We start from the raw sequence: 115343 nt of genomic DNA on the forward strand, positions 1-115343 counted from the left end.
TTTCCTTCAATGCCTACCAAGGCAAGAATAGGCAGATACACAATTAAGATAATGATTTGTCCAAATGCAGCAGAGTTCATCATTTTACCTGCTGACTTATATACTTCATCATCCAATTGGTCTTGTGTCATTCTTCCGGGCTTTCGATGGCCTAACTGATGCATGGTTGCTTCCACAATAATTACAGCGCCATCCACAATCAATCCAAAATCAATAGCGCCTAAACTCATCAGGTTTCCGGATACGCCAAAAAGATTCATCAGCGAAATAGCAAAAAGCATGGCAAGCGGAATCACTGAAGCCACTATCAACCCGGAACGGATATTACCAAGGAAAACCACCAATACAAAAATCACAATCAAGGCACCTTCAATAAGGTTAGTTTTTACAGTTCCGATTGCCCTGCTAACTAAAGCACTTCTGTCAAGGAAGGGCTCAATGACCACACCTTCCGGCAAGCTTTTCTGAATCTGGGTTATTTTTTCTTTTACACTATTAATTACAATGCTGGAATTTGCTCCTTTGAGCATTAAAACAATGCCACCAACTACTTCGCCTTCCGCATTACGGGTTAATGCCCCGTATTGCGTGGCATGGCCCAACTGTACCGTTGCAATATCTCTGACCAATACAGGGGAACCGCCGGAAGTTCTTGTAACTACAATTTTTTCAATGTCAGTGATTGTTTTAATAAATCCTTCGCTGCGGATAAAGTAGGCATTGGGCTTTTTGTCAATATAGGCTCCACCTGTATTCTGATTATTCTTTTCAAGGGCATTGAATACATCTGCTATGGATAGATTATAGCTGCGAAGCTTATCTGTATTCAATGCAATTTCATATTGCTTTAAAAGACCGCCGAAGCTGCTTACATCAGCAATGCCGGGTGTGCCCAACAACTGTCGCCGGACAATCCAGTCCTGAATTGTCCGAAGAGACATGGCATCGTATTTATTTTCATACCCTTTTTTGGCATGTAAGACATACTGATAAATTTCACCTAAGCCTGTAGAGATAGGAGCCATTTCAGGGTTACCAATATTGTTTGGTATTTGGTTACGGGCTTCTATCAGCCGTTCACCTACTTGCTGACGGGCCCAATATATGTTGGCATCATCATGAAATACGACAGTAACTACAGATAATCCAAATCTTGATATAGAACGGATTTCCTGCACTTCCGGAATGGTGGCCATTGTTTGTTCCACCGGAAAAGAAATTAGCTGTTCTACTTCCTGTGCCGCTAATGATGGGCTCAGCGTAATTACCTGTACCTGGTTATTTGTAATATCGGGTACAGCATCAATTGGCAATTTTTTGGCTGAATAAACACCCCATATTATTAATGCAAGTGTAAACAGGCCGATGACCAATTTATTTTTTATGGAGAATTGAATGATTTTATTGAGCATGTCTTAAGTCTGTTTGGTTATATATGATACCTGAAAAAATGAATTGTTCTTTCCACTATTGCGGCAATAAGTATAGCACAGGCAATTCCAATAAGAATGATTCTGATTATTCTTATCACTAAAGGCTTTTTTCTTTTCTTGCTTTTTGTAACTTTTTTGGCTGTGGCCATTGCCAGCAATGGGAAATGAATGATACAATAGCTGAATAAGCCAATAAATGACTTACAGCAAATTCAATAAAGGAGTTGTGAGATTAAGACAATTTGGGAGGCTGCCAGATGCTATTTTGAGCTTCGGTACTAAACGCTACATTGTAAAGGGGATATTTCTCCGATTGAAATTCTACTTTATTTATCTGAGCCTTAGCGAAAGGAGAGTAAAAGGCTGAGGCAGCACAACAGGAACATGAGCAGAACGGAGAACAGGCTTCTGTATTATGTTTATGCTGCTGGTGGTTGTCATTAGCTGCTGAAATTCTTGCTTCTGCTCTGATGTTACATTCCTCTCTGTCGCCGCAGGGCAGGCAGGAAATGTAAAGCATTACCAGAGATACTATTGAGAAGAATAATTTCATTGGTTGCAAAAATAGGATGTTTTGTTGCAAATAATACACTTAGGCATGTATAATTTAGCAATACAGTTGCAAATCAGCCAGTTAAACCATCCTTAAACACCCAGTTGCCGACTATTTCTCAAAAAACTGAAAATCCCTTCGGTTCGGATAAGGTCAACCTTTATTTTTTTCAATATGTATATTCTGTAGAAGCATGACAAGAGCAAAGATTGCAAGTATAAGAAGAGCAAGAATAATCCAAAGCGCATATTTCAGAACCTTTGGAATTGACCTTTTATTCTTAGCACTTTGTTTCTTAATATCCTTCTTCATTTTTTAAATTGCAATAAAAGTTTACAACAAAAGCCCGGATATTGATACTAATTCAGAGTTGGGAAATGTGTAGTTTTTTTCTTCTTGCGTTTGGTACTCACAAAGAATAATGCAAATCCACTTAACACTGTCACCAATCCAAAAATTGAAAAGAATCGAAGCAGATTATTCCCAAAATTGTCCCTGCCTTCATAATCCATCGTGTGCATCATCCACAAGAAATCAAATATTCGCCATTTATTATTCCTGAATTTTTGAACGGTTCCTAATTCGCTGGCAACATAAACGGTGGCTTTTGACGGATGCTCAAATGTAATAGCGTAAGCAGGCAAAGGATTTTCACGGTACTCATGGTGATTATTTGTAGCTGTTAGGTATTCAACAGATTTAACTTCCGGCTCGCCATTAAATCGCCTTTTTGCAACTTCAGTGGCTTCCTCTTTTGTCAATGGCCCCCGAAGGTCACCTGTTTCTGCATCGGCAAGATGGTTCATTGCCTGCATATCATGTTCATGATTTGTTTCGTTGTGGATAGCACTGATACAACGAACCTGATAAAATGGCTTACCCAAAATTTCAATTAACTGAATGGAAACAATTGAATCAATCCGATGAACTCTCCTGATAGTATCCAGTACCATTGTTGGGCTTACTAATGAAATATCGGATGATAAGAGCGGTGCATTTTTCTTTTGAAAATCTCCATGCACTTCATCCATATTGCTCCAACTGAAATACAATCCACCAATTGTCCATAATAAAAACTGGATGCCTAAAATAACACCGAGCCAGCGGTGAGTTTTTCGGATGTAGTAGTGTTTGCTTTTTGCCATAAACAGTAATATTATTTACAATTATGAGTAATAAAAATACAATCAATATAGTCTGTAGCCATGTGCATTAATAATCCGACAGATACGATACGGAATTTTGAAAACAAAAATAACAACGCATATATAACTATTGCGAAATAACTGTGCAGGGGATGAAAACCAATACTGCAACGGCAGGGATGATAAAAAGGGATTGCTAATAAATGGTCAGAATCTATCAACATTGTTAACAATAATATCAGGTAAGCTTGTTTCCATCTTTCTCTGAAAAAGACAAAAGCTATTCCTAAGGGAAAAACAAAGTGAAGAAAATAATGAATAACCTTCTGAATAATTTCCATCCTTTTTTATTCGCTAACGCTATTTTACTTTCAGCATACTTGCATTAATCGCTACCACAACTGTACTTACACTCATTAAAACGGCACCGGCAGCAGGGCTTAACAATATTCCCATTTTGTATAACACACCAGCCGCCAATGGTAAAGCCACTACATTATAACCTGTAGCCCAAATCAAATTCTGAATCATCTTTCTGTAAGTGGCTTTACCAAACTGAATCAATGAAACAACATCCTTGGGATTGCTGTTAACCAGTACAATTCCTGCTGTTTCGGCGGCAATATCAGAACCTGAACCAACAGCTATACCTACATTGGCTTGCGCCAATGCAGGTGCATCATTTACTCCATCGCCTGTCATAGCAACAAATTCTCCTTTATCCTGCAACTCTTTTATTTTCTCTAATTTCTGATGTGGCAATACTTCAGCAAAAAAACTGTCCATACCTAAGCGTTCACTTACACCTTTAGCTACTGTTGCATTATCACCAGTCAATAAAATTGATTTAATATTATTCTGATGCAGCGTTTTAATTGCCTCAAAAGATTCAGGCCTTATTTCATCAGCCAGTGCAATAGAACCGGCAATATCATCATCTATTAAAACAAAGACAAGGGTTTCTTCAGCTTTTACCATGTCATCCTTTGTAAGAAAGGCATACTTTTCTTTTAAATACCCAGGGCTAACTACCATCACATCTTTTTTATCAATGATGCCAGCTATACCCTTTCCGGTTATAGCTTCAAACCCAACAACTTCAGGCAGTTTTAAATTTAATTCCTTTGCTTTAGCTGTGATGCCTGTTGCAATTGGATGTTCTGAATTTTGCTCTAAGGCAGCAGCGTATTGTAGTACTTGTTCCTGGGTATATTTATCATTATGTGTTACATACCGTACTACCTGAAATTTGCCAACTGTCAGTGTTCCTGTCTTATCAAATACTAATGTAGTTATCTTTCTTGCATTTTCAAAGGCAGTCCTGTTCTTTATCAGTAAACCATGTTTTGCTGATAAAGCTGTTGATTTTGCCACAACCAATGGAACTGCCAATCCTAAAGCATGAGGACAGCAAATAACAATTACCGTTACCATTCTCTCAATGGAAAACGCCAAATCTTTTCCGGATAAATACCATACAAGGAATGTAGTGATACCTGCTACAATTGCAATCAGCGTCAACCATCTTGCTGCCCTGTCTGCAATCAACTGTGTTTTTGATTTTGATTTTTGTGCATCCTGTACCAGTTTTATAACCTGTGATAAATAAGAATCCTTTGTACCATGCAGTACAGAAATTCTGATTGCACCATTACCATTGATTGAACCGGCAATTACTTTATCTCCTTTTGTTTTCTCAACAGGTTTTGATTCGCCGGTAAGCATTGATTCATTTAAATAACTTCCGCCATCTACTATTATTCCGTCGGCAGCAACTTTTTCACCCGGTCTTATTAGAATAATGTCTTTCTCTTTTAATGTTTCTGTTTTTACATCTGTTATTTTTTCTCCGTTTACTAAATGTGCATCATCGGGCATTAGCTGCACCAGCAATTCTAATTCTCTTGACGCACCGGCCACCGATTTCATTTCTATCCAGTGACCCAGGAGCATTATTAAAATCAAAGTGGCCAGTTCCCAAAAAAAATCCATTCCCTTTAGTCCCAATACTGTTGCCACACTGTATATGTAAGCAACAGAAATCGCAAATGCCACCAGTGTCATCATTCCCGGGTTTTTTGCTTTCATTTCACCAACCAAACCCTTCAGAAATGGCCAGCCGCCATAAAAGAAAACAATTGATGACAGAATAAGCAACACATATCCGGAGCCGGGAAAGCTGAAATGAATATTGAGCCAGTGCTGAATCATTTCTGACAACAGCATGATGGGTATAGTCAGTATTAAAACAACATAAAAACGTTTTTTAAAATCTGCTATACCAGATGAATGATTTTCATGTCCGTTATGTGCACCCGGTTTAGTGAGTGGTACGAATGTCATCCCACACAAAGGACATTTTCCAGGCCCATCCTGTATGATTTGCAGGTGCATTGGGCATGTGAATTTCTGAAACCCCTGTGTACTTCGCATCTCTATAACGGGTGCAACATGCTGAGCATGGGAAGAAAAATCTCCTTTCTTATACTCTGTGTGTTGATGGTGCGAATCAGAATGTGCTTCTTCTTTTGCACCAATCAGGATAAGCCTCATTCCACATTTGGGGCAGACGCCTGGCCAATCCTCTACAACTTCAAGGTGCATGGGGCAGGTGTAATGCTGTTGGTTGTGGTTCATGCTTTATTTTTTTAGTGTGAATGGAAACTCTACCTTTATTTTTTCCCATGCCACAGCTATCTTACCGGTACTATTATTTACTGGCTCAATAAAATACTGCAGTCTTTCTGTATGATTGTTTTTCTTTGGTTTTACTCTGATTCTTAACACATCGTCTTTTTCATCATACTCTGTGGCAAGATGCTGTTTCCAGTTTTTATTAATAATCAATGTCCATTCTTTTTTACCAGGGATGGTGAAGAAAGCATATTTACCAGCTGGTATTTCTTTGCCATTAACAACAAAAGCTTTTGGCATTTCTAATGTAGTAGCATCATGTGCGCCGGTTACCCATACTTCATCATAAGGAACAAGCCCACCCCATATAATTCTTTTACGAACGCCGGGAGAATGATAGTTGATTTTTAGACTATCTCTGTTTATTATGACATAAGCCATTGACTTGATGCTTTTCTTGCTGGTATCTTTTACGAGGTTAGGGTTATAGCAAACTTCTTCTTTCTTTTGTTCCTGTGCTGTCGCTGTAAATGCTGTTGCTACTATTAAAAGCAGTAAATAAAATTTCTTTTTCATGAGATTGTTTATTTGTATTTATATTTTTTCCGCACTGATTATTTGTACTTCTCCAAACATGGTTTTAAAACGGGTTTTAATGGCCACATTTTCAAACCCGGCATCTGAAATTAATTCAGGCAATAGTCCTTTAGCATTTGCATCTGTTGATTTAAATCCATCCAGTCCTCTTATTATATTGAAAAGTGTTCTTTGAATCCATGACTTAGAACGGCCAAAATCTGCAATAAACAACTGCCCATCTTTATTTAAAACCCGGAATATTTCTGCCAGCATATTTTGCTTTGTATCTGTATCAAGATGATGAAACACCAAGCAGGATAAAGTTCTGTCAAATGCATTACGCTGAAAGGGAAACTCCTTCCCATCATAATCCAGTAAAAAAATATCTAACTTCTTTTCTTTTAATTTTTGAGTTGCCCTGTCTAATATTTCTCTATCCACATCAATTCCTGTCACCTTCGCCTCAGGATACATCTCTTTCACCATAATAGTTAGTGTAGCTGTACCACACCCAAAATCCAATACTTTTATGCCTGCCGGAATACTTGCTGCTTCAATTAATGCCAGTTTAATTTTTTTCTCAGGCATAGTAATGCTGAGAAAAAAATCATACAATGGTGTAAGCCATTTGAATCTGAGTGCCGGTATGTATTTTGTTTGCTCCACTACAATGATTTTAAGATGATACTCAAATTAAATCCCGTTTTAAACGGATTTATCAATTGGTGGGTGCGGAAACCCTGCTCCAGAAACTGTTTCATTATAAATAAGGAAACCAAAGCAGGGCTCCGACCCATGTTATTTAATCTTCCCCCATATTCTTCATTTTAATATCAGCATGTTTATTCGTTACAATCGCTTTAATTCAACTCCTTTTTTTCCTGCTCAGCCAAATATTTCTTCAAGGCTTTTTCTCCGAACAGTTTAAATACAACAGGAGTTACAATCATATCCAATAAAGTTGAACTAACCAATCCACCCAAAATAACCGTAGCAACCGGGTATAGAATTTCTTTTCCTGGCGCCGTTGCATCCATCGTCAGTGGTATCAAAGCAAAAGCTGCAACTAATGCAGTCATTAATACCGGCACTAATCTTTCCAGCGAACCACGGATTATCATTTTGTCGCCAAATACTTCTCCTTCATGTTGTACTAAATGGATGTAATGGCTTATCATCATAATGCCATTACGGGATGCTATACCTGTGAGGGTAATAAAACCTACCATTGTGGCAATTGAGAACACACCGCCGGTAAGCATTACTGCTATTACACTGCCTATTAATGCCAATGGAATATTGAGCATTATCTGCAAAGCAATACGACTGCTTTTGAAATGGCTGTACAGGACTAAGAAAATACCTGCTATTGAAAAGATACTGAGTATGGTAATTAATTTAGAGGCTGATTGCTGGCTTTCAAACTGTCCGCCCCATTGTAAATAATATCCTTCCTGTAAAGGCAAATCTTTCTTTACGGTTTCCTGCATTTCTTTTACAGTGCTGCCAAGGTCACGGCCCTGCACATTGGCAGAGACAACAATCCTGCGCTGAGTGTTTTCATGGTTAACTGCATTAATACTGTTCTCAAGCTCAATCTTTGCAATTTGTTGCAGCGGTATCAACGAACCATCCGATGCTGCAATCTGTGTATTGCGGATTGCTTCAATATTTTTTCTTGTACTGTCATCAGTTCTTAAGACAATATCAAAACTTTTTTGGCCATCAATTATCTGGCTCACTACTTTCCCATTGTAAAATATTTCCAGTTCATCCGCTACATTTCCTACCTGTAAGCCATAGCGCTGTACTGCCATACGGTCAAGCTTAATCATCAATTGCGGCACCATTACCTGGTTCTCAATCTGCACATCAACCACACCCGGCACATTGGAAATAATTGATTTTAATTGTTCGGCATTGGAGCGAAGCGTTAATAAATCATTACCAAATATTTTAACCGCTACCTGTGCCCTTACTCCTGAAAGTAAATGGTCGAGCCGGTGAGAAATGGGTTGACCAATATTGATAGCGGTTCCTTTAAGCACCGATAAGTTGGTACGGATATCTTCAAGCACTTTTGCCCTGCTTCGTCCTCCGGGTTTTAAGGCAACTTCAATTTCAGAATAACTTGGCGGTTCAGCATGTTCATCCAATTCGGCCCTGCCCGTTCGTCTGGCTGTAAGGGATACTTCCGGTACTTTTAAAATTTGTTGTTCAGCTATTATACCAATCTTATTGCTTTCTTCCAATGAAGTGCCGGCAGGAGCCAATACATTCACCGTAAAACTTCCTTCATTGAAAGGCGGTAAAAACTCTGTTCCAAAAAATGGGATAATGCTGATGGAAGCGATGATTAATGCAATAGCCACACCGGTTATTGTCTTTGGACGCTTTAATCCAAAATGCAGCAGCCTGGTGTCTTGTTTTTTTAGCCATCGAACAAGGGCACTATCCGGTTCATGCACAGCATCAACAGTGGGTTCCTTTTTTTTGCGTTTCCAAAAGGCCAGATTGATATGATGTAAATGATTCTTTTTTTCCAATAAATAGCTGCACAGTGCCGGTGTAACAGTAAGCGATACTGCCAATGATGCAATAATAGAAGTGATATAAGCAATTCCAAGTGGAGCAAATATCCTTCCTTCAATTCCCTGTAAATAGAACAATGGAATAAATACCAACACTACAATGATGGTGGCATACACTATTGAATTTCTTACCTCACTGCTGGCATCATAAATTACTTTGAGTAATGGCTTCGGTTTTTCGCTGAGCCAATTTTCTTTTAATCTTCTATAAACATTTTCAACATCCACAATGGCATCATCCACTAACTCGCCGATAGCAATTGCCAATCCGCCGAGAGTAAGGGTATTGATGGAAATATCAAAGAATTTAAAAACAATCGCTGTTATAATGAGCGACAACGGTATTGCTGTAAGTGTTATGATGGTAGTACGAAAATTGAGAAGAAAGAGGAAGAGAATAATTATTACAAGAATGAACCCATCCCTTAATGCTTCTTCCACATTGGTAAGGGAGTTTACGATAAAATGTTTTTGCTGAAAAACATCTGTATTGATTTGAATATTTTTAGGAAGCGATGCTTTTATTTCCTCGATTGCTTTTAATGATTCGGCAGTAACATCAATAGTGCTGCTGCCGGGTTGCTTCTCAATACTAAGTATAACGGCAGGTTTTCCATTAAACGAACCATCACCTCTTTTAATTGGCCCGCCAAATTTTACTTCTGCCACCTGTTTTAATAATACAGGTGCAGCATTCCTGTTACTTACAACGGTATTCGCTAAATCTTCCAATGTGTTGGCACGGCCAATATTTCTTATCAGTGTTTCGGAACCTTTATTGTCAACAAAACCACCCGTTGTGTTTTGGTTAGTTAGTTGTAATGCTTTGTCAACATTATCAATTGATAAATTATACTGTCGCAATTTTTCACTTGAAATCAAAACCTGGTACTGCATTCTTTCTCCGCCAATGGGTATTACCTGGCTTACACCTTTTACACTCATCAGCCTTCTGCGAATAGTAAAATCAGCCAGTGTTCTTAAATCAGCAGGCGAAGCGGTATCACTTGTAACAGCCACCATCATAATCTGCCCCATGATGGAACTGATGGGCCCCATCACAGGTGTAATCCCTTTTGGCAGTTGAATGTTCTGAAGTTTCTCCGCCGTCAATTGTCTTGCACGGTACACATCAGTATTCCAGTCAAACTCAACAAACACCATTCCTAATCCGGGACTTGCTACTGAACGGACTACTTCCACACCCGGCGCACCATTCAATTGTGTTTCCACCGGCAGGTTTACCTGGCTTTCTACTTCTTCAGGCGCCATACCATTGGCTTCTAAAAATATAGTTACTCTTGGTCTGTTCAAATCGGGTAACACATCTACAGGAAGATTAACCAGAGTAAACACACCATACACCATAAGCAAAGCAGCCATCGAAACTACCAGCATCCGGTTCTTCAGGGAAAAATGAATGAGTCTGTTCAGCATAAAATAAAATCTTTAATCGCCATTGTACTAATTAAGGCAGTAGCATTATAAATCATAGCAGGCTTGCTGCCTGCTATGATTTGGTATCCATTTTAATGTTGATGGTTATGTCCATCTGCAGCAGGCTTGGCCTTTGGCGTAAGGTCAAAAGATGCCGATGCAGTTTTACCCCCGGTTGTAAAAGTTACAATTGCCTTGTTGTACTTTTTCGACTTGTCAAGGGTGTACATAAAGCCTTCATTACCGTTTGGAATTAATGTAATAGTTGAAGTTTGACCGTCAGCCATTTGTATAACAGCAGTTCCTGTCACTCCCGTATTCTTCATTGCTTTTTCCTTAGTGTCCAGCAAATAGGCCATCACCATACCATCCTTTACACTTACTTCAATATGAAAGTCACCGGCAGACTTAACTGTTCCACCATGTGGCGAACCATGTTTATGGTTGCCACCACTATGCTGAGCAAATGTTGTAAAAGTTGCTATCAGCATTACTGTCATCAGAATTGTTATCTTTTTCATTGTTTTAAATTTTATTGTTAGAAAATAAATTGAATATTAATGTTCCGCATGTTCGTCTTTCTTCATATCCATACCTTTCATATTGTCGGCATTGCCTTCTGCTACATTCATTACAAAGTCGCTGGTGTAAACTTTTCCTTTGCTTTGGAATTGAATCCAGCCACGATAGACACCGGGTTTTTCAAACGTAGTATGTAAATCAAATTTTCCACCTTCTACGCTTGGGTGTACATGCAAATATTTTTTATCGGCAAGGCTTACTACTACCATGTGGGCTTTTGCTCCGAGGTAATCTTCTAAGGTTGTTACATCCACTTCTTTGCCATTCAGCATCACTACTCCATTAATGTGCATGGCCATATTGGTTAAAAATTTACCACCTTCAGGAGTAAGTGAAACAGAGAACCCATCACCGGCGGTGCCGGTTAATTTATCTGCCCCATAAACTTTTGCGGCAGGTACCGTACCGGCTACTGTTACATTCAGGTAATCAACAGTATGATTGGCGCCGCTTGGTTTATAATCAGCAAACAACGTGTACTTGCCGGGGGCAGGAAATTTTTCTTTTACCGAATAAGAACCGTCAGCATTCAACTCAGGATGTATGTGGTCAAACCAGCTAAGGTCATCACTAACCACAATGAGGTGTATCTTTTTAGTGTGTTCAACATCCAAAGGAACCTGCTCAGTAGGTTTATCTTTTATTTTCGGAGTCATGGATAAAGTAACTTCTTCTCCCGGTTTTGGAGTTGCCGGATTACTTGTAAACTGCATACTAACATTGCTTGGGGCACCGGCATTGTCATTATGCTCCAGTTTCATTCCGCATTTAGGACAGGTATCTCCTTCTTTACCGGTAACTTCGGGATGCATGGGGCAGGCATAAATATGGTCGCCACCTTCATGTGTCATTTCCATTTTTGAGGAATCCTTGTCTGATGTTTTCGCTTCGCCACCGCTATTGTTGCAGGCACTAAAAATAGTTACGGTTGCAAGAGCCATAACAGCCATTGAAATTTTAAATTCTTTTTTCATTGATTTTATTTTTTTGGTTGATGAATTAATTATGATTTTGTCCCTTGTGATTTTGTACTTCTTTCTTTGTTTTTACTTTTGTAAGATTCATATTGCACTTTGGGCATTTGACGGCCTTATCATAAGTTTTATCTCCCTCGCACTTCATGGGGCATTGATAAATGGCGGCAACAGGTTTTGGTACAGCTTTCAAATCCATATTGCATTTAGGACATTTACCTGCTTTATCATAAGTTTTATCTCCCTCACATTTCATCGGGCATTGATAAACCACTGTATCCGCAACTGCAGTTTTATTTTTTGTTTTTGTTGATTGCGCATTTATAGCAGTGAAACTAAAAACCGCTATTGCCATCGAAAGGATGATTCTGATTTGTTTCATTTTTCTTCTTTTATAGTAAAAAATTATTTTGCTTTTCTGAATGATGAATGTGTCTGCACAATTTTCCAGCCTTCTTTTGATTTTCTTAATACTGAGGTAGCCACTCCCTGACTTTTTATTTCTTTGCCGTCTTTAGCAAGAATGATGGTATAGATATAAGTCTCCGTTGAAAAGGCATATTCTCCTGCCACTGTTACATCCACTTTATAATCACTGAAAGTGAATGATTTGAATTCTTTTAGTTCGGGCCCTAAATGATGTTCCAAATAATGACCGATTGTACCTTCATCTTTTGCCTGCTCAAATACTTTTGAGTCTTTAACAAAAAGATTGACAACGCCTGTGGTGTCTAATTTTTCAATGGCTTTTTTGTAATTGTTCAATACTGTCTTTACAGCTTCTTTATCGCTGTTTTGTGCAAAGGTTGTGGTAACAGTTGCCAGCAACAGGCACATCATAAATAACTTTTTCATGTTTGTTTATTTTAATTATTGGTTTAAATACATCATTTTCATTTGATACACATTTGTAGTAACAACCCGTTCACCATCTTCAGTACCCTTGGTAATAACAGTAAACTTGTCATTGCTTTGCCCTTTTACTACGAAGCTGATACTATACTGTTCCGCTTTATCTTTTATAAAAATGGCGGGCTTGCCGTTCACATCTGTAATTGCTTCATTTGGTATTACAACTTGTCGTATAACATTATTTCCTGTCATCCGCACATTTACATTTTCTCCAATCTTAAACTGGCCCTTAGGATTGATAAGTTCAAATACTACTTTTTGAGATTGATTGCCGCTGTTAACAGATTGGGCAGTGCTAATCATTTTTAATTTATAAACCAGTGTATCCGTATTTGAAATGATGGTAAACCCTGTTGCTGATTTCAATTTTTCAGCGTCTGTTGCAAATACCTGGGCTTCTACAAACACCTGGTCGAGGTTGGTTATTTCAAACAAAGTTTCGCCGCTGTTTACAACAGCACCAATAGCATAATTAAATGTGCCTACAACACCACTAACAGGGGAAGTGAGGGTTATCGCTTTTGTATTGCCTGTATTTTTTCCGGTATTTGCATCAAAGAGTGCTTTATTTTTTTTAGCACTTTCATACCTGGCTTTTGCTTCAGTAATATCTTTTTTGGCAGCAATGTCTGCTATCCCCAGCAACCTTTCATATTGTGCTTTGGCAGCTTCATACTCGGCATTTACACTATTGCTTTGAGAGATGATACTAATTTGAGTTCCGGCATCTACCTGTTGTTCTATAACAGCTACTACCTGTCCTTTACCAACCCGTTGGCCGGGTGCTACTCTTAGGGAAACAATTTTGCCAGCCTGTGGTGTTTGAATTACAGCCCGGCCTTGCGGAGCAGCAATTACAGTTCCCAATAAAACGGATGACTCATTAAAATCACCTGTACCTATTTTTTGCGTTTGAATATTAAAAAGGAACTGTGTTTCTTTTTCAACTATAAATGTTGTGGAAGAGGCACCGCCACTTTTACCAGCGCCATCACCATGATCCTCGCCACCATGTGCAGATGCCGGATTGTAAGTGGCCGTTGGCAAAAGGCAAAAAAGAATGATGGCACCTGCAATCATTTTCCTGCTGCGGCTTTTGTTTACAAAGAACATAACGAGTAAACCAATCAGCAACCCCATCAATCCAAAAAACCAATTGCTGCTGTACCAATGAGAATCAGAGTTGCTTTCTGTTGTCATTTTTGAAGCCAGTACTTTTCCTGCTTCAATGTTGTTTAGCTGGATCAAATCAATACCTGCATAGCTATTGATATTGAGTACAAGATTGTATGCTTTCTTTTCAGGAAATGTGGCTTTCAGTTCAAACACTCCCTTATCAATCCTCACCACAGTAATTTTTATGTTGGGATTACCAGCCACTGTTACTTCCAGCTTGGCACTGTCAATTGGTTTGTTTGTATTGAATTCACTTAAGTACAAGCGAAGTGATGTTTCTTTCCCCGGCATTATCGGGCTGTACTTTAACAGCACTTCATATATTTCTGAAGCAGCCTCAGCCGAGAAATAACTTGCAGGCGATACACTTGTTTTTTTTGCGTCACCATGGTCTTCGCCGCCGTGTGCAAATGCAAGTACCGGTAATAGCCCAAATAAAAATTGAATGATTAATCGTTTCATAACTGACCCATTAAATATTTGTGATTGATAACACTGAGATTATAATTTCTTACTGCTTCGAGGTATTTCTGGTAAACATTGTAGGCATCGTTGCTGTTTCTTAATAAACTGATATAATCAATTTCACCACTTATAAAAAAGCGTTGTGAAGTAGTAATAACTTCCTGTGCTTTTTTTAAACCAGTTTGCTGGTAGTAGTTAACAGACTGCCAGTTGGTTTGCATTTCGCTATTGGCATTTATAACCTGTGCAGATAATTCCTGCTGCAAACCCTGTTGTTTGCTTTGAATAACCTGCTGCTCCGTTTTGGCAGCATTGATATTGCTTTTATACTGGCCAAACCATAATGGAATTGTTACGCCAACTCTAAAGCGGTTAAACCATTTCGTATCTCTTTCGCCCTGGTTGAAATAACCAAAAGCCAAACCGGGCAAAGCCTTGCTTTTTTGTAATGAAATATTTTGTTTCGCAACATTCTCCTGTTGCTGTAAGAGTTGTACGGCGGGGTTTGAAAGTAACGCCGTGGAATCAGGTGCAAGTGAGAACAGTGTTTGAGATATTGTAACAGCCAACGGTTCCACCGAAATAGAATCTTTGATACCAGTGAACCATTGCAACTGTGCCTTTAAGGATGCAGCTCTAATAAGCGATTGCTTGTATTGATTATGAATTTCACCATATTGCGTTTCCGCAAATGTTTGTTGCAGGTAATCAATTTGCCCGGCTTTAAATTGGCGAATAGCTGACAGCTTTATCTTTTCATACAATGTATCCTGGATATACAGTTGATTGGTAAGCGAATCAGCATACTGTATTTCTAAGTATAAAACCTTAACCCTGTATTTTAATTCTGCTTCAGTTAACTGCTTCTCTTTTTGAGCCACAGCAATTTGCTGTTTCTGCAAACGGTATTGATTGCTATAAACCGTTGGGAATTCAAATGACTGGGTGATACTACCTGTATAAAACTTACCCGTAGGACTTTCCAAAAAGAAATCAGGATTAGGCAGGTTAATAGCTGATTTTAGTAACTGCTGCTGCTGCTTTACTTGTAGCGAAGTGGCTTGGATATTCTTATTATTAGCCAATGCTTTGGCCACAGCCTCATTTTCTGAAAGCACCTGCTGTGCCGCTGCCGGTAAACTGATAAATCCTGCAAGAAAAACTATAATACTATATCTGAACATAAAAATTGATTACGGTAAAACAAATAGCCTCAAATTGCGATACGCAAAATGAAGTTGGATAAAGCATAAAGCTTTACCAGTTTTACAGTAATCAAATCTGGAAACGCTGAATCGCTATGCGTATGTCAGGCGGTGGGGGGTAATAAAAACGGGCCTTGTAGTTAACTGGAAAATCTTTGAGAGCCGTTGAGAAATCAATATCAAAATAAGTACTCAGGATTGCAATAAACACAGGTACATTGATACCGGTATTTACAGTAACATTTTTATCTAAATTTTGAAACTCCTGCACTTCATTGGTACAGCAGCCACCATCGTCTTTTGAAAATAAGTTGCTGCCATCAGCAGGAGTTTGTTTTACCGGCTCACTTTCATGTTGATGTTTCATACCATCCTCATGAACATGTGTAGTTACTTCAGATGGTTCATTTTCATGTACATGCTTTTTACCATCGTCATGTACATGCACTTTTGCAGCCTCTGCAGTTTGGCTATTATGAGGGGAATTAAAACCCATATCCACACCTATAGCACAGGCAAAACCAACTGCTGTATTTGTTGCAAATACAACCAGCAGGAACAGTGCTTTCAGTTTTATGGATAAATTCCGGTTCATTAAATAAGTTGTAAAAATAAGGCTATTTTATTGAAAAGTAACCCCTTAACGGGGCAAAGATATGGTAGAACGGTTTAGCGAATTTGTAAAATTATAGACAATTTTTACAAAATTTTGCGGTCAATTCCTGCTACTATGCCTGGCTTTTCCGTTGAAAATGTACAATTTGTGTCAGTTAAATGTGTATTTGCCTCTTGTTTTCTAACATCTTCAAACCAAACCACTCAACTGAGTTACTTTCTGACCGAATTGTTATCATTTAATAACAGCCACACAATTTCAATGTTACAGGCAAAACTAAAAACAGGTTGCCTGTCGGCAATATATTTTATAGAAAATCAAACATTTCCGCATTGCATAACTCGATTTCCCTTTTGCATAAGTGCCAATTTAAAAAGCATCTGCACTTTTGCCACTCAAAATAACACTTATGAGTAAAAAAGGAATTGTTTTTAGTTTGATGATAGTAGTATTAAATGTGGCACATGCACAAACCAAAAAAGTAAGCAACGATACACTGCATATAAGAAGTCTGCCCGATGTAACGGTAGTAGGCAGAAACAGCAAAAGTGATTATCAGCAAATGCCGGAAATTGTAGGAACAAATATTTATGCTGGTAAAAAGAATGCTTTAATTGTACTTGACAATGTACAGGGTAATGTAGTTACAAATAATATGCGGCAAGTATTGGCCAAAGTACCCGGCATTCATATTTGGGAAAGTGACCCCAGCGGCATTCAGATTGGTATTGCGGCCCGGGGATTAAGCCCTAACAGGAGTTGGGAGTTTAATGTTCGGCAAAATGGTTATGATATTTCTGCCGACCCTTTTGGTTATCCTGAAGCATATTATAATCCGCAACTACAAGCTGTGCAAAGAATAGAAATAGTAAGAGGCCAGGGCTCTTTACAATATGGGCCACAATTTGGGGGACTTGTAAATTATATTCTTCGCAATGGTAGTGAAATAAATAAACCTTTTGAATTTGAAACGCAGCAAACTGTTGGCAGCAACGGGTTATTTAATAGCTATAATGCCGTAGGTGGCAAAAAGGGTAAAGTTCATTATTATACATTTTTCGACCATCGTAATGGCGATGGCTGGAGAGAAAACAGCCGCTACTATACCAATGCAGGCTATGGTACGGTAACCTATAATTTCACAACAAAATTTTCATTAACGGCAGAAGTAATGCGTTCGCACATCCGCAGCCAGCAGCCCGGTGGATTAACGGATGCACAAATAAAACAGGATGCACAACAAAGTTTCCGCAGCCGTAATTGGTTTGATATAACCTGGACTACCCCAGCATTAATCGCCAATTATAAGATAAATGAAAACACCCGTTGGAATACAAAATTGTTTGGCACCATTGGCGACCGAAACAGTGTTGGATTTTTACAATCCATCACTACCAAAGACAGTATTAACCCTGCAACACTTAGCTACAACAACAGGGTGGTAAATCTTGACCAATACAGGAACTATGGTTTAGAGAGCCGCATTATTACCGATTATCATTTGGGTAAAATGAAAAATACTTTATCCGGCGGTATGCGTTTATACACCGGCACTACCACCAGGCAGGCAGATGGTAAAGGAACAACAGGAACAGGATATGATATTAGTGTTACCGGTAATTATCCCCGGGATATTACTTTTAAGTCCAGTAATGTAGCTGCGTTTGCTGAAAATATTTTTCGTATAAATGACAAGTTCCTGATTATACCCGGAATAAGATATGAATGGTTGGAAGGTTCATCTTCAGGCCGCAATGGTTACACTTCAGGTGGTGCGGAAATTTTATTACAGAATGTTAGCCGGAGCAGAAGTTTTGTGTTAGCAGGAATTGGTACAGAGTATCATGTAACAAAAGCAACAGAAATTTATGCAAATATTTCGCAGGCATATCGCCCTATCCAATTTGCAAACCTGCAGGCACCGCCTACAACAGATGTGGTCGACCCTGATTTAAAAGATGCAAAAGGTTACAATATTGATTTAGGTTACCGTGGTAAAGTGAAAAATTTTCTTCAGTTTGATGTAAGTGGATTTTACCTGCAATATGATAACCGAGTAGGTACAGTTACTGTTAGCGGAACACCTTCATACCGTCTTATCACTAATGTTGGCAGCAGCACCAGCAAAGGGTTTGAAGGATATGTTGAATTTAATCCCATCAGGGCATTTGGCAAAAGCAAACATGGTGACTTAATTATTTTTGGTTCTTACGGATACACAGATGCCAAATATAGCGGCGACCATAAAGATGCCAGCACTAAAGGAAAGAAAGTGGAGAATGCACCAACAAATATTTTCCGGGGTGGTATAACCGGCGGTTATAAAGGATTTTTATTAACAGCACAGGTAAGCAGTGTTGGAGAAACGTTCAGCGATGCAAATAATACTGTTGCTGCTTCTGCTAATGGCAATACAGGATTAATTCCATCTTATACTGTAACTGACTTAACAGCAACCTACAAATTTTCAAAAGGGTTAAATTTTAAAGCGGGAATAAATAATTTGTTTAATGAAAGATATTTCACCCGCAGGGCAGGTGGTTATCCGGGGCCAGGTGCTTTACCGGCTGATGGCAGAACATTCTTTATATCAGTCGGGGCAAAACTTTAAAAGAAAAGCGGCAGCAATATAACTGCCGCTTTTTTATTTATACTGCCTTCGCTATCTTTTCCATAATATGATGGCTTTCTCCAAACTTACAAAGTGCATCACAATGGCTGCGGAGTTCAGAAAACAGGATGTATTTAATTACTACATTGTTTTGTTTAATTGCCGGGCGGGAAAGTTGAAGGCAAACATCTTTTTCCCTTTTGTCTGGCACAATCAGGTAAAACACTTCATCGCCATCGGCTATGGTATAGCTTAAATCGGTCAGCCGCAGAATACCTGAATAGATACTGGTGCTTTTTTCCACTTCAAAAGCTGCGATAACATTATTGGTGCCTTTCTGAAACCATAGCACATCAATCAGCTTTACTGTAGTTAATGTTTCTTTATCTAAAGTAATTTCAGGAAATTGCTGTAAACTCATAAACGAAAAGCTGTTACCGCAATGTGATTTGGAACGGTCGTTTGATGCAGCAATAACGTCATAACCCAAAGCATTCCCGATTTTTAATAAATGATACTGCATTTCCGTATGCAGATTTTCTTCTTCTTTTTCCTGCTGCACACTTTCCTGACGTTTTTCAATTAGTTTTTCCAGTTTTTTCCGTTCGGGTTCAGATAAATATACATCAGTGCCTAAAATCAATTTTTGAGTTCCGATTTCAAATAATAAACCGGCAATAGCGCCTAAATCGGATGATAGTTCTGAGCGATGCTGATTATTGGTATCAATCATTACTTCTCTCAGCTTAAGATATTCACTCCAGCTACCGAGTTTCTTTTTGTCCTTGTATAAAAAATTAAACCCGTTAATAATTGCTGTGTTAAAAGGCGGAATGATGGTTGGGTGCAGAAAATAAAGGATACTTGCAACGGCCGGGCCGAGGCCTTTTATTTTTAATCCATCCAATTTGATTATTTCTTTAATAATCTGCTCTTCAGATTTTGCATTTAAGCAGTTCTCTAAAAACTGACCGAAAGATTGCTTATTATTTTCATTTTCATATATGTCAGGTATCCTCAGTTTCGGTTTCCAGTAAAATGGATGTGAAGCACCTTCAAATACCTGCTTTTGCTCTGTAATGCAGGTAAGTACAAACTCAAGAGACGACCCCTTAAAATCATTAGGGAACTTTTTATTTTTAATATCATCAACCACCTGCATCACACCACGTCGGATTGACCGAAATGCCTTTAGCCGCTCCTCATTATTGATGAACCAGGTGTTGTAAACAGATTGCTTATCCGTTTTATATTGTTGGATTATTTGGAAAAGGTTGCTGTTCATAAATAGTTTAAAAAAGCAAAATACATTATTTGACTCATTTGGTTGATTCTGACTAAACAAACAAAAAAGTGCTATTGAATTATCCTGCCTGCATTAAAGCATCAAATCCAATAGCACAATCAAGACATCAACTCATTATAATTTGAATACAATCCCGTTTGGCTTTTTTCCAACCGGAATGTCCTTAACTTTTGTATGTGTGGCAATATTGATAACAGAAACTGTATTGGCACCCTGGTTAGTTACATATCCATAAGCTCCGTTAAAGGCGATGGCATGTGCATCAGCACCTGTTACAAATTCTCCATGTTTCATCCATGTGTTGCCGCCCATATCAACGTAATAAGCAACTTTGCCATTTGTGGCATCACTAACCCATAGTTCATTTGCTGTAGTATTGAATGCTGCATATCCTGGCTTAAAGTTTAGTATAATCGTTCCAAGATTTGTATTCGTGGCTACATCAATTACAGAAATGCTTTGAGAATCTTCATTGTCAACAAACATTTTTCCACCTGATGCAGGCCATGCGCCAACCGGGTTTGACTCAACATTTATAGTGCCAATTACAGCTTTAGTAGATGGGTTTATCACACTTACGGTATTACTCATGCCATTACATACATAGGCTTTTGTTCCATCGGCGCTGAAGGTAACTTCTGCAGGTTCATCACCTACAGTGATTGTATTTTTTAACGCATAGGTGGTAGCATTATACACTAACACTTTTCCTGCCATGTCCATTTGAGATGTCCAAATTTCAGTTCCATCCGGAGAAAACACTGCATTGTGATTCATTACCGGTACTTCAAAGTTTTTCTTTACTGCTCCTGTAACAGCATCCATTACAACTACCATACCTTTCATACCCGGCATACCACCGGTGTGCCCGGCACTTAAATCCATACCCGGAACCCCAATTGCCAGATGATGTTCGCCGCCTGACTGGTGATGATAAATATGGTGTGGCCACATAATCATGCTGCCACCACTGCTCATTAAATTAATACTGTCTGTTACAGTATTCGTACTAAGTTTAATTACTGAAATTGTACTGCTTTCTCCGTTAACTACATAAGCGGCAGGATAGTCAATATTCTTTTCTTCCATTGACATGCCATCATTTTTTTTGCAGGAAGGAATCGCAAAAATTACTGCCATTATCAATAGTATGGCAGCATTGGATTTTAATTGTTTCATTTTCGTGGATTTGTTTTATAAAAGGTGATACAATGAAAGGTTAAAAATGGTTGCCTTACAACATTAATTTCTTTGCCTGGCAGGCAGGCTGTATATAAATGATACCATTGTTCCAAATGTGGTAAATTTCAGGTTGCTATCGTTCATTCTGCTTAATGGCAGCTTTACGTATGGTTCAATAGCGAAACTCCATCGCTCAGTTATCATCTGTTTAACACCCAAAGAGAAATTTGCTGTGATTGAAGTGGAAAAATCACCACTGTTATGATATGCATTGGTATGGCTTCGCTCTACAATTGTATTTCCGTCAGCCAGGAACCTGTACTGAATATTATCCATTCGCATTTTAATGATTGAAAACCCGCCAGCGTTGTAAAAGTTAGTTTTCTTTTTTGCTGAGAACTGATAATATAACATTACCGGAACTTCTATAAACCTGCAGTAACCGGTTGCATTTTGCAAACTGATAGTGTTGTACGATGGCAGGTTAAGTTTTGCCGAATCAAAGGAAATATTGTTACCAGAAGTAGTAAAATACTTTTTTGCCAGTATTACACCTGACCTGATTTCAAATTTTGGAGAAATTTTATAACCCACTAAAATGCCATAATCATACCCCGGTTTTGACGGTTTATTTAGCTGCACACTGTTTACGTTAACGCCGCTAACTGCTATAAATGAAAAGCGGGAAGTAACAGATTTTTTCTGGACAGGCTTTAAGTTGTTTGCGATATTGGTTGCAGTATCATTTAAAATGTTTGCAACATTAGCCAATTTTACTAAATCAGAGTTTATTACAGTACCTTTTTCAGGAATATTGAACGTCTCTTTTATGAAATTTGATTTGTTCTCAATAGGAATATCCAACCCGGATTTTTTTTCATCACTAATTTCTTTGCTGGCAGTCTTATCGTTTTCATAAACTTCACTTACCTGCTCCTTCAAAGGGGGAGTAAGAGATGTGCTATTCTTTGCCTTCTTTCGTATGTCAACAGGGTTTGTATTGATTGTCGGTGAGGCAGACAATAGTGCTGCGATTTTTCCGACTGGTTCTGTATCTTTTAATACTTTATCAGTATTGTATTTTACAACATTTACATCCTGTGGCTTTATACTTCCGTTTTTTTCATTTTCAGCAGGCACAGTAACCATATGTTTTGTATCTACGGGAGTTTTATCGGAATAATTTTTCTTCGAATCAGAATTGACATCGAATCCCCAATAAGCTGTACCTGCAAGCAGACCAGCAAAAAGAAACCAGAACATAATAAACCTTCTGCGTTTTTTCTTTACAGGCATTTCAATATCTAATTTTTCTTCCAGTTTATTCCAGTCCGGAATGAGGCTCAGGTCGGTGTGCCTTTCAACAGCAAAACGAACCCTGTTATCAAAAAATAAATCATTTTGGTTAAACATATCTTTTATGTTTCATTTTTTTTTCTAATGCTTTTTGTAACCAATGCTTGGCTTTAAAAAGGTTTGACTTGGATGTGCCCTCAGTTATACCAAGGATACCGGCAACTTCCTCATGTGTGTAGCCATCAATCACAAATAAGTTAAAAACCATCTTATATGCAGGTGGTAACTCCATAACGGTCTCTAATATTTCATTGTAACTCATCGCATCCAGTACAGATTCAGAATCGTCGCTTATTTCTGCCATCAGCAACACATTTGCATCACTAAATTCAATTTTAGGATGAAATTTATTCAGGTAATTGATGCAATTGTTGATTAGCACTTTTTTAAACCAGCCTTTAAAAGCGGCTTCGCTGTATCCATAAATATCTTCATTGTACAGGTGAAGGTTTTTAAATGCTTTTACAAATCCATCGCATACGAGGTCCTGCACTTCAATTTTACTTGAAGCGTACCTGTAGCAAACATTGGCTGCAAACTCTTTCAGCCAGTCAAAGAACAGTCTTTCATGTGAACGACTGTTTTTGCGGCATCCGTCGAGCAAATGTTTCAGTTCCTCGTTACAATATGACAACTATTAATATTTTCGTTTTAAAGCGGCTTTGTAAATGGTACAAGTAATTAAAATAAAAGGTTGCCTGTAAATAACAGATTGTTTTACATCTTCATTCCATCCATCGGGTTGGCCCCCTTTTTAAATATAAATTCGCTTTGCAGTAAGTAGGCTCCCCTTATTACAATCACATCACCAACTGCTAAACCTGATTTTATTTCAATCCGGTTGTCGCTTTCCAATCCTGTCTGTACCATTATATTTTTAAATGTGTTCTGGCTGGTTTGAATCCAGACAGTTGCCCCTTTGCCATCTCTTAATACAGCATCAACTGGCAAAGTGAGTGATTGCCGCTGAGGACTTTTTAATAACACATAAGCAGGCATACCGGGCTTTAGCTGATTGAGTGGATTTGGAATAGACACACGGATAAGATTGATTCTTGTATCAGGATTGATTTCAGGGTTTACAAATTCAATTCTTCCTTTTATTTCTTTGTTGTCAAAATCAGGAAGCCGCACGGTAGCGATACTGTTGCTGTTTAGTTCAGCCAGTTGCGAAGTATAAACCTGTGCTTCTGCCCACAATGAGGAAAGGTCAGCCAGCTTTACGATTGTGCCGCCTTCCATTACATAATCTCCTTCACGAATATCAAGCTGCGTAATATAGCCATTAGCTGTGCTGTAAAATGTTGTTGTGGGTGTAGCCTTCTTTGTATTAGTCAGTTCATTTACCTGTGCCTCACTTAATCCCCAAAGCAACAACTTGTTTTTTGCACTCTGAATCAACTGGTCAAAGTCAATAACAGATTCAGATGTAAAAGCCTTTTTTTTATCTAAAGCCAGAATAAATTCCTGTTTGGCATTATTCAGTTCCTCACTGTACAAATCATAAAGCGGCGAGCCTTTCTTTATATAATCACCAAGGTTTTTGTAATACAGTTTTTCAACCCTGCCCATCACTCTTGAACTCACGGACGATGCTTTCATCTGGTCAAAATTCAAAGTTGCGGTTAATACCAACTGGTCACCGATTGTCCCATTGCGGATTGTATCGGTTTGAATATTGCCCAACTGAATTTGCTGCTCACTCAACTGCAATTCATCTTTACTCTCACCATTCTTTTTCTTTACAGGTGTTAAGTTCATTTTACAAATGGGGCATTTACCCGGTTTATATTCTACTACTTGTGGGTCCATTGAGCAGGTGTAATAAGTATCCGGGTCTTTAGGAATTTCCTTTTTGTTTTTGCAGGATACGAAAACAAATAAAAACATTGATACAATTATGATATATCGCATAATTAGTTTTTTACTTTGATGAAACTTTCACTGTCCATTAAATATTGAGCATTTGCCGCTATTGAATCTGTTGTTGACAATCCACTTAATATCTGTATATGCTTTTCATGAATAATACCCGTGTTAACTTTCACCGCTTTAAATCCACCATCGGCTTTTTGAAACACAATTTTTTCCATTCCCAACGAAAGAACTGATTCTTTAGGCAGCCAAAATGCTTCTTTTGAATTTCCGACGATGGTTGCTTTTACCTGGCTACCGATTGGTATCTTCAAAACACTGTTATTGAAATACACTCTTGCGGTGAGTGTTTTACTTTCTTTGCGATAGAATGGCTCAATAAAATCAATGGCTGCCGTAAAATATTTGTTTGGAGCAGTTTCCGGTACAACTCTTACTGTATTGCCAGCTTTTATTAAAGATTGATTATCTCCATAAATATTAAGGATGGCCCATGCCTTGTTGGGATTGAAAACTGTAAAAACAGATTGGCCTTTCTGTACATACATTCCTTCCTTTAATGAAAGTTCTTCGGTGATTAAAGAAATATCGGTCATATTACGGGGTTCGGTATTCATGCCGCCGCCGTTGGATGCTTCATGAATATGGCCGCTGTAATTGCTATACACGGAAATAGTTAATGAAGGCTTGCCTGATTTCATAACTTGCTTCAACTGCTCAATACTCATACCTAAAAGCAACAGCTTTTCTTTTGCAGCTTCTATAAAAGAAGTGTTTCCTGAATCATTTTTTAAAAGGAATAAAAGATTTTGCTGTGCAGTAAGCAATTCAGGACTGTAAATGTCCAGTATCTTTTGCCCTTTAGTTATCTTCTGATACCGATAACGTACATACAATTTCTCAATTCTGCCGGCTACTCTTGCGGAAATACTTCCCACCTGTCTTGTATCATAAGCGATATTTCCTAACGCTTCAATCTCTATTTGTTCACCTCTCTGCACAATGGTAGTAACGGGAATAGATGATACAACAAATTCATTGGTTGGTTTCAGCAATGACTCCAATTCTATATCAGCCACTTTCTTACTATCTGTTTCTTTTTTCACTAAGTCCATTCCGCAGATGGGACAAGTGCCGGGTTTATCTTTAATAATTTCAGGATGCATCGGACAAGTGTATTCCACTTTGTCTTGCTGATGGTTGCTCATTTCCATTTTTACCAAATCCATTCCACATTTCGGGCATTTACCCGGCTTTTCACTGAATACAGAGTCTTCAGGCATCGGGCAGGTGTACATATCCTTTGCAACTTCCGGCTGATGCCCTGAATGTGAGTCTTTGTTGTTGTTACAGGAGTATGCAGCAAAAAACAGAACAACTAAAAGCAAAAAGTTTATTTTTTTCATTTTTTTTCAATTATTCTTTCAATAGTTGCCTGGAGCCTCAATGCCTGGTTAATCAACTCAACATACTCCAGTTGTTTCATGTTTAACCTTTCCCAGGCATCATAAAGCATAAATAGTTCCTCTGTGTTTTGCTCATACCCCAATTGCATGGTTCTATAATTATTCCGCAAAGCAGGAATAATATTTTCTTCATAGAGTTTCAATTGCTTTTTCTTTAGCTCTAATTCATTCCGCATACCGTAAGCCATGCCGCTGAATTCATTTACCATCATTTCTTTTTGTGATTGTATGGCATAGGTTTTCCATTTCAGGCTTTCAATATTTGCTTTGTTCATTTTTGATGACCATTTTGCCATCGGAATTCTTACCATTCCCATAACAGTGTATTGCAGAGGCTGCCCGCCAAAACCAAACATATTATCATAGCGGATACCAAATTGCGGTTTTAGTGCTGCCTTTTCTGTCTCTTGTTTGAGCAGATTGAGATTGATTTCTTTGTCTAATGATTTCAGGTCGCTGCGATTAGTGTAAAATAATGTGCTGTCAAAAACAAGCCCTGAATAATCACTTAAAGCATAAGTTGTATCAATGTCAAAATACATCATAGCATTTCTGCCCATGAGAGCATTGATGCGTATTCTTTTTTCTTTTATATCGTTCTCAAACATCAGTTGCATATTTTTTACATCCCCCAATGCAGCTTTGGCTTTGTAATAGGCACTGATTTTCTCTAAGCCGTTTTTATAACGTATCTCCGCATTTTTAATCATGAAGTCCAGAATCTTTTCATTCTCATTGAGTATCACCAGTTTCTTTTTTAGAATAATCCATTCGTAATAAAACTGTTTGGCATCATTGATTAATTCGTTTAGTGTTGCATTCTTTTTTTCCTTTTCCACTGATGACATGGCTTTCATATAATTTTCATCAGCATCCAGCTTTTTCCTGTTCGGAAACATTTGCTCACCCGATACCATTACCGAACCCATGCCGGGAGTACTGCCATCTTTGCTCCAAAGCCGTACATTATATGGTGTCATGAACTGACCAATGCCAACCTGCGGCGGCATCCAGCTTCTTGCACCTTTGGCTGCTTCATCCATTGAGCGGATTTCGTTATTATACATCTTCACCATCGGGTGTGATGATTTGATACTGTCAATAACAGCATCCAGCTTTAAGGTTTGCGAATGGCTGCTGCCAGCAAACACCGATGCAAACAATACGAGGAGTAGTTTATTCTTTAACATCTATTAATTCAATTTTGCCTTTACGTTTTAATTCTCTTTCCTTTATCATTTCAAATATTACGGGTGTAATCAGTAATACATAAATGGTTGAAGTAATGGTTCCGCCAATCAATGGAATTGTAATTGGCCGCATAATGTCGCTGCCTACACCGGTTGCCCAAAGAATGGGTATCAAACCAAAAAGCCCGACAGAAACTGTCATCAGTTTTGGCCGCAATCTTTTAGCGGAACCTTCAATTACAAATTCCCTTATGATTGCCGGTGTAAGTGTTGCTTTAGAATTACCATACTTTGCAACCATGTTCTGCATGGCTTCATTCAGATAAATAGTCATCAGCATCGCTGTTTCTATTGCCATTCCAAACAATGCAATAAACCCAACCGCAACTGCAACAGATAAATTGATTCCATAGAAATAAACCATGAATACCCCACCTATCAAGGCAAAGGGAACCGTTAACATGGTTACAAATGCTTCTTTGAAAGAATGGTAGGTAAAGTATAATACCATAAAGATGATGACAAGTACTATCGGAAGTATCATCTTTAATGTCTGGTTTGCTCTTATCTGATTTTCCCATTGGCCGCTCCATTCCAGGAAATAACCTTTAGGAAGTTTAGTTATCATCTGGTTCAGTTTCTGCTGTGCTTCTTTTACTGTACTTCCCAAATCTCTTTCTCTTACATTAAACAAAACCGTACCTCTCAGCATTGCATTTTCTGAATTTATCATTGGTGGGCCATCACTTAGTTTTATATCTGCCACTGCTTCTAAAGGAACAGGGCCGAAATTCATCGTCTGCACCTGTAGCCGTTTTAATGATGCAAGATTATTACGGAAATCCTGACCGTATCTTGCATTTACGGAAAATCGCTGACGGCCTTCAATCGTTGTGGTCAATTTCATTCCACCCAATGCACTTTCAATAACTGTATTCACATCATCCACACTCAAACCATATCTTCCGATTTCTTCCCGTTTAATTGCAATGTCCACATACTTGCCACCAGTAATTGGTTCCACATACAAATCTTTTACTCCGTCAATACCATCTAATTGCTTTTTGATGGTTTGGGCAAATGCATAAATGCTGTCTAAGTTTTGACCATATACTTTTAACCCTACATCGGTACGGATACCTGTTGAGAGCATGTTGATGCGATTGATGATTGGTTGTGTCCAGCCATTGGTGACGCCGGGTATCTGCAATTTTGAATTGAGCTCATTAATGATACCGTCTTTAGTCATGCCATCCCGCCATTCACTTTTTGGTTTTAGCAAAATGATGGTTTCAATCATACTGATGGGTGAGTTATCTGTTGCAGTATTGGCTCTGCCAGCCTTTCCTAATACATGCGATACTTCAGGTACATTGCGGATGATTTTATCCTGCACCTGTAATAACCGTTTTGCTTCGGAGTTGGAAACATCAGGTAATGTAACCGGCATGAATAACAATGAGCCTTCATCTAATGGCGGCATAAACTCAGAACCTAAACGGGTCATCATAATTATGCCAACAGTCAGTGCAACAATGTTGATACCGATTGTAGTCTTACGCCACTTCAAACACCATTTCAATATCGGTGTGTAAATTCTTTCCAGTGTTCTTGTAATGGGGTTAGCACTCTCAGGCTTCAACCTTCCTTTCAACAAAAAAGAAATTAATACAGGTGTTAAAGTAATCGCCAGGAAAGCATCTATCAGCAGGATAAATGTTTTTGTCCAGGCTAAGGGGCTGAACAGTTTTCCTTCCATGCCAGTTAATAAAAACACCGGCAAAAATGAAGTAACAACAATGATGGTTGAATAGAATACACCAGGGCCTACCTGTTTGGAAGACTTTTCAATGATGTCCATCCTTTCTTCAGGTGTTAACGGGTCTTTATTTCGTTTGGACCATTTTGCCATGTTTATTTTTTATTAGATGACTTTAATTTTTCTGTTTGTGCTTCGCTAATATGCCGGTATGCATTTTCCACCATTACAATGCCATCGTCCACCACCACACCAATAGCCAGTGCAATGCCTGTTAATGACATGATGTTGGAAGAGATACCAAATAGTTCAAGAAAAATAAAACCAGCAGCAACAGAAATGGGTAATTGAATAAGAATGATTACAGCACTGCGCCAGTGGAATAAAAAGATGAGAACGATAAGTGATACAGCAATCATTTCTTCTATCAATGTGCCTTTAACTGATTGAACCGCTTCTTGTATCAATGTACTCCTGTCGTAAGATGTTTTAAAGGTTACTCCTTCAGGCAACCCTTTTTCCACTTCCTTCATCTTCGCTTTAACGGCTTCAATTACCTTGTTGGCATTTTCTCCATACCGCATTACTACAATGCCGCCAACCACTTCACCCTTTCCATCCATATCAAAAATGCCGAGACGCAAATCGCCGCCCATTTGTACGCTACCTATATCTTTTACCCTGACAGGGATACCGTTGTAATTGTTTAAAGCAATGTTCTCCACATCTTCCTTGTTTTTAATATAGCCTAACCCCCGGATGATATAAGCCATATCTGCCATTTCAAATTTCCTGCCTCCAACATCATTGTTATTAGCCTTTACTTTATTCATTACATCCATCAAAGAGATGTTGTAATACTGCAATTTTACAGGGTCAACCACTAACTGGTATTGTTTTTCAAACCCACCAAATGATGCTACTTCAGCCACACCCGGCACAGTTTGCAATGCAAACTTGATATACCAATCCTGCAGGGCTCTTTGTTCACCTAAGTTCATTTTTGGTGCATCAAGATGATACCAATAGATATGCCCAACTCCTGTTCCATCCGGTCCCAATGACGGTGTTACTCCCTGTGGTAATAAACGCTGAGCAAAATTCAACCGCTCCAACACTCTTGTTCTTGCCCAATAGATGTCAACATTATCTTCAAAAATCACATAAACAAAACTCATCCCGAACATGGAAGTGCCACGGATATTTTTGATTTTTGGAATGCCCTGCAGGTTGCTCACCAACGGATATGTTACCTGGTCTTCCATTACCTGCGGACTGCGACCCATCCACTCTGTAAAAACGATAACCTGGTTCTCACTCAAATCAGGAATGGCATCAATGGGATTTTGTTTGACCGAGTAAATGCCATATGCAAACAGGCCGCCTGCCAGCAGCAGAACGATAAGCCTGTTGCGTAAAGCCAGTTCAATTAATTTTTGAACCATAACTTGATTTTAATAGTTTGGAAGCATTGAAACATTAGTTTGCCTTCTCTTTTAAATCCATCCCGCATTTTGGACATTTTCCCAGTTTGTCGCTCTTAACATCTGAATGCATAGGGCAGGTATATATTTTCATCACTTCCATTTTCATTTTCTCTTTAGGAGAAAGTGTCAATGAAGTTCCACATTTTGAACACTTACCGGGCTTATCACTTGTCATATCAGGGTGATTAGGACATGAATATGTTTGAACAGATTTCTCTTCTGCTTTCAAATCCATTCCGCATTTTGGGCACTTGCCTGATTTATCACTTGTCACATCGGGGTGCATGGGGCAGGTATAGGTTTTCATTACCCCCATTTTCATTTTTTCTTTTGGGGAGCTATTCATTTTTTCTCCGCATTTTGGGCATGTGCCGGGTTTATCACTTGTAACATCAGGATGTGCAGGGCATTCATACAAACCCATCACTTCTCTTTTCATCTTTTCTTTTGGCGATAACGTAGTGCCGCATTTGGGGCATTTGCCTGATTTATCCATAATTACATCGGGGTGCATGGGACATACATATGTTACTTCAGCGGTTTCCTTGTTTTTGTTTTTTTGAAGTGTTGAATCCTGTGCAAAAACTGAAACAGTAAGGATGGTTAAGGCTGCCATCATCAGCATTTTAATTTTTCTCATTTTATTTATGATTTTGTGTTACTAATTTTTTCATTTCCTATCTAAGGGTTTGATAAGCTTAATTATTTAATCAGGCTATCTGGCTACTACAACTGCATGGTTCTATAATGGCAGCAATCGGGCAGCTTGTTGTAAACTGAATCATCTGCTTTATACTTTTCAGTATCATTTCCGGCAGTTGCTATGCTTCTTTGGGCTTTATCTCCGGCTTCTTTTTTAAATACACTGTATTTCAAAACAAGTATTTGAGTGTATTCATTCCACACAGCGGACTTTATGCCATCTACTGAGTATGCCGCAGTTTCAATTCGTCTTTTATCCATGCCGCATGTACCGGATACTTTTACTTTTTCTGTTTTAATGCCAATGGTTCTTTCTGTTTTGTCGCTTTGTGCATTGGCAAATGACACTGTAACCAATAAAATAGCTACAGTAAAAAGCATTTTAAACGTTTTCATTTTATTTATTTTAAATGTTAGGAAACCTGTTTTTTCGGCATACATAAATACCGATAGCCCGACAATTAGTTTGCCTGGCACATAATAGAAGGAAAACTTAAATCAGGAAAGTTCTGTTAAGTATGTAAACTGCAACACCATTACTTCGGGGAGGGGCATTGCTTACAGGATAATCTTCTGATATAGAAGTAAAATTGAAAGAGGGACTTTCAATAAAACCAGTGGGCAGGTCTGTTGCAAGTAATTGCAATAGTTGCAGACCCATATCTGCCGCTTTCTGGTCAGTATCGCTTTTTATAAATTTGTGCTCATCCTTGCAACAACCTTTTTCTTTTGCATCACTGGTTTTCATGCCACAGTCGCCACAGGTTTTGGATTCTTTTTGTCTAAAATCCCAATCAGCCAGTTTGCCCATGCAGTAGTGCATATGCACCGTAGCACCAGCGGAAGTGCTGATGTATAAAACTGCTAATATGGCTGCGGCAAACCTTTTCATTTAGTTCAAAGTTATAATAAATTTATTGAGCTTTTTGCATGATTTGTTTTATTTAAGATACAAAAGAATGGAATTAATCCCTATCTATATATGATAAATATCAGCCCGGCACATGAGTTCTGTAAGTTAATCCCTTATTCAATAATCATTTACAGCAATCTTTCTTCCTTACAAAGAGAACTTTGAAGATTTTCCAGAAAAATTGTCCTATTGATTTTTTTACAGTCATTGTAACATAGTTAGCAGCATTGTCCCACTCATGCCAATCATCAATAAATCTTCAATAATGGTGATGGTACTCATGGGTAAATTAAATACAGCACCAAGGCAGGCACATTTTATTTTTCGTTTATTAAAAACGCTTTGTAAAACCCCGACAATGCTTACCGTCATTACTACAAAGGTAATGGTATTGGTAAGGATAGGATTGAAACCGGTTAAGAAGGCTAAGCCTAAAGCCAGTTCAGCAAACGCATAAACATAGCCCCACCCGTTCCACCTTTTTGCTACAATATCATACATACGGTAGCTCACTGCAAATCCTTTCAGGTTAAGTAATTTAAAAAAAGAAAAAACCAAAAAGAACCCAGCCATAAAATGATTCATCCAACGCATCCACACAAAATCTCCCTGCACCCATTCTGCCAAGAATGTAATGCCTATGATATATCCAAAAATCAGCAGTATGGGTTTATAGGTTTGTAGCCAGGTTTTTTTGTCTTCGTCTGTAGTAGGCGATATTTCTGTATGATGGTTGAGATTTGTTTCAGCGAGTTGGTATTTTGGATAATCTTTTAGTGCTTCTTTTAGCTGGGTAGCAGAAATATGTTTATCCATGTCAATACTGGCCTCTCCTTTTGGCAAATCAATAGTTACATTTTTTACTCCTGGTACTTTTGATAAAAGGCTTTGCACTTTAGCCTGGCAACCGGTACAGGTCATGCCAGTTACGGAATATGTATGTGTCATAATTTAATAATTAACAACACAAAGGTCTATTCAATTTATCCGCAAATGTTATAGAATTATGGGAAAGAGTTATACCTATTTGCTTTTCACTTTATCTAAAGGCTTGCGATGAGAAGAACCTAATTTTTTGAAATGGCTCGGTGTAAGTCCGGTAATTTTCTTGAATTGAGAAGATAAATGCGCCACACTGCTATATCCTAACTTGTAAGAAATTTCACTTAGGTTCATTTCGCCATATACGAACAACTCTTTTACCTTCTCGGTTTTTTGCAGGAGAAAGAACTGTTCAATTGTAATGCCTTCCACTTCAGAAAATAAACGAGAAATATAACTATAGTCTTTATTCAACGCTTTTGTTAAATATGTGGTGATGCTGAAATGCTCTTCCAATTCAGCTGACTGAACTTTTTTAATTAATAAGCCTTTAATTTTTTCAATCTGCTTTTGCTTATGGTCATCCAGAATTTGAAAGCCCAATAAATTCAAGCTATCAGTCAATTGCAGTAATTGTTTTACCGTCGGCTCTTTTTGCAACTCAACCTCTCCCAAATTAATCCGTGTAATTTTCAGGTTAAGTTTTTCAAGCTCCTGACTAACGGCCATTACACAGCGATTGCAAACCATGTTCTTTATAAATAAGACCATAAGTGTTTATACGTATAAGAGTGAATTTAATTATTGGTATTTCTACCGGTTGCAATATCGCTATTTTAAGCAAAGCTATGGCCGTATTTTGAAAGGATGTTGAATTTAAGCCCTGATTTTCAGCAATATTACATAACAAAGACCCGGCTTTGCCATAATCGGTATAAAAATTGAGCGTCAAGTATTTATATATACATCCAATTGAGCCATGATGAGAGCAACATTAAATGACAGGGAGTTGGTAGCTGGCATTTTAATCCGGTCTTTTGTTGACAATAAAAGTGTCAATTACATAATTAAACAAGATGAAAAAAGGGAGCAACGTTTAAAACACCTTATGGAATATTCATTTGATATCTGTAATTTATTTGGTGATGTTTTTATTTCAGATGATAGAAAAGCATGTGCTTTGATTGTTATACCAGATAGAAAAAAAGTTACAGTAAAATCAATACTGCTCGACATTAAAATGGCCCTTTCAGTTACAGGGCTTTCAAATATTAAGAAAGCAATCAGCCGTGAATCGGCAATCAAAAAAATACACCCTGCTGGTCCTCTTTATTATTTATGGTTTATAGGTGTTGAGCCATCCCATCAAGGCCATGGCATTGGCAGCAAGTTACTCAATGAAATTATTCAAAAAGGTCTTTCGGAAAACAGAACAATTTGCCTCGAAACTTCTACCCTTAAAAATATTCCCTGGTACGAAAAGCATGGTTTCAAAATATACAGGGAATTGGATTTTGGGTATAAGCTGTACTGTATGAAAAGGCCTTAACTAAAATAAAAGGTTATGCTTTTGCCTGGTACCCAAATGCATATTATAACGTTTCTGTTCATTTGCATAGAAACAGTTATCCTTTTATACCTTGTCATTTATCGGCTTGCCCGGCCAGATGATAAATCAACTATCCTTAATATTGTCCTTATTTTACTACTAATTCTTTACAACGTTACTGGTGGTTTTTTACCCGATTCAAACCTGCCCGGTTCCTATTTTGTACAAACTTCAATCGCATACGCAACAGGCTTTATTACCCCGTGTTATTTTCCATATTACGTACATAAAGCTTTTGCACTTGAAAAAATGCGGTTTCATGCATATAGAGGCGTTGTGTTATTTCTTGTAATTCCATATTTAATATTTGTAACAATATTTTTTGTAACTGGCAAGTTGGAGATTGCAAAAAATCTACTCGTTATTCCCGTGCTATATGCTATCTGGGTAATCAATACAATGATTGGAGCAGTAAAGTTTAAATATCAAAACAATTTTAAAACGAAAGGAGCGAAGGAAGAAGTTGCCGTTCTTTTCCTGAGTCTTACGCCATGGGTGGGACTTCCAGTGATTGACTATTTTAATTTTGGACAGGCAGTTGAAGCAACTACTACCAATACCGGATTTCTTTTATTACTGGCATTACAGTTAAAACAACATATTTCGTTGGTAAAAGCAGAACATCAGCGGCTGATTGATTCTGAGGAACAATTACTGAAATGGAATGAGCAATTACAGGAAGAAGTGAGAAAAAGAACGCAGGAACTGGAAAATTTAACCCGGGAAGAACGACTTGCACAAAATTGTAAATTATACAGCTTTACAACCCGTGAAATTGAAATTGTTATACTTGTTTATAAAGGATATTCGCACAAGCAAATTGCCGAAATGTTGTTTATAGCAGAACGAACGGTTGCAAAGCATGTACAGAATATTTTTGAAAAGGCACAGGTGTCTAATCGCTTAGAACTCAGCAGAAAACTGGATATGGTATGAAATGCGTAGCTGGATAAAATTGTATAAAATAGTCAATTTTACGCAGGGAAATAGTATGTTTTACGTACAGCAAAGGGCTTACTATTTGATAATTATTTGGTATTCGTAATACCAAATTAAACATCATGTCAAAAAGAGAGAATGGCATTGCTTCTGGTGTGGAAGCAACAGAGAAAATGGAGTTGACATCTGCCACAGAAATACTTCACCAATGGAACTTATCACTTGCTGACGGCTTTGCTGATGCCGATAGTAATTCTGATATGCAGGATAATGGCGTTTTTATTGAGCTATTGAATAAGTGGAGTAATATCAATATCGCAGATAATCTACAGCGATTGATTTTAGATGAAATGATTGGCAGGCACCTTGCAAAAGATAAAGAGGAATTTATCCGGATGGTTCAATTAATGCTGACAAAATTATTAGATAAAGTTTCTTTAGTTTATTCTTGTTCTTCAGTTTCTATAAATGATAATCAGCCCGGTTTGTTAACACAGGAGTTGTTAAAGGCACTTCATTTTATACAAGAATATTTTGGAGCTTATTTTGATAAAAATGAAAGAGTACCGGATGTATTAATATCTTTTTACAAAAAAGAAATTAATAGCTTATCTGAAACCCTCCGGCTAAAATTAACTCAATCAGACCTGGTGGAGCCATTACTTGCAGAAACATTGATTAATCATTTCTCTGGGTCGTTTGAAAGTAGTAACATACCGGTTAGTTATCGCCTGCATTTTTATGAAAAGGAATTGCTACGGGAACTTTCAAAAGAAGTAAACCCTGCAAACGATAATATCAGAAAGCTATTGTACTACTATAACTTTAATTCTTCGGCGTTCGTTATATATGAGTTTGACAGGTTGGTTAATTTGCTATCAGCTATTACATCGAAATCCGAAAAAATATTAATGCTTCGTTCCGAATTAAAGAGTATAAATCAATTACCAGTAAGAGTAAATTATTACTTCGATGATAATATGCCTTCGCTGAAAGAACAGTTAAGTACATGGATAACAGAAGAAATAAAATACTGTGAGGCAGGCCATTTTATACATGCAGCTACCTTAGCCGGAGCTGAACCTGAAAATAAAATCAATACAACCTTGTCTGTTGCAAAGTTAGGCTTGCTCATCCGGCTATTGGTGGTTGATAAAATTATTGTTAATAGAACGGTGGCTCCTATGTTAAGAACCGTTGCCAAAACCTTTACCACTTTGCAAAGGGAGGAAATTTCATTTGGCAGTTTAGAAACAAAATATCATGCACCCGACAAAGCAACAATAGGTATGATGAAGGAAATGCTTGCGAAATGGATTCATATTTTGGGAAAGTTGTAACTAACTCTTTCTATGTGGCAAATCCTGAAGCCACATTAATATTTCAAAAGCTCAAGGTGGATACTTTTATCAAGATACTTCCACAGTTCCTGATAATGATGGTATGTAAAACCATCTAATTTCAACAATTGACTTACCGGCCAATTAAGTAGTTGCTCCATACTACTAAAACAAAGACGGTCACACATATCTTGAAATTCCGGTGTTAATTGATGATTTGATAGCGGACTCTTTATAAATAATTCAGTTTTCATTGATAAAACCTTTAAGTAATTGCATACTGCGGTCTTATTAGGCCGCAATTATTATGCCTGATTAAGTCATATTGCCAACTCATTATTTAATATGATTCGGCAAAGCGACAAAGGCAATCTGAAAAAGTTTGGTGCAAATATTAAAAGGCTCCGGGAGATAAAGAATCTAAGTCTCCGGGAATTGTCGTATGCCTGTGATATTGATAACAGCAAGATTTCGAAAATTGAAAAAGGTCAAATTAATATAACATTTACTACAATTTTACAATTAGCAAAAGCATTGGAAATTTCTCCATCTGAATTACTCAGGACCGATTACGATTAATTCCCCATTCATACTTTTTCATCATTAAGGTAGTCCTACCGTACCTATCTCAAATACGCAGTTTTTGGAAATGTTTTTGTACTCCTGTTATTGATACAAATTCATAACTAAAGATTGTCGGTATTATGTTACAATCAATATCATGGAGCCAATACTTCTCCACTCTGTTGTTATCAATAATTGTTTATTACACCTATGTGGCATATAAATATTTTCGCTGGGAAATTCTTTCCCTGATAGGTATAAAAAAAATAGATGAAAAAGGAACACCCATTCCGGTAGCTGAAATAAAAAAACAGTTTACAGCAAGTAATCATGCAGATTTTTTACCAAAAGAACCGCTTGTTGATGTAAATGGCAAACTACAACCATTTTGGGATGAAATGAATGCTTACCTGGCTGAAGTAAAGCCACAAGCTCCTAAAGAGGAAGTTTGTTTTGCAATTAAGAAAATATTAGAAAAGTATCCAGAGTTAAACAGCACAGAATATAAAACTGAAGTAGAAGCCACAATATGCGGATTACTTAATCAATATTTTTCAGAAAAATTTACAGTAGCAGACATGCAAAATATCTGGCACTGAAAAGTAATGCTTCATTATCGGCGTGCAGGAAAATCAAGTGCGGTGGGTTAGTATAATGAAGCATTCTTTTTTATTATTAAATTCTCAAAATTAATGTGTGTATGAAAAAAATGATTGAAAGAAAAAATGTTGTTTACGGTACAGTCTGTTTTTTATTACTGCTACTTACTGTTTCAGCTATTGCACAGGATGGTAACGCAGGTATAAATGAAGCCAACACCAAAGTACGAAGCTATTTTGCCGCTGGGGTAAACCTTATGTATGCCGTTGGAGCCATTGTGGGATTGATAGGTGCCGTAAAAGTGTACCAGAAATGGAATAGCGGCGACCATGACACAGGTAAAGTAGCAGCCGCATGGTTTGGGAGTTGTGTATTCCTGGTGATAGTGGCCACAGTTATCCGCTCATTCTTTGGTGTATAAAAAACCTGGCGTATGAAAGAAATCTTAATTGGCAAATTACTGGAGTATATCAGGGATAATAATCCTGATATACTTTTTGATTTAGAAGCTAAAGATAAACTCCGTGTTTGGCTGTATGACAAGGTAAGTACCGCCGGGCCATTAATAAAGCAGTTAAAGAATAGCAGCCGGCCTGAATATATTATTGTGGAAACTTGCCTACAGGAAATTACAAAAGAATTACGTCCATCGAGATACAACTACATACTGAATATCCTGGAAACGGAATTTGAAAATGACTATAAGCTACTTCTTCAATCGGGATTGCTTCAGCATGAGGTTGTCAATATGATTAGCTTTTGTAATTCCACTTTTGATGACTTGGTGTTTGCCGAAGAAAATGTGGACAATCAGTTTATCCGCTATGCCATAACCGGCGCAGTAAGTGAATACCTGGAAAGTAATCGTGTGAATGAATCTGTGAGCAATGAGTTACAACAGTCAGCAAAAACTTAAAGACAATATTGAAGCTATTCGTATTGCGTTGAACTGGTCGGAAGAAAATAAATTGTCTTTTGACCAGCTTTCTGCTTTGAAGAAATATTCCGGCTTCGGTGGATTAAAAGCAATTCTGTTTCAAAAGGCATCCAAAGAAGAATGGAAGAAGCAAAATGCTTCTAAAGAAGATTTAAAACTATATCCGCAAATAATTGAACTGCATGAACTATTGCAGCAAAAACTTGGTGAGAAAGAATATAAAGATGCAATTGATTCTATCCGTAACAGTATTCTCACTGCTTTTTACACTCCTGAAATAATTCCGCAAACAGTTTTCAGTGTTTTAAAAGCGAAAGGTATTGAACCTACTGCGATGTATGAACCAAGCAGTGGTGCCGGTGTATTTGTAACAGAAGCTGAGGCTGCATTTCCATCATTGCAAAAAGTCAATGCTGTTGAGAAAGATTTTCTTACTGGTAAAGTATTAACCGCATTAAGTAGTTCGTTATCTATTCCTGCTTCCGTTCAAATAAAAGGTTTTGAAATTACTCCGGCTTCTGAAAATGGAAAATATGATTTAATCGTCAGCAATATTCCCTTTGGTAATTTTAAAGTGTATGATGAAAGCATACAGGAAAAAGGCTTAACGGATAAAATCCACAATTACTTTTTTGCAAAAGGACTTGATAAGCTGAAAGACGGTGGTGTAATGGCTTACATCACTACCGATGCCTTCCTCAACAGCCCCTCTAACCAAATCGCCAGGGAATATCTTTTTACCCGTTCGGATTTTATTAGCCTGAATGTAATGCCGGATAACCTGATGAAAGATACAGGCAATACCGAGGCTCCAAGTCATTTGCTGATTGTTCAAAAGAATCTAGCTAAACAATCTCTTTCAGAAGAAGAAAAACAGTTAATTAAAACTGTTGAACAGCAAAACGAATTTGGTAACTATTACCACAATCATTACATCGTTCTTCATCCTGAACTTATTTTAGGCAATCAGATAAAACCCGGCAGAGACCAATATGGTAAAGCACATGAAACTATCTGGCAAACCGGCGACATTAATTTGATTGCTCCAACTTTAAGCAGAACTATCAACGAAGGGTTTGATAAAAGATTTAATTATGAAAATTTAAATCAGGCAATTAAACAATTTGAAAAGCCAAAAGGCAAACATCTTACTTACACTGAGATGCCAGAAAATAAGCCCGACAATTCTTCAGTACAGTTGGGTTTGTTTGATACCGGTTCAGCAACTATTGTAAACCGTGCTGCGGCTTATATCAATCCGTTGGATGCAACAGTAATTGATAAAAAGACAGCGAGAATTTTAAATATCATCCGAACGAAAGACAAACCGGAACATGAATTGATTGTTTTAATGACGGCTAAATCAACGGCCTTCAAACAATATGTCTATAAACTTTATTCCAATGCCGAAGAACTACAGTTCTCTGCTAACTGGATGAATGCGGCTTTACTGCAACATGAGTTAGCTGGCATAACAAATATGCTGAAAAAATACGACCAGCAATTTTACAATGACGGCGAGGCCGTGTTTCATGTTTCGCTGGGTGATGATGATAAACTGGAAACACTAAAGAACTTTAATCCACTCCACAAAGAAGGAACATTGATTGTACATAATAACCGTGTTGGCTTTGTTTCCTACATGGCATCAGATGATGATAAGCCTGTCTTTATTTCAAGCCTGCATGATAAAAAAGACCTGGGCTTTTACCAACAGTACACTGCGGTAAGGGATATGTATTTTGAGTTGTTTGAAAAAGAAACAACACAACAAACGGAGCATAATGATTTACGAAAAGAACTGAATGAAGCTTATGAGTCATTAACGAAAGGTTATGGCTTGCTGAACTCATCTATTAACAGGCAAAGGATTTTAAAAGATGAAGCCTTTGGATTAACCATGCTTTCATCATTAGAAAGAAAGGAAGGTGAACAATTTGTAAAGGCGGATATACTTACACAGTCCTTAGTACCAAAGCAGGAAGTATTTACAACGGACAATCCTTTAGAAGCATTAGCAAAAAGCCTGAATGATAAAGGCAAAGTGGATATTGAATTTATTGCAGCCGCCACCGATAGCACAGAGGCGGAAACAATTGAAGCGTTGGGCAATCATATCTATCTTAATCCATCAACATTGCAGTGGGGCACTGCAGACCAGTTGCTAAGCGGCAATGTGGTATTCAAATTAAAAGCAGCTACGGAAGTAGTTGAGAAAAATCCTGATAATATTCAACTACTTAAATGCCTTCATGCTTTACAAAAAATACAGCCAGAGAAAATACCTTTTGAATTACTCGATTTTAATTTGGGAGAAAGATGGATACCTCTTGACTACTACAACCGGTTTGCTTCACATCTTTTTGAACTCAATACCGAAGTAAATTATTTTCCGTCTTTAGATACCTTCAAAGTAAAGGCAAGGCTTACCAATGCAAAAATAAACCAGGAATATGCTGTAACACCCAAGAGTGGAAAAACAACTTATGGAGATTCGCTATTGGAGTATGCTTTGGAAAATACAACTCCCTTTTACACTTATGAAATTGGAACTGGTGATAAAGCTATAAGAGTGCCTGATAGCGAAGCCATACAATTGGCTCATCAGAAAATTGAATCCATCCGCAACGGTTTTATTGACTGGCTGAAAGAATTACCGGATGTTGATAAGAAAGAATTAGAGACACTTTACAACGATACTTTCAATTGTTATGTGCTAAGAGAATATGATGGCAGCCATTTGCAGTTTCCGGGTTTGGATAGAAAAAGGTTAGCTATTGATGATTTGTATAGCTCTCAAAAAAACTCAGTCTGGCGCATTGTACAAAACCGTGGTGCATTGATAGACCATGAAGTAGGTCTGGGCAAAACATTAACGATGGTGGTAGCTGCTAATGAAATGAAGCGGCTGCATATTGTCAAAAAACCAATGATACTGGCATTAAAAGCCAATGTGCGGCAAATTGCAGAAACTTACCGAAAAGCTTACCCCAATGCAAGGATACTGTCACCGGATGAAAATGATTTTACACCGGCTAAACGGATGCGGTTGTTTAATGAAATTAAGAATAACAACTGGGATTGCATTATTCTTACGCATGACCAGTTTGGCAAAATTCCCCAAAGCCCTGAAATACAAAAGCAAATATTTGAAGCAGAGCTTGACAATGTAGAAAGGGATTTGCATACCATAAAAGAAATGGGGGGTGAAATTAGCAGGCGAATGTTAAAAGGTCTGGAAATACGCAAAACAAATCTTGGGGTTAAACTTCAGGAACTGAAAAAAAGTATTGAAGAAAAGAAAGACGCAGGTATTAACTTCCGGGAATTGGGTATTGACCATTTGTTTGTAGATGAAGCCCACAAGTATAAAAATCTTACCTACACTACACGACATGATAGAGTTGCTGGCCTGGGAAATAAAGAAGGAAGCCAGAAAGCATTGAATATGCTGTTTGCCGTTAGGGAACTGCAAACAAGATTTAACAGTGACTTGTGTGTTACTTTTTTATCAGGCACACCAATCAGTAACAGCCTTACAGAAATGTACCTGTTGTTTAAATACCTGCGGCCAAAAGAAATGGAACGGCAGCGCATTGAAAACTTTGATGCCTGGGCTGCTGTGTTTGCAAAGAAAACGACTGATTTTGAATTTTCAGTTACCAATGAAATTATTGCGAAGGAACGATTCAGGCATTTTATAAAAGTGCCCGAACTGGCATTGTTCTATAATGAGATTACTGATTATAAAACGGCCAAGCATATTAATTTGGATAAACCTGAAATTGATGAACAGTTAATCAATATTCCGCCAACACCGGAGCAGCAGGAATTTACAAAGCTATTGATGCAGTTTGCCAAAACAGGAGATGGAGAATTAATCGGCAGGCCAAGATTAACGGATGAAGAAGATAAAGGTCGAATGTTGATTGCAACGAACTATGCCAAAAAGATGGCGGCCGATATGCGGCTGATTGACTCAGGTAAGTACAGCGACCATCCAAATAATAAAGTAAATGTATGTGCCAGAAAAGTAGCTGAGATATATGAGCAAAGTAAAGAACACAAAGGCACTCAAATCATCTTCTGCGATATTGGTACACCAAAACTTAATGAGTTTAATATCTATGATGCCCTGAAAGAAAAACTTATTACTGATTTTAAAGTCTATGCTAATCATATCACTTTCATTCATGATTGGACGGATAAGCAAAAGCCGGAACTGTTCCGCAAAATGAATAATGGTGAAATCCGCATTTTGCTGGGCAGTACTGAAAAAGCAGGAACCGGATTAAATGTACAGGCAAAAGTAGTTGCCATGCATCATTTGGATATTCCCTGGAAACCTTCTGAACTTGAACAACGGGATGGCCGTGGCGCAAGGCAGGGAAATATTGTTGCAAAGGAATTTTATAACAACAAGGTGAAGAATTTTATCTATGCTGTTGAGCAATCATTAGATAACTACAAATTCAATCTGCTTAAGAATAAGCAAACTTTTATCAGCCAGATGAAAAATTGCGAACTGAACGTAAGAACCATTGATGAAGGAAGCATTGACGAAAAAAGCGGAATGAATTTCTCTGAGTATATCGCTATTCTTTCCGGTGATACAACGTTGCTGGAGAAATCGAAAATGGAAAAGAAGATAGCGGTTTTAGAAAGTTTACGCAATGCCCACCATAAAGAAATATTCCGGTCAAGGTTTAAATTAGAAAACCTGCAGGAAGAAAAAGGTAAAACACTGCAAACTTTAGACAAGTTGAGTATAGATGAAAAGCAATACAAAAGTCAGTTACAGTATGACAAAGAAGGAATAAAGATTAATCCTGTTCACCTTGAAGGTCTAAATAGTGCAGATGCAGAAACTATCGGCAACCATTTAATCCGTCTCTACACGACCTGGAAACCTGATATTAGTGACGATGATAATAAAAGGATTGGAGAACTGTATGGCTTTGATTTATTTATCCGCAGGCAAAAAGAAACTTATGAGGACAAAGGGTTGTTTGAATACAAATACAGCAATGTGTTTTATGCCGAGAGTAAACAAACCGGTATAAAATATTCATGGAACCAGGGGCATATTAATATTGATAATCCAAAGCTGGCTGCCCGGTATTTTTTAAATGCTATTGACCGGGTGGAAAGCTTGAAAGAAAAATATCAAAAAGAACTCAACGAACTCAATCAAAATATTCCCATGCTCGAAAAAATAGTAGCAAAGCCTTTTAATAAAGAAGATGAATTGGGGCAATTGAAGAAAGATGTATCGAAATTGGAAAGGGAGATTACGCTGAAGATACAGGCAAACCAGATTAAGCAGCATGAGGCCGTTGAAGCAGCAGTTGAAACTCCGGTAGTAAAGTTGGAAATTAAAACACAAAAAGATGAAAAATCCTTATTAGCAAAGAGAAAGGTTAGCGAAGGAAAAACAAAGGGCATTAGAATTTAGTTGCTGCATTATCTCTATGCTGAAGAAGTTTGCCTTTATATACTTTATAATCTGTCATATTGTGTGAAATTATGCTTTTCAAAAACAGCTTCAATTTCTTGCCGTGCCAACGTTTTAGCTTTAGAATTTAACAACTTGTCGGATAAGCTGATTACAACTGTCCAAAACTGCTCACTTCTTAAAATCTCTGTTATTGAAATAATTGTTTCTTGTATATATGCTTTACTATGGTTCTTGTCAATTATTGAAAGTACATAATCAGCCGCTTCAATCCCTTCAGCATCCGGGTCTTTAATACCAACTTCCATATTGCCGATGTAGTCAATGCCAAATTTATATATAGCTTCTGTAACAGGCCCTGCAATTAGTGTATTACATATTTTTAAACAAGCCTGAGGAGTTCTTGCTCTGACAGGTTGTGAAAGTGAATTAAAAAATGCAGGGTCCTTCTTTGCATTTAAAATCCCGGCAATTAATAAATTGTCTGCACCATAATCAAACCTTGTGATACCGCTGCCAGGGTCGGAAGTTATTAATGAAATGCTTTTAACCTCAAATCCTGAGTAAAATCCTAATACCGCATGTCCGGCTTCATGGTAAGCACCAATTTTATAAAGCTTCTCTACCATACTATCTTTCTTAAATATTGAAAGCAATTTGCCAATAATCTTCATTGTGTAACAGCAGTTTTATTTGAAATGAACAGGTAAGATATAGGATTTGTTAAAGAAACAAACAACAGCCATGATTCAAAAGTAAAACTCATAAAGAAAAGCTATGAGGTTGTACTACCTCTCTTACTCCATGAATTGTGCATTTGGAAAACTATTTGCTGCATTTGTTCTTTAAATAGTTATGTCCTCCTCCGTCTATCAAATCAACAAAGGCATTAACCGCAGCATTGAGTTCAAAGGGCTCAAAGCTCAATATATCTGGTACCTGGGCGGCGGTTTAGTGGTGTTGCTGATACTATTTGCAATACTCTATATCAGCGGCCTGGGTATCTTCTTTTGTCTGCCATTCATTGCTATACTTACTACTGCCTTATTTATGCGTATCTATAAACTAAGCCGCACTTATGGGGAACATGGCATGATGAAAAAGATTGCCCGGCGTTCTGTGCCGGATGTGATAAAGAGCTATTCAAAAGTGAAACTGAAAAAGATGTTGCTGAATGAAAAATCTAAATGAGATACTGCCTGTATATGCCATTGAGCATAATGCCATCCTTTCTAAAATGGGTGATGTAACAGTTGTATTTGAAGTGCAGTTGCCAGAACTGTTCACCATGAGTAATGATGATTATGAAGCATTCCATCATGCCTGGATTAAAGCGATAAAAGTATTGCCTGTTAATAGTGTGTTGCACAAACAGGATTGGTTTACCGAAGCAAAGTATAAACCTGCTTTTATACAGGAAGACAATAGTTTTCTTACAAGAAGCAGTGACCGGTTCTTTAATGAACGGCCTTACTTAGACCATCGCTGTTATATCATGTTAACGAAGAAACCAAATAATCGCAAAACATCATCATCAATTTTTAGCAGCCTGTTAAGAAGAACGATTGTACCGGAAGAAACATTACAGCCAAAACATTTCCATGATTTTATGAACCATGTTGGACAGTTTCAAAAGATACTAACCGACAGTGGTTTTATAAGCATGAAGCAAATTGAAAATAACTCACTGGCTGATTCTATACTACATTATCTCAACTTAGGCAATGATTCAGTTCTGCTAAGAGATATTGAATTTAAACCCGAATGGAAAATTGGTGAGAACCATTGCCAGCTTTATACAATGGCTGATGCTGAGTTTGTACCTGCTCTTTGTGGTTCACGGATTAACTACGACAAATACTCTACTGATAAAACAAAATTCAGTGTAGGCTTTGCATCACCCATCGGGCAGTTGCTTACCTGCAATCATATCTACAACCAGTATGTGTTTATTGAGGATGTACAAAAAACGATGCAAAAGCTGGAAAGTAAAAGACTGCGGCTGCAATCACTTTCTGCATATAGCCGGGAAAATGCAATCAGTAAGCAGGCAACAGATGATTTTTTGAACGAGGCCATCAGTGAGCAGCGGTTACCGGTTAAGGCTCATTTTAATTTATTAGCATGGACAGATAACAAAGAGGAATTGAAGAACATCAGAAACCTATGTTCTTCTGCACTTACTCAAATGGATGCCACACCAAAATTAGAAACTGAAGGTTCAGCGCAAATATTTTGGGCTGGTATTCCGGGCAATGCTGCCGACTTTCCGATGAATGATACATTCGACACTTTCAGTCCGCAGGCCTGTTGTTTTTTCAATTTGGAAACCAACTATCGTTCCTCTGTAAGTCCTATTGGCATACGGCTTGGCGACCGGCTAAGCGGCAAACCTATTCATGTGGATATTTCGGATGAGCCAATGGATAAAGGCATCTGCACCAACAGAAATAAATTCATTTTGGGCCCTTCGGGAAGTGGAAAATCTTTCTTTACCAATCACATGGTAAGGAGCTACTACGAAAAAGGCACACATATTGTGCTGGTAGATGTGGGCCATTCCTATAAAGGTTTGTGCGATTTGGTTGGCGGCTACTACTTCACCTATTCGGAAACCAAGCCCATTAAGTTTAATCCGTTTTATATTGGCGAAGGCGATATACTTGATACGGAGAAAAAGGAAAGTATTAAAACACTGTTATTAGCTCTTTGGAAAAAAGATAATGAAACCTTTAACCGCAGCGAATATGTTGCTCTTTCTAATGCCCTGCAATTATATTTTGGGAAGGTAGAGAACGATAAAGAATTATTTCCCTGCTTTGATAGTTTCTATGAATTTTTAAAAGATGATTTTGTAGCGGTGCTGAAAGGCGATAATGTGAAGGATAAAGACTTTGATGTGTCCAACTTTCTGTATGTGCTGCGGCCATATTATAAAGGCGGGGAGTTTGATTACTTGTTGAACGCAAGGGAAAACCTGGACTTGTTGCAGCAACGTTTTATCGTATTTGAATTGGATAATATCAAAGACCATCCGATTTTGTTCCCGGTCGTAACTATCATCATTATGGAAGTGTTTATTTCTAAGATGAGAAAACTAAAAGGAATAAGAAAAATGATACTGATTGAAGAAGCCTGGAAGGCAATTGCTAAAGAAGGAATGGCAGAATATATTAAGTACCTGTTTAAAACGGTGAGAAAGTTTTTTGGTGAAGCCATTGTGGTAACGCAGGAAGTGGAAGACATTATTTCGTCACCGGTGGTAAAACAGGCAATCATCAACAACAGTGATTGCAAAATATTATTAGACCAAAGTAAGTATCAAAACAAATTCGACCAGATACAGGAATTGCTGGGGTTGACAGAAAAAGAAAAGGCGTTGGTATTGTCTATCAACAAAGCCAACGACCCAACTAAAAAATATAAAGAGGTCTTTATTTCTCTGGGTGGTGTGTTGAGCAAAGTCTATCGTACAGAAGTATCGCCGGAAGAATACCTGGCTTATACAACTGAGGAGAAAGAAAAAGTGAAAGTACAGGCTTATGCTGCAAAGTTTGGTGGGGATATTGAAAAAGGGATTAAGGCTTTAGCCGACGAGATTATTCACTCCAAAAACTGATAGTATGAAAACAGTATTTCTTATCCTTTCAGCAACATTAATTATCGCCGGCTGCAATACCAGCGGCAAAGATGAAATCATGGAATTTATACCCGGCACCTATGTAAGAGCCGGGCAAAATGAATTTGGAAAAGAGTTTGACACCCTTGTCATTTCTCTTCAAAATCCAGCAGCAAAAGAATTCAAAATTCAAAACCGATGGCACTATATCCGGCAGGTAGAAGGTGAAGCAAATGTGCCGGAATATAAAGTGAAAGAAACATCAGGAATTTACAATGGCGAAACCAAATTGCTGGAAGAGGCAGAAACCTTAGACCATTATTCTTTTGATGTGAAAGAAAAAGTTTTGTTTGATGGAACTAATAAGTTTAAAAAAATAAAATAGCATGTTATGAAAAAGATATTGGCAGTAGTGGGATTGAGTATGTGCTGTATGTTTTTGCCAATACAGGAAACCAAGGCACAAATTCCCATTGTGGACATCATTAAAGCGGCAGTAAAAAAAGTTATTAAGGCGATTGACCTGCAAATGCAGCGGCTTCAGAACAAAACCATCTGGCTACAGAATGCCCAAAAAACACTGGAAAATAAAATGAGCCAGTTGAAGTTGAATGAGATTAAAGACTGGGTGGAAAAACAACGAAAGCTTTATGATGACTATTTCCAGGAATTATGGAAAGTAAAAGCTGCCCTGGCTTATTATAACCGGGTGAAAGATATTATTGAACGCCAGGTGCAAATGGTAAATGAATATAAGGGCGCCTGGGCTTTATTCAAACAGGATAAAGATTTTACTACCGAAGAACTGGATTATATATACAATATCTACTCCGGCATGATGGATGAAAGCCTGAAAAGCATTGACCAGTTGTTTTTGGTGGTGAATGCTTTTGCTACACAAATGAGCGATGCTAAACGGTTGGAAATTATTAATACCGTTTCAGATAACCTGGAGCAACAGTATGTTGATTTAAAAGATTTCAATAATCAGAATAAGATGTTGAGTATCCAACGGGCCAGTGAACGGGGTGAGATTGAGTATGTGAAAAGGCTATATGGTATCAGCCGTTAACTGGAACAATATTGTGAAGAACGAAAATGTGAAGTATGAAAAGAATATTGCTATTGGCAACAGTAGGTCTGTTTGCCTTTCACTCATCAAGTGCCCAAACCACAGATGAATGGCTCAATCAAAAAGCTACACAAAAGAAATACCTGTTGCAACAAATTGCAGCCTTACAGGTTTATATCGGCTATGCAAAAAAAGGGTACAATATTGTAAGCGGTGGAGTTAATACCATCCGAAACATTAAAAATGGAGACTTTAACCTGCACCGGGACTTCTTTAACAGGCTCAAAAATGTAAACCCTGCCATACGCCGGTATGCAAAGGTGGCGGATATCATTGCTTACCAGGTAAAAATCATCAAACAGACAAAAATCACTATTCAGCAAATCAGGGAAACAAAACAATTTACTGAAGCGGAGTTGGACTATTGCAAAATGGTATTTGATAATCTTTTGGACGAATGCATGAAAACGGCAGAAGAATTAATTCTGGTAACAACATCGGGTAAATTAGAAATGAAAGATGATGAAAGACTGAAACGAATTGACAGGTTATATGCTGATGCACAGGATAAATATTCCTTTGCCTGCTCCTTTAGTGAAGATATGGGTTTGCTGGCTGTACAACGTTTGGGAGAGCAGATGGAAATCAATCGTTCTAAACTTATAAATGGAATAAAATGAAAAAGCTAATTGTGATTTTGATTATGTGCAGTATGAGTTTTCAACTAAAAGCACAAAGCGAAGAAGTACAACAACTGTTGCTTAACATAGAAAAGCTGGCACAGTTTAAAAAGATTTTACAAAATATGTATGATGGGTATAAACTACTGAATAAAGGATATACTGCTGTTAAAAACATATCCGAAGGAAATTTCAACATCCATAAAACTTTCTTAGATGGTTTAATGCAGGTAAGCCCCGCAGTTAAAAAGTATAAACGTATTGCTGACATCATCAGTTATCAACTTCGGATAGCTAAAGAATATAAATTGGCGTATAACCGGTTTAAAGAAGAAAAGCAGTTTACTATTGACGAAATTGATTATCTCGGCAAGGTGTATGGCAACCTGTTTAATGAGAGTTTAAAAGCCCTGGATGAATTGTCTATGGTCATTACTTCAGGAAAGCTGCGTATGAGTGATGATGAACGGTTGCAGGCTATTGATAAAATTTATCTGACGGTGGAAGAACAGTATTCCTTCCTTAAAGAATTTACCAATAACAGCAATTTGCTTTCACTGCAACGTAAAGCAGAAAAAGCAGAAATTGAAATGAGCCGCAGATTATATGGGCTGACAAAATAGAGATTCCATTCCAAAAAGAAGTGAGTATGAAAATGTGTGTAAGAGTTGTTTGTATAGCAATTGTAGTATTGCTGATTCCTCATTTAGCAGAAGCTCAGGGCATGGCTAACAGAATCCGCAGCCTGCATGAAGTGCTGGAGAAGTTGTATGATGATATGATGCCACTCTGTAGCAGGCTCATTGGCGTAGGTCGAGGTATTGCCGGCTTTGCTGCCACATGGTATATTGCTTCAAGAGTGTGGGGACATATTGCAAGAGCAGAGCCAGTGGATTTTTATCCGCTGTTTCGTCCATTTGTGTTAGGTTTTGCTGTGTTGATATTTCCATCTGTAATTGCTATGATTAATGGTGTTATGAAGCCAACGGTTACTGCTACAGCAGCAATGGTAACTGACTCAGATAAAGCTGTGGCAAAACTGCTGGAGATGAAAGAAGAAGCTATAAAGAAAACAGCTTACTGGCAAATGTATGTAGGGCCCAATGGTTCCGGCGACCGGGATAAATGGTACAAATATCATTATGCTGACAAAAAAGAAGGCTGGCTGAAGAGTATTGGCAATGACATTAAATTCGCCTTCGCAAAGTTTTCTTACAACTTCCGAAATTCAATTAAGCAGTGGATGGCCGAAGTGCTAAAAGTTCTCTTTGAGGCCGCAGCTCTTTGCATCAATACCATCCGAACGTTTTATTTAATTGTGTTAGCTATCTTGGGGCCATTGGTCTTTGGCATTGCTGTGTTCGATGGCTTTCAGCATACACTTACTGTTTGGATAGCCCGTTACTTAAATATTTTTCTATGGCTGCCTGTTGCTAACATCTTCGGTGGCATCATGGGAAAAATTCAGGAAAATATGCTAAAGGAAGATTTGCAACAGATAGCAACCAATGGCGATACTTTTTTTAGTACCACAGATACTGCATACTTAATTTTTATGATTATCGGTATCATTGGTTACTTCACTGTGCCGTCGGTTGCCAATTATATTATACATGCCGGTGGCGGCAATACATTACTTTATAAAGTAACAAATATGATGAGTACATCCAGCCGTACTGTTGTAGCGGGTGGCACTTCTATGGTAAGAGATGCAATGGGTGGAGCTTACAACAAAATGAGTAACAGTATGGCTGATGCAGGTGCATCACAAGGATATTTTAAAGAAGGCAATAGTGGTGGCGGAAGTAATTATATGAAGGATAAATTGAGTGGGAAAACATAACTACAACTTCCCAATATTTGTTTGAATGATATTCATTATTTCATCAAAAGGTATCTGGCCTTTGTAGTAAAGCTTGTTTGTTTTTTCATATCTTTTCTTAAATGCGTCCCGTAGTGCAGCATCTGATAAAAGAAAAGCCTGGTTTTCTGTAACCGGTATAGCAAAATCCTTTGCAGGAAACCTTTTCTTTTTATGGGCTTTGTATTCATCAGTGTCTATAAATTGCTGCACCAGTTCATTCTTTAACAGGCAGGCTATATCATAGTACTGCCGCATGTAATTGGGCCTTTCCGTTTTGTCTTCCTGCTCCTGACGAAATTTTGTTGCAATAGTTTGCAACTTCTCTACAAAAGTATAACCGGGGTGGTAGCAGGTAATGTCCACCGCCCGGTTATCATTAATTTTTATACTGCCATTAGCAGCAGCTTCGTCATAGGCCCAGGAGCTTATTGTAAGGTTGTTATTAGGAGTTACGGTATCAAAACCTGCTTCCAGCAAAATTCCTTCTTTCACACCCTCTATACTTTCAGTTTTACTTTCATACAAAAGCCGGATCCCGCCGCTCCGATAGTATGCTTCATCATCAAACGCAGTGTCTCTTTTTACAGAGACAATACCTTCAATCTTTATATTTTCCGCAAGCCAGTCATAGTATTTCTTTCTTGATTCAATATGATTGGGTTTTGTTTTGGCAGGGTTTTCTTCCACCCCTAACTCTGCAGGTGGTTTTATATGGATATCAATATCCTCAGAAAACCGGTCTATAATTTTATAGCCTTTTGATAAAGATGTTCCGCCTTTCAGTTCAAAATCCAATCCTTGTTTCTTTAGTCCATACAGTACATGCATAATCCAGTAATCCTTTTCAATAAGCCCTGGCAGGATGTTATTTTTATCAGCCAGTATATTCAGCAGGTCTGAAAAGTCTTTATGATTATGCAGGTAGCCGTCAGCCATATTAAAGCGTATGAGGTTGTAGTAAGGGAGCAAATAATTTCTTTGCCTTTACACTGCCATATTCCACTACTGAATGTTTCAGCTTTTTCTTATCCATCACTTCAACTTTGTCAGCCACTTTCTTCAATACTTCGCTGCTATCCTCTGCCAGTGATTCAAGATTATTTACTAAATCAACCAATAAAAATTCGGGTGTTAATTTTTTAGGAAAGTGCGGTTTTATCTTAAACTGAAATGTTTTATTACCCAGCTTAAACTCTCCGTGCCGTTTATGATTATACACCGTTCTTACATTATACAATTGGGTGGTGCCCACACCCAGGCTATTATATACATTAGGAGTGGTAAGCAAAAAGCGATGGTCTTTCAAAAAACTTTCTACCAGCATATTTTCATCCGGTGGTGTTTTGCCAAAAGCACTTTCTTTTGGGTAATAGTATAACCCCTGAGACAATTTTTGTAATGTCCCTTCCTGCACCAATTCATCCAGGTGCCGGTCAACCGATTTAGACCAATTGGCCAGCTCTGTACGGCGATAAACCTCACCCGGCTTTAATTGCCTTTTTAATTGCTGTAACCTGCTCATATACTTTTTATTTACTGAACAAAAGTACAATAATTTTTGGTAAATAACAGTTTTTTCATTTAAATTTCATGCAAATGTTAGATTAATATGTTGATATTCAATTAATTTTTATAATTCAGTGCCCCTAAATAGTTTTTTACTTTACTATCGTATTAATATTAATTGATGAGAAAGGATGGAAATCAGGAGTCCAACTTATCAGTTGCTCTCCCTTAAGTTTATGATGAGCAATGTTTGGAAATAAATCCATATCAATGGGATATTTAGCATTGGGATTATGAAATAAATTTAACCCTTCACTCCATGTTTCAGTGCAGTTTTCATCAACCATATATGAAAATGATATTGGGGTAAATGAATTAGAATTGTGGTCATACCGGTCGCCAACTCTCAATACTTTTTGTTTGCTGGATGAAAATCCTGCCTGGATGCCCATCCTCGTAAACTTTGCAATCGTTCCTGTCGTGCTAAATAGTACACCGCTTATGTTTTCACAATCAGGCTCAAAAAAGAATCCTGAATTTATTCTTGCGCCTGTAAGTTTAGTATAGTGTGTTATCTTTTCAGTCTTGGTAAAAGCGGAGCCATCCTCCAAAACAATTAATTCCTCCCTCTGTCCATATAGATATTCGACCAAAGAAATGTATGACCAGGTCATTGAAAAATCATCATGAAAGTCAGCCACAGCCAATAAGAAAGGCTTGTCTTTTAAATGTGATAATTCCCAATATTTTTTACTCAATTTTGAAAAAAGCGTACTGCCATATCTAAGTGGTATTTCATTTTGAATTTTTATCAGAATATCTGCTGGCCTCGTTAATTTTTCTTCATTAGGCAAATATGTTGGTGGATTGTTTTTATCTCTTCCCAATGTAACAGCTTCAACTCCAACTTCAATATCATACTTTTGAATAATAAAATCAGGCCTGTCATGCTTTCTATTGATTAAAAACTCTTGCTCAGTTAGCGAGGCAAACAAATAAATTTCCCAAAGTCTGGCATCAAACCCATTTATTGACTGAAACTGTTCAATAAAATTGCCGTCAATATCCGAAAGGTGGTTGGCAATTTCTATGATAGCTCTCTTTGAAGGGATAAATTGAGTATCCTCATTAAGTCTTGTAAAATAGGGATGAATTTTTTCTTGATTCACTACAATGTTAAATAAATCAAGTCCTCTTTCGGGCAGGTTATGCACAACAGATTTAAGATTCTGTGCTGTATGCCACTTTATGGAATTGCTCAGCATATCTACAGCTTCAGCTTTACTGGAAAAACTTACTTTGGTGTCAAACTCTCTGAATTGCCTGTTTTCATCTCTCACCAAAAGCACATAACTAAAATCCCTGTCATATAAATCTAACAGAACCACTCCTAAAATAGAGTTGTCGTCATTTGAATAGTATTCTAACTCCCTTGCAAAATTTTGTACAGCAGGATGCCGTGTAAACAGCATAAAAATATTAAACTGATTCTTCGAAATCTGTCGTATAGTGATTGGTTCAGTTTTCATTAAAATTTCGATAATGTTTGATTTATGAAGTTAAGAATATTCATTTAGCAAGTGTTTACGCACCAGTTAGCCCTACCTCACTTACCATATAATTCCCCTTCTTGGTAAAGTAATTGCAGAATATACAATTGTGAGTTTGGAAAAATGTGAGCAATGTTTCAGAAAACAAAAAATATAGACACCACTTTCAGGTATATCCGGCTATTCAGTGTGGCGTTCTTAGCTGCCTGTGTTATCATATCCCTTTTTATTGCTTACAAAAGCTATCAGTTATCGTCTCAATCTCAGAACAAGGTTTTTATACTGGCAAATGGAAAGGCATTAGAAGCCTATGCAGCCGACAGGAAAGATAATATTCCAGTGGAAGCAAAAGACCATGTAAAAATGTTTCATCATTTCTTCTTTTCTCTTGACCCTGATGATAAAGTTATTCAGGCCAACATTACAAAAGCATTATACCTGGCAGACAATTCGGCAAAACAACAATACGATAACCTGAAAGAGAATGGGTATTATTCAAACCTCATATCGGGCAACATCAGTCAGGAAATCACAATGGATAGCATCATTATTAATACAGATGTGTATCCGTTTTATTTCAGGTATAAAGGGGAACAGAAAATTATTCGGCCCACCACCATTGTAACCAGGAATCTGATTACCGAAGGATACCTGAGAAATGTTTCCCGTAGTGATAATAATTCACATGGCTTTTTAATTGAAAAATGGCGGACGTTGGAGAATACTGACATCAACATTCAAAACAGGTAGTATGTGGTTGTTCAAGAAGAAAAAGAAAGAGGTTCAGTCAGATGATAAAACTACCGTATCTGATAAAGTGGCCGGCAAAATTGCCGGTGTCGGCATTAAAGCACAACAACTATTTGCAGATAATATGAACAGGATATTTATGAACACAGATTTTAAACGATTAAAACTACTACTGATATTTTTCTGCGTTTCTGCAGGTGGCTACAGTATTTATCTTATTGTAAACAGTGTTTTCAGTCCTGAAAGAAAGCAGAAAGCTTTAGAGATACAGCAAATGGATATTCCAAAGCACTTTAATAAATCGGGAGATGAAACCATAATGCCGGAGGCAACTATAGATGAACAAACTTATTTACAAATACAGGATTTTAGAAAATACATGGATAGTTTAAAATTGAACAGAACGAATGAATACGACAGCATTCTGCAAGCCCGGCCGGGTTTGATGGATAGTGTGCAGGTGCTGGAACAAATCTATTTATCACAAAAACAAAAATGAAGTGTATGAGCAGTGTGCAAAGGTCGCAGGCCTTCCTGCGGAAAAGAAAAATGATGCTGGTGTTACCGCTGCTGGTAATACCATTTCTCACAATGGCGTTTTGGGCATTAGGTGGAGGAAAAGGTAATGAACCTGTTCTTGCAAACGAACAAAAAGGATTAAACCTTAACCTTCCCGATGCTAAAATGAAAGATGAAAACCTTACTGATAAACTTAGTTTTTATGATAAGGCTGATAAAGATTCGGCAAAGTTGGAAGAATGGATGCGGACTGACCCGTATTACCAGCAAAAACAAGATACGGGTTACATACCAGTGAATGAATTGGAATTGCTTACTCAAAACTCGGCTTCAAAATATAATCAGCGTCTCAATTCATCACCTTATGAAATAGCTGAAAATAACCCTGAACAAAAGTTGCTGCAAAAATTAGCATTATTACAAAAGGAAATCAATAAACAACCTGAAACTGAAAACACAAATGTTGAAGAAAGTTCATTGCCCAATCAGGGTGATGAATTTTCTAACGAAGTGGACAGACTTGAAAACATGATGTTAACTATGGATAAAACCAATACCGGCGACCCTGAAATGCAGCAGCTCAACGGAACTTTGGAGAGAATATTAGACATACAGCATCCGCAACGGGTAAAGGATAAACTCAGAGAAAAATCTTTGCAACATAAGCAGGTGGTATTTGCTGTAACCACTTCACCCAAACTGGCGAATGTAACGCTGATTGATACGATAAAGAAAAAACTAAACACCAGCAATCAATTCTACGGAGTAACAAAAGAGAGTGAAGAAACTAATGAGGGATTTGCAATTGAAGCTGTGGTGCACAGTAATCAGTCATTAGTAAACGGTGCTGTTATTCAGTTACGGCTTTCTACAGATGTTTTTATAAATGGTGTACTCATCCCGAAAGGAACTCCTGTTAACGGAATTGCATCATTAAACAATGAGCGGCTGGAAGCAGAAATAAACTCCATCCGTTATAAAAATCAACTATTCCCTGTAAAAATAGAACTCTACGATTTGGATGGTTTAACTGGCATTTACATTCCTGGTTCTATCAGCCGGGATGTAGCAAAAAATTCCGCAGATAACAGTTTACAGTTAATGGAGCTTACCACACTTGACCCATCGTTAAAAGCTCAGGCCGCAGCAGCAGGCATTAATACTGCAAAGCAATTACTAACCCGTAAAGTGAAACAGGTTAAAGTGATGATTAAAGAAGGATATAAAGTTCTGCTGAAAGATAAAAATACTGAAACCGATTAATGAACATAAAATAGTAAAGCAATGAAAACAATAGTGAGTATGATTTGTGGGTGCCTTATAGTAATGTTTAGTCATGCACAAACAAAGTTGAATATTACAACTGACAAAACAACAAGCCTTGTATTTCCTTTCGCCATTAAGCATGTTGACAGGGGTACAAGCTCTGTACTGGCGCAGCAGGTAAAAGAAGCACCTGAAATATTATTAGTGAAAGCAGCCGCAAAAGATTTTACAGAAACAAATCTCAGTGTGGTAACGGATGATGGCAGCGTATATGCTTTTACAGTTAATTATGACAGTAAACCTGCCGTATGGGTACTTTATCTACCAGTAAACAGGACAGCTACTATCAGTTCTTATGCCAATATGATATTGGACAATGAAAGGACTATAAAAAAAATAAAAGATAAGAAATACAACATGCAGGCAGGCATTAAGGGAATTTACATTAAAGATAATATCATTTACTATCATCTATACATCAATAATGATGGCACAGTTGATTACGATGTGGACCTGCTTCGATTTTTTATTAAAGACAAAAAAAGAAGTAAAAGAACGGCAGTGCAGGAAGTGGAACAAAAGCCTGTTTACATCACGGGTAATCACAGTAAGATTAAAGGGAACAACTATTCAGTTTTTGTTGTGGCGCTGGAAAAATTCACCATACCTGACAAAAAGTATTTGGTCGTTCAAATAACCGAGAAGAACGGAGGCAGGCATTTTCTGTTAAGAGTAAATAATAAGGCTATAATGAAGTCAAAGGTATTGCCCGATTTGAAATGATAACAGAACATCCCATAGCAGATGAAGTACTCGACCTGGTAACTATTGCATTATCGAAAGGCGAAAAGTACATGGCCTATAACAACAGCCTTTATTTTATAGATGAGAGAGATGTACATTTTTTCAAAACAAGGGATGAAGCTGTTGAATTTGCAGAAAACAATATAAGTGACCGTGACAGGTTCGCTGTACTTCATTTCAATTCAGTAAAAGATATTTTGAATCAAATTCCATACGGGGAACAACTTCATCGCCAGCTAAATCTTGACCCTGATGCAAATGGATTATTTAATAAAGATGGCAATGATTTTACAGACGCATTAATAGACCATTTTGAATCACAGCAATTATCATTATTCGATAAACAATTAAAAACAAATTTTATGAACAATGAAAATCTTCAGTATTTGAAAGACAACATCAAATACATGGGCTTTGGTGAAACACTTAAAGCAGAGTTGGAAAGAAACATGGGTGAAGGCAAGGGAGAATTTCAATTGCACTTCAAAGCAGAAATTAACAAGAAACCATTTGAGGCCACACTCAATTTCCGAAAGTCCGATTCTACGGACATGTACTTTTTCAACAACTACAATGCTTCATTAGAAAAAAGCAATGGCGAGAAAAATGAGCAAACATTTTACCTGAACAAAGGGAAAGGTGTAACAGCAAAAGAAGCCTACAACCTGCTGGATGGCCGGGCTGTTCACAAAGACCTTACCACCAAAGAAGGCCAGCCATATAAAGCCTGGATACAGCTTGACTTTGAAAACAAAGACAAGAACAACAATTTTGAAGTAAAGCAGTTCCATGAAAACTATGGCTATGATTTGAAAGCTGCCGTGGAAAAATTTGCAGTAGCAGAATTGAACGACCCTGAAAAAGCAAAGGCGCTGATGCAATCATTGGAAAAAGGAAATGTACAATCGGTAACTATTGAAAAAGACGGTAGCAGCCATAAGATGTTTATGGAGGCTGACCCACAGTATAAAAAAGTTACGATGTACGATTCAAATATGAAGATGGTTGCCAAAGAATCGCTGGAGCAATACAAATCCGGCATTGATAAAGGCAGCAAAGAAGTAAAGGCAGGCCAGGAAAATGATAAAAAAAAAGAGTTGAAACAGGAGCCGAAGGCTGAAAAGGAAAAGCTGGAGAAAAAGAATGGACAGAGCCTGCTGCCTAAAAAAAGGGAAAGTAAAGGCAAAGGTTTGGGGGTGTCATAGTGCATCCCTAAACCATTTTAATAATTATCAAATGTTGCGCAATGAATATCCAGAATATATCGGAACTGAGTAGGCAGTTAGAGGTGCTTGGCTTTCACGATGCAGGTAGCTTGCTGTTAAAACGAATCTGTTTTAAACCTGCTAATTTTTATCTGCTGCAAAGAGTGATTAAAGAAAAAGATGTAATGCTTTTCAGTTTGTATTTTGAACTGTTACAAAAAACTGATAACTATCTGCTGCAATACTATGATGTAACGCTGCAAAAAGCAAACGGGGGTTTAGCCTTGCCTGTTGATGGAGTAAACCCTGCAGAATTAGAAAAACAGATGGTGGCTATTGACTGGAAAAAAGCATTCAGCCTTGATGATAAAAAATCATGGAACGCTGAAGACAAATCAACATGGGAAACAGAATCGAGAATTTCAGGTATAATTGAAAGCCTTTCCATACTTGAAAAATCAGAACCGGGAAAAATTATTGCATCTACATTGAAACAAAAGTTTTGGGCGGGTACGTTGCATCAGGAAATAGTTGGCTCAATCCCACTTGTTAAGAATAAAGCAGATGTTAACCAGCGGTTTTATATTTCTGAAGATGGTGGTGGTATAACAACAGATGAAGCCTACCGCTTTCTGCAAAACAAATACATGGAAAAACAGTTGCAGCTTAAAAAAAAGCAATCTGATAGTGGTGATGAATCAATTCCAGAAGAATCTAATGGTACCTCAAGTAGCGGACTACTGAAAAAAAAGCGAATTGCCGGCAGAGGAAAACGAAACAGAGTTAACCAGGATTAAACAGTATGGACATCTTTCCACCACTAACAGGCTTTTATTCTGCTATAGCCGCCGATACCCGTATCGGCGCTTCGCATATCAGCATTTACATGGCGCTACTGCAGCAATGGAATGTTACTGGTGGAAATAATCCAGTGAAAATCGAGAGAGCTTTAATTATGAAGGCCGCCAAAATAAATGCCCGGCAGACCTACAACAAATGTATAAATCAGCTACAGGAATATGGTTATATAATTTATGAACCTTGTTCCAATCAGTTTGAGGCAAGTGTAATTCACTTGAAAAATATAGAAATGAAAACATAATAATAAACCAATTTCAATAAGAGGAGGTGTGATATGGCAGGTGTGAAACCGGAACAGGTAATTGAAATTTTAAAGAGGCATAATGTGAATATCTCATTGGAGCAGGCTGTCCTGATACTGGACTTTATGTTTAAATTTGCTAAGTTATCATTAACGCAAAACAGAGGCACATGACAGCAGATTTATACATACGGGTGAGTACAGATGAGCAGGCTGACAAAGGCTACTCACAACGGGACCAGGAGGAACGTTTAAGGAAGTATTGCGAAAACAACCAGATAAAAGTTAGGCAGGTAATTTTTGAAGACCATTCTGCAAAGACGTTTAACCGTCCTAAGTGGAATGCTTTGTTGTTTGATTTAAAGAGGAAGAAAAATGCAGTTGATTTTGTTTTATTTTCTAAATGGGATAGATTTAGCCGCAACGCTGGTGATGCTTATCAAATGATAAATATTCTTCGCAAGCTGGGTGTAGAACCACAGGCAATTGAACAGCCATTAGATTTAGCAGTACCCGAAAATAAATTGATGCTGGCATTTTATTTAGCAGCACCGGAAGTTGAGAACGACCGCAGGGCGTTGAATGTTTTACTTGGAATGAGAAAGGCAAAGAAAGAAGGCAGATGGATGGGAGTTGCACCTGTCGGCTATGCAAATAAAATAACAGAGGATGGTAAAAAATACATTGCTCCTGTAGAACCAGAAGCAAGTATTATGAAGTGGGTTTTTGAAACTCTTGCCGAAGGTCAGTTGAATATTGAGCAAATAATGAAGCAAGCATTTCAAAAAGGGATAAAAACCTGCCGCTCTAATTTCTGGAATCTTTTACGTAACCCTGTCTATTGCGGCCGCATTTATCTTTCAGGATATAAAGAAGAGGAATCAAGGCATGTACAAGGTTTGCATCAGCCAATAATTTCAGAAGCACTTTTTTACGATGTGCAGGATTATTTGAATGGCAAGAAAAGAACTTACAGGGCAAAAGTTGGAAGTATGGATGAACTTCAACTAAGGGGCTATCTCATTTGTCCAAAGTGCGGCAAGTTACTTACAGGCAGTGCTTCCAAGGGAAGAAATGGACGTTACTATTATTACCATTGTGTGTCGTCATGTGGAGCCAGGTTCAAGGCTGAAAATGCAAATCAATTATTTTCAAGTGAGCTTAAAAAATTAGTTCCTAAAGCCGGTATGACTGAAGTTTATAAAGTGGTTTTACAGGAAGAATTTAAAGCCCAAACAAAGTCACAGCGGGACGACCTAAGGCAAGTAAAGGATGCTTTGGAAAAAGCCAATACAGAGCTTACAAATGCCCGCAAATTACTTTTGGCAAACGAGATTGAGCCGTCAGAATACAGGTCAATAAAATCCGATTATGAAAAGAAAATAACCGGGCTTGAATCAAAACTGATAGAATTGTCGCAGGAAGGCAAAAGCATAGAACCCTTGCTCAATAAGGCTTTAGCAACATTAACATCCTTAGATAAATTATACGAAAAGGCTGATAATAAAGCAAAGAGAGAGATTATCGGTTCGATATTCCCCGAAAAACTCGTTTTTGACGGATTTCAATATCGAACCGCTCGACTCAATGAAGCTGTTCGGCTAATATACAGCCTGGGTAAGGGTTTCAGCCAAAATGAAAATGGACAAACCGAGTCAATTTTCGATTTGTCCACTTTAGTGCCCAGCACTGGAACCGAACCAACTATTAACCCGGGACAGGGCTGGTATAACCTGGCAATCGGCATTGATCCAAATAATCCTGATAACTGTGTAGCCGGAGGGTTGAATTTTTACAGAACGACAGATGGGGGTTCTACCTGGACACAGATAACAAGATGGGTAGGCACCGTGCTTAATTATGTGCACGCAGATCATCACGGAGTATTCTGGAATGGCACGCAGGTATTGTTGTCAACAGATGGAGGTATCTTTTATTCTAACAACAATGGTGTAAGCTATTCAGATAGAAATGTGGGCATCCGAACATTACAGTTTTATTCCTGTGCCTTACACCCAACCAATAATTTTTACCTGGGAGGAACGCAGGATAACGGTTCTCATACCGTTACCGCCACAACCGGTATAGGAGGTAGTATAGAAGTACATGGAGGTGATGGTGGCTATACACATATTGATGAGGATGAACCCCAGTTTCAATTTTCTGCTACCACCCGCAGCAGCTACCGCAGAAGTACAAACAGCGGCGTTAACTGGTCTTCTGTAACATTTTCTACAACCGTTGGTCAGTTCATTAATCCAACGGATTATGATGATATCAATAATCGTATGTACTGCAGCGGAAATTCCGGCACCTATGTAAGATGGGAAAATGCTCAAACAGGAAGTACATTTAATACTGTAACCATTTCTGCAGTTACCCCTAACAGCATCCGCAGTTTTAAAGTGTCGCCTTTTACTACTAACCGTGTTTATATGGGCACAGCAGGTGGCGCTGTATTAAGGGTGGATGATGCACATCTTAATACGCCCAACGCTGTTAACATTACTGATGCAGCAATGCCTCAAACAAATGGAAATATTGTTTCCTGTGTTAATACGGGTACCAGCGATAATTTCTTAATTGCTACTTATTCTAACTATGGTTTGCCGCATGTTTGGATAAGTACAAACGGGGGTACCAGTTGGAGCAATGTAAACGGTAATCTGCCAGATGTGCCGGTTCGCTGGGCAATGTTCTACCCGGAGAATAATAACAAAGCCATCATAGCTACTGAGATGGGAATTTTTGAAACCGACCAACTCAACGGCAGCAGCACCAACTGGGTACAGAACAGCACATTCCCTAATGTAAAAACCAATATGCTGCAATACCGCATCAGCGATGGAACTATTCTTGCAGCCACACATGGCCGTGGTTTCTGGACAACACAGGCTCCTGCTTCTGCACCTTTTGTTCGTTTTGGTTCTTCTTACAATTACAGTAAAATAAATACAGAAAGCTCCTTTACCACTGTTGGCTGCAGGAGTTACAGGGATTATACCTTGCCTATGCTGATTGATGCTGCACCAACCGGAGATGCCGTTGTTACTATTAATATAGCATCAGGTAATGCAACTGAAGGAGTGGATTATGATATTACTACCAATGGAAACTTTACCAGCCCTTCCAAGCAACTTACATTTCCAAACGGTCAGGATATAGACCGTACCATTACCATCCGTGTATATGATGATGCAGAACTGGAGAACCAGGAGTCGTTTACACTAACTTACTCAATAGGTGGAGGTACTACCGCAGTGCCATCAACTACCAGCACTTCTTATACTTTTTATATTGGTGATAACGATCTGGCGCCTGTAAGCGGCACCACACTCGTAGAAACTACGGTGAATGCTGCAGCCGCAACAGAGGTTCGTACAAATGGCACATTTTATTTTTACAATCCTGTAGGCGGACGAGTGATGAATAGTATTCAAAATGCAGCAGCGCCTTTAGGATGTGTTACAACAACGATTGTTGAAGCAGGAAATGTATGGCAGAGTTTTCTCAATGGAAACCGTTCGCAGAAGGTGTTTGAAATTACAACTGCATCTAATCCCGGAACCAATTACTCACTGGGTTTTTATATAACTGCCGATGAACTGGCTGGTAAAACAGCAGGTACCCTGCAGATTACTGCTACCACTGCTGCTACCTTGGGTGCTGCAAACAGTTCTAACACTTTCAAATATCTTACGTTGCAGGTTCCGTATGGTTCTGATTATCTGTTTACTGCTACGGTACCATCTTTGCCAAATGCAAAGTATTTCTTAACAGAAGGAGTCACTACTTCTTTGTTTGATATTGACAGAATTCGTGAACAGTTTGCCCGTTTGCTGCTAAATCCTGTAAGTAATCAGATTCCTTTGTACATCAGTAATGAGGAGCGTAAAAAAGTAGTGGCAGTACTTTATAACGCAAACGGTGCCGTTATCAAACGTTGGGATCCCGGAACTGTTAATGGAAATATTTCGCTCAGTATGGAGCATTTGTATATTCTGCCCGGTTCTTATTTCCTTCGCCTGGATGCAGGAAATAAAACCCAAACATTTAAACTGGTGAAGAATTGATCTGCAGAATAGTTAATAGTATAACAATTTTTTTGTTGAGTGCGGCGGTTGTAGTTCCTTACGGCTGCCGTACTCAACAATCATTTGTAAAAAAACTGCACAGTTTTTATATAGAGAAAAAAAGCGGTACTGTAAAACTCCCGGTAACAGATACAGATGCCGGCATGAATGATACCTTGCTGGTTGTGTATGTGGAAGCAACAAGAAATGATTTAAAATGGGATAGTGCTGTTATTAACGGAAAGCAGTATCGTGTTATTCCGCAACTGATAACTACAGGAATCTTTGAAGTAGGCTTTAATGAAAAAGGAGATCCGGTTGTAATGAAAGTAGCCGAAGGGCATCATTTATATCAACTTCAGTTTGAAGCAACGGGTTTGTATATCCAACAGTCTCCGGAAAATGCAATCATACATTATCGGTATAAAAAGAAACTTTACAAAGTTGTTTTACAACCACCGGTTTTATTACAGCAGCTTCCACCTGTATAATCTGCTTTTTTATAGTGTTTCCGGAAAAAAGTGTTTCGTTTCTGCAACAAATTTTTTGAATTATTTGTCATTTAACAACTTAAAACCATAGTATTTTTATCAAAAATGAATCAAATGAAATACCTCATCAGTTCTGTTTGTTTATTCGTACTTTTTTTTCAGTCCCGTGCGCAAATCGGCTCAGTTTCCGGGCCTTCTTCCAGTGCTTCCTCAACGTTTATTTCAGACCCTCTTAACAACAGGCCTTATTATGGCAATAACAGTGATATTGAGGGTAATACTTTCTTCAGCAGTAAATGGAGTGCCGGTAGTATTAAAACAGCCAATGGAATTCATTATACGAATATGACATTGAAGTTTGATGCCTTCCGCAATGAAGTAGTGTTCCTTATCAATGATTCCACGTTTGTATTTGCTGAAGAAATCCGGGAGTTTACACTTAACACCGGCTCTAAAAACGGTGGGGTGGCAAAGTTTGTAAAATCAAACTCTGTTGCCGGCTCATTACCTCCCAAATATGTACTGGCCCTGGCAGAAGGTAAAATCAGTTTTTATATGCATCAGAAAAAGAACCTGGTAACAACAACGGGTTATAATATGGCCGATCGTAAAATAATTGAAGACCGCAATACTTATTACATTGTGCAAAACGGCAACTCTCAGTCAGTAAGTCTTAACAAAAAAAATCTTGAAGAAATCATTGGTGCCAAATGGCAGGAGGTAAATGCTTACATGGAGAAGAATAATCTTTCGGCAAAATCTGAGGCAGGATGGATAGAAGCCATTAACTATTTCAACACGCTGTAAGCATTTATCAGTATGAAACACCTCCGCTTTTTATTTCAGATACAGTTTGTGCTGATGCTCAGTAATGCATCAGCACAAACTGTTTTAGTAAAGGGGAATCCTTTAACCAAAGCTGATCCTAATTTTATTCAGCATCGTTTTGCCCCCGGCGACTGGCAAAATTCCATCTATAAATTTGTAGTGGAAGATGTGATTTATAACTTCTATGAAAAATCAGGTTTTGCGCCGCTTAACAACATAAATGGTTCTGCTTTTTACAACCAGGAATGGAAAAAGGCATCTATCCGTTTAAAAAACGGGCTGGACTTAAAGGATCAGGAAATCATTTATCTCATATCCTACCAGCAAATGCTTTGGAAGGTTACTGATGCCGAAGGAAAAGTAGAATACAAAACGCTTGATGCCAACAGTATTAAAGGAATTGTATTTGAAGACGGGGAGGAAGGACCTGCATTAGAATTTGTACCCGGTTTCTTCGATTTTGAGGGCAGACGTTATGTAGTTTATTTTCAACTGCTGAGTGATGGTAAGGCGCCGTTGGTAAAATACCACCGCCGTAAAATTGAGTATGAATATGAGTATAACAACCCTGCCGGTAAAAAAAGTTTTGTACCCTACTTAGAATATTATTTTCCCGGTGCTGACAGTGTTTGGGTAAAGGTAACTCCGGGTGATTTTAAAGCGCAGGTTATTACCTCCTTCCCGGCCCGGAAAGAGCAGATACAAGACTGGTTTCAGAAAAACAGCTTTAATGCCAAAAAGGAGAAGGACCTGCTCCATTTTTTTTACTGGTTGAGAGAACTGCAATAAGCAGTCTACCGAAAATTTGACAATTACTACCTGACAGTTTGGGCCATGAATTACCCTATTTTTATCTATTCCTGAAATTTTTTCCCATTTCGCCGCATCGGCACTGTATTCGCTTACCTTCGCCTGCCCGATTGAACGGGAATTTTTGACAATCTTTCATTTCAAAACCAAAAAAGTATAACTATGGCAAAGAAGGTAAGTGTTACCCCTTTACACGACAGGGTAATTGTGAAGCCTGCACCGGCTGAAGAAAAAACCGCCGGTGGAATCATTATCCCCGACACCGCAAAAGAAAAACCCCAGCGTGGTACCGTAGTGGCTGCCGGCCCCGGTAAAAAAGATGAGCCTGTAACGGTAAAAGTAGGCGATACGGTTTTATACGGTAAGTACGCCGGCACAGAAATCAGCATTGAAGGCGATGATCTGCTCATTATGCGTGAGAGCGATATTTTAGCGATTGTGTAACCCTCGGCCCCTAAAGGGGAGTAAGACAAGATCTTGCTGTTTGTATTTTTCTCAATAGAGTTAAAGACGTACAAGAGTGCGACGCAACAGCAGCTAAATAGTGTTACCAAAGCCGGTAACCATAAACAACAAACAAAAAACTTAAAAACGATTTCATATGGCAAAGCAAATCTTCTTCGATATTGAAGCAAGAAATAAAATGAAGCGTGGTGTAGATGTATTGGCCAACGCTGTGAAAGTAACCCTCGGTCCTAAAGGCCGTAACGTGGTGTTAGAGAAAAAATTCGGTGCACCTGCTGTAACCAAAGATGGTGTAACCGTAGCAAAAGAAATTGAACTGGAAGATCCTATTGAAAACATGGGTGCCCAGATGGTGAAAGAAGTAGCTTCTAAAACTGCTGATATTGCAGGTGATGGAACTACTACTGCAACTGTATTGGCTCAGGCCATCATCAGCGAAGGTTTGAAAATGGTAGCTGCAGGTGCTAACCCCATGGATCTGAAACGTGGTATTGACAAAGCGGTTTCTTTAGTGGTAGAAAACCTGAAAAGCCAATCACAAACGGTAGGCAGCGACAGCAAAAAAATTCAGCAGGTAGCCACTATTTCTGCCAACAACGATGAAACCATCGGTAAGTTGATTGCAGAAGCTTTTGGTAAAGTAGGTAAAGAAGGTGTAATCACTGTTGAAGAAGCAAAAGGTACTGATACTACCGTTGATGTGGTTGAAGGTATGCAGTTTGATCGTGGTTATATTTCTCCTTATTTCGTTACCAACAGCGAAAAAATGGAAGCTGAATTGCAGAATCCTTACATCCTGATTTATGACAAGAAGATTTCTGCAATGAAAGATATTCTCCACATCCTGGAGAAAGTAGCTCAAAGCGGCCGTCCTTTGTTGATCATTGCTGAAGATTTAGAAGGTGAAGCACTTGCAACACTCGTAGTAAACAAACTGCGTGGTACATTGAAAGTGGCTGCTGTAAAAGCTCCCGGCTTTGGCGACCGCCGTAAGGAAATGCTGCAGGATATCGCTATCCTCACTGCAGGTACAGTAATCAGCGAAGAGCAGGGTTACAAATTAGAGAATGCTGATTTGACTTACTTAGGTCAGGCTTCTTCTGTAACTATTGATAAAGACAACACTACTGTTGTAGGTGGTAAAGGAAAGAAAACTGATATCACTGCACGCATCAACCAGATCAAAGCACAGATTGAAGTAACAAGTTCTGATTACGATAAAGAAAAATTACAGGAGCGTTTGGCTAAATTGAGCGGTGGTGTAGCTGTTCTTTATGTAGGTGCTGCAACTGAAGTGGAAATGAAAGAAAAGAAAGACCGTGTAGATGATGCTTTGCATGCAACACGTGCTGCTGTGGAAGAAGGTATCGTTCCCGGTGGTGGTGTGGCGTACATCCGTGCATTGGATGCATTGGAAGCAAAAGTTCGTGGACAAATTGAAGACGAGCAAACAGGTATGCAGATCATCCGCCGTGCACTGGAAGAGCCTATCCGTACACTTACTGCCAATGCAGGTATTGATGGTTCTATCGTAGTACAGAAGATTAAAGAAGGTAAAGGTGATTTCGGTTTTAATGCAAGAACTGAATCATACGAAAACCTCTTTAAGGCCGGTGTTATCGATCCAACGAAAGTGAGCCGTGTAGCTTTAGAGAATGCAGCTTCAATTGCAGGTATGCTGTTAACCACTGAATGTGTAATTGCAGACAAGCCTAAGAAAGAAGAGCCGCATGCACATGGTGCACCTGATATGGGTGGCATGGGCTACTAAGCAAGTACGAAATACAAAGTACGAAGCCTGCCTGACGCAGACAGGTATAAAATATAAAAATCCCGTTTGTAACATCAGACGGGATTTTTTTGCCCGGTCTGATCGAAGGTCGGCCCGGGCAAAAAAAGCAACATCAATATTGCTCACTTTTAAAAATTGAATGCTATGAAAGAGTTACTCCTTCATCTACAATCTTTTTTTAAAAAGCTGATACGGAAAAATGACGATGATTTTGACAATCCTTACATTGTGTTGTAATAAAGAACCCCGCTCATTTTGAAGCGGGGCTCTTTGTTAATTGCCGGGTTTAAGTTGTATTTTATTATTCAGAAATGCAGTTGGCGTTTCATTACAGTTTTCTTCATTTTTGCTTTATGCGTTTGGATGTGTACCTGGTAGAACAAAGATTGTTTCCATCACGGGAAAAAGCAAAACAGGCCATTGGTGCCGGCTATGTTTTAGTAAATCAAAAAACCTGCAACAAAGGCAGGTGTAATAATTGCAGCAGATGATGCCGTAGAAGTAATCACACATAATCTCTTGCAGTATGTAAGTGCCGGAGGATTTAAGCTTGAAAAGAAGCAATCAGTTTAAGAAAAAAACTCCAATCAATTATTGTAATTGACCGCTGGCCCAGTTGAGCGATGCAAAGGCCTGGTAAAACTTAGCTTTCAGTTCTAATAATTTCTGATAAGCTTCCAGTGCTTTGTTTTCACGGGTGTTGAGCAGGAACAAAGTAGTTTCGCCTAATGAAAACTTCAATTGCTCTGCATCAAAGAGACGTACATAATTACGGTAAGCATCTTCGTAAATACGGATTTGTTTTTGAAGGTTGAGTACCTCGTTATAATGAAACCTTACTTTGTTTTCAAGATTGAGTTGTGTAAAGTCTCTCTCAAAATCCATACTCTGCAATTTGATTTTTGCAGCACGGTATTGGCCAAAACCACTCCTGTTTGGCAGGGGTATGGCTACATTAAAGCCAAACTTATAGTTGTTTTCAAAGAAATTAAAATTGGGACTGTTAATGAAGTTGTAGCCCCGTTGTAAAAAATTATACTTTACATCTGCCTTAGGCAGCAGGCTTTGAAATTTAAGACGACGTTCTACTTCCAGGGCCTGTATTTTATAATTAATCATCTGAAGTTTGGGATGATTGGATGTTGTTTGTGTAAGCCACTGTGTGAGATCATTTACATTAAAGTTCCCGAAGTTTTGCTGCGTCCATAAGGTATCGGGTATTACACGGTCAGTAAGGTACACAGGTTGGTTACCGGGTAACCAGAGATAAGTTGAAAGCTCCAGAGATGATTTGCGGAATTTCAGCCATGCTTCTTCCCGCATCTGTTGAAATGCCTGTAACTGTGCCAATGCTTCCGTAGTATCAATGCCGGCACGGTCACCTTGTTGAAAAGCAATTTTCACCAGCTCATACCTGAACTCATTAATACGAATGGTATTTTCCAGTACCAGGAACACCTGGTAAGCTTTTGCCCATTCCCAGTAAGCCACATAAGCATCCAGCAGTAAATCATTGATAACATTTCTACGCTCCCACTGGCTTTGCTGTACGAATAGTTTTCCCTGTTGCAGTGCTGCACGACGTTTATCAAGTACAAGGTCTTTTAATAAAGGAATGCTTACACCTGCGTAAGAAGCACGGCCTCTAGTAAACTCAGTATTAATAAAGTCACCAATATTGTTTTCGGCACCGGCATAAAGCTCTACTCCAAACCATGTGGGTACTGCTAACTCAGCATTGCTGTAATTGAAATAGGTTTTTCCGTCAAATGTTTTTTGATCATTGTTGTAATAAAGAACCGGATCAAAAGCGCCACGGATGGTTCTTAATTCAGCTCTTGCAATATCAATCAGCAAGCCTCCCTGTTTAGCTACCGGGTGATTACTTCTTACAATAGCCAGGAACTCATCTTCACGCATAATACGTGTTGTGTCCTGTGCACGGGTTGCAACAGAGGCAAATAAAACCGAAAATGCAAAGACGAACTGTTGTATTGTTAATTTCATTTAATATTCAGTTGCCGGTTCATCCAATAACTTATGCTGTTGATGTGATGAAAGAAATGCTTAAATGCATTTCAACAGGATTAAAATTTATGTTTTATTTCTTTTTTCTCTTTGGCGTCTTTTCCTTGCTGCTGCTCTTTATAAAAATCAGGAGGGAAGCCATTAATCTGCCGCCACAATTCATACCAAATAGGAACATCTTTCAATAAGGCAAAGCTTACAGCACCTCCGCCTAATTTTAAATCCTTTGGCCAGGGGCGGTCTTTTTTATCTTCCGCTACCAATACTCTGAACATACCATTATTACTTACATTGCTTTCAATAGCAGCAACTTTTCCACCGAATGTTCCATAAGACGCCTGCGGCCATCCGCTGAAAACAATGGCAGGAAAACCGTCAAACATAAAACGAACTTTCTGTCCTATACTCAGTAGTTGTAAGTCCATTGGCTTCACCCATATTTCAACTGCCAGTTGATATTCTTTCGGAACAATCTCTACAATCATATCTCCTTCTTTCACAATTTCATTAATACCAGCTTTACGGGCTTTAATCACCTGGCCATCCTGTGGCGCCAGTACATAATACTGACCGCTCCTTATTTTATAATTATCAAATTGATTCTGCAGTTTAGCAACTTTACCCTGACCGCTTGCAATTTGTGATTGACTCTGAAACTGATCGCCGGTAGCTTTTGCAATCTTCTCTGCATATTCCTGTACAGCACCGCTACGCTCCAGTTGGTAAATGAGTAAGTCCTGTTTGCTGTTGTTAAAATCATTACGGGCACCGATGAGTTTAGCATTCACATTCTGGTGCAACACTTTTCGCCTTTCGTACTCCGTTAGTGGTATTACACCTTGTTCAAACATTTTGGTGGCACCTTCCAGCTGACGGTCAGCTACCTGCATTTCATTTTCAGCGGCAATTACCTTGATGCTGTCGCTCTGTACCTTTCGTTTGGTTTGAATAATTTTATTGTCAATGGAACTCAGTTTTAAATCCCGTTCGTTGCCGAGAGCAGTAATCTGCTGATCAGTAGCCTGTACTTTTCCCCTGTAATAATCAATAGTCAGTTGTTCAGCGCCCAACTGTTGTTCTGTACGTTGCAGCAGTTGCGGGTCAAGATAGTCATCTTTAATCTCAGCCAGTTGCACAATCGTATCACCTTTACGCACCAGGTCGCCTTCTTTTACCCACCATTTTATGATCCGTCCGGGAATGATATTGTTTAATTGCTGTGGTCTTTGTTCTTGTCTTAAAGTAGTAACAGCACCTTCGCTGCGGATATTCTGTGTCCACGGAATAAACAATACAATTACAGCGGCAATAACCACGCCCCAGAACACACGTTTTACCCGGCTGGTTTTATTTTGACGGTAAATATGTTCAAACGCTTCGAGGCGTTTGCCCACTTTTTCTTCAATATTGGGAGTTAATAATTCTGCCATAATAAAAGTTTAAAGCACTTCATTGGGTTTGCCTTGTTTCAAAATGCTTCCATCCTGCATAAGGATGACATGATCGCTTTTTTGTGCAAATGAAGCATCATTGCTAATGATGATGCAGGTGGTATCGGGTATCTGATGCAATAAATAGCTTTTGATGAGTTGCTGACTCTCTGCATCAAACCAACTCCAGGGTTCTTCCAATAGCAGCAAACGTGGGTTGGCTACCAATGCACGCAACAATAAAATTTTGCGGATGGTACCGCCTGAAAGACGGCGTCCTGTTGGTTCAATACGAGAATCAAAGCCATCTTTTAATCCTGTAATAAATTCTTTCAACCCGATTTTTTCTGCCAGTTCAATAATATCAGCAGTTGTAATCTTTGAATTGCCTAAGGAAATGTTTTCATACAAAGTACCTTCAAAAATATCCTGCTGACTGAAGAGGATGCCCGTGTGTGCACGAATGGAATCAGGATCGTAGTTGCCGATAGGAATACCATCAATGGTTACACTTCCTTCAAAGGAATGATAAGAGCCGGTGAGTAAACGAATGATGGTTGATTTGCCGGAACCCTCAGCACCCATTAAAACATTCTTGGAGCCTGATTTCATTTCAAAACTGATATCGTTCACCGCATTATGATGTGAATTATAGCTGAATGAAAGACGGTTCATGGCTACGGCCAATCCCTTATTGCTGTCAGTAATTTTGAGGGTGCCTTCTTTTTCAAGCGGCTTATCAATCACCTTGCCTAATTTTTCAAGGCTGGTTAAAAGATCATATACTTTGTCAAGACTTTGGATGAATTTTTCAATAGAAGCTAATACCGTTAGAATTACAATTTCTGCTGCAACGAATTGCCCGATGTTGATTTCATTCTGCACCAGTAACACACTACCTACGATCAACATACCACCGGTAATTAGAATTTTAAAAACGATAAGACTCCAGTATTGCAGCATTAATATTTTGAAATGGCTGGTACGGGCATCCAGGTACTTGGCAACAATTTTATCAGTCTTATCAACAGGCAGTAAAGACCCTTTTGAAAATCGGAATGATTTGAGTACCCTTGCCACTTCTTCCAGCCAACTGGCTACTTCATATTTATGATCACTCTCTTCAAGACTTGTTCTTAAACCACGTCCGCCGGTAACGTAAAGAATCATGTACAAAAGAAAAACCACGAGTAAGCTGAAGATGATAAACACATTTGCATATAACGAAAGCAGAACCAATCCAAAAATGATCTGGATGGTGGCGGTGGGTATATCCAGTAATAACTTGCTTAAACTTTTCTGAAGCGAGATAGTATCAAAAAAACGGTTTACTACTTCCGGTAAGTAATAACCATCTACTTTTTTCATGTCTAATTTGGGAATACGCCAGGCGAACTCAAAAGAGTAGCGGGCAAAAATCCGTTGCTGGATTTTTTCAATAATCTTCATCTGGTTTACCTGGAGCAAACCGGTGAGAAAAACACCAAGCACTACCAGTACTATCAGCACTACCATTGAAGTAGATAAAGCACCGGCCAGTACAAAGTTGATAATGGCCTGTATGCCCAGCGGCACACTCAGTTGCAGCAAACCCGCAAGAATGGCATAAAAGTAAATTGCTCCTATTTCCTTCCGTTCCAGCTTTAATACCTGCCCCAGCCGCTTCAGGGGTTTTTGCAAAATCCCGTCTGTTGATTGTTCTGCCATTTACCGATTGATAGTTTGTTAAAGATTGTTTGCCGTTTTAAATATGTTTCATCAACAAAATTAAGCACGGTTTGTTGAGCGCAAATAACGCTTTTTTTCCACGGAAGGTTGATGAAAATAAATCTGTTAGGATGCTTTTAACATTCACTTAATGAGAGCGGAATATGAACGGCTAAACCACCCTCTGCTGTTTCCTTGTATTTATGGCTCATATCCAGCGCTGTATTCCACATGGTTTTTACCACCGCATCCAGCGATACCTTAGCAAAATCAGGGGTGCTCTGCAGCGCTAACTGACTGGCTGTGATAGCTTTAATAGCACCCATGGTATTGCGTTCAATACAAGGCACCTGTACCAGGCCGGCAATAGGATCGCAGGTTAAACCGAGGTGGTGTTCCATGGCAATTTCAGCAGCCATCAGCACTTGTTTTTGGGTACCTCCCTGGCACTCCGTAAGAGCAGCGGCGGCCATGGCGCTGCTCACACCAATTTCGGCCTGGCAACCACCCATAGCTGCACTGATGGTGGAGCCTTTCTTGAAGATGCTGCCGATTTCAGAAGCGGTAAGCAAAAATTTTAAAACCTGGTCTTCCTGTTGGGCCGGATTGCAAAAAACAAGATAGTACTGGAGCACCGCAGGTATAACTCCTGCAGCTCCGTTAGTAGGTGCTGTAACTACACGACCAAACGAAGCGTTTTCTTCATTAACAGCCAGCGCAAAACAGCTTACCCAATCCAGGATATATTGAAATTGAGAACCTCCAGTACGGATGGCTTCCATCCATGAATCAGCATCAGAATAAGTTCTTCCGCTGAGTAATTTTTTATTGAGTTGATGGGCTCTTCGTTTTACATTCAGTCCGCCGGGTAAATATCCTTCTGTATGACAGCCCTTGTAAATACAGTCTTTCATTACCTGCCAGATGTTGAGCACGCCGGTACGGGTAGTTGCTTCACTGCGCCAGGCCAGTTCATTTTCAATTACAATTTCACTGATGCTCATGCCGGTTTTCATGCACCAGTGCTGTAGTTCATCAGCCGTATCTACGGGGAAGGGTAGTTGCACCTGGGCGGTTTTGGCGGCATCTTCACCTTCTTTAATTACAAAGCCACCGCCAATTGAATAATAGGTTTCTGCCAGAGTGTTTCCATTCTTCCATTCGCATAAAAAGGTAACAGCGTTGGGGTGAAAAGGAAGACTTTCATTGATGAGGAACTCAATATCTTCTTTGGGGTTGAAGTTGATTTCATGCAAACCGCCGAGTATAATTTCATTCATAGTGGCGATGTCGTGCATTTTAGCATCTATAGCGTGTACATCAAATGTTACGGGGTCATCGCCGCTTAATCCTAATTGAATGGCTATATCGGTGCCGTGTCCTTTTCCGGTTTTGGCAAGCGAACCATACAATAAGACCCGTACATTTTTTACTTCCTGTAAAGGCGATTGTAATTGTAATGAATGCAGAAATCGTTGGGCAGCTCTCCAGGGGCCAAGGGTATGGCTGCTGGATGGGCCAACACCAATCTTAAACATATCAAAGACGGAAATAGGTTCGTATGCCAAGCGTAATTCGTTTTTGCAAAAATACGTTGATAAAGCATCTGCTTCTTCTTGTTGTTGCTGCAAAAAAAATCCCGGCTTTCATGGCCGGGATTTAAAATGATTTTCTGATCAGGTTATGGTTACTAATTCAATCTCAAAGATCAATACACTGTTCTTGGGAATAATGATTTGACCGGTTTGAGGATTTACTCTGTCAGTAGAGCCATAACCCATAGATGGAGGAACATATAATTTTATTTTGCCTCCTTCACCAATAAGAGTAAGTGTTCTTTTCCAGCCTTCAATTAATGTTCCTAATTCAAAAGAGACTATATTGTCTCCCTGTGTTTGATCAAAAATAGTTCCATTAGTAAGTTTTCCAACATACTTAACTCTAAGTACACTGCATTGTTCAGCTCTTTCTGTCGAGCCCTGGGTAGTAATGGTGTAGTAAAGACCACTGTTATTTAACTCAACCGCATTTGTAATGTTGTTAGCTGTGAGATAATCAGTAATCATCTGTTCTTCAGATGCCGGGGCCACTGTGGAGCCGGCTTCTCTTGTACAGGGAGTATCTTTCTTTTTACAGGAGTTGAGCGCAAGTATTAATGTGGCACCCACCAAAACAAATTTCATCATAGTTAATAAATTGAGTGATAAATATAGAAGTTGCTTCATTACTTACTGCATGGATGACAGTGTTACATCATAAATTAAGATAGAATTAGCAGGTATGACGGGGTTGATCGCATTGGGATAGGGTTGATTACCGAACCCAAGGGTTGGTGGAATATATAATAAAACATTCCCCCCGGTACCAATCAGGCTTACGCCTAACTGTAAACCTGGCAATAAAGTGCCTAAACGATCTGTATAAAATGAGTTATTGGGACTGGCATCAAAAATACTGTCAGTTACCAGCTTACCTGTGTATTGAATGGAAACAATATTGCAGGGAGCAGGTTTGCTGCCGGTACCTTCTTTAATGATTTTGTAATAAAAACCATTTGGATGCAGGGTGGCGGTAATTCCTTTGTTGTTGAGATAAGTCAAAACTTCTGTACGCTCAGAGCCGGGGGCACTGGTAGTAACAGTTTGGTAATTACATTTCTTACCGTCTTTAACACAGGCACTCAATAATGCCAGCAGAAAAATGGATAAATAAACTTTCATTGGTAAATGATTAATGTGTTTGTTGTTCTTTTTTCTTTTGATGAGCCTTTAATTCGTTAAAACGTTGCTCGTTCAGTTCCCATTTAAATTTCATGCGGAAGATTCCGTAAAAAACGGCAATACCTATCAGGGCCATCAATATTACAGTAAACTGGGAGTTGCTGATATAGGGCATTCGTTTGTACCAGCCCCTCAGCAAAAAACTCAGCAGAATCGGTAATCCGAATACAAGACCCAGCGGTAATCCTACCATTAATTGTGTGAGCCATCGCTTTTCACGAACACGGTTGGCTTCCCAGTAAGCAAGAAATTCTTCATCTGCACGGTTCATAGTCTTTCTTTCCGCAAAAGTAAAGAAAGCAGCAGAACTGCCCCGCTATTAAAACTCTGCCCTTTTTTTTATATGTTTGGAAAAAAATATCCGTGAAAGTACAAGACCTCATTGCAGAATTCCTTTACCAGCACAAAACACTTGCACTACCATCCATCGGCCGGTTTGAGTTAAATGATGCTGTAAATGTTTACGAAATCAAAGACGGGAAGTTTCCGGAAGATGCTATTTCATTTGAGCAAAACAACCAGGCTGTAGCTGAAGAACCCTTCATTCAGTTCCTGGTAGAGCGTAGCGGTAAAATGAAAGCATTGGCGCTGAGTGATCTTGATTCTTACATTTATAACGGACTGCAGTTGCTCAACATAGGAAAACCGTTTACCATAAAAGGTGTGGGCTCCCTCACAAAAAGTAACGGACGCCTTGCATTTGAAACGGGAGTACCTTTTCTTGAAAAAACGGAAACAGCAGGCAACCTTGCGGCAAAAGACCGCACCCGTCAGCAGGAAGAAATAAAGGAGCTGGATTTTGATTCACAAATCCAAAAAGGAAGTAACCGTACGTTGATGATTGTGCTGGCTTCTGTAATAGCTGTTGCTCTTATTGGTGTAGCAATCTACCTGGCGCTGCCAAAACAAAAGAATGAAGAAACTGCTACGGAAGAAACAACGGAGCAAACTACTCCCGTGAGCACTGATACTACGGCTTCCAATACCGTTACTGCAAACCCTGTTCAGGATAGCATAACTGTACAGCCTGTGCGTACTGATACTTCTTTTCAGCTTTTGTTATTTGCTTTCCGTGATTCAGCAAAGGCTAACAGGGAACTGGCAAAACAAATGAGCCGCAGGAATAATATAAACATGGTGCAGAAAGACAGTATTTACAGAATTGTGCTTACAGTAAATCGTCCCTTAGCAGATACAGCTAAAGTAAGAGACTCGCTACGCCTGTTTTACAAATTATATTCAAGGGTGATTCAATAAGTATGGGCAGGAACCAACGCATCATTTCAGTTCTTTACCTGGCAGTTGTTCTTGCCGATCTTCTGTTTATTTATTTTTCAATGGATGCTTACCGGTGGCTGAGCAAACCTTTGCTCATGCCTTTATTAATGCTGCTGGTATTTCTGAATAAGCAGGCAATTCCTTTATACCGTTGGATGCTGACCGGTCTTGCACTTTCCTGGGCCGGCGATGTGTTGTTGCAGTTGAAAGACTTTTTTATTCCCGGTTTAATCAGTTTTTTATTGGCACATTGCTGCTATATCACTTATTTCATTAAAATCAATCCCGGTCGTAAGGGTTTGTTACAGCAGCAGCCGTTGATTGGTTTGCCCGTTTTTATTTACATAGTTATTTTTCTGTGGCTTTTGTATCCCTTCCTGGATGCATTAAAAATACCTGTAACGGTTTATGGTATAACCATCGGAACAATGCTGCTCATGAGTATTAACCTTCAGCAAAAAGTAAACAGGGGAGCAGCGGTTCTTTTCTTCAATGGCGCTTTGCAATTTGTAATATCAGATTCAATACTGGCCGTTAATTTATTTGCGTACAACAGTACCGTTCTCAGTTTATGCGTTATGACCACCTATGCATCTGCCCAGTATTTGCTGGTAAAAGCAAGCAGCAGTACAGAAGAATCAGTTCAATTATGAAACGTGTTTACGAAGAAGATAAGAATTTTGCAGGCAATCAGTTTGCAATACATGGGTTGCCGGTTGGCGAATATGAAGGATGCGTTTTTACTGACTGTGATTTTAGTGGTGCTGATCTTTCTTCGGTTCATTTTTTTGAATGCAGATTTGAGCGGTGTAATCTGAGCAATGCTTTGATGAAGCAAACAGTGCTTAGAGAAGTGAATTTTGTACATTGTAAACTTACCGGTATCCGCTTTGATGATTGTAATCCTTTTTTATTTTCTCCTTCTTTTGAAGACTGTGTATTACAATATGCTTCTTTTTACCAACTGAAAATGAAACAGTGCCGTTTCGTACGCTGCAATGCATCTGAAGTTGATTTTACAGAAGCGGATTTAACCGAAGCTGTATTTGATGCAACGAATCTTGCACAGGCTGTATTTGAACAAACAAACTTACAGAAAGCTGATCTGCGAACAGCGTTTAACTACCGTATCAATCCTTCCACTAACCGTGTGCAAAAAGCAAAATTCGCCTGGCCGCAACTGAAAGGTTTGCTGGGAGAACTGGGCATTGATATGGAAGAATGATGACAGAAGTAGCGTTTAAAAATAATTTCTGCTGCCCGTAAATTCCTTTTATCTTTCTCCTGCCAAATCAAGATATATGCAAAAAGGATTTTTTTTATTGCTGGTTCTCATTTCAGCAACGGTTACTATAGCCCAAACTCCCGCTGAATTTTATAAAAAAGCTGAAACTTCTTACACAGCCAAGGATTATGCAACGGCTGCAACAGCTTATGCAGATGGTATTCGTGCTGAAGGCGATGCGGCTGCTATGTTCCGTTACCGTTCAGCCGCAGCGGCATTTGCACAGGCCGGTATGGCCGATAGCGCTTTCCGTTATCTTTCTTTAATCGCTTTATCGTCAAAGGCAAACAGGGTTGTAGCTGCCGGAATTGAAAATGGATATGAGTTCAGTGTGCTGCATAAGGACAAACGCTGGAAAACAACACTGGCAGCATTGCAGAAAAAAGCCACTGAGAATGGTTATGTGCAGGAGGAACATATTTACGGACGCAAAGATGGGATGGCGCTAACCATGATCCGTATTCAACCCAAAGTAAAAGCAAATGGAAAAGCGATTCTCTTTGTTGCAAGTGGTGGATGGATATCCGGTTACAATGGTATTGAAGCCAATACCTATTTAACGGATCAGTTCTTAGTGAAAGGATATACCGTGTTTCATATTGTACATGGCTCCGGTCCACGATATGCAATACCGGATAATATTAATGATATGAAAAGGGCCGTACGTTTTATCCGTTATAATGCAACCCGTTTTGGTATTGATCCGGATAGATTGGGAATCACAGGCGGTTCTGCCGGCGGGCATCTCAGTTTAATGATTGCTTTGAGTGATGATGTGGTTCAACCCAATTCATCTGATCCGGTAGAGCGTGTTTCAGCAAGGGTGCAGGCAACCGCCGTATTATATCCACCCACTGATTTACTTAACTGGGGTGGTCCGGGTTTGAACATGGTTAACGCAAAAGATCTTGTAAAAGCAAGAGGTTCTTATGGTGCTATTGACTTCAGGGTATGGAATGATAAATACAGGATTTATGAAGAGGTAACGGATACCACGGCCCGAAGTAAAATCGGCCGGGATATTTCACCCATCTATTTTATCAGTAAAGATGATCCACCGGTGTTTATTATTCATGGTGATGCAGATGCAACGGTGCCTTTACAACAATCTAAATCTTTTGTGGCGAGGTTAAATGAAGAAGGAGTAAAGAATAAATTCATTGTAAAAAAAGGTGGTCGGCACATGCCGGATGATATGTTGCCGGAGTACAATGAATTTGTAAACTGGTTTGATGAACATCTTAAATAAAACATTTATGAAACGAATGCTTGCTATATCAATTCTTTTTTTATTCACAGCATGTAAAAATGCTGGCCCATCATTAAACGTTGATGTACAAACAAAAGAGGTAGCTGCCTTGCTGGACTCTTTAAACAGTGCTGCTGCAAGGGCTGACTATGCCACTTACTTCAGTTATTATGCTGATGATGCTGTTTTTATGGGTACTGATGCCACTGAGCGATGGAATAAAGAAGAGTTTATGAAATGGAGTAAACCTTATTTTGATCGTGGCAAAGCATGGAGTTTTCAAACGGTAAAGCGAGCTGTTTATTTTGATTCAACCGGAACACTGGCCTGGTTTGATGAATTGCTGAGTACTCAAATGAAAATATGCCGTGGCAGTGGTGTGGCTGTACGCAGTGGTTCTGACTGGAAGCTGAAGCAATATGTCTTAAGTATGACCATTCCAAACGCATTAGTGGATACAGTTGTGCCCATGAAGGCAATAGCAGAAGACAGTATTCTCAACAGTTTGAAGCGTTGATTTTCTGAGAAGCTTCACATCTTAATAATTAATCTCAACTATTTTTTTGTTGTGGAGTTTTTGCATGGGTTTCGGAATGATGGTAATAATTTCATCCCTTAATGTTTGTATGAGTTTCGTTTTAATATGATCCCTGTGTGTAACAAGGCTTACTTCTCTTGCAGGGCTGGGTTGCTTCAGCCGTTTCACCAGTTTCATTTGGGTTGAATTCAGTTCCATAATTGCCAGTTCAGGAAGAATTGTAATGCCATCACTTTTGTCCACCATCCGTTTCAGGGTTTCAATATTTCCCGTTTCATATTTAAAATGAAAGTCGCTGCTGCGTCGCAGTTCACACAGGTTCAGTATTTGTGAGCGGAAACAATGCCCTTCTTCCAATAACCACAATTGATTGGGATCAATGTCAGCAGGCAATACATATTTTTTATCGCTCAAAGCATTTTTTCTGGATACGTACACATATAATTCTTCGTAAAAAAGTACATCTTCTTTGATGGAAGGATCTTTAAGCGGTGTTACAACAATGCCGCAATCCAGCTTGTTTTTTTTCAGTTCATCAATCACCTCTTCTGTAATGGATTCTTTAATTACAAGATTGAGCTTGGGATATTTCTCACGCATGGCTTTATAAAGTGGCGGTAACAGGTAGGGCGCCAGTGTGGGGATGATGCCGATACGCAGTTCACCTGCCAATGTGTGTTTCTGGTCATCAATCATCTGTTTGATCATGCCGGCTTCTCTTAAAGTATTCCGTGCCTGTGCAAGGATATTGGCACCAATTTCAGTAGGAATAACGGGCAATTTAGTGCGGTCAAAAATCTTTACACCTAATTCTTCTTCCAGTTTTTGTATCTGCATGCTGAGCGTGGGTTGTGTAACAAAACACTTTTCCGCTGCCAATGCAAAATGACGGTAAGTATCCAGTGCAACAATATATTCCAGTTGTGTAAGAGTCATAGACAATAACTATATGAATATAAAAATAATCAATTAGATTTATTGCGCATCCTGCAGTAGTTTTGATTATTTAAGAGAACATCTTCTCAAACAACTAATCTTTAGCATATGGAACAGAACGTAACAACAATGAATGGCATCAGCCAGTGCCCGTTTCATAACGGCACCGTAAAGCAGGGGGCAGGTAGCGGTACTAATAACCGTGACTGGTGGCCCAATCAGTTAAAATTGAATATTCTCCGTCAGCATTCTTCTCTTTCTAATCCGATGGATAGAGAATTTGACTATGCTGCATCTTTTAAAAAGTTGGATTATGCAGCCATTAAAAAAGACCTGGCCGAACTTATGACCAACTCCCAGGATTGGTGGCCTGCTGATTATGGTCATTATGGTCCATTCATGATTCGTATGGCATGGCACAGCGCCGGAACGTATCGTATTCAGGATGGACGTGGCGGTGCAGGAAGCGGCACGCAACGTTTTGCACCTCTCAACAGTTGGCCCGACAATGCCAATCTTGATAAAGCCCGTTTATTACTGTGGCCCATCAAAAAGAAATATGGTAAGCAGATTTCATGGGCTGATTTGATGATTCTTGCCGGTAATGTAGCTCTTGAAACAATGGGCTTCAAAACATTTGGTTTTGGTGGCGGTCGTGAAGATGTGTGGGAACCTGAAGAAGATATTTACTGGGGCAGTGAAACAGAGTGGCTGGGAGACAAACGTTATACCGGCGACCGTGAACTGGAAAATCCACTGGGTGCTGTACAGATGGGTTTGATTTATGTAAACCCTGAAGGCCCTAACGGTAACCCTGACCCGCTGGCTGCAGCAAGAGACATCCGTGAAACTTTTGGACGTATGGCTATGAATGATGAAGAAACAGTGGCATTGATTGCAGGTGGTCACAGCTTTGGTAAAACACATGGTGCTGCAGATCCGTCTAAATATGTAGGTCGTGAACCTGCTGCTGCAGGTATTGAAGAGCAAAGTATGGGATGGAAAAACAGTTTTGGAAAAGGAAATGCGGAAGATACGATTACCAGCGGACTGGAAGGCGCATGGACTACAACTCCTACAAAATGGAGTAATAATTATTTTGAAAACCTCTTCGGCTATGAGTGGGAGTTAACCAAGAGCCCTGCAGGTGCCCATCAATGGAAGCCAAAAGGTAATGCAGGCGAAGGATTAGTGCCTGATGCACATGTGCCGGGCAAATTTCATCAGCCCTTTATGCTTACAACCGACCTGGCGCTTCGTGTAGATCCTGCATACGAAAAAATTTCACGTAAGTTTTATGAAAACCCTGATGCTTTTGCAGATGCTTTTGCACGTGCCTGGTTTAAATTAACACATCGTGACATGGGACCCAAGAGCCGCTATCTTGGTCCGGAAGTGCCGGCTGAAGATTTGATTTGGCAAGACCCTGTTCCTGCTGTTGATTTTGAACTTATAAGTGCAGCGGATATTGCCGCATTAAAAGCTAAACTGCTCAACAGTGGATTAACTACAGGTGAATTAGTTTCAACTGCCTGGGCTTCGGCTTCTACTTTCCGTGGTTCTGATAAGCGTGGTGGTGCCAACGGTGCACGCATTCGCCTGGCTCCCCAAAAAAATTGGGAAGTAAATAATCCTGCTCAATTACAAAAAGTATTAGCAGTGCTGGAAGGAATTAAAAATGAGTTCAACAGTGCTCAATCAGGAAATAAAAAAATATCACTTGCGGATTTGATTGTGTTAGGTGGTTGTGCCGCTGTTGAAAAAGCAGCTGCTGCCGCTGGTATTGCTGTAACAGTGCCTTTTACCCCCGGTCGTACAGATGCATCACAGCAGCAAACAGATGCTGAATCATTTGCTGTGTTAGAACCTGTGGCAGATGGGTTCCGTAATTATCTAAGCAGAAAAGCGGGAGCCTCCTCTGAAGAGTTGCTGGTTGATAAAGCACAGTTATTAACGCTTACAGCTCCTGAAATGACAGCTTTGGTAGGAGGTATGCGTGTGCTTGATACAAATTACGATGGTTCAAAGCATGGTGTGTTTACACAAACACCGGGTGTGCTTTCCAATGATTTCTTTATAAACCTGCTGGATTTCAGTACTACCTGGAAAGCAGCTGATAAAGTGCAGCAAGGCTTCTTTGGTACAGACCGTGTCACAGGTAACATGAAATGGACAGCTACCCGTGCCGATCTCATCTTTGGCAGCAACACAGAACTGAGAGCTATAGCCGAAGTTTATGCCTGTGAAGATGGAAAAGAAAAATTCGTACACGATTTTGTAGCAGCATGGAATAAAGTAATGCAGCTGGATCGTTTTGATTTAGTATAGTGCACACATGCAACAATTAAAAAAGCGATGATTTTATAAGATCATCGCTTTTTTTTACAAGCTTACTGACGATTAGAATTTCTCAATAACTTGCTTTTAAACTGTTTCAACAGTCAACACAGAGCAGCTTTTATTTTTTATACATGGTTAGTGCTTTGCCTTTTACTTCTTCAAAGAAAATTCCGTTATCATAAATGAGATTACCATTAACAAAGGTGTGTGTGACTTTGGTTCCAAAAGTTGTACCTTCAAGCGGCGACCAACCGCATTTATATAGAAGATTTTCTTTGCTTACCATCCAATTTGCAGTAAGGTCAACAATTGTTAAATCGGCAAAATAGCCTTCCCGTATAAATCCTCTTTTTTCAATGCTATAAATGATGGCGGGGTTATGACACATTTTTTCCGTAATCTTCTCCAGCGATATAAGCCCTTGTTTGTAAAACTCAAGCATGATGTTTAAAGAGTGCTGGACCATAGGAGCACCGGACATCGACCGTAAGTAAGGTTGAAGTTTTTCTTCCAAAGTATGCGGAGCATGGTCTGTTGTTATGATATCAATTCTGTCGTCCAGTAAAGCCTGCAGTAATCCTTTTTTATCTGTTTCTGTTTTTATAGCCGGATTCCATTTGATAAGAGTCCCTAAGCTTGAATAATCATTATTTGAAAACCACAAATGATGTACAGAGACTTCTGTGGTAATTCTTTTGTCTTTCAACGGAAGATCATTTCTGAACAAATGAGTTTCTGCTTCTGTACTTAAATGTAAGATATGCAGTCTTGCATTGTATTTATGTGCTAGGGTAATAGCTTGTTTTGTAGCTTCATAGCAAGCGTCTTCACTTCTGATCAAAGGATGAAACTCTACAGGTATTTCTGCGCCGTATTTTTTGTGATAGCATTTTTCATTCTCCTCAATGATTTTTTCTTTTTCTGAATGAATGGCAATAATCGATTTGCAGTTTGCAAAAAGTTTTTCCATTACTCCGGGGTTGTCTGCAAGAAGGTTACCCTTTCCTGTAAAATAAAGACCATCATCAGAAATGCCAAGTATATCTGAAGTGTCAAGTTGAGTTATTGTATCAATGTTATCACCATTAACACCCAGGAAGAATCCAAAATTTGCGAGCGATTGCTTAGCGGCTGTTTCATATTTTTGGTAAAGAAGTTCTGTGGTTAATACGTTTGGTACAGTGTTGGGCATATCAATAAAAGAGGTAACGCCTCCCGCAACAGCAGCTTTACTTTCAGTATAGAGATCACCTTTGTGTGTTAATCCCGGTTCACGAAAATGTACCTGTCCATCAATAATTCCCGGAAACAAATATTTACCTGTTCCATCAATAATCTGAACTCCCGCAGTTTCGATACCGGGGGAAATTTTTTTGATGAACCCTTCGTCAATTAAAACATCTGCAGTAAATATTTGTCCTTCATTTACGATGTTGATATTTTTCAAGAGTGTTTTAGTTGTCATTGTATAATACCGTTCTTTTATATTTATAATTGGATCATATGCTATTTAAATAAGTACGTATTACCAACGGCAACTTAATGCCGTTCATAATTGAAGTATGCGTTACTTTACTCCGGGAATTACAGGAGCTTACATTAAATACCTTTATCTCGTCTCAATTCGCTGATGTAATTTTCAAATGTCTGCAATGAATAACTGCTGAGGTTATTGCTGTTTGTAAGTTTTCCCTTTTGCGCTGCCAGTACACCAAAACGTATATCATGAAAACCACTCAGTTCATGCGCATCCGGGTTGATGGAAATGAGCGCTCCTTTGTTGATGGCTTTTTCAATCCAGCGCCAGTCAATATCAAGCCTGCGGGGATGAGCATTCAGTTCAATCACGACCTGGTTGGCAACACAGGCATCAATAATTTTTTCGTGATTCACAGGGTAGCCATTACGGCTTAATAATAAACGTCCTGTCATGTGACCGAGAATGGTAGTGTAAGGGTTTTCAATAGCATTCATCAATCGCATCATCGCTTTTTCTTCTGTCATCTTCAGGTTACTGTGAACTGATGCAATGACGAGATCAAAACTGCTCAGTACATCCTCATCATAATCCAGGCTGCCATCACCCAGTATATCAGCTTCAATACTTTTAAATATTCGGAAGCCATTGAGTTTTTGATTAAGGGTGTCAATCTCCCGGTGTTGCTCCAGTATCCGTTCAGCTGATAATCCATTAGCATACCCGGCACTTTTACTGTGATCGCTGATGACGAGGTACTCCATACCAATACTTTGTGCATAGCGTGCCATTTCCTCAATGGAGTTACTTCCATCGCTCCATTTACTATGACTGTGAATGATACCTTTTATAGATGATACATCAATGAGGTCTGTTACGGGAGATTCAGTATAAACTTCCCGTAAAGCGTGGGGAATAAAAGCAATGTTTTTCTCAGCAAATAGTTGAGCTTCATCCGGTACATTGGTTACAGTTCCCCATGCTTCTAAAAATCCTTCAGATGCAGAAGTTTGAAACAACACTGTTCCAAAGTTGCTGTGTGTAGCTGTATGAAATTTCAGCACTACATTCTCAGGGCCTTTAAATGCAATCGTATGATCCTGTTCTTCTTCAGTTGTAAAACGGGTAGTTTCAAATAACTGTTTCAAGGAAGTTGTGCCGGCGGTAGTAACCCATTCTACTAAATGAATCACTTCCATCTGCCGTACAAATTCACCTGTAAGTGCAAAGCGTTCACCCGGAAAGTGGTCTTTTAAATTTTTATCGATGGCCTGCACATAAGCTTCCACATCTGCATACAGGTGAACCCCTTTATGCTGCTCAATAAACTCAATGCTCTCCATTACGGTTTGCTGTGTTTTTTCACCAAAACCTTTGTAACGCAGCAAGCGGTTTTCCTGGCAGGCATAATAAAGTTCGCCTACTGTTTCAATTTCCATTTCATGCCAGATGGTAGCGATTTTTTTTGGACCGATACCTTTGATGTTGAGCATTTCAATAACTCCCGGCGGTGTATTTGCAATGAGGTCCTGTAAAGCTTTGAGCGTACCTGTTTGCAGTATTTCAATTACTTTTTTAGCAGTGCTTTCGCCAACGCCTTTATAGGATGCAATCTTTGAAGGCTCCACATCGGCCAACTGAACCGGCAGTTTCTCAATTTGAAAAGCAGCGGCGGCATAGGATTTCGCTTTAAAACTGTTTTCTCCGTGTATATCCATCAGTTTACTCAGGAGCGAAAACTGATCAGCAATTTCATAATTGGTGGGCATGTGTTCAATGTTGGTCTTGGCTTGCAAGATAGGAAGAAGCGGGGTGGCAGTGAGAAACTCTGAGGCCTGTATTGCTTTAAAAGAGAAAAACTTCCTTTCGGAAGTTTTTCACGGACATTGGGTCGGACTCTGATGAGGTCGGACCCCGGTGATTACCGGTATAATGTTTTCATGCTGACAGATCGTTTTGGTTTTTGGAGGATAATTGAATTCTAAACGGGGCTTCCTGTTGAATTCTCATATAATACGCATGTAAAATAGTATTTTTTTTGAAAAATAAAATATTTATTTAGAGAAATTTAAAAAATTAATTTTCTAAAAATCAATGTTTTACAGGTTTTGATTCCATTTAATTACAGATTATTTACCTAAAGTAAAAATTAAAGAAGTCTGTTTTTTTCGTTTGTACCCTATGTATAAAAAAGCCTCCATACAATGGAGGCTCTCTCATCATTTAAGGTTAATCAGAATGTATAACGTACTGCCAATCCGCCCCAATTGCCGGAAAACCCATCGCCATACGTTCCAAATTCAAAGCTGGGCTGCCAATCAAGGCTCATGTTAATGGGAGCGTTTTTAAACTTGTAATCAAGTCCCAGCACTCCATCAATACCAATTACGGCACCACCTACACGACGGCCATAGCGATCTCTCCAGTAACGGTCGTTCCAAAAGCCGACATGTGCACCCGGACCAACGTACCATTTCAAGCCAGGGGCGCCATTAATATCGCCATGAAACTCATACAAGCCCGTTAGTCGCATACCATCTCTCCAGAAATAGCCAATGCCTTCTAACGCAGCATTGCTTTTTACAAAATGCTTTACAGTAATACCTGCTCCGGGGTAAAACTTAACGCCTAACGCTGTTTTGTAAGTGGAGCCCATGGACTGGGCATTTACCTGAACTACTGAGGCTGTAACAATAACAGCCAATAGGATGATTTTTTTCATAATGTGTTTTTGTTTTGTTGAAACCACCCCTTGAAAAAATGATGCCAAAAATGAAATGAAGGCAGAAAAGATGGTTCAGCGGCAGAGTAGTACCTTTGCCGCCGCAGGAAAAAATAATCCGGCTGTTTCTATAAAACGGGTATACAGTATCAAATAAAAAAGCATACGTGAAGAGTAAAACATTACAAAAAAACAAAGTGAACATTATTACACTGGGCTGCAGTAAGAATATGGTGGACAGTGAAGTGTTGAGCGGCCAGTTATTAGCTAATGAAATTGAGGTGGTACATGAAAGTACAAAACGGGATCACAATATAGTGGTGGTAAATACCTGCGGCTTTATTGATAAAGCAAAGGAAGAAAGTATTAATACCATCTTAGACCAGGTGCAGCTAAAGCAAAAAGGAAAACTGGACAAGGTTTATGTTACGGGTTGTTTGAGTGAACGCTACCGTAGCGATCTGGAAAAAGAAATTCCGGAAGTAGATGCATGGTTTGGTACAATGGAATTACCGCTCATGCTTAAAAAGCTGGAGGCTGATTATAAAAAAGAATTGATTGGTGAGCGTTTGCTGGCTACACCTCAGCATTATGCTTATCTCAAAATAAGTGAAGGTTGTAACCGTACCTGTGCGTTTTGTGCTATTCCTCTCATGAGGGGCGGGCATGTAAGTAAAAGCATGGATGATTTAGTGAAGGAAGCGGAAGGTCTTGTAAAAAAAGGTGTGAAAGAAGTAATGCTCATTGCACAGGAACTAACTTATTACGGACTGGATCTGTACAAAAAACGAATGCTGCCGGATCTGATGCATCGTTTAGCAGATGTGAAAGGTTTGGAATGGATCCGTTTGCATTACGCTTATCCGCATAAATTTCCGTTGGAAATTCTGGATGTAATGCGGGAGCGGGATAATATCTGCAACTACCTGGATATGCCTTTGCAACATGCGAGTGATAAAATGCTGAAAGCTATGCGCCGGCAAATTACCAGGAGCGAAACAGAAGAATTAATAGCAGCTGTAAGGGAAAAAGTGCCCGGGCTTTGCTTACGCACAACTTTGATTGCAGGTTTTCCCGGTGAAACATTGGATGATATTGAAGAAACCAAAGAATTTTTACAAAAGCACCGATTTGACCGTGTGGGTATTTTCACTTACAGTCATGAAGAAGGCACCAGCGGTTATGAATTAACGGATGATGTGCCTGCTGCAGAGAAGGAGCGAAGAGCGCAGGATGTAATGAGTGTGCAGCAGGAAATATCTTATGAGCTCAACCAGGAAAAAATCGGCAAAACATTTAAGACGATCATTGATAAAAAGGAAGCCGGCCGTTATTTAGGCCGTACTGAATTTGACAGTGTGGAAGTAGATAATGAAGTGGTGATTCAAAGCGATGCGAAACTGCCCATCGGGGAATTTGTAAACGTTAAAATTACAAAAGCCTTTGATTATGATCTGGAAGGAGAAATTGTAAAATAAGATTTATAGATATTTTTAAACTAAACGGGGTGTTGCAAAGCAACACCCCGTTTTTATTGCGGCTTCATTTATTTGAATGGATTGGAAAACTTTACATCTGTTGAAATAGTTCTGTCAGTTAAGGTCTTCATAAAAGCCAGTAAATCATCTTTTTGCTGCTGGCTAAGGTTCAAACGTTTTACACCCCTGCCCGGTGGCGGGTTGCGGAGTTGAGGTGCCAGGTTGGGGTTCGCCTGAACGCCACTGTTATAATGTTCTATCACCTGCTCTAAGGTAGCAAAACGCCCATCGTGCATATAAGGCGCTGTGAGTTCAATACTTTTCAAAGAGGGTACTTTGAATTTTCCGTTATCTGCAGGGTTGCCATTAACACCACCAACTCCAAAATCTGTAAACGTTGCATCTAGGCCATTATTTTGTGCATTTGGCCCTGTAAATGTAGGAGTACCATGACAGCTGGCGCAAGCAAGCTCCGGACTAAAGAATAATGCTTTCCCCCTGTTTTCGCCGGCAGTAAAATTGGGGAAGGTTGTGTTACCGATATTTGAACCGGGTGGTACCGCTGCAAAACCACTGTCAAACTTTGTTTGATAAGAAACAATACTTCTTACAAACTGTGAAAGTGCTTTTGATACCCTGTCGCTGTTAATTGTTTTATCACCAAAAGCTTTTTCAAATAAGAAGGGATAATGTGTTGTAGAATTCAAACGGTTTATCATCGTATCAAGCCTCATTCCCATTTCAACGGCATCTTGTATGGGTTGTAATACCTGTTGCTCTAAAGTAGCTGCTCTTTCATCCCAAAAAAAACGGCGGTTAGGATAATAACGTGCATTTACAAGACTCATGGAATGTCTGCCCGTATTGCCATTATTAAAACCTTTACTTAAAACTCTGGTATCACTGAAACCGTGCTCCTGTTGATGACAACTGGCGCAGGAAATACTTTTATTTACAGAAAGGGTTTTGTCATAAAATAAAACTCTACCTAAAGTAGAGCCCCAATCAGTAATCGGGTTATCTGCAGGTGTGTTGATCTGTGCAACAATGGGCGGTGCCGTTAAAAAGCCCGGTAAGTTTATGGCGGCATAAGAAAAAGGATTCTCCGGAAGATTCAGTGCTGCCAGTGCGTTTGATGCAGGTACAGGATCGGGAGTAGTTGAAGTTTTTTTACAACTGCTGATGGCAATAATGCCTGCAATGATAAACGAAAGAACAAGGGTGGTTGATTTGGGTGATGGATACATATCATGTTGTGTTTAGGGATGCGGCTTTTGGGGAGGTCGGCCACCTCCGGGAGGTCCCATTCGTCTCATAATCATTTCCATTACTTCGCCAAAGTGCGCCTGTTGCTCCGGTCTGAGCACCGAACGTAATTGCAGAAAATGATTGTAGAAATTCAGGTCAAATGCCCGGCGGTTCACAGCCAGTTGCCGGGTAATAGAATCTATCTGTATGCTATCTGTTACGCCGTTGGTAATCATTGCAGACATAGCTTTACGTAACCTCATTTCTTCATTGCGCAACGAGTCTCTTTTTTGAAAATGAGTTTTACGGAGCGCTTCAAACTGTTCTTCCTGTTTAGCATCCAACTGCAGTTTTTCAAATAACTGGGAGGGGTTGAAGCGTCTTTCCCTGCGTGCGTCTTTTTGAAACAGCAGGTATAATGTAACTGCATTTACAGCCATAAGTAGTACAACCAGTATCGTTAAAATTGTGGTTCTGTTCATGTTAGTAATCAATGGAGGTTAAATCATAATCATACACACGGGTAGCAGTTGTAACCTGTTCGCCGGTATCAGGCAAATCCCTGCTCCATAAGAATACATTGAGCAAAAGAATGAGTACTGCTGCTGAAGCTAATGCTAAAACAGGCCTTAGCGAAGTACGCTGCCGGATTACAGGCTTTTCCAGCCGGGCTAATACACGGGTGGCCAGGTAAGGATTTCCTTCCGCTTTCTCAAGGCCCTCAAGGCTGCTCATTACTTCCCTTATCCATTGTTCTTGCTGCATATACATTTGTTTTGACGTGAATTCATAAAAAAACTTTTGCTGTTTACAGGTTCCTGTAAAAATTTTCCAGGATTTTCCGAAGGTTTTGCCGGGCACGGAACAATAAAGCCTCTACGGATGATACGGATAAATGCATTACTTCCGCTATTTCACGGTAGCTCAGCTGTTCCATTTCGCATAACACATAGGCTGTTTTCTGTTTTTCCGGCAGTTGTTCAATGGCTTTAAAAAGAATGGCTGCTTTTTCTTTATTCTCAGCCTGTACACCGGGATGTACAAAATGAGCAGCGTCTGTAACCGGCTCATTAGAATCTGCAGTAAACAAACCGGTGATGAATGCAAAACGCTTTTTGCTTTTTTTCCGCCGCAGCAGATCAATGCATTTGTTGCTGGTGATACGGTAGAGCCAGGTGCTGATGCTTGATTCGCCTTTGAAGGTTGGATATTGATGATACACTTCCAGGAACACATCCTGCGTTATTTCTTCTGCATCCTCCATGTTTTGTACAATACCCAATGCCGTATTCATCACCAGCGACTGGTGCTGTTGAATGAAAGCAGCAAAAGCATCTTTATCGTTCCGGAAATCGGGCAACATGCCGATGAAAATAGAAAAGTTTTACTGAATAAAGTGTGAAACAGGAATGAACGGGCAGATGTTGGGTTGATTTTTATTTTATCGGTTATGTCCTCTCAAACCGAAATGAGAGTTGTGGTAAAGTTGCGGTTGGTGAGGACGCCAATCATTTTAAAAGAATACTTTTAATTAGTGAATGTCTTTACAAGCCTCCATGTTTTGGATATAGAAGATGCCATCAAAAGCAGTGGTCCATTTGCCATATCCATTCCAGAAATGATCGATGCCTTTCAGGTAAAAATCTTCTTTCTTTTTTGACACGACATTGTATCCTGTAAAATCAATAAACGCATAAGGATGCTGTATCCAGTTTTCAAATGATGTGGCAAAAGGTTCTTTTACTGTAAAACTGCCATTGTAAAAAAGTCTTCCTGCCATGCCCTGCCTGGATGCAAATCCAAGGATATAAGTTTGCAGTTGGTTGTTTGACTTGCTGCAGAAATAACTACCCATGCTTTTAAAGAAGTTGCTGCCCACTACCATTTGACTGTTCTTCATTATGTGAGCATTCGCAGCCCATACAATGATTTTCTCATTTTTGTATTTTTCATTCACCAGCCAGTTTAAATTAGCTGCCATGCCTTCGTCCCTGGAACTTTCTGAAGTGGAAGGCGTAAACCGTGCCCTTGTTTGTCTGCACAAAGCACTGAGGCTGTTGAGTAATACAGACAGGTAGGAATCTTTTTGTTTTTGTTGATCAGCACGGATCAGTTCCTTCAGGTAATGCTCCATGGTTTGGAAGTAATCTGGCGTGTAAAACGTACGTCCGTAGCTGATGATTAAAGAATCCACGAGTTGCAGGATGGCTTGTTTGCGGCTGCTCAACTCTTTTACAGGGAAACGCTCCGCTGTTAACGCTGTATCAAGATACTTGTGCAACTTTTCTTTTGACCGGGAGCCGTGCAGCTGTGTATCAAAACCTGTGACGGTGAGCGGTGTGCCATTGAGCAACTGCTGAGGCAGATAGTTGTAAAACAAAGGAGCAGCGGCTGTACAATACGTCCACATTGGAAAGAGATTTTGCTGGAGGTATGTTCTCAACGTAGCCGTATCTTTTACCTGTTGCCCGCCTGCCGTTAAGGCAAAAAAATCACTTTCAAAAGCCAGTATATTAAATCCATGATGCTCATGCAGGTAACGGATGAGTTTGGTTTTAGCCAGGAATGCGGTTGCATCCCCATGATCCTGTTCGCCCAGCATAATGACCCGTTTGCCGCTGATGGCTTTATCAAGAACATTCAACGCAGCAAAAGAAGTATCCAAAGGATCGATTGATTGAATAGCTGCTGCATTGGACTGTACAAAATGCTGAATGCGTTTTTGTGAAAAAGCATTGAAGGTTATGAGCAGTAAAGGCAGCAGGTATTTCATGGGATAAAAATATTTTATTCTGCTTTAATGGTGTACATCTTTTAGGGTTTTGCTTTTGCGGGATTTTTTGTTTTAAAACAAATACTTACACATACAGATTCTGAAAAGCATCCGAGAATGTATTTATGAAGTTAGAGATGAACAATGTAGCTCCAATTTAATACCAGGTACAAGCCTGACGCTTGCATCAGATGGGAAAACACCGGGCTTTAAAAAAATAAAAATATACCAATCGGTATAAAACCCTAACTTTACACTCCATGGCATCCAAAGCAGAACATACTACCCAATTTATTGTACAGAAAGTAGCTCCCGTGTTTAATAAACATGGTTATGTGGGTACGAGTCTTTCTGATGTAACAAAGATTACCGGGTTAACCAAAGGCGCCATTTATGGAAACTTTGCCAACAAAGAAGAACTGGCCATTTTGGCTTTTAAGCAGAATGTGAGGGATATTATTTTGCCCTTGTCAGAAGAAATGGCCGGGCATGAGAATGCAGTTGATAAACTGTTTGCACTCACCAACTATTACCGTAACTACTATGAACAGGTGAAAGGAATAGGCGGATGTCCGGTTTTGAATGTAGGTGTAGATGCCAACAATGTAAACCCGGCTCTGTTCCGGGAGGTAAAGCAAACTGCACTAAAACTGGAAAACAGTTTGCGAAACATTATTGAAACCGGTATTCAAAAAAAGGAAATCAAAAAAAATGTGGATGCGGCTGTTTATGCCCGTACCATTTATGCCATGATTGAAGGCAGTGTTTTCATGGCCTTTACCCATAAAGACAAAACCTATATCAGTAATGTGATGGATCTGCTGGAAACCATAATCCGTGAAAAGCTGACAGCATAAATTTTTTTAATTAAAAATATACCAATCGGTATAAAAATGAACACAATGAACAAACTCTTATCAAGCAAAGTAAAAATCCGCTTCCAGGATTGTGACCCGTTTAATCATTTAAACAATGCACGTTATATTGATTACATGATCAATGCAAGGGAAGACCACCTGATTGAACATTATCAGCTGGATGTGTTTGAAGTGGCTAAAACCACCGGCAGGGGATGGGTGGTTGCATCGAACCAGGTTGCCTACATCAGCCCGGCATTTACCATGGAAACGGTGTTGATAGAATCGCAACTCATCAGCTATGCACCGAAAAGTCTGCAGGTAGAAATTAAGATGTGGAATGAAGCCCATACCAAACTCAAAGCCCTGCTGTGGGTAAAGTTTATACATGTGGATATTGCCGCACAAAAAGCGGTAGAGCATGCCGCACCTTATCTGCAATTATTTGCGGATGTATTGCTGCCTGTAGAGCAAACTGTTTTTGAAGAAAGAGCGGGATGGTTGATGCGGAACGGGAATTGAGGGGAGAGGTTCAAGGTCACAAATTGTGACCTTGAAGCTGGTGAGCTTTTGAGGTGGCAAATTGAAACCTCAAAAGAATGCGGTCACAATCTGTGACCGCATTCTTTTGAAAAGTATTTTACTTATCGGTTGGTGTCCCCACCAACCGAATTGGTAGTTACGGTAAGGATGTGGTTGGTGAGGACACCAACCATTAAGGGAATTTGTGACCTTGAAGCCGGTGAACTTTTTGAGGCTGCAATTTGTGACCTCATTTTTTTTTAAAAGTATTATCTTAACTGCAAAACATTCCTTTATGCAAATTATGAGAAGCATCCAAAACCGCATTTATGAAATAAGAGGCGAACGGGTAATGCTGGACAGGGATTTGGCATTTCTTTACGGTACAGAAACTAAGTCGCTAAATCTTGCGGTGAAGCGAAATATCCAGCGTTTCCCAACTGATTTTATGTTTCAATTAACCAAAGAAGAATTTGAAGGTTTAAGGTTTCAAATTGAAACCTTAGAAACTTCTGACTCTTTAAGGTTGCAGAATGAAACCTTAAAGAAAGGACGGGGCCAGCATAGTAAGTACTTGCCTTATGCATTTACTGAACAAGGTGTTGCCATGCTCAGCGGTATCCTTAACAGCGAACGGGCTATTAAAATGAACATTGCCATTATGCGGGCATTTGTGGAAATAAGAAAAGTATTGTTGCAGGAGTCTGATTTGAAAGAACAATTAAAGCTTATTAAAGAACGCATGGGTGAACATGATGTGCAGCTAAGCCAGATATATGACGCTTTAGAAAATTTGTTGGATGATAAAGCTACAGAGCGGAAATGGGAGGAAAGGGAACGGATTGGGTTCAGGAAGAAGTGATTGTTTTTGATTAATAGTTTCAAAACTACTTCTGCTGAATTAATTATTTTTTAAAATATATCATTGTGAAGTCGATTCTTCTTTTTGTTGTCTTGTCCCACGGATTAATCTTTACAAAATCTGTATTTGCTCAAGTGAAAAGAAACAGCTTTGGTGAGATTAATAACAGAGTAACCCCAATTTTTCTTGATCAATCGGTTAATGATTTCTCCATGATTGATAGCTTAATTTCACAGAAAAGCTTAATCATTTTAAGTGAAGATACTCACCAGGATGGTGCAACCGAAGCAATACGATCAGAAGTAATTAAATACTTAATAGCAAAAAAGGGTTTCACAGTGCTCATTACTGAGTCTTCGTTACACGAAACATACTTTCTCAATTCTGGTATTTCTGATAAAGTATCGGTTGAATCAGTTATTGACAAAATGCATAACGCTTATTTTACCAGAAAGCCAGTTGTTAGTTTGTTGAGATATATTATAGACTCTACAAAAGAAAAATCAATATTTATTGGTGGGCTTGACATTGAAATTCAGGGTAGTGATTCCTGGGAAAAATTGATTAAGGAAGTAGAAGCTTATCCTGAAATGATAAAATACATTTCTGAAAATAAAAATGATTGGGCTGAATTTCGAAGACTTGTAGTTGAATCTTTTGGGGTGGGAGTGAATAATAATATTAATAATAAGTGGTATATGCTCATTGCTTCATGTATTGGCAAAATTCGGGCAGCAATGAATACAATAGATATCCCATGCAAACTAATAAAAGATAAAATCTGGGAAAATCTGTTAAACTATGCACGCTGGACTTTAGTGCGGCCTTACGTAGTTGGTAATAAAAATGGGCATTATGAAAAAGAACTTAGCCTGTTTTATTCTATGCGGGACAGTTTGATGTTTGAAAACTTTAAATGGCTAAAAGCTAATATTATAAAGGGTCAAAAAACAATAATCGTTGTATCAGCATATCATTCTCAAAAAAACTATAAAAGTGAATCAGGGTTCGCAAAGTATATGAGTCCCAATTCTATGACATTTGGAGAATATTTATCCGGCTCGGAATTTAGTAACGTAACTGCTACATTCGCTTTTATTTCAAGTACCGGGCAACGGGGTGCTGAGTATGTGGGGCGTTTATTCGATCTTCCAAAAATGCACTCAAGAAGTTTAGAGTATTTTTTATTTAATCAATCTCTCGCCCATGCTTTTGTAAACCTTCGTGATCTTGATTTTTCATTTTATATGGCGCCTCTTCATTACAGTTCATACATAAAAGCAAATTGGAGTAAAATCTTCGATGGAGTTTTTTATAATCAGGTTATGTATCCAAATTACTGTTATAACTGTGGTTTTTCTTCTAGCAAGTCATCCAATTAGCCCAATTAATAAATCATTCACCACGGGCTGCCGGATTGCAGCGGCACCGCAGCGTAGCGCAGGTACAGCGAAAAGCCGGAAAACCAGCCGCCACAAGCACCTCAGCTCACAGCCCCCAAACCCCATTTTTTCCCAATCTCGAACATTATCTATACTTTTTTGTATAAATAAGCCCGTAACTTTGCGGTTCGGAAATATTGTAGAGCGTTTTAGATAAACTGATTAAACAAATTACACATGAGTGAGATGCTGACCACCCTGGAGCAAACCGCCCTGAGTGAGTACAAGTATGGTTGGGTCACCAATCTGGAGGCCGATGAAGCGCCTCCCGGCCTGAGCGAAGACATTATCCGCTTCATCAGCGCCAAAAAGAAGGAGCCAGAATGGATGCTGGAATGGCGATTGAAAGCCTACCGCCATTGGCTTAAAATGAGCGTGCCCCGCTGGCCCAATGTCACCTATCCTGATGTAGATTTCCAGGCCATTAAATATTACAGCGCCCCCAAGCAGGCAAAAACATTAAACAGTCTGGATGAAGTGGACCCCGAGTTGCGTGCTACGTTTGAAAAGCTCGGCATTTCATTAGATGAGCAAAAACGCCTGAGCAATGTGGCGGTGGATGCGGTGATTGATTCCGTTTCAGTGGCTACTACGTTTAAAGAGCAACTAGGTGAAATGGGCATCATCTTCTGCAGCATGAGCGAAGCCATACAGGAACATCCCGAACTCATTAAAAAGTGGCTGGGTAGTGTGGTGCCTGTGACTGATAATTTTTACAGTGCGTTGAATAGTGCTGTGTTTAGCGATGGAAGTTTTTGCTACATCCCCAAAGGTGTAAAATGTCCGATGGAGCTGAGCACTTACTTCCGCATCAATGCTGCCGGTACGGGGCAGTTTGAGCGTACGTTGATTGTGGCTGAAGAAGGTAGTTATGTGAGCTATCTCGAAGGTTGTACTGCTCCGCAGCGTGATGAAAATCAGTTACACGCCGCCGTTGTTGAAATTGTTGCGCTTGATAATGCCGAAGTAAAATATAGTACCGTTCAAAACTGGTACCCCGGCGATAAAGAAGGAAAAGGTGGTATTTACAATTTTGTAACCAAGCGTGGTATTTGTGCAGGTATCAATTCTAAAATAAGTTGGACGCAGGTGGAAACAGGAAGCGCTGTTACATGGAAATATCCTTCTGTGATATTGAAAGGTGATAACAGTGTGGGTGAGTTTTACAGTGTGGCTGTCACCAATAATCATCAGCAAGCCGATACCGGTACCAAGATGATGCATATTGGTAAGAATACAAGAAGCCGTATTGTATCGAAAGGTATTTCTGCCGGTTTCAGTCAGAACTCTTACCGTGGCCTGGTACAGGTAGGTAAGAATGCGGTGAATGCAAGAAACTTCTCCCAGTGTGACAGTTTGTTGCTGGGTGATAAATGCGGTGCTCATACCTTCCCTTATATTGAAGTAAAGAACAGCACTGCACAGGTGGAGCATGAAGCCACTACTTCCAAAATTGGTGAAGACCAGATTTTCTATTGCAATCAGCGTGGACTTGATACTGAAACGGCGGTGGCATTAATCATCAATGGTTTTGCCAAAGAAGTCATGAACCAGTTGCCGATGGAGTTTGCGGTGGAAGCACAAAAGCTGCTGGCGATTTCACTGGAGGGAAGTGTGGGGTAACCCCTCCGCCCCTGAAGAGGAACTGTTAGCACTCCGATTGAGTATTACAGTATAAAAATTTGAAGTTCTTTTTTAGTGTGTTACCAGCGATAGTGCTACTATGTTACTTCTGTTGCGTCGCACACTTGTACTGATGAAAATGGATTCGTCAGATAAAAAGTAAAAAACAATTGTTCAATAAATAAAAGAAGCCCGGCCTCCATCTCCTTTGGAGAGGGAATGAGGGTGAGGTCTTAAATTATGTTACACATTAAAAATTTACAAGCCCGCATTGAAGAGAAAGAAATCTTAAAGGGCATCAACTTAGATATCAAGCCCGGCGAAGTACATGCCATCATGGGCCCGAACGGAAGTGGTAAATCTACATTGGCATCTGTGCTTGCAGGTCGCAGTGATTATGAAGTAACCGGCGGTGAAGTAGAATTTAACGGCAAAGACTTATTAGAGCTTGCTCCTGAAGACCGTTCCCGTGAAGGATTGTTCCTGGCGTTTCAGTACCCTGTTGAAATTCCGGGTGTGAGCACTACCAATTTTATTAAAACAGCAGTAAATGAAATTCGTAAGTATCGTGGCGAAGAACCCATGGATGCCGTACAGTTTTTGAAGAAGATGAAAGAAAAGATGAAGCTGGTAGAGATTGACCAATCCTTATTAAGTCGTTCACTCAATGAGGGTTTCAGTGGCGGAGAAAAAAAGCGTAATGAAATTTTCCAGATGGCGATGTTAGAACCAAACATGGCAATCTTAGATGAAACAGACAGCGGATTGGATATCGATGCCTTGCGCATTGTGGCCGAAGGTGTAAACAAACTCCGTGATGGCAACCGTTCTTTCTTAGTGATTACACACTACCAGCGCTTATTAGATTACATCGTTCCTGATTTTGTACATGTATTGTACAAAGGGCGTATTGTAAAAAGCGGTGGTAAAGAACTGGCGCTGGAGTTGGAAGAAAAGGGATATGATTTTATTAAAGAAGAATTGGGTGAAAGTGTTGAGGCGTAAGCCAATACCTCCTTCCGACTTCCTCCAAAGGAGGAAGCCATCAACCCACAGCCCTAACTTATTTAGGTTCTTAATTTAAACTTAGGGTGCTTGAATGCTTGATGATAAAAAGGAAAATGATGAAATGCTTAATTACAAAGTTGAAATAAAAAAATAAAGCTCGGCCTCCTTCAAAACAAATTCCATTTCCTTTGCCCTTCTCCTCAAGGAGAAGGTGCTCGAAGGGCGGATGAGGTGGAGAGGGAACGAGGGTGAGGTGCATATGTCAGACTTAAAAAATTTAATACAACAAAAATTCAACAACGAACCTTTTGGCGGCAATGGTTCTTTAAAAGCATTAAGCCAAAAAGGAATAGAGTTGTTTAATGAACAAGGCATTCCTACGGTAAAGCATGAAGAGTGGAAATACACACGCATCAGTGGTGTATTGGGCAAAGAATTCAGCTATGCTGTTGATGCTACTGCTGTAACAACAACCGATGTAGATGCAGTGCGTTTGCCCGGCCATGAAATGGCCAATGAACTCGTGTTTGTGAATGGTATTTATCACGCAGAGTTGTCAAACATCCGTTCATCAGCAGAGGAACTGGTGATACTTCCCTTGAGTGAAGCAGTAAAAGGTGACTACAAATCCATCATTGATAACAATCTTGGACACAGTGCCAAGTATCATACAGATGGTATCAATGCGATGAATAATGCATTTGCCTACCAGGGTTTGTTCATTGCGGTGAAGAAGAATAAAGCAGTAGAGCATCCGCTTTATTGTTATTACATCAACGATGCAAGAACCGCAGGTGTGTTGTCGCAACCACGTACCTTGATTCATGTGGGCGTGAATGCAGAAGTGTTTTTAGTAGAAGAAGAAATCACACTCGGCACCAGCGATTCTTTCATCAATCGTGTGAGTGAAATAGTAGTAGAAGAAAATGCCAACGTGCACATCTATAAAATTCAGAACGAAGACAGTCACAGCAGTTGTGTAAAAACAACCCATGTGCGTCAATTGGGAGTAAGCAAAGTAAACTCAGTTACACTCACACTCAATGGCGGTATGATTCGTAACAATCTCAATTTTATTTTAGAAGCACCAGGTTGCGAAAGTAACATGTACGGTTTGTATTGTGTAAAAGGAGAAACGCATGTTGACAATCATACCATCGTTGACAATCAAATGCCGCACAGCTTAAGCAATGAACTGTACAAAGGCATTATTGATGAAAATGCAACAGCAGTGTTCAACGGAAAAATATTTGTTCGTCAGGATGCACAGAAGACCAATGCCTATCAAAGCAATAAAAATGTTTTGTTAAGTGATGCAGCTACAGTGAACACAAAACCTCAACTGGAAATTTTTGCCGATGATGTAAAATGTTCACATGGTTGTACTGTGGGCCGCCTGGATGAAGAAGCATTGTTTTATCTCAAGGCAAGAGGTATTGGTGATAAAGAAGCAAAAGCATTGTTGCTGCATGCCTTTGCCGGTGAAATTTTAGAAAAGATTGAACTGGAGCCGATTCGTGAGTATGCTGATCAAATTATTTCTGAGCGCTTAGGATTTGAGATTTAATTTGGATTTCGTCTGACGCCCTCGTCTGACGAATAAGCAGAGGCATCTTTTAAAACCCGTCAGACGAGGGCGTCAGACGGAAATGTTGAAATGTTATGCAGGCTATTTTAGAACATACATCCTTTGATGTGCAGGCTATCCGGCATCAATTTCCTGTCCTCAACAGAATGGTGAAAGGAAAACCCCTTGTGTATTTTGATAATGCAGCAACTGCACAAAAACCAAAAGTGGTGATTGATGCATTAACGGAATACTACGAAAACTACAATGCAAACATCCATCGTGGTATTCATTCATTAGCCGAAGAAGCTACAGCAGCTTACGAATCCACAAGAGATACGGTGCAGCAGTTTATCAACGCCAAGTACAGAGAAGAAATCATTTTTACAAGAGGAGTTACCGAGAGCGTCAATCTTGTTGCATATACATACGGAAGAACCAATCTAAAAGCAGGTGATGAAATCATTATCAGTGGCATGGAGCATCACAGCAATATCGTGCCCTGGCAACTCATAGCTGCACAAACAGGTGCTTTATTAAAGGTGATTCCTGTGGATGACAATGGAGAGTTGATAATAGAAGAGTTTCATAAACTCTTAAGCGAAAAAACAAAAATTGTTTCCCTTGTTCATGCAAGTAACTCACTCGGTACCATCAATCCTGTAAAAGAAATCATTGATGCAGCGCATAAGGTTGGAGCTGTTGTAATGATAGATGGTGCTCAATCAACTGTGCACCTGGATATTGATGTGCAGGAATTGGATTGCGATTTCTTCGCCATCAGCTCACACAAAGTATATGGACCAACAGGTATTGGTGTGTTGTATGGTAAAAAGGAATTGCTGGAAGCTATGCCTCCTTTCATGGGCGGCGGTGAAATGATTAAAGACGTTACGTTTGAAAAAACTACCTGGAACGAACTGCCTTATAAGTTTGAAGCAGGTACACCGAGCATAGCCGACACAGTAGCATTCAAAGCGGCATTGGATTTTGTAAGTAGCGTTGGCAAAGCAACAGCAAGAAAACATGAAGATGAGTTGCTGCATTATGCTACATCACAGTTGGAAAGTATGAATGACATCAGAATGATTGGTAAAGCCAAACATAAAGTTAGCGTAGCGTCATTTGTGGTAGAAGGCGTGCATCCGCAGGATCTGGGCATCTTATTGGATAATCAGGGTGTAGCAGTACGCACAGGTCATCATTGTACGCAACCATTGATGAATCGTTTTGGCATTCCGGGTACAACCAGAGCAAGCTTTGCAATGTATAATACCAAAGAAGAAATTGATGTGATGATTGCAGCGCTAAACAAAGCAATAAAGCTGTTAAAGTAAGGTGATGCTTATCCCCTCCCGGGAGGGGCAGCGGAGTGATGAACATAGTAATGATTGAAAGGGGTGGGTTGTTGAATAGAATTAAAAGCGTACAAGAGTGCGACGCAACAGACAATAAATAGTAGTACAAAAGCCAGTAACACAAAATAGAAATGTCTGAACTGAAATCTATACCTGAAATAGAAGAAGAAATCGTAGATGAATTTTCGCTTTTTGATTCATGGGATGAGAAGTATGAATACATCATTGACATGGGTAAGAAGCTGAAACCTTTGGATGATATTTATAAAAAAGATGAAAATAAAATCAAAGGTTGTCAGAGTACCGTTTGGATGGTGAGTGAGTTACAAGATGGTAAAGTTGTTTACAAAGCCGAAAGTGACGCAGTGATTGTAAAAGGATTGGTGAGTATGCTCATTCGTGTTTTGAGTAATCATTCGCCCAAAGAAATTATGGATGCCAAACTGGAGTTTATTGATAAGATTGGTATGAAGCAACATTTGGCACAAACAAGAAGTAATGGATTGCTGAGTATGGTGAAACAAATGAAATTAGATGCTACCGTGTATATGGCTCAGCAACAAACAACAGCAAACTGATGAATGTAAATAAAGAACAACTCAACGAAAAAATCATCGAGAAGCTTCAGTCTATTTTCGACCCTGAGCTTCCCGTGAATATTTATGACTTGGGTTTGATTTATAAAATTGACATCAGCGATAAAGGTTATGTCAACATCACTATGACCTTAACCGCTCCCAGCTGTCCGGCTGCTCAATCATTACCCGTGGAAGTGGACAATAAAATCCGTGAAGTGGAAGGAGTAACAGATGTAAACGTAATGATTACCTGGACACCCAAATGGGAAAAGAGCATGATGAGTGAAGTGGCAGCGTTAGAATTAGGATTTATGTAACCGTCAGACGCCCTCGTCGGACGGCATAAACTATAACAAAGAAAAAATCTTCATATGGCAATGATTTCAATTGATAGTTTAATGGGCAACCAAGGTCCCAGCTATCCTGAGCAAGTAGTAGCACCTTACCGTAAAGAACTGGTGGATTATGGATTTGAACAGATGATGACGGTTGAAGATGTTGAAAAAGTGATCAGCAGCAATCCCGGCAAAGTCATTCTCGTAATCTTGAATAGTGTTTGCGGTTGCAGTGCAAGAGTGAGCAGACCGGGAGCTATCCTCAGCTTTTTTAACCATGTGGTACCTGATGTAAAAGCTACCTTGTTTGCAGGAATGGAAAAAGAAGCAGTAGCTCATTTCCGAGCTAAGTATTTGAATGGCATCACACCATCATCACCTAATATTTTAGTGATGAAAGATGGAGCAGTGTTATTGCATTTGCAGCGTCATCAGATTGAAACAACAGATGCAGGTACGATTGCAGATGCATTAATCAATACCTACAATCAATATTGTACACTGCAAACAACTGAAGAGAGCCGCACTCAGCTGCGGGCTTATTTTCAACAGGTGTACCAAGTAGACCCATTAGCAACACAGGAATAAAAACTTAATCATGAAGATAACTGCCTCAGAAGAATATGGAATCAGGATGCTAATCCGCATTGCATCAGCCGATGCAAGCACAGGCATGAGCATTCCGCAGTTGAGTGAGGCGGAAGGGCTGAGTGAACCGCATGTTGCAAAAATTTGCCGCACACTCCGTATGGAAGGGTTTATCAACAGTACACCCGGCAATAAAGGCGGTTATGTATTGGCCAAACAGCCGCAGCAGATTATCATTAATGATGTAATGAAAGCATTGGGAGGTAATCTGTTTGATCAGCAGTTTTGTGATGCGCATACAGGTTTGGGTCGCCTGTGTACAAACTCAGTTGATTGCAGCACCCGTTCTCTCTGGAAAATGATCCAGTTTACATTAGACAATCTTTTGAATAAACTCACACTTCAGGATTTAATGGTAAAAGAAAAAGAAGTGGAGTTAAAAATTGAAGAAATCATTCAACGCAATACTGAAGCGCTGGTACGTTAATTTATTTCTTATTCCTGTTGTACTCAGCTTCTATCGATTGCACCACCGATACGATGTACTTCAGATATTTTGTGCTTTGAATCTCCATCTGTTTTTCCTGTGAGCGGTACATGCCGGATGAAATGATGCCGATACTGGCTTTTCCTTCAATATCAGAAATGTCATTACTTAAGTTAGGTTCTAAGGTAGTTCTGGCCCGAGGAATAAAAACCCAGCCCACCGGCACCGGAAATCCTGTAGCCAGTAAAGCAGCAAACGTGCCTACACCTGCAATGGAATAACCCAAATGTAAATGGCTCTGTTTCCTCGAAACAAATTTGGAACGTGTAACTTTTATGAAACAACTGTTGGTGGTATCACCACTGTTTAACTTTAAATGGAATGGATGTGTTTCTGTATTGTAAACCGTAACAAATTTCTCCAGTTTTTTCTCCAACAGGTGCCGGTATTCGTAGGGCTGCACTGTTCGGAAATCCATTTCCAGGTTCAGGGTATCAATATTCGCTTCAGGCTTTAACAATAGTTGCGGTGTTCGGCAGGCGCTGCCAAATAAAAGGATCACCAGGAATAACTGCAGAGAGTGCTTCATCAGTTGAGGATTTAAAAACGAAAAATAGGATATGTTGGCCGAATCTTTCAACAAAATCTTTCCCATAATGTTAATTCTGTAGCTACAGTTGGTTACTTTAAAAAGAGCTAACTTGTACATTCTTTACTATGACCGGACATTTTTTTTCAAAATACGACCCTACTCAAAATAACAAATCAAAGTTTGAACAATTACTGGATTTGTTTGCGCAGCTGCTTACTTATACTAATGGGGATGTATCAGAAGCATTGGACTGGATGAACCAACTCGACCGGCAGTACAATCTTACAAACGATGAGTATGGCATGGGAGATTTTATTGATGAACTGAAAGAGAAAGGTTATCTCGATGAAAACCCGGTAACAGGAACTTTCAATATCACTTCCAAAACAGAACAGAGTATTCGTAAACGTTCACTGGAAGAAATCTTCGGTAAGCTAAAAAAAACAAAACAAGGTCAACATCATACGTTCAAGCCCGGCGGTGGAGATGAAATCAATCCCGAAACAAGACCCTTTCAGTTTGGTGATACATTGGAGCAGATTGATTTTACTAACTCCATCCGTAATGCACAGATCAACCATGGTATTGACAGCTTTCAGATGCGGGAAGATGATTTAGAAATTCGGGAAACTGATTTCAAAACGCAAACATCTACCGTATTAATGATTGATATTTCCCACTCCATGATTTTATATGGCGAAGATCGTATTACACCGGCTAAAAAAGTAGCAATGGCGTTGAGCGAACTCATTACTACCCGGTATCCGAAAGACACATTGGATATTGTGGTGTTTGGTAATGATGCATGGCCTGTAGAAATCAAAGATCTTCCTTATTTACAGGTAGGGCCTTATCATACAAATACGGTTGCCGGACTGGAACTGGCCATGGAGATATTGCGTAGAAGAAAAAATCCGAACAAACAAATCTTTATGATTACAGATGGGAAACCTACCTGTTTAAAAATCGGTAAGAAGTATTATAAGAACAGTTTCGGTTTGGATCGGAAGATCACCAACCGTTGTTTGAACCTGGCAGCGCAATGCAAAAAGTTGAAAATCCCCATCACCACCTTCATGATTGCAACTGATCCTTACCTGCAACGCTTTGTACAGGAATTTACAGAAACGAATAACGGTAAGGCATTCTTTGCATCGTTGGATAAATTGGGTGCATTTATCTTCAGAGATTTTGAGAGTGGGAAAAGGAAGACGGTTTATTAAAACTTGCCGGGAAGACGTAAAGGCGGGAAGACACAGCATGTATGAATTAACCATAAAAGAAGAGTATTTGTGTAAGGAAATAGTTGATTGTGCGTATAAAGTACATAGTCAACTAGGCCCCGGTTTGCTTGAGAAAATCTACGAAGCTTGTTTTTGTCATGAATTAATGAAAAAGGATATTCCATTTATACGGCAGGCATCTTTGCCAATACTTTACGATGGGTTGTATTTTGATGAAGGACTAAGAATGGATACGCTAGTAGATGAAACTGTGATTTGTGAGTTTAAAGCAGTAGAAACTGTAAATAAGATTTGGGAAGCTCAAATCATAAGTCATTTGAAATTAACCCAACTTCATGTTGGTTTTGTAATAAACTTTAATGTAGCACTGATAAAAGACGGAATCAGGCGCTATTGTGTAGAATAATCGGGACTTTCCGTCTTCCCGACTTACCGGCAAAATATATGTTACATATTACAACCTTAGGTGAATTAAAAAAGAGCGGCTATAAAAGCAGAAGTATCAAAGAAGAGGTGCGTCAAAACTTAATTGCGAAATTAAAAAGCAATGAAAATGTGTTTGATGGAATCCTTGGTTATGAAGATTCAGTAATTCCTGATGTAGAGCGAGCTTTACTTTCCCGTCATAATATCTTGTTTCTTGGTTTGCGTGGACAGGCAAAAACAAGGATGGCAAGATTAATGACAGAGTTGCTGGATGAATACATTCCCGTAGTAGCAGGTAGTGAATTAAATGATGATCCGTTTAATCCTATCAGCCATTATGCCATTGATAAAGTGGCAACAGAAGGTGATGATACATTGATTGAATGGGTACACCGTAATGTACGTTACGGTGAAAAATTAGCAACACCTGATGTAAGTGTGGCGGATTTGATCGGCGATATTGACCCCATCAAAGCTGCTAATCTTAAACTCAACTTTGCAGATGAGCGTGTGATTCATTATGGCATCATTCCCAGAAGCAACCGGTGCATTTTTGTGATTAATGAAATTCCGGATTTGCAGGCACGCATCCAGGTTTCACTATTCAACATTTTGGAAGAAGGCGATGTGCAGATACGTGGCTTTAAACTTCGATTGCCTTTGGATATTTTATTTGTGTTTACTGCCAATCCTGAAGATTATACCAACCGTGGTTCTATTGTAACACCACTAAAAGACAGGATTGAAAGCCAGATTCTCACCCATTATCCCAAAACGATTGAAACCGGTTTAGCTATTACAGAACAAGAAGCACAAATTCATCCGGAGCAGCAGCAGAAAGTAGAGATGAGTGATTTGATTAAACGATTGATTGAACAGGTGGCCTTTGAAGCACGTACCAGTGAGTTTGTTGATAAGAAGAGTGGTGTAAGTGCCCGTCTCACCATCAGTGCGTATGAAAATGCCATCAGCACAGCAGAGTTACGAGCCATCACCAATAAAGAAAAAGAAACACAGGTATGGGTGAATGATTTGATCGGAGTGATTCCTTCCATCACCGGAAAAATTGAATTGGTGTATGAAGGAGAGCAGGAAGGTCCTTACCAGGTAGCTTTTAATCTACTCAACAAAGCCATCCGTTCTCAGTTCATTAATTATTTTCCCAACCCCGAGTTGTTAAAAAAGCGCAGGGGAGAAGCGGCGGTTGATAATCCCTATAAAGCTATCACCGGTTGGTTTGACAAAGGTAATTCGCTGGCCATGCTCATGAATCTAAAAGATGCTGAAAAAATTCAACTCCTGTACAAAGTAGATGGACTGTATGCGTTGGTGAAGAAATATTTTAAAAGTGCCAACGAAAAACAAAGTGCCTTATTGATGGAATTTGTATTGCACGGGTTGGCAGCTTTTTCACTCATCAGCAAGCAAGTAGTAGAAGGCAGGGTAGAGTTTAAAGATTTGATGGGCAGCATCATCAATCTCAATACATCTCGTGGTGGTAATGACGATGATGATTTTGACGGGGAAGATTTTACGTAAACTAATTCAAATAATAGCCCGGAATTTTCCGGGCTATTATTTTATTCTTCGCTTAGCAGATCATGATCTTCCAGCAGGTTTACATTTACATCAGTTCCTGCAATGCCTTCCACACTACCACGAATATGTGCTGCATTGAGTAAAACTTTTTCCAGTTGTTTCTCCCGTTGCTTCCATAATTTTTCCATGGCATCCCGTTCTTTCTGGATGGAAAGTTTCATACTCATAAAACCTTCCCGAATGGCTTTCCATTGCTCGGCAAATTCATTGCTGGTGAGATAGTCATACAGCATGTGCATTTTTTCGCCTTTGTTTTCCTGGCTTTTGGTAGCTTGAAAAATTTTTATAATGCCTTCACGAAGCATTAATGCTACACCTTTTAAATCAGAGTAAGTGCAAACCCAAACTCCATCTTTCAAGCCAAATCTATCAACGTCTTTTGGTAGAGTTTTTGTTACGATTACAGCAGCATCAGCGCCTAATCTTCTCATATCTTCTTTTAATTTTTCTATCCAATCTCCACCAAATTTTTCTGCTCGTTTACTTTCATAATATATTTTACCACATTCAACACCTAATTTGTTTCTTACAATTTGTACGCAATCGGCACCTCGTTGACCTTTGGCTATTTCCTGAATTAGGTCAAATGGGAAGCTTTCAGTTAGTAATTCCTGTATCAAGAGTTCCTGTACTTCTCCCTGCAACTGCATGCTTCCCTGTTCAGCTTTGCGTTTCATTTCTTCTGCCAGCTTCTTCTGATCTTCCAGTTGCTTTTCCATTTCTTTCAGCCTCAATTGATACTCGGTTTCTTTAGCGGCTATCCGTTGTTCTTCAAGCTTTCGTATTTCCTCTGAAAGTTTACCCCGTTCTTCCAATAATTTCTTTTGCAGCGAGAGTTCAAATTCTTCTTCTTTGTTTTTCAGTTCCTGTTCTTTTTTGAGAATATCTAATTGCTGCTGGCGGGCTGCTTTAAGTTTTTCTTCATTGTCACGAATAGTTTGCTCAGATAATTTTAATCTGTTTTCGTAATCAGCTGCTATATTTTTACGGATCATTTCTTCCGTTTCCTGCTGAATTTTTTTCTTTTCTTCTGATAGCTGCTGATCCAGTTTTTGCTGCTGCTGCTTTTGCCATTCGGTCATTTTTACCCGTAACTCTTTCTGCACTTCTTCCCGAATACTTTCAGTAGGTTCAAATTCATGTCCGCAGTTGGGGCATTTTATATCGTTAGGCATAAAGTTGTTTTCTGCAAGTTTACGAAAGAAGGTTCATAATCCCGGTTACACCTTCTGCTGTTATCTATGCCGTTTTACTGCTATTCTTTGAAAACAGCATTGCTAATTGTGCAGCAGCCTGTATATTTACAGTAGTACGTAAAACCTCCAGAATAAGAAGAATTTATGGTGAATGCGCCCTTAAGCGGAGAAATACTTCAAACCCTTTTTAATCATGCCAGCATCGGTATTATTGTGGCTAACGCCAGGGGTGAAATTGTGTTGGTAAACCAGTTTGCATTGGGGCAGTTTGGTTACGATCGTACCGAAGAAATTAAGGGTAAAACGATTGAGATACTGATCCCCCGCCGTATGCATGACAGGCATGTAGGGCACAGATCGAACTATATCAAAGATCCAAAAAGCCGTCCCATGGGCATTGGGATGGATTTGTATGCGTCCAAAAAAGACGGCTCAGAATTCCCGGTTGAAATCAGTTTGGGTAATTATGAAATCAATGGTGAAAAATTTGTAATGGCTTTCATCAATGATATTACCCTTCGTAAAAAATCTGATGAAGCTATCCGCAAGCTCAATGAAGAACTGGAGCAAAAGGTAGAAGAACGAACGGTTTCTTTACAACATACAGTTGAAGAACTGAACCACCAGATCAAAGAAAACCAGCAGAAAGACCGGGAGTTACGGGAAGCCTTAAACCGTGAAAAAGAATTAGGTGAATTGAAATCAAGATTTGTATCGGTTGCTTCGCATGAATTTCGTACGCCGCTGAGCACCGTGCTTTCTTCAACCTATCTTTTACAGAAGTATCAAACAACGGAAGATCAACCCAAGCGGGAAAAACATATTCAACGTATTATTTCTTCTGTTAACCTGCTTACAGATATTTTAAACGACTTTTTGAATGTAGGTCGTATTGAAGAAGGTAAGATCCAGGTGCGGTTCAGCATCACCAATGTTCAGAAAGTGATCAATGATACCATCAGTGAATTGGTCACCATCCGCAAGTCGTCGCAAAAAGTTACTTATACCCATGAGGGTGATGCTGAAATGGAATTGGATCCCTCTATGTTCAAACATATTATCATCAACCTGCTTTCGAATGCTATAAAATTCTCGCCGGAAGATTCTGAAATTAAAATGCATACTTCTATTACAGCCGCCGGGTTAGAGTTACGCATTAAAGACCAGGGAATAGGAATCCCTTCCGAAGACCAGGAACATTTATTTGAACGTTTCTTCAGGGCTACTAATGCCATAAACATTCAGGGTACAGGATTGGGGCTGCATATCGTAGCCAGGTATGCGGAATTAATGAACGGAAAAATAGTTTGCAACAGTGAGCCGGGAGCAGGTACCGAATTTGTCATTACATTTAACAATCAAACACAATAAGAATGTTAAAGAAAATTTTGTTGATTGAAGATAATCAGGAGATCAGGGAGAATACAGCTGAAATACTGGAGCTGTCTAATTACCAGGTAGTAACAGCACCTGATGGTAAACAGGGCATTGAAATGGCGCTGAGTGAAAAGCCGGATCTGATTGTTTGTGATATCATGATGCCTGTCCTGGATGGTTATGGTGTATTGCATGCTTTGCATAAAAATGATGCTACCAAGAATATTCCGTTCATTTTCTTAACGGCTAAAACAGAGAGGCTTGATTTGCGTAAAGGAATGGAAATGGGAGCTGATGATTATATTACCAAACCCTTCAGCGGTACGGAACTGTTAAGCGCCATTGAAGGCCGTTTGAAAAAGATTGACCTGCTTAAGCAGGAGTTTGGCTCCGGTATTGAAGGCGTAAACAAATTACTGCATGCAGCAGGAAGTAAAGAGTCATTAGAGGCGCTTACCAGCGACCGTGATATCAACCATTACAAAAAGAAACAAACGATTTATAATGAAGGAAACCGTGCCAGCCGTTTGTTTTATGTGGTGAAAGGCAAGGTGAAGACGTACAAAACGAATGATGACGGAAAAGAGCTGGTGGTTGATCTTTATAACCAGGGAGATTTTTTAGGCTATGTAGCCTTGCTGGAAGAAAGCACGTATAAAGAAACGGCAGAGGCTATGGAAGATTGTGAACTGGCGCTGATTCCCAAAACTGATTTTGATGAGCTGGTGAATAACAATCCTGTAGTAGCACGTAAGTTTATACAGATGCTGGCAAAAGATGTGGCTGAAAAAGAAGAGCAATTATTGAAACTGGCTTATAACTCTCTTCGCAAGAAAGTGGCAGATGCTTTAATGAGTTTGCAACGTAAATATAAAATGGGGGATGCTGCTTTCAGCATTAATATCAGCAGGGAAAACCTGGCCAGTATTGCAGGTACTGCTACGGAGTCGTTAATACGTACGTTAGGCGATTTCAGAACAGAAAAACTCATTGATATTAAGGAAGGTCATATCATTATCCTCAATGAAAAGAAACTGGAGAACATGCTTAATTAAAATTAGCATCAGGCAGCATCCAGTAAAAAAGTATTGAAATCGGATTTGAGTTTGTTGAACTGGCGTTCAACGGTTTCCATATCCCGGCTCAGCTTCCAGAATTTTTTGCGGAGATTATTCATGCTGTTATTGTCATCTGACATGTCTTTCAGAAGCAGGTGCTCAATTTCATGTACATCCTGGCGCAGGAGGTGAACGGTTTCATCTTCCGCCAGGAATTTGCTCTGGAAAAACTCGGCTCTTTCCAGGAAGTCCACATCAGTATCAAGTTGCAACACTTGTGACAGCCGGTTCTTTAAAAAATTGTTTTCCTGCTGAATAAACTGCAGGTAACGTTTCCAGCTATCATTTTCATGCCTGTACTGTGAAAGTATTTTTTTTGTGTTTTTATTTGTGATACTCATATACATTTCAACGCTGTTTCACCATTACAATTATTACAAATCTATCATCCTCCTTCCGGCAATCTTATGATTTTGCATCAACCTGGAAAATGATGTTCGTCAGTTGGTCTCTTTCCTGTTAATTTTCAATCCTTTTCTTCATTGCTTTTCTTCAACATTCTGCGTATATCTTCCATCATATCCATCTGTGCTTTCTGAATTTCAAATAAAGTCTTCATCTGTTCGGCTATCAGTAAATCCATTTTATGATGCAGGTTTTTTACTTCCACTTCCGCTTTCAGGTTTACGAGATAATCATTTATGGCACGTTGCCGGTCTTTTTCTTCTTTACGGTTCTGACTCATCATAATCACCGGTGCCTGCAAAGCGGCAATGGTGGAAAGAATGAGATTGAGCAGTATAAACGGATACGCATCAAAAGAATGCTTCAGTACATAAAGATTTAATACCATCCATAGCAACATAAAAAACAGAAAAGCAATAATGAATTTCCAACTGCCGCCAAATGCTGCAATGGTATCTGCAATGCGGCTGCTGCGGGATGGATGTGCATCTTCAAACTCCAGCAACTTATTTGATACGAGCTTTTCCTCTTCAATGGACTGCTCCACAATTGCATTTAGTTTTTGCAGTTGCTCATTCTCTGTTTTCAGTAATTCTTTTAATTCTTTCGTTGCCATAGTAATACTGTTAATGACAATGTATCGTTTCTGCTGCCGCTGTTTGAAATTGAGGACTGATATAAGGAATGCCTAAGTTCATACCTCTTAATATGAGCAGGGCCGCTACTGCCATCATTACAATTGGTGTAAGCTTTCTCAGTTTTAAACGCACATGCATTGGTATGCCTGATCCAAACAACATCAATAAGAGCAGCGCCGGCACTGTAGCTAAACCAAAAGAAGCCATAAAAACAGTAGCGTTTGTAATGCTGTTACTCACCAGTGCGCCTGCAATAGCCGCATACACCATGCCGCAGGGTAAAAGACCATTGGCCATGCCCACCCAGAAGGAGCCGCTTTGCTTTTGAAGTGTAGTTGCAATGAAAGACTGTATTTTCCATGTAAAATCCTGGAACCAGCGTGGCTGATAACTTTGTTTGAAAACAAAGTAAAGCACCGTAAGTATGAGCATACTGCTTCCTGCAATAATGGAAAACAATTGTTGAAAGCCGATTAAACTGAAACTCTTGCCAATCAATCCAAACAGTAAACCCAGCAAACTATAAGTAACCACTCTTCCTGCATTATAAAAAAGAGAAGAAGTTATTTGTATGTTTCGTTTAGCAAACGGTGCCGGTAATGCCAGTGCCAGCGGTCCACACATGCCCACGCAATGCAGGCTGCCGAAGAGCCCCAATGTAAATCCGGCTATGATGGTTGTTACAAGCATTATTTTACAGTAAAACTTTGTTCGTTATAATATGGATTACCATCTGCTTTCCAACTGGTTTTAACAGTATAGGTAGCTGCTGCCAGGCGTTCCGGTTCAATGAGCTGAACGGCTTCATTAGTTACATCAATTTTCAACCGCAAATCCTTATGCTCATCATAGGAGCAATAAAACCAGATTTCACCCTGTAGTAATTTTCCTTTCATCTCCTGTGGAAATTGTATGCTGATGCCTGTATCTGTTTGTACGAGTGTAAGTTCAGTTGTTAAGGCGTTGGCATTATTGCTGCCATCTATCACCTGTTGGTATTGCAGTTCATCTTTGTAATAATCTTTACTCACTAACTGAAAATCAGTTTTAATGCTTTTGTACACCAAGGTAAACATGAGTACGCCGAACAGGATGAGTACGATGGTTATTTTATGTCCCCAGTTGAGTGTCATGTTATTCGTTTTAATTTTTATAATCAGTTATTCTCCGCTGTATATGGGTCCAAGGAAATTAGTGGTTACATCACTTATTTTCCGGTTGCCTTCATAGAGTCCGAGTTTGATTTCTGTTTTACGTTCTTTTATGGATTGATTGTTCAGTATCACAAAAAAAGCACCTGCTCCCTGTCCTTCTTTTTGTACGTGTATAAAGTCGCCCACCATTTTTACAGTGCCGTTGCCGCTTTCTAATTTTACAGTAAGCGGAATGGGTTTCATGGTTTTATTCACCACTTTAATATTGTACAGATTGGAAATACTGT

At 39.2% G+C, this 115343-nt stretch carries 110 protein-coding genes and 1 pseudogene (2 of these 111 only partly in view); 54 read left to right on the forward strand and 57 right to left on the reverse strand.

The window, feature by feature from the left end; genetic code table 11:
- The 16 genes and pseudogenes from PDL71_RS07175 to PDL71_RS07250 form a co-directional block, all read right to left on the reverse strand.
- Positions 1 to 1412, reverse strand: partial view of a CusA/CzcA family heavy metal efflux RND transporter gene (locus PDL71_RS07175; protein ID WP_407527356.1) — the 5' portion only. 2962 nt of this gene lie to the left of the window's left edge; only the first 1412 of its 4374 coding nucleotides appear in the window; the start codon lies at positions 1410 to 1412; its stop codon lies beyond the left edge, outside the window.
- A gap of 253 nt (positions 1413 to 1665) precedes the next feature.
- Positions 1666 to 1986 (reverse strand): DUF6660 family protein, encoded by a 321-nt coding sequence (locus tag PDL71_RS07180; RefSeq protein WP_407527359.1) that lies wholly within the window; start codon positions 1984 to 1986, stop codon positions 1666 to 1668.
- A 359-nt stretch (positions 1987 to 2345) separates the two neighbouring features.
- Positions 2346 to 3131 carry a hypothetical protein gene (locus PDL71_RS07185; RefSeq protein WP_407527362.1) on the reverse strand — a complete coding sequence of 262 codons (786 nt, stop codon included), beginning with the start codon at positions 3129 to 3131 and terminating at the stop codon, positions 2346 to 2348.
- Positions 3132 to 3142: 11 nt separating this feature from the next.
- Positions 3143 to 3472: a DUF6122 family protein gene (locus tag PDL71_RS07190; protein ID WP_407527363.1), complete on the reverse strand. Its 330-nt coding sequence runs from the start codon at positions 3470 to 3472 to the stop codon at positions 3143 to 3145.
- Positions 3473 to 3491: 19 nt separating this feature from the next.
- The gene (locus PDL71_RS07195; RefSeq protein ID WP_407528393.1) at positions 3492 to 5474 is read right to left on the reverse strand and encodes a copper-translocating P-type ATPase; all 1983 of its coding nucleotides are present in this window, start codon (positions 5472 to 5474) and stop codon (positions 3492 to 3494) included.
- 21 nt (positions 5475 to 5495) lie between these two features.
- A pseudogene (locus PDL71_RS07200) lies at positions 5496 to 5768 on the reverse strand (heavy metal-binding domain-containing protein); the annotation flags it as partial.
- Between the two features lie 3 nt (positions 5769 to 5771).
- Positions 5772 to 6341: a DUF2911 domain-containing protein gene (locus PDL71_RS07205; protein WP_407527366.1), complete on the reverse strand. Its 570-nt coding sequence runs from the start codon at positions 6339 to 6341 to the stop codon at positions 5772 to 5774.
- 18 nt (positions 6342 to 6359) lie between these two features.
- Complete coding sequence (locus tag PDL71_RS07210; RefSeq protein ID WP_407527369.1) at positions 6360 to 7010, reverse strand: methyltransferase domain-containing protein; 651 nt, start codon at positions 7008 to 7010, stop codon at positions 6360 to 6362.
- 194 nt (positions 7011 to 7204) lie between these two features.
- Positions 7205 to 10372 (reverse strand): efflux RND transporter permease subunit, encoded by a 3168-nt coding sequence (locus tag PDL71_RS07215; protein WP_407527371.1) that lies wholly within the window; start codon positions 10370 to 10372, stop codon positions 7205 to 7207.
- A 92-nt stretch (positions 10373 to 10464) separates the two neighbouring features.
- Positions 10465 to 10893, reverse strand: a complete 429-nt coding sequence (locus PDL71_RS07220) for a hypothetical protein (protein WP_407527374.1) — start codon at positions 10891 to 10893, stop codon at positions 10465 to 10467.
- Positions 10894 to 10929: 36 nt separating this feature from the next.
- Positions 10930 to 11928, reverse strand: coding sequence for a heavy metal-binding domain-containing protein (locus PDL71_RS07225; protein WP_144888737.1), 999 nt, complete (start codon positions 11926 to 11928; stop codon positions 10930 to 10932).
- A 25-nt stretch (positions 11929 to 11953) separates the two neighbouring features.
- Positions 11954 to 12310 (reverse strand): heavy metal-binding domain-containing protein, encoded by a 357-nt coding sequence (locus tag PDL71_RS07230; protein WP_407527377.1) that lies wholly within the window; start codon positions 12308 to 12310, stop codon positions 11954 to 11956.
- 23 nt (positions 12311 to 12333) lie between these two features.
- Positions 12334 to 12783, reverse strand: coding sequence for a YybH family protein (locus PDL71_RS07235; protein WP_407527379.1), 450 nt, complete (start codon positions 12781 to 12783; stop codon positions 12334 to 12336).
- Positions 12784 to 12798: 15 nt separating this feature from the next.
- On the reverse strand, positions 12799 to 14478 hold the full coding sequence (locus tag PDL71_RS07240; protein WP_407527382.1) for an efflux RND transporter periplasmic adaptor subunit: 1680 nt from the start codon (positions 14476 to 14478) through the stop codon (positions 12799 to 12801).
- On the reverse strand, positions 14475 to 15665 hold the full coding sequence (locus tag PDL71_RS07245; RefSeq protein WP_407527385.1) for a TolC family protein: 1191 nt from the start codon (positions 15663 to 15665) through the stop codon (positions 14475 to 14477). Before PDL71_RS07245 ends, PDL71_RS07240 begins: the two co-directional genes overlap by 4 nt.
- Positions 15666 to 15756: 91 nt before the next feature.
- Positions 15757 to 16281 (reverse strand): hypothetical protein, encoded by a 525-nt coding sequence (locus tag PDL71_RS07250; RefSeq protein ID WP_407527388.1) that lies wholly within the window; start codon positions 16279 to 16281, stop codon positions 15757 to 15759.
- Between the two features lie 430 nt (positions 16282 to 16711).
- Here PDL71_RS07250 and PDL71_RS07255 point away from each other — a divergent pair, with 430 nt between their 5' ends.
- Positions 16712 to 18913 carry a TonB-dependent receptor family protein gene (locus tag PDL71_RS07255; RefSeq protein ID WP_407527391.1) on the forward strand — a complete coding sequence of 734 codons (2202 nt, stop codon included), beginning with the start codon at positions 16712 to 16714 and terminating at the stop codon, positions 18911 to 18913.
- A 37-nt stretch (positions 18914 to 18950) separates the two neighbouring features.
- On the opposite strand, the gene PDL71_RS07260 is transcribed toward PDL71_RS07255, so the two are convergent.
- The 14 genes from PDL71_RS07260 to PDL71_RS07325 form a co-directional block, all read right to left on the reverse strand.
- Entirely contained in the window at positions 18951 to 20198 is a 1248-nt protein-coding gene (locus tag PDL71_RS07260) for a hypothetical protein (RefSeq protein WP_407527393.1), read from the reverse strand.
- 135 nt (positions 20199 to 20333) lie between these two features.
- The gene (locus tag PDL71_RS07265) at positions 20334 to 21398 is read right to left on the reverse strand and encodes a YncE family protein (RefSeq protein WP_407527396.1); all 1065 of its coding nucleotides are present in this window, start codon (positions 21396 to 21398) and stop codon (positions 20334 to 20336) included.
- A gap of 63 nt (positions 21399 to 21461) precedes the next feature.
- The gene (locus PDL71_RS07270; RefSeq protein ID WP_407527399.1) at positions 21462 to 22697 is read right to left on the reverse strand and encodes a hypothetical protein; all 1236 of its coding nucleotides are present in this window, start codon (positions 22695 to 22697) and stop codon (positions 21462 to 21464) included.
- Between the two features lie 109 nt (positions 22698 to 22806).
- Complete coding sequence (locus tag PDL71_RS07275; protein WP_407527401.1) at positions 22807 to 23391, reverse strand: RNA polymerase sigma factor; 585 nt, start codon at positions 23389 to 23391, stop codon at positions 22807 to 22809.
- A gap of 83 nt (positions 23392 to 23474) precedes the next feature.
- The gene (locus PDL71_RS07280; protein ID WP_407527404.1) at positions 23475 to 24671 is read right to left on the reverse strand and encodes an efflux RND transporter periplasmic adaptor subunit; all 1197 of its coding nucleotides are present in this window, start codon (positions 24669 to 24671) and stop codon (positions 23475 to 23477) included.
- 2 nt (positions 24672 to 24673) lie between these two features.
- Positions 24674 to 26020 carry an efflux RND transporter periplasmic adaptor subunit gene (locus PDL71_RS07285; RefSeq protein WP_407527407.1) on the reverse strand — a complete coding sequence of 449 codons (1347 nt, stop codon included), beginning with the start codon at positions 26018 to 26020 and terminating at the stop codon, positions 24674 to 24676.
- Positions 26021 to 26034: 14 nt separating this feature from the next.
- Positions 26035 to 27288 (reverse strand): TolC family protein, encoded by a 1254-nt coding sequence (locus tag PDL71_RS07290; protein ID WP_407527409.1) that lies wholly within the window; start codon positions 27286 to 27288, stop codon positions 26035 to 26037.
- Positions 27275 to 29200: an efflux RND transporter permease subunit gene (locus PDL71_RS07295; RefSeq protein WP_407527412.1), complete on the reverse strand. Its 1926-nt coding sequence runs from the start codon at positions 29198 to 29200 to the stop codon at positions 27275 to 27277. The genes PDL71_RS07290 and PDL71_RS07295 overlap by 14 nt, the downstream gene beginning before the upstream one ends.
- 2 nt (positions 29201 to 29202) lie before the next feature.
- Positions 29203 to 30492, reverse strand: a complete 1290-nt coding sequence (locus PDL71_RS07300; protein WP_407527415.1) for an efflux RND transporter permease subunit — start codon at positions 30490 to 30492, stop codon at positions 29203 to 29205.
- A gap of 34 nt (positions 30493 to 30526) precedes the next feature.
- On the reverse strand, positions 30527 to 31174 hold the full coding sequence (locus tag PDL71_RS07305) for a heavy metal-binding domain-containing protein (RefSeq protein ID WP_407527417.1): 648 nt from the start codon (positions 31172 to 31174) through the stop codon (positions 30527 to 30529).
- Between the two features lie 86 nt (positions 31175 to 31260).
- Entirely contained in the window at positions 31261 to 31632 is a 372-nt protein-coding gene (locus PDL71_RS07310) for a hypothetical protein (RefSeq protein WP_407527419.1), read from the reverse strand.
- Between the two features lie 97 nt (positions 31633 to 31729).
- Entirely contained in the window at positions 31730 to 32128 is a 399-nt protein-coding gene (locus PDL71_RS07315) for an HYC_CC_PP family protein (RefSeq protein WP_407527422.1), read from the reverse strand.
- Positions 32129 to 32353: 225 nt separating this feature from the next.
- Positions 32354 to 33097, reverse strand: a complete 744-nt coding sequence (locus PDL71_RS07320; RefSeq protein ID WP_407527424.1) for a heavy-metal-associated domain-containing protein — start codon at positions 33095 to 33097, stop codon at positions 32354 to 32356.
- 75 nt (positions 33098 to 33172) lie between these two features.
- Positions 33173 to 33700 carry a helix-turn-helix domain-containing protein gene (locus tag PDL71_RS07325; protein ID WP_407527426.1) on the reverse strand — a complete coding sequence of 176 codons (528 nt, stop codon included), beginning with the start codon at positions 33698 to 33700 and terminating at the stop codon, positions 33173 to 33175.
- A gap of 253 nt (positions 33701 to 33953) precedes the next feature.
- On the opposite strand from PDL71_RS07325, the gene PDL71_RS07330 reads away from it, so the two are divergent.
- The 8 genes from PDL71_RS07330 (at position 33954) to PDL71_RS07365 (ending at position 44415) form a co-directional block, all read left to right on the forward strand.
- Positions 33954 to 34520 (forward strand): GNAT family N-acetyltransferase, encoded by a 567-nt coding sequence (locus PDL71_RS07330; RefSeq protein WP_407527428.1) that lies wholly within the window; start codon positions 33954 to 33956, stop codon positions 34518 to 34520.
- A 459-nt stretch (positions 34521 to 34979) separates the two neighbouring features.
- Positions 34980 to 35516, forward strand: a complete 537-nt coding sequence (locus tag PDL71_RS07335; RefSeq protein WP_407527431.1) for a response regulator transcription factor — start codon at positions 34980 to 34982, stop codon at positions 35514 to 35516.
- A 125-nt stretch (positions 35517 to 35641) separates the two neighbouring features.
- Entirely contained in the window at positions 35642 to 36859 is a 1218-nt protein-coding gene (locus PDL71_RS07340; protein ID WP_407527434.1) for a hypothetical protein, read from the forward strand.
- Between the two features lie 345 nt (positions 36860 to 37204).
- Positions 37205 to 37438 (forward strand): helix-turn-helix domain-containing protein, encoded by a 234-nt coding sequence (locus PDL71_RS07345; RefSeq protein WP_407527437.1) that lies wholly within the window; start codon positions 37205 to 37207, stop codon positions 37436 to 37438.
- A gap of 197 nt (positions 37439 to 37635) precedes the next feature.
- On the forward strand, positions 37636 to 38022 hold the full coding sequence (locus PDL71_RS07350) for a hypothetical protein (RefSeq protein WP_407527440.1): 387 nt from the start codon (positions 37636 to 37638) through the stop codon (positions 38020 to 38022).
- A gap of 110 nt (positions 38023 to 38132) precedes the next feature.
- Entirely contained in the window at positions 38133 to 38444 is a 312-nt protein-coding gene (locus tag PDL71_RS07355; protein WP_407528395.1) for a DUF4134 domain-containing protein, read from the forward strand.
- Between the two features lie 12 nt (positions 38445 to 38456).
- Complete coding sequence (locus PDL71_RS07360) at positions 38457 to 38939, forward strand: hypothetical protein (RefSeq protein WP_407527443.1); 483 nt, start codon at positions 38457 to 38459, stop codon at positions 38937 to 38939.
- Complete coding sequence (locus PDL71_RS07365) at positions 38911 to 44415, forward strand: helicase-related protein (RefSeq protein ID WP_407527445.1); 5505 nt, start codon at positions 38911 to 38913, stop codon at positions 44413 to 44415. Before PDL71_RS07360 ends, PDL71_RS07365 begins: the two co-directional genes overlap by 29 nt.
- A 44-nt stretch (positions 44416 to 44459) precedes the next feature.
- Here PDL71_RS07365 and PDL71_RS07370 read toward each other — a convergent pair whose 3' ends face one another.
- Entirely contained in the window at positions 44460 to 45089 is a 630-nt protein-coding gene (locus PDL71_RS07370) for a hypothetical protein (RefSeq protein WP_407527448.1), read from the reverse strand.
- 181 nt (positions 45090 to 45270) lie between these two features.
- Here PDL71_RS07370 and PDL71_RS07375 point away from each other — a divergent pair, with 181 nt between their 5' ends.
- From PDL71_RS07375 to traJ, 7 genes are read left to right on the forward strand one after another with little or no spacing between them, the layout of a single operon-like run.
- The gene (locus PDL71_RS07375; protein WP_407527451.1) at positions 45271 to 45606 is read left to right on the forward strand and encodes a DUF4133 domain-containing protein; all 336 of its coding nucleotides are present in this window, start codon (positions 45271 to 45273) and stop codon (positions 45604 to 45606) included.
- A complete protein-coding gene (locus PDL71_RS07380) occupies positions 45590 to 48034 on the forward strand; it encodes a TraG family conjugative transposon ATPase (protein ID WP_407527453.1) in 2445 nt (814 codons plus the stop codon). The genes PDL71_RS07375 and PDL71_RS07380 overlap by 17 nt, the downstream gene beginning before the upstream one ends.
- Positions 48035 to 48038: 4 nt before the next feature.
- On the forward strand, positions 48039 to 48419 hold the full coding sequence (locus tag PDL71_RS07385) for a hypothetical protein (protein WP_407527456.1): 381 nt from the start codon (positions 48039 to 48041) through the stop codon (positions 48417 to 48419).
- A gap of 6 nt (positions 48420 to 48425) precedes the next feature.
- Positions 48426 to 49106, forward strand: coding sequence for a conjugal transfer protein TraI (locus tag PDL71_RS07390; RefSeq protein WP_407527458.1), 681 nt, complete (start codon positions 48426 to 48428; stop codon positions 49104 to 49106).
- Between the two features lie 35 nt (positions 49107 to 49141).
- A complete protein-coding gene (locus PDL71_RS07395) occupies positions 49142 to 49786 on the forward strand; it encodes a hypothetical protein (RefSeq protein WP_407527461.1) in 645 nt (214 codons plus the stop codon).
- Positions 49783 to 50409 (forward strand): TerB family tellurite resistance protein, encoded by a 627-nt coding sequence (locus PDL71_RS07400; RefSeq protein ID WP_407527464.1) that lies wholly within the window; start codon positions 49783 to 49785, stop codon positions 50407 to 50409. The genes PDL71_RS07395 and PDL71_RS07400 overlap by 4 nt, the downstream gene beginning before the upstream one ends.
- 26 nt (positions 50410 to 50435) lie before the next feature.
- Positions 50436 to 51629 (forward strand): conjugative transposon protein TraJ, encoded by a 1194-nt coding sequence (traJ, locus tag PDL71_RS07405; RefSeq protein ID WP_407527467.1) that lies wholly within the window; start codon positions 50436 to 50438, stop codon positions 51627 to 51629.
- Here the strand turns inward: traJ and PDL71_RS07410 are convergent, their stop codons facing one another.
- The 3 genes from PDL71_RS07410 to PDL71_RS07420 all read right to left on the reverse strand — a co-directional run bounded on the left by PDL71_RS07410 (position 51630) and on the right by PDL71_RS07420 (position 54685).
- The gene (locus PDL71_RS07410) at positions 51630 to 52586 is read right to left on the reverse strand and encodes a nucleotidyl transferase AbiEii/AbiGii toxin family protein (protein ID WP_407527470.1); all 957 of its coding nucleotides are present in this window, start codon (positions 52584 to 52586) and stop codon (positions 51630 to 51632) included. It lies immediately after the preceding gene.
- 1 nt (position 52587) lies between these two features.
- On the reverse strand, positions 52588 to 53172 hold the full coding sequence (locus PDL71_RS07415; protein WP_407527473.1) for a DUF6088 family protein: 585 nt from the start codon (positions 53170 to 53172) through the stop codon (positions 52588 to 52590).
- Between the two features lie 136 nt (positions 53173 to 53308).
- Complete coding sequence (locus PDL71_RS07420; RefSeq protein ID WP_407527476.1) at positions 53309 to 54685, reverse strand: hypothetical protein; 1377 nt, start codon at positions 54683 to 54685, stop codon at positions 53309 to 53311.
- Between the two features lie 153 nt (positions 54686 to 54838).
- On the opposite strand from PDL71_RS07420, the gene traK reads away from it, so the two are divergent.
- The 14 genes from traK (at position 54839) to PDL71_RS07490 (ending at position 69302) form a co-directional block, all read left to right on the forward strand.
- Entirely contained in the window at positions 54839 to 55456 is a 618-nt protein-coding gene (gene traK / locus PDL71_RS07425) for a conjugative transposon protein TraK (protein ID WP_407527478.1), read from the forward strand.
- Position 55457: 1 nt separating this feature from the next.
- Complete coding sequence (locus tag PDL71_RS07430) at positions 55458 to 55955, forward strand: hypothetical protein (protein WP_407527480.1); 498 nt, start codon at positions 55458 to 55460, stop codon at positions 55953 to 55955.
- Positions 55956 to 55960: 5 nt separating this feature from the next.
- The gene (gene traM, locus PDL71_RS07435; RefSeq protein WP_407527483.1) at positions 55961 to 57238 is read left to right on the forward strand and encodes a conjugative transposon protein TraM; all 1278 of its coding nucleotides are present in this window, start codon (positions 55961 to 55963) and stop codon (positions 57236 to 57238) included.
- Between the two features lie 21 nt (positions 57239 to 57259).
- Positions 57260 to 58024, forward strand: a complete 765-nt coding sequence (locus tag PDL71_RS07440) for a DUF4138 domain-containing protein (RefSeq protein WP_407527486.1) — start codon at positions 57260 to 57262, stop codon at positions 58022 to 58024.
- Positions 58021 to 59250, forward strand: coding sequence for a hypothetical protein (locus PDL71_RS07445; protein ID WP_407527488.1), 1230 nt, complete (start codon positions 58021 to 58023; stop codon positions 59248 to 59250). Before PDL71_RS07440 ends, PDL71_RS07445 begins: the two co-directional genes overlap by 4 nt.
- Before the next feature lie 41 nt (positions 59251 to 59291).
- On the forward strand, positions 59292 to 60047 hold the full coding sequence (locus PDL71_RS07450; RefSeq protein WP_407527491.1) for a hypothetical protein: 756 nt from the start codon (positions 59292 to 59294) through the stop codon (positions 60045 to 60047).
- 5 nt (positions 60048 to 60052) lie between these two features.
- A complete protein-coding gene (locus PDL71_RS07455; RefSeq protein ID WP_407527494.1) occupies positions 60053 to 60352 on the forward strand; it encodes a hypothetical protein in 300 nt (99 codons plus the stop codon).
- A gap of 170 nt (positions 60353 to 60522) precedes the next feature.
- Positions 60523 to 64425 (forward strand): recombinase family protein, encoded by a 3903-nt coding sequence (locus PDL71_RS07460; RefSeq protein WP_407527497.1) that lies wholly within the window; start codon positions 60523 to 60525, stop codon positions 64423 to 64425.
- A gap of 35 nt (positions 64426 to 64460) precedes the next feature.
- Positions 64461 to 64916, forward strand: coding sequence for a hypothetical protein (locus tag PDL71_RS07465; RefSeq protein WP_407527500.1), 456 nt, complete (start codon positions 64461 to 64463; stop codon positions 64914 to 64916).
- Positions 64917 to 65030: 114 nt separating this feature from the next.
- Entirely contained in the window at positions 65031 to 65723 is a 693-nt protein-coding gene (locus PDL71_RS07470; protein WP_407527503.1) for a hypothetical protein, read from the forward strand.
- 12 nt (positions 65724 to 65735) lie between these two features.
- Complete coding sequence (locus PDL71_RS07475) at positions 65736 to 66533, forward strand: hypothetical protein (protein WP_407527506.1); 798 nt, start codon at positions 65736 to 65738, stop codon at positions 66531 to 66533.
- 183 nt (positions 66534 to 66716) lie between these two features.
- On the forward strand, positions 66717 to 66998 hold the full coding sequence (groES, locus tag PDL71_RS07480) for a co-chaperone GroES (protein WP_407527508.1): 282 nt from the start codon (positions 66717 to 66719) through the stop codon (positions 66996 to 66998).
- Positions 66999 to 67155: 157 nt separating this feature from the next.
- Positions 67156 to 68790 carry a chaperonin GroEL gene (groL, locus tag PDL71_RS07485; protein WP_407527510.1) on the forward strand — a complete coding sequence of 545 codons (1635 nt, stop codon included), beginning with the start codon at positions 67156 to 67158 and terminating at the stop codon, positions 68788 to 68790.
- Between the two features lie 332 nt (positions 68791 to 69122).
- Positions 69123 to 69302: a S4 domain-containing protein gene (locus tag PDL71_RS07490; RefSeq protein ID WP_407527513.1), complete on the forward strand. Its 180-nt coding sequence runs from the start codon at positions 69123 to 69125 to the stop codon at positions 69300 to 69302.
- Between the two features lie 100 nt (positions 69303 to 69402).
- Here PDL71_RS07490 and PDL71_RS07495 read toward each other — a convergent pair whose 3' ends face one another.
- The 7 genes from PDL71_RS07495 to PDL71_RS07525 all read right to left on the reverse strand — a co-directional run bounded on the left by PDL71_RS07495 (position 69403) and on the right by PDL71_RS07525 (position 77027).
- The gene (locus tag PDL71_RS07495) at positions 69403 to 70818 is read right to left on the reverse strand and encodes a TolC family protein (protein ID WP_407527515.1); all 1416 of its coding nucleotides are present in this window, start codon (positions 70816 to 70818) and stop codon (positions 69403 to 69405) included.
- Between the two features lie 80 nt (positions 70819 to 70898).
- Complete coding sequence (locus tag PDL71_RS07500) at positions 70899 to 72269, reverse strand: HlyD family secretion protein (protein WP_407527517.1); 1371 nt, start codon at positions 72267 to 72269, stop codon at positions 70899 to 70901.
- 9 nt (positions 72270 to 72278) lie between these two features.
- A complete protein-coding gene (locus tag PDL71_RS07505; protein WP_407527520.1) occupies positions 72279 to 73976 on the reverse strand; it encodes a peptidase domain-containing ABC transporter in 1698 nt (565 codons plus the stop codon).
- A 137-nt stretch (positions 73977 to 74113) separates the two neighbouring features.
- Positions 74114 to 75544: an L-serine ammonia-lyase gene (locus PDL71_RS07510; protein ID WP_407527523.1), complete on the reverse strand. Its 1431-nt coding sequence runs from the start codon at positions 75542 to 75544 to the stop codon at positions 74114 to 74116.
- 108 nt (positions 75545 to 75652) lie between these two features.
- Complete coding sequence (locus PDL71_RS07515) at positions 75653 to 76162, reverse strand: FKBP-type peptidyl-prolyl cis-trans isomerase (protein ID WP_407527525.1); 510 nt, start codon at positions 76160 to 76162, stop codon at positions 75653 to 75655.
- Positions 76163 to 76204: 42 nt separating this feature from the next.
- The gene (locus PDL71_RS07520) at positions 76205 to 76696 is read right to left on the reverse strand and encodes an FKBP-type peptidyl-prolyl cis-trans isomerase (protein ID WP_407527528.1); all 492 of its coding nucleotides are present in this window, start codon (positions 76694 to 76696) and stop codon (positions 76205 to 76207) included.
- A 10-nt stretch (positions 76697 to 76706) separates the two neighbouring features.
- The gene (locus tag PDL71_RS07525; protein ID WP_407527530.1) at positions 76707 to 77027 is read right to left on the reverse strand and encodes a hypothetical protein; all 321 of its coding nucleotides are present in this window, start codon (positions 77025 to 77027) and stop codon (positions 76707 to 76709) included.
- Positions 77028 to 77119: 92 nt separating this feature from the next.
- Here PDL71_RS07525 and PDL71_RS07530 point away from each other — a divergent pair, with 92 nt between their 5' ends.
- The 5 genes from PDL71_RS07530 to PDL71_RS07550 all read left to right on the forward strand — a co-directional run bounded on the left by PDL71_RS07530 (position 77120) and on the right by PDL71_RS07550 (position 81085).
- On the forward strand, positions 77120 to 78013 hold the full coding sequence (locus PDL71_RS07530) for a hypothetical protein (RefSeq protein ID WP_407527533.1): 894 nt from the start codon (positions 77120 to 77122) through the stop codon (positions 78011 to 78013).
- 2 nt (positions 78014 to 78015) lie between these two features.
- Positions 78016 to 78687, forward strand: a complete 672-nt coding sequence (locus PDL71_RS07535; protein WP_407527536.1) for a lysoplasmalogenase — start codon at positions 78016 to 78018, stop codon at positions 78685 to 78687.
- Positions 78684 to 79259 (forward strand): pentapeptide repeat-containing protein, encoded by a 576-nt coding sequence (locus PDL71_RS07540; protein ID WP_407527538.1) that lies wholly within the window; start codon positions 78684 to 78686, stop codon positions 79257 to 79259. The genes PDL71_RS07535 and PDL71_RS07540 overlap by 4 nt, the downstream gene beginning before the upstream one ends.
- Positions 79260 to 79335: 76 nt before the next feature.
- Positions 79336 to 80568, forward strand: a complete 1233-nt coding sequence (locus PDL71_RS07545; protein ID WP_407527541.1) for a prolyl oligopeptidase family serine peptidase — start codon at positions 79336 to 79338, stop codon at positions 80566 to 80568.
- A 7-nt stretch (positions 80569 to 80575) separates the two neighbouring features.
- Complete coding sequence (locus PDL71_RS07550) at positions 80576 to 81085, forward strand: nuclear transport factor 2 family protein (protein WP_407527544.1); 510 nt, start codon at positions 80576 to 80578, stop codon at positions 81083 to 81085.
- A 21-nt stretch (positions 81086 to 81106) separates the two neighbouring features.
- Here PDL71_RS07550 and PDL71_RS07555 read toward each other — a convergent pair whose 3' ends face one another.
- Entirely contained in the window at positions 81107 to 82042 is a 936-nt protein-coding gene (locus tag PDL71_RS07555; protein ID WP_407527546.1) for a LysR substrate-binding domain-containing protein, read from the reverse strand.
- 108 nt (positions 82043 to 82150) lie between these two features.
- Here PDL71_RS07555 and katG point away from each other — a divergent pair, with 108 nt between their 5' ends.
- Positions 82151 to 84370: a catalase/peroxidase HPI gene (gene katG / locus PDL71_RS07560; RefSeq protein ID WP_407527549.1), complete on the forward strand. Its 2220-nt coding sequence runs from the start codon at positions 82151 to 82153 to the stop codon at positions 84368 to 84370.
- Positions 84371 to 84500: 130 nt separating this feature from the next.
- On the opposite strand, the gene PDL71_RS07565 is transcribed toward katG, so the two are convergent.
- The 3 genes from PDL71_RS07565 to PDL71_RS07575 form a co-directional block, all read right to left on the reverse strand.
- Positions 84501 to 85847: a dihydroorotase gene (locus PDL71_RS07565; RefSeq protein WP_407527551.1), complete on the reverse strand. Its 1347-nt coding sequence runs from the start codon at positions 85845 to 85847 to the stop codon at positions 84501 to 84503.
- Positions 85848 to 85981: 134 nt separating this feature from the next.
- Entirely contained in the window at positions 85982 to 87628 is a 1647-nt protein-coding gene (locus PDL71_RS07570) for a helix-hairpin-helix domain-containing protein (RefSeq protein WP_407527554.1), read from the reverse strand.
- Between the two features lie 464 nt (positions 87629 to 88092).
- Positions 88093 to 88581, reverse strand: a complete 489-nt coding sequence (locus tag PDL71_RS07575; RefSeq protein WP_407527557.1) for a hypothetical protein — start codon at positions 88579 to 88581, stop codon at positions 88093 to 88095.
- 167 nt (positions 88582 to 88748) lie between these two features.
- Between PDL71_RS07575 and rimO the strand changes: the two genes are divergently transcribed.
- Positions 88749 to 90059, forward strand: coding sequence for a 30S ribosomal protein S12 methylthiotransferase RimO (gene rimO / locus PDL71_RS07580; RefSeq protein WP_407527560.1), 1311 nt, complete (start codon positions 88749 to 88751; stop codon positions 90057 to 90059).
- Positions 90060 to 90127: 68 nt separating this feature from the next.
- On the opposite strand, the gene PDL71_RS07585 is transcribed toward rimO, so the two are convergent.
- The 5 genes from PDL71_RS07585 to PDL71_RS07605 all read right to left on the reverse strand — a co-directional run bounded on the left by PDL71_RS07585 (position 90128) and on the right by PDL71_RS07605 (position 94080).
- Positions 90128 to 91306 (reverse strand): cytochrome-c peroxidase, encoded by a 1179-nt coding sequence (locus PDL71_RS07585; protein ID WP_407527563.1) that lies wholly within the window; start codon positions 91304 to 91306, stop codon positions 90128 to 90130.
- Positions 91307 to 91318: 12 nt separating this feature from the next.
- Positions 91319 to 91789 (reverse strand): Spy/CpxP family protein refolding chaperone, encoded by a 471-nt coding sequence (locus PDL71_RS07590; protein WP_407527566.1) that lies wholly within the window; start codon positions 91787 to 91789, stop codon positions 91319 to 91321.
- A gap of 1 nt (position 91790) precedes the next feature.
- Positions 91791 to 92072, reverse strand: coding sequence for a hypothetical protein (locus PDL71_RS07595; RefSeq protein WP_407527569.1), 282 nt, complete (start codon positions 92070 to 92072; stop codon positions 91791 to 91793).
- Positions 92073 to 92115: 43 nt separating this feature from the next.
- A complete protein-coding gene (locus PDL71_RS07600) occupies positions 92116 to 92670 on the reverse strand; it encodes an RNA polymerase sigma factor (RefSeq protein ID WP_407527571.1) in 555 nt (184 codons plus the stop codon).
- A gap of 168 nt (positions 92671 to 92838) precedes the next feature.
- Positions 92839 to 94080, reverse strand: coding sequence for an erythromycin esterase family protein (locus tag PDL71_RS07605; protein ID WP_407527573.1), 1242 nt, complete (start codon positions 94078 to 94080; stop codon positions 92839 to 92841).
- Between the two features lie 260 nt (positions 94081 to 94340).
- Between PDL71_RS07605 and PDL71_RS07610 the strand changes: the two genes are divergently transcribed.
- The 12 genes from PDL71_RS07610 to PDL71_RS07665 all read left to right on the forward strand — a co-directional run bounded on the left by PDL71_RS07610 (position 94341) and on the right by PDL71_RS07665 (position 105307).
- Complete coding sequence (locus tag PDL71_RS07610; RefSeq protein ID WP_407527576.1) at positions 94341 to 94937, forward strand: TetR/AcrR family transcriptional regulator; 597 nt, start codon at positions 94341 to 94343, stop codon at positions 94935 to 94937.
- A gap of 45 nt (positions 94938 to 94982) precedes the next feature.
- Entirely contained in the window at positions 94983 to 95459 is a 477-nt protein-coding gene (locus tag PDL71_RS07615; RefSeq protein ID WP_407527579.1) for an acyl-CoA thioesterase, read from the forward strand.
- A gap of 295 nt (positions 95460 to 95754) precedes the next feature.
- Positions 95755 to 96321 (forward strand): ORF6N domain-containing protein, encoded by a 567-nt coding sequence (locus PDL71_RS07620; protein ID WP_407527582.1) that lies wholly within the window; start codon positions 95755 to 95757, stop codon positions 96319 to 96321.
- A 65-nt stretch (positions 96322 to 96386) separates the two neighbouring features.
- Positions 96387 to 97703, forward strand: coding sequence for a hypothetical protein (locus tag PDL71_RS07625; protein WP_407527584.1), 1317 nt, complete (start codon positions 96387 to 96389; stop codon positions 97701 to 97703).
- Between the two features lie 246 nt (positions 97704 to 97949).
- On the forward strand, positions 97950 to 99386 hold the full coding sequence (sufB, locus tag PDL71_RS07630) for a Fe-S cluster assembly protein SufB (RefSeq protein WP_407528398.1): 1437 nt from the start codon (positions 97950 to 97952) through the stop codon (positions 99384 to 99386).
- Positions 99387 to 99626: 240 nt separating this feature from the next.
- The gene (sufC, locus tag PDL71_RS07635) at positions 99627 to 100391 is read left to right on the forward strand and encodes a Fe-S cluster assembly ATPase SufC (protein WP_407527587.1); all 765 of its coding nucleotides are present in this window, start codon (positions 99627 to 99629) and stop codon (positions 100389 to 100391) included.
- A gap of 262 nt (positions 100392 to 100653) precedes the next feature.
- Complete coding sequence (gene sufD, locus PDL71_RS07640; protein WP_407527589.1) at positions 100654 to 101961, forward strand: Fe-S cluster assembly protein SufD; 1308 nt, start codon at positions 100654 to 100656, stop codon at positions 101959 to 101961.
- A 95-nt stretch (positions 101962 to 102056) separates the two neighbouring features.
- On the forward strand, positions 102057 to 103298 hold the full coding sequence (locus PDL71_RS07645; RefSeq protein WP_407527593.1) for a SufS family cysteine desulfurase: 1242 nt from the start codon (positions 102057 to 102059) through the stop codon (positions 103296 to 103298).
- Positions 103299 to 103450: 152 nt separating this feature from the next.
- Positions 103451 to 103897, forward strand: coding sequence for a SufE family protein (locus tag PDL71_RS07650; protein ID WP_407527595.1), 447 nt, complete (start codon positions 103451 to 103453; stop codon positions 103895 to 103897).
- Positions 103897 to 104214, forward strand: a complete 318-nt coding sequence (locus PDL71_RS07655; protein ID WP_407527598.1) for a DUF59 domain-containing protein — start codon at positions 103897 to 103899, stop codon at positions 104212 to 104214. Before PDL71_RS07650 ends, PDL71_RS07655 begins: the two co-directional genes overlap by 1 nt.
- 54 nt (positions 104215 to 104268) lie before the next feature.
- Complete coding sequence (locus PDL71_RS07660; RefSeq protein ID WP_407527601.1) at positions 104269 to 104820, forward strand: BrxA/BrxB family bacilliredoxin; 552 nt, start codon at positions 104269 to 104271, stop codon at positions 104818 to 104820.
- A gap of 10 nt (positions 104821 to 104830) precedes the next feature.
- Complete coding sequence (locus PDL71_RS07665; RefSeq protein ID WP_407527604.1) at positions 104831 to 105307, forward strand: RrF2 family transcriptional regulator; 477 nt, start codon at positions 104831 to 104833, stop codon at positions 105305 to 105307.
- A 1-nt stretch (position 105308) separates the two neighbouring features.
- Here PDL71_RS07665 and PDL71_RS07670 read toward each other — a convergent pair whose 3' ends face one another.
- Positions 105309 to 105896 (reverse strand): hypothetical protein, encoded by a 588-nt coding sequence (locus PDL71_RS07670; protein ID WP_407527607.1) that lies wholly within the window; start codon positions 105894 to 105896, stop codon positions 105309 to 105311.
- A gap of 128 nt (positions 105897 to 106024) precedes the next feature.
- Here PDL71_RS07670 and PDL71_RS07675 point away from each other — a divergent pair, with 128 nt between their 5' ends.
- From PDL71_RS07675 to PDL71_RS07685, 3 genes are read left to right on the forward strand one after another with little or no spacing between them, the layout of a single operon-like run.
- Entirely contained in the window at positions 106025 to 107122 is a 1098-nt protein-coding gene (locus tag PDL71_RS07675) for a vWA domain-containing protein (protein ID WP_407527609.1), read from the forward strand.
- 37 nt (positions 107123 to 107159) lie between these two features.
- Positions 107160 to 107549: a GxxExxY protein gene (locus tag PDL71_RS07680; protein ID WP_407527612.1), complete on the forward strand. Its 390-nt coding sequence runs from the start codon at positions 107160 to 107162 to the stop codon at positions 107547 to 107549.
- A 38-nt stretch (positions 107550 to 107587) separates the two neighbouring features.
- The gene (locus PDL71_RS07685) at positions 107588 to 109108 is read left to right on the forward strand and encodes a magnesium chelatase (RefSeq protein WP_407527615.1); all 1521 of its coding nucleotides are present in this window, start codon (positions 107588 to 107590) and stop codon (positions 109106 to 109108) included.
- A gap of 41 nt (positions 109109 to 109149) precedes the next feature.
- On the opposite strand, the gene PDL71_RS07690 is transcribed toward PDL71_RS07685, so the two are convergent.
- Complete coding sequence (locus PDL71_RS07690) at positions 109150 to 110343, reverse strand: DUF2130 domain-containing protein (RefSeq protein WP_407527617.1); 1194 nt, start codon at positions 110341 to 110343, stop codon at positions 109150 to 109152.
- Positions 110344 to 110508: 165 nt separating this feature from the next.
- Here PDL71_RS07690 and PDL71_RS07695 point away from each other — a divergent pair, with 165 nt between their 5' ends.
- Positions 110509 to 111735, forward strand: a complete 1227-nt coding sequence (locus PDL71_RS07695) for an ATP-binding protein (protein WP_407527620.1) — start codon at positions 110509 to 110511, stop codon at positions 111733 to 111735.
- A gap of 2 nt (positions 111736 to 111737) precedes the next feature.
- Entirely contained in the window at positions 111738 to 112796 is a 1059-nt protein-coding gene (locus PDL71_RS07700) for a response regulator (RefSeq protein WP_407527622.1), read from the forward strand.
- An 8-nt stretch (positions 112797 to 112804) separates the two neighbouring features.
- Here the strand turns inward: PDL71_RS07700 and PDL71_RS07705 are convergent, their stop codons facing one another.
- The 5 genes from PDL71_RS07705 to ccoG all read right to left on the reverse strand — a co-directional run.
- Positions 112805 to 113200, reverse strand: a complete 396-nt coding sequence (locus PDL71_RS07705; RefSeq protein WP_407527625.1) for a hypothetical protein — start codon at positions 113198 to 113200, stop codon at positions 112805 to 112807.
- A 125-nt stretch (positions 113201 to 113325) separates the two neighbouring features.
- Positions 113326 to 113880, reverse strand: a complete 555-nt coding sequence (locus tag PDL71_RS07710) for a DUF1003 domain-containing protein (RefSeq protein WP_407527628.1) — start codon at positions 113878 to 113880, stop codon at positions 113326 to 113328.
- Positions 113881 to 113890: 10 nt separating this feature from the next.
- On the reverse strand, positions 113891 to 114592 hold the full coding sequence (locus PDL71_RS07715; RefSeq protein WP_407527630.1) for a sulfite exporter TauE/SafE family protein: 702 nt from the start codon (positions 114590 to 114592) through the stop codon (positions 113891 to 113893).
- Complete coding sequence (locus tag PDL71_RS07720) at positions 114592 to 115035, reverse strand: FixH family protein (RefSeq protein WP_407527631.1); 444 nt, start codon at positions 115033 to 115035, stop codon at positions 114592 to 114594. Before PDL71_RS07720 ends, PDL71_RS07715 begins: the two co-directional genes overlap by 1 nt.
- 27 nt (positions 115036 to 115062) lie before the next feature.
- On the reverse strand, positions 115063 to 115343 hold the 3' end of the coding sequence (gene ccoG / locus PDL71_RS07725; RefSeq protein ID WP_407527634.1) for a cytochrome c oxidase accessory protein CcoG. 1132 nt of this gene lie beyond the right edge of the window; the window shows 281 of its 1413 coding nt (coding positions 1133-1413); its start codon lies beyond the right edge, outside the window — the gene reads right to left on this strand; it ends in the stop codon at positions 115063 to 115065.

This window comes from Lacibacter sp. MH-610, from assembly GCF_045780045.1.
GTDB lineage: Bacteria > Bacteroidota > Bacteroidia > Chitinophagales > Chitinophagaceae > Lacibacter.

Excerpts from the sequence above, each read along its gene's own strand:
- PDL71_RS07180 (WP_407527359.1), bottom strand. The coding sequence starts at position 1,986 with ATGAAATTATTCTTCTCAATAGTATCTCTGGTAATGCTTTACATTTCC.
- PDL71_RS07185 (WP_407527362.1), bottom strand. The coding sequence starts at position 3,131 with ATGGCAAAAAGCAAACACTACTACATCCGAAAAACTCACCGCTGGCTC.
- PDL71_RS07190 (WP_407527363.1), bottom strand. The coding sequence starts at position 3,472 with ATGGAAATTATTCAGAAGGTTATTCATTATTTTCTTCACTTTGTTTTT.
- PDL71_RS07195 (WP_407528393.1), bottom strand. The coding sequence starts at position 5,474 with ATGACATTCGTACCACTCACTAAACCGGGTGCACATAACGGACATGAA.
- PDL71_RS07205 (WP_407527366.1), bottom strand. The coding sequence starts at position 6,341 with ATGAAAAAGAAATTTTATTTACTGCTTTTAATAGTAGCAACAGCATTT.
- PDL71_RS07215 (WP_407527371.1), bottom strand. The coding sequence starts at position 10,372 with ATGCTGAACAGACTCATTCATTTTTCCCTGAAGAACCGGATGCTGGTA.
- PDL71_RS07220 (WP_407527374.1), bottom strand. The coding sequence starts at position 10,893 with ATGAAAAAGATAACAATTCTGATGACAGTAATGCTGATAGCAACTTTT.
- PDL71_RS07225 (WP_144888737.1), bottom strand. The coding sequence starts at position 11,928 with ATGAAAAAAGAATTTAAAATTTCAATGGCTGTTATGGCTCTTGCAACC.
- PDL71_RS07230 (WP_407527377.1), bottom strand. The coding sequence starts at position 12,310 with ATGAAACAAATCAGAATCATCCTTTCGATGGCAATAGCGGTTTTTAGT.
- PDL71_RS07235 (WP_407527379.1), bottom strand. The coding sequence starts at position 12,783 with ATGAAAAAGTTATTTATGATGTGCCTGTTGCTGGCAACTGTTACCACA.
- PDL71_RS07240 (WP_407527382.1), bottom strand. The coding sequence starts at position 14,478 with ATGAAACGATTAATCATTCAATTTTTATTTGGGCTATTACCGGTACTT.
- PDL71_RS07245 (WP_407527385.1), bottom strand. The coding sequence starts at position 15,665 with ATGTTCAGATATAGTATTATAGTTTTTCTTGCAGGATTTATCAGTTTA.
- PDL71_RS07250 (WP_407527388.1), bottom strand. The coding sequence starts at position 16,281 with ATGAACCGGAATTTATCCATAAAACTGAAAGCACTGTTCCTGCTGGTT.
- PDL71_RS07255 (WP_407527391.1), top strand. The coding sequence starts at position 16,712 with ATGAGTAAAAAAGGAATTGTTTTTAGTTTGATGATAGTAGTATTAAAT.
- PDL71_RS07260 (WP_407527393.1), bottom strand. The coding sequence starts at position 20,198 with ATGAACAGCAACCTTTTCCAAATAATCCAACAATATAAAACGGATAAG.
- PDL71_RS07265 (WP_407527396.1), bottom strand. The coding sequence starts at position 21,398 with ATGAAACAATTAAAATCCAATGCTGCCATACTATTGATAATGGCAGTA.
- PDL71_RS07270 (WP_407527399.1), bottom strand. The coding sequence starts at position 22,697 with ATGCCTGTAAAGAAAAAACGCAGAAGGTTTATTATGTTCTGGTTTCTT.
- PDL71_RS07280 (WP_407527404.1), bottom strand. The coding sequence starts at position 24,671 with ATGCGATATATCATAATTGTATCAATGTTTTTATTTGTTTTCGTATCC.
- PDL71_RS07290 (WP_407527409.1), bottom strand. The coding sequence starts at position 27,288 with ATGTTAAAGAATAAACTACTCCTCGTATTGTTTGCATCGGTGTTTGCT.
- PDL71_RS07295 (WP_407527412.1), bottom strand. The coding sequence starts at position 29,200 with ATGGCAAAATGGTCCAAACGAAATAAAGACCCGTTAACACCTGAAGAA.
- PDL71_RS07300 (WP_407527415.1), bottom strand. The coding sequence starts at position 30,492 with ATGGTTCAAAAATTAATTGAACTGGCTTTACGCAACAGGCTTATCGTT.
- PDL71_RS07305 (WP_407527417.1), bottom strand. The coding sequence starts at position 31,174 with ATGAGAAAAATTAAAATGCTGATGATGGCAGCCTTAACCATCCTTACT.
- PDL71_RS07310 (WP_407527419.1), bottom strand. The coding sequence starts at position 31,632 with ATGAAAACGTTTAAAATGCTTTTTACTGTAGCTATTTTATTGGTTACA.
- PDL71_RS07315 (WP_407527422.1), bottom strand. The coding sequence starts at position 32,128 with ATGAAAAGGTTTGCCGCAGCCATATTAGCAGTTTTATACATCAGCACT.
- PDL71_RS07320 (WP_407527424.1), bottom strand. The coding sequence starts at position 33,097 with ATGACACATACATATTCCGTAACTGGCATGACCTGTACCGGTTGCCAG.
- PDL71_RS07325 (WP_407527426.1), bottom strand. The coding sequence starts at position 33,700 with ATGGCCGTTAGTCAGGAGCTTGAAAAACTTAACCTGAAAATTACACGG.
- PDL71_RS07330 (WP_407527428.1), top strand. The coding sequence starts at position 33,954 with ATGAGAGCAACATTAAATGACAGGGAGTTGGTAGCTGGCATTTTAATC.
- PDL71_RS07335 (WP_407527431.1), top strand. The coding sequence starts at position 34,980 with ATGATTGGAGCAGTAAAGTTTAAATATCAAAACAATTTTAAAACGAAA.
- PDL71_RS07340 (WP_407527434.1), top strand. The coding sequence starts at position 35,642 with ATGTCAAAAAGAGAGAATGGCATTGCTTCTGGTGTGGAAGCAACAGAG.
- PDL71_RS07345 (WP_407527437.1), top strand. The coding sequence starts at position 37,205 with ATGATTCGGCAAAGCGACAAAGGCAATCTGAAAAAGTTTGGTGCAAAT.
- PDL71_RS07355 (WP_407528395.1), top strand. The coding sequence starts at position 38,133 with ATGATTGAAAGAAAAAATGTTGTTTACGGTACAGTCTGTTTTTTATTA.
- PDL71_RS07360 (WP_407527443.1), top strand. The coding sequence starts at position 38,457 with ATGAAAGAAATCTTAATTGGCAAATTACTGGAGTATATCAGGGATAAT.
- PDL71_RS07365 (WP_407527445.1), top strand. The coding sequence starts at position 38,911 with ATGAGTTACAACAGTCAGCAAAAACTTAAAGACAATATTGAAGCTATT.
- PDL71_RS07370 (WP_407527448.1), bottom strand. The coding sequence starts at position 45,089 with ATGAAGATTATTGGCAAATTGCTTTCAATATTTAAGAAAGATAGTATG.
- PDL71_RS07375 (WP_407527451.1), top strand. The coding sequence starts at position 45,271 with ATGTCCTCCTCCGTCTATCAAATCAACAAAGGCATTAACCGCAGCATT.
- PDL71_RS07380 (WP_407527453.1), top strand. The coding sequence starts at position 45,590 with ATGAAAAATCTAAATGAGATACTGCCTGTATATGCCATTGAGCATAAT.
- PDL71_RS07385 (WP_407527456.1), top strand. The coding sequence starts at position 48,039 with ATGAAAACAGTATTTCTTATCCTTTCAGCAACATTAATTATCGCCGGC.
- PDL71_RS07390 (WP_407527458.1), top strand. The coding sequence starts at position 48,426 with ATGAAAAAGATATTGGCAGTAGTGGGATTGAGTATGTGCTGTATGTTT.
- PDL71_RS07395 (WP_407527461.1), top strand. The coding sequence starts at position 49,142 with ATGAAAAGAATATTGCTATTGGCAACAGTAGGTCTGTTTGCCTTTCAC.
- PDL71_RS07400 (WP_407527464.1), top strand. The coding sequence starts at position 49,783 with ATGAAAAAGCTAATTGTGATTTTGATTATGTGCAGTATGAGTTTTCAA.
- traJ (WP_407527467.1), top strand. The coding sequence starts at position 50,436 with ATGAAAATGTGTGTAAGAGTTGTTTGTATAGCAATTGTAGTATTGCTG.
- PDL71_RS07410 (WP_407527470.1), bottom strand. The coding sequence starts at position 52,586 with ATGGCTGACGGCTACCTGCATAATCATAAAGACTTTTCAGACCTGCTG.
- PDL71_RS07415 (WP_407527473.1), bottom strand. The coding sequence starts at position 53,172 with ATGAGCAGGTTACAGCAATTAAAAAGGCAATTAAAGCCGGGTGAGGTT.
- PDL71_RS07420 (WP_407527476.1), bottom strand. The coding sequence starts at position 54,685 with ATGAAAACTGAACCAATCACTATACGACAGATTTCGAAGAATCAGTTT.
- traK (WP_407527478.1), top strand. The coding sequence starts at position 54,839 with ATGTTTCAGAAAACAAAAAATATAGACACCACTTTCAGGTATATCCGG.
- PDL71_RS07430 (WP_407527480.1), top strand. The coding sequence starts at position 55,458 with ATGTGGTTGTTCAAGAAGAAAAAGAAAGAGGTTCAGTCAGATGATAAA.
- traM (WP_407527483.1), top strand. The coding sequence starts at position 55,961 with ATGAGCAGTGTGCAAAGGTCGCAGGCCTTCCTGCGGAAAAGAAAAATG.
- PDL71_RS07440 (WP_407527486.1), top strand. The coding sequence starts at position 57,260 with ATGAAAACAATAGTGAGTATGATTTGTGGGTGCCTTATAGTAATGTTT.
- PDL71_RS07445 (WP_407527488.1), top strand. The coding sequence starts at position 58,021 with ATGATAACAGAACATCCCATAGCAGATGAAGTACTCGACCTGGTAACT.
- PDL71_RS07450 (WP_407527491.1), top strand. The coding sequence starts at position 59,292 with ATGAATATCCAGAATATATCGGAACTGAGTAGGCAGTTAGAGGTGCTT.
- PDL71_RS07455 (WP_407527494.1), top strand. The coding sequence starts at position 60,053 with ATGGACATCTTTCCACCACTAACAGGCTTTTATTCTGCTATAGCCGCC.
- PDL71_RS07460 (WP_407527497.1), top strand. The coding sequence starts at position 60,523 with ATGACAGCAGATTTATACATACGGGTGAGTACAGATGAGCAGGCTGAC.
- PDL71_RS07470 (WP_407527503.1), top strand. The coding sequence starts at position 65,031 with ATGAAATACCTCATCAGTTCTGTTTGTTTATTCGTACTTTTTTTTCAG.
- PDL71_RS07475 (WP_407527506.1), top strand. The coding sequence starts at position 65,736 with ATGAAACACCTCCGCTTTTTATTTCAGATACAGTTTGTGCTGATGCTC.
- groES (WP_407527508.1), top strand. The coding sequence starts at position 66,717 with ATGGCAAAGAAGGTAAGTGTTACCCCTTTACACGACAGGGTAATTGTG.
- groL (WP_407527510.1), top strand. The coding sequence starts at position 67,156 with ATGGCAAAGCAAATCTTCTTCGATATTGAAGCAAGAAATAAAATGAAG.
- PDL71_RS07490 (WP_407527513.1), top strand. The coding sequence starts at position 69,123 with ATGCAGTTGGCGTTTCATTACAGTTTTCTTCATTTTTGCTTTATGCGT.
- PDL71_RS07495 (WP_407527515.1), bottom strand. The coding sequence starts at position 70,818 with ATGAAATTAACAATACAACAGTTCGTCTTTGCATTTTCGGTTTTATTT.
- PDL71_RS07500 (WP_407527517.1), bottom strand. The coding sequence starts at position 72,269 with ATGGCAGAATTATTAACTCCCAATATTGAAGAAAAAGTGGGCAAACGC.
- PDL71_RS07505 (WP_407527520.1), bottom strand. The coding sequence starts at position 73,976 with ATGGCAGAACAATCAACAGACGGGATTTTGCAAAAACCCCTGAAGCGG.
- PDL71_RS07515 (WP_407527525.1), bottom strand. The coding sequence starts at position 76,162 with ATGATGAAATTTGTTTTGGTGGGTGCCACATTAATACTTGCGCTCAAC.
- PDL71_RS07520 (WP_407527528.1), bottom strand. The coding sequence starts at position 76,696 with ATGAAAGTTTATTTATCCATTTTTCTGCTGGCATTATTGAGTGCCTGT.
- PDL71_RS07525 (WP_407527530.1), bottom strand. The coding sequence starts at position 77,027 with ATGAACCGTGCAGATGAAGAATTTCTTGCTTACTGGGAAGCCAACCGT.
- PDL71_RS07535 (WP_407527536.1), top strand. The coding sequence starts at position 78,016 with ATGGGCAGGAACCAACGCATCATTTCAGTTCTTTACCTGGCAGTTGTT.
- PDL71_RS07540 (WP_407527538.1), top strand. The coding sequence starts at position 78,684 with ATGAAACGTGTTTACGAAGAAGATAAGAATTTTGCAGGCAATCAGTTT.
- PDL71_RS07545 (WP_407527541.1), top strand. The coding sequence starts at position 79,336 with ATGCAAAAAGGATTTTTTTTATTGCTGGTTCTCATTTCAGCAACGGTT.
- PDL71_RS07550 (WP_407527544.1), top strand. The coding sequence starts at position 80,576 with ATGAAACGAATGCTTGCTATATCAATTCTTTTTTTATTCACAGCATGT.
- PDL71_RS07555 (WP_407527546.1), bottom strand. The coding sequence starts at position 82,042 with ATGACTCTTACACAACTGGAATATATTGTTGCACTGGATACTTACCGT.
- katG (WP_407527549.1), top strand. The coding sequence starts at position 82,151 with ATGGAACAGAACGTAACAACAATGAATGGCATCAGCCAGTGCCCGTTT.
- PDL71_RS07565 (WP_407527551.1), bottom strand. The coding sequence starts at position 85,847 with ATGACAACTAAAACACTCTTGAAAAATATCAACATCGTAAATGAAGGA.
- PDL71_RS07570 (WP_407527554.1), bottom strand. The coding sequence starts at position 87,628 with ATGCCCACCAATTATGAAATTGCTGATCAGTTTTCGCTCCTGAGTAAA.
- PDL71_RS07575 (WP_407527557.1), bottom strand. The coding sequence starts at position 88,581 with ATGAAAAAAATCATCCTATTGGCTGTTATTGTTACAGCCTCAGTAGTT.
- PDL71_RS07585 (WP_407527563.1), bottom strand. The coding sequence starts at position 91,306 with ATGTATCCATCACCCAAATCAACCACCCTTGTTCTTTCGTTTATCATT.
- PDL71_RS07590 (WP_407527566.1), bottom strand. The coding sequence starts at position 91,789 with ATGAACAGAACCACAATTTTAACGATACTGGTTGTACTACTTATGGCT.
- PDL71_RS07595 (WP_407527569.1), bottom strand. The coding sequence starts at position 92,072 with ATGCAGCAAGAACAATGGATAAGGGAAGTAATGAGCAGCCTTGAGGGC.
- PDL71_RS07600 (WP_407527571.1), bottom strand. The coding sequence starts at position 92,670 with ATGTTGCCCGATTTCCGGAACGATAAAGATGCTTTTGCTGCTTTCATT.
- PDL71_RS07605 (WP_407527573.1), bottom strand. The coding sequence starts at position 94,080 with ATGAAATACCTGCTGCCTTTACTGCTCATAACCTTCAATGCTTTTTCA.
- PDL71_RS07610 (WP_407527576.1), top strand. The coding sequence starts at position 94,341 with ATGGCATCCAAAGCAGAACATACTACCCAATTTATTGTACAGAAAGTA.
- PDL71_RS07615 (WP_407527579.1), top strand. The coding sequence starts at position 94,983 with ATGAACAAACTCTTATCAAGCAAAGTAAAAATCCGCTTCCAGGATTGT.
- PDL71_RS07620 (WP_407527582.1), top strand. The coding sequence starts at position 95,755 with ATGCAAATTATGAGAAGCATCCAAAACCGCATTTATGAAATAAGAGGC.
- sufB (WP_407528398.1), top strand. The coding sequence starts at position 97,950 with ATGCTGACCACCCTGGAGCAAACCGCCCTGAGTGAGTACAAGTATGGT.
- sufC (WP_407527587.1), top strand. The coding sequence starts at position 99,627 with ATGTTACACATTAAAAATTTACAAGCCCGCATTGAAGAGAAAGAAATC.
- sufD (WP_407527589.1), top strand. The coding sequence starts at position 100,654 with ATGTCAGACTTAAAAAATTTAATACAACAAAAATTCAACAACGAACCT.
- PDL71_RS07645 (WP_407527593.1), top strand. The coding sequence starts at position 102,057 with ATGCAGGCTATTTTAGAACATACATCCTTTGATGTGCAGGCTATCCGG.
- PDL71_RS07650 (WP_407527595.1), top strand. The coding sequence starts at position 103,451 with ATGTCTGAACTGAAATCTATACCTGAAATAGAAGAAGAAATCGTAGAT.
- PDL71_RS07655 (WP_407527598.1), top strand. The coding sequence starts at position 103,897 with ATGAATGTAAATAAAGAACAACTCAACGAAAAAATCATCGAGAAGCTT.
- PDL71_RS07660 (WP_407527601.1), top strand. The coding sequence starts at position 104,269 with ATGGCAATGATTTCAATTGATAGTTTAATGGGCAACCAAGGTCCCAGC.
- PDL71_RS07665 (WP_407527604.1), top strand. The coding sequence starts at position 104,831 with ATGAAGATAACTGCCTCAGAAGAATATGGAATCAGGATGCTAATCCGC.
- PDL71_RS07670 (WP_407527607.1), bottom strand. The coding sequence starts at position 105,896 with ATGAAGCACTCTCTGCAGTTATTCCTGGTGATCCTTTTATTTGGCAGC.
- PDL71_RS07675 (WP_407527609.1), top strand. The coding sequence starts at position 106,025 with ATGACCGGACATTTTTTTTCAAAATACGACCCTACTCAAAATAACAAA.
- PDL71_RS07680 (WP_407527612.1), top strand. The coding sequence starts at position 107,160 with ATGTATGAATTAACCATAAAAGAAGAGTATTTGTGTAAGGAAATAGTT.
- PDL71_RS07685 (WP_407527615.1), top strand. The coding sequence starts at position 107,588 with ATGTTACATATTACAACCTTAGGTGAATTAAAAAAGAGCGGCTATAAA.
- PDL71_RS07690 (WP_407527617.1), bottom strand. The coding sequence starts at position 110,343 with ATGCCTAACGATATAAAATGCCCCAACTGCGGACATGAATTTGAACCT.
- PDL71_RS07695 (WP_407527620.1), top strand. The coding sequence starts at position 110,509 with ATGGTGAATGCGCCCTTAAGCGGAGAAATACTTCAAACCCTTTTTAAT.
- PDL71_RS07700 (WP_407527622.1), top strand. The coding sequence starts at position 111,738 with ATGTTAAAGAAAATTTTGTTGATTGAAGATAATCAGGAGATCAGGGAG.
- PDL71_RS07705 (WP_407527625.1), bottom strand. The coding sequence starts at position 113,200 with ATGAGTATCACAAATAAAAACACAAAAAAAATACTTTCACAGTACAGG.
- PDL71_RS07710 (WP_407527628.1), bottom strand. The coding sequence starts at position 113,880 with ATGGCAACGAAAGAATTAAAAGAATTACTGAAAACAGAGAATGAGCAA.
- PDL71_RS07715 (WP_407527630.1), bottom strand. The coding sequence starts at position 114,592 with ATGCTTGTAACAACCATCATAGCCGGATTTACATTGGGGCTCTTCGGC.
- PDL71_RS07720 (WP_407527631.1), bottom strand. The coding sequence starts at position 115,035 with ATGACACTCAACTGGGGACATAAAATAACCATCGTACTCATCCTGTTC.